Raw genomic sequence first — 91,084 nt, 5'->3', positions numbered from 1 at the left:
GGGCCCCTTGCGACCACCCTTGAGGGAGGCGAAGAAGTTGCGGTACGCAGTCTCGACGTCCCGCAGGGACTGCTGGAGCACCACCGCGGAGACCTCGCCCAGCCAGGACCGCTCCACCGTCCCTTTCGCCTCGGTGATCAGCCTCTTCGACAGCTCCGCGGCCTTGGGGAACGGCTGCTTGGCCGCTCTGGCCTCCTCACGGGCGCGGACCGCGTCGTTGAACACGACACGGGCGCACCCGAACGCCCCCGCCAACGCCCTCTGTTGGCCGGTGTCCGGGTACAACCTGAAGGAGTACTGGAACACCGCGCGCACGGGGCGTCGTTCGGCACGCAGTTGTGCGAGTGCCTCGTCGATGGCGTGCGCCGTCACCGCACCCGCGGCCGCGCCGCCGACCGCGACGATCGCCCACACGGCCGGCACGACCCAGTCTAGGTCCGGGGACGGGCCGACCAGGTGCGCCGCGGGGACGCCCGGCACTGAATTCGCAGCTGACGTAGGGTTGTTCGGCCGATGGCGGCAGGGCGGCGGCCGACGGTGGAAGCACGCACAAGCGCCTCGGACAGGCTCCCGTGCGGCTCGAAGGGCCGAACGGTCCCTGGAAGCTGGGCGCAGTGGGCCCAGGGACATCCCTGCGGATGGCGCGCGCAACCGGCGCCGTCAGGCCGGCGAAGTGGCCCGACCGGCCCAAGCGGTCCGCGTACCCGGAGGCCAGGCTGGACCTGCGGGGCAAATCCCGCGCGGGGGCGGCGTCAGGCTCGAACTGGTCGCCGAGACCTCATAGCCGGAACCGGGCTCCGCAGCCGATCGAGTGGAGTGAGGAGCGCCATGAAAGCCTTCGTGTTCCACGGCGCCGGACAGTCCGCCTGGGAAGAGGTCCCGGACCCGGCCATCAAGGAACCCACCGACGCGATCGTGCGCGTCGGGACGGTCACCGTCTGCGGCACGGACCTGCATATCCTCAAGGGCGACGTCCCCGAGGTGCGCCCCGGCACCGTGCTGGGGCACGAGGCCGTCGGTGAGATCGTCGAGACCGGCAGCGACGTCCGCACCGTGCGGCCGGGCGACCGGGTCCTGGTCTCCTGCATCAGTGCGTGCGGTCGCTGCGCCTACTGCCGTCGGGGAACGTACGGTCAGTGCCGTGACGGCGGAGGCTGGATCCTCGGCCACCTGATCGACGGCACCCAGGCCGAGTACGTCCGCGTCCCCTACGCCGACCTGTCCGTGCACCCCCTGCCCGCCGCCATGGACGGCAAGGACGCCGTCCTGCTGGCCGACATCTTCCCCACCTCGTACGAGGTGGGGGTGCTGAACGGACGTGTGCGTCCCGGAGACACAGTCGTCGTGGTCGGCGCCGGTCCCATCGGTCTGGCTGCGATCGCAACGGCTCGTCTGTTGAGCCCCGAGCGGATAGTCGCCGTGGACCTGGCCACCGCCCGGCTGGAGGCCGCCCGCAAGCTCGGCGCCGATGCGGTGGCTGACGCCGGGGAGACTCCCGAACAGCTGATCGCCGACCTGACGGACGGGCTCGGAGCGGATGTTGTGATCGAGGCCGTAGGCGTCCCGCAGAGTTTCGAGTTGTGTACTCGCATGGTTCGGCCGGGTGGCCACGTCGCCAACGTCGGCGTGCACGGTGCACCGGCGACCCTGCACCTCGAGGACCTGTGGATCAAGAACGTCACCATCACCACCGGTCTGGTCGACACCTACTCCACCCCGACCCTGCTGCGGATGGCCGCTGCCGGGCGGCTGCCCACCACGCAGCTGGTGAGCCACACCTTCCCGCTCGACCACATGGAGGAGGCGTACGACGTCTTCGCCCGCGCCGCCGAGACCGGCGCCCTCAAGGTCGTGCTCGGAGGAGCACAGCACGAGACCGTCGCCGTGCGCGCGGTCTGAATCGAAAAGCGTGACGACCATGCCCGAACGGACGGGAAGCGACACCGCAAGGGCGGCGGAGCGGCCGCTGGTCCATCTGGCGCGCCGACTCGCCGCCCGGTGCGTTCAACTCGGCCTCACCCGGCAGGAGATGTCCGTCCGGGCGGGTATGGCGTCCACCTGAGCGGGCGCCCATCGTCCGTATCGTCCGCACACGCCAGGCGCTGCCCGCAGTGCTGCCGGTCAACTTCCCTGCTCGGTCACGACCAGCTGCACCGGCGTCGAGCACGCCTGGTTGAACAACGACGAGACCGAGCGCGGTGTCGGCTACCCGCGCCGCTACGAGGACGAGGAACAGCAAGCCCCGACCGTCGCCTCCTCTTCGCCGCCTGGCCGTTCACCCGACTCGTCCACGTGTGGAGCGCCCCGATCGGCTGCCTCGTCCGTCCCTGTCTGGTCCACCGGCGGCGCGCCACGACGCCGGCGCTGGAACCGCGTCCGCACCACGCCGTATGACACGCCACGCTCCCGCCGACGCGGCAGGTGGACCGAACGGCCCCGTCTCAAGGGGCCGTTCGTCGATTCGGCGGGTGCCCTCGACCCCTGCCGTGCGCCACGGCGGAGTACGAGCATCGTTGGTGGAAGCGCACTGACAGAGCGCGTAGCGAAGGGAATCAGGGCCATGACTCACCACCATCACGTGGCCGTCGGCGTGGACGGTTCACTGATCTCCACCCGGGCGCTGGACCTGGCCGCGGCCGAGGCGGCCCGTCGCGGAACCACGCTGCGCGTGGTCTACGCCGTGGCCGACCGTGACGAAGCGGGACCCGTCCTTGCCGCCGCCTGCGCGCGCGTCCACCAGCGGTATCCCACACTGACCGTGGTGGTCACGGCGGCGGAAGGAGACGCCGTCCGGGAGTTGACCCGGGAGAGTGCCGACGCGGCCCTCACCGTCGTGGGAACCAGGGGACTCGGCGGTTTCGCCGGCCTCGCGCTCGGGGCGGTGAGCCCGCGCCTTGCCGCGCACACGCACAGCCCGCTGCTCGTCGTGCGGGGAAATCGCACGCACGACGACGACCACCGCGACGTGTTGCTCGGCCTGGAGAGCGACATCGACGCCGAAACGGCCCGCTACGCCATGCGGGAGGCGGAGCGGCGCGGTGCGCGGCTCCTGATCCTGCACTCGCGGACGCATCGGCACACGAGCCCCGAACTGCCCTCACCGATACCGGCGACGAGCCCGGGCCAGCAGCGCCTGGCTCTCCACGACCGGGCGGAAGAGGCGGTCTCCCGATTCGCCATCTCCGGGATCCGAGAGGAACACCCTGGTGTGGAGGTCGAGAGTCGAACGGTCCGCGCCGCCCCGGCGCACGCACTGGTCGAGGCCACACGGGATGCCGCCGTCGTCGTCATCGGATCGCGCCGAGCGGGTGGCCGTCACGGCGCTCGTCTCGGGCCGGTCGCCCACGCCCTGTTGCACCGCTCGCACTGCCCTGTGCTCCTCGTCCCCACCGAGTGACCACCCCGGTATCTCCTCGAATCCGCCGGCGCCCGGGCGTGGATCAGACCCCGCCCGGGCCGCCTGCCGTGAGCAGAACACCGGTGACCAGGTCCGGCCGGATCCGGACCGCCAAGTCCATGCTCTGGTCCACCCACGGCCGCAACATCGTCTGATAACGGACCAGTTCACCAGGGTCGGTGACCAAGTGGGCGTATCCCGTCACCACCACGCTCCAGCCCAGGTGCGTCTCCGGGTCGATGGCGTCGGTCTCATAGGCGACGACCACACCGGGACCGTCGGTCTGCCGGGTGTACGCGGCCAGATCGGCGCCCTCGTGGGTCCGGATGACGATGTGACCGTCGACCAGGACATGGTTGACAGGGCGGACGGTAGGCAGGGCGTGCCGGGTGAAGACGACCCTCCCCAGGGACACGCTGCTCAGCAGACGCAGCGCCTCGGCGCTGTCGAGTTCGGTGCTGCGACGCGGCTCCGCGGCGACGGGCAAGTGGTTGTCGTGGACCATGAGGGCTTCCGTTGGTGTGCGTTCGAGGTATTGCTCACTGCTCGATCGGCATACGGCGGGAGCGGCACCGCGGGGGAACGGTGCCGCTCGTGCCTTCACTGTTTCCCGGTCCTTGGCCCTTTCCAAGGGCCAATGGTCCCCGGTGGGGGTCCCGTAGGGCCCTCACGCGTCGCAGGGGAGCTTCCGCGGCTCCCGCCTCGGTCCGGGGATCCGCCTCGCCACGGAGGCGGCCCGGCAGTCCTGCGAGCCGTGCCGGCGCGGTGCGCGGCGCGCTCCGCCTGGGCGCGCAACCGTTCCCCCAGGCGGTCGGCGAGCTGATGTGCGTCGGCTTCACGCACGAGGACGACGACGAGCCGGCCGTCGACCGCGAGCTCCGCCCCGGCCGCCCAAGGCAGCAGGACATGGTGCGCCGTGTCCCTCGTGACCGTCACTCGACCGCTGACGGCCTCGAGCCCGGGCCGGGCCAGAGCCGCGTCGACCTTGGACCGGATGTACGAGAGTGCTTCGTCCTCGACGCCACCGTTCGCCCGTATCTGGACGGTGTCGTGGGTGTCCTGGGCGCTGACGTCCCTGTCGGTCATGTGCTCCGCTCCCGTTGGTCGTTCATCGTCGCTGTCGGTGTCGGGGTTCATCGGCTGTCGCTGCCCTTGGCCGACGGCAGTGCCGCCCGGCCCGCTTCCAGACGGGCCACCGGGACCCGGAACGGCGAGCAGGAGACGTAGTCGAGTCCCACGGAGTGGAAGAAGTGGACGGAGTCGGGGTCGCCTCCGTGTTCGCCGCAGACGCCGATCTTCAGGCCGGGGCGCGTGGCGCGGCCCTCGTCGACGGCGATGCGGACCAGGCGGCCCACGCCGTCGGGGTCGATCGTCTCGAAGGGGGACGCGGGGAAGACGCCCTTGTCGAGGTAGGCGGAGAAGAAGGCCGCCTCGACGTCGTCGCGGGAGAAGCCCCAGGTGGTCTGGGTGAGATCGTTCGTACCGAAGGAGAAGAACTCCGCCTCCTCAGCGATGCGGCGCGCGGTGAGCGCGGCGCGGGGTAGTTCGATCATCGTGCCGACCGGGCACCGCACGGGAACACCGGACTCCTCGGACACCTCGGCGAGCGCCCGCTCCACTTCCGTGCGTTCGATACGCAGTTCCTCGACGGCGCCGACGAGCGGCACCATGATCTCGGCCTGCGGTGAGCCCCCGGCGCGCATGCGGGCCACGACGGCCTCGGCGACGGCCCGCACCTGCATGGCGACCAGTCCCGGAACCACCAGGCCGAGGCGCACGCCCCGCAGGCCGAGCATCGGGTTCTCCTCGTGCATGCGGTTCACCGCTTCGAGCAACTCGGCGTCGTGCGGGTCGGGCTGCTCCCCACGTGCTTGAGTGGCAGCGACGCGTACGGCGAGGTCGGTGCGATCGGGCAGGAACTCGTGCAACGGCGGGTCCAGAAGACGAATCGTGACCGGCAGGCCGTCCATCGCCGCCAGGATGTCGGTGAAGTCCTGCCGCTGGAGCGGCAGCAGAGCCGCCAGTGTCCGGTCGCGATCGGCGTCGGTGTGGGCGAGGATCATCTCCTCCACCAGCTTGCGGCGCTCACCGAGGAACATGTGCTCGGTCCGGCACAGCCCGATGCCCTGCGCACCGAACCGGCGGGCACGCCGCGCGTCCTCGGGGGTGTCGGCGTTGGCGCGTACCTCCAACCGCCTTACGGAATCGGCCTGTTCAAGGGCTCGGGCGACTGCCGCTATGACGCCGTCGGACTGCTCACCGGTCTCCAGGTACCGCATTGCCGCGGAGGCGACCAGCGGAACCGCGCCCGCGTACACCGCGCCGGCGGAGCCGTCCACGGAGATGACCGTGCCCTCCTGGACGACGGTGCCGTCGGGGGTGGCGAAACGCCGGGTCTCGGTGTTCACGGCGAGGTCTTCCGCGCCGCACACGCAGACCTTGCCCATGCCCCGGGCGACGACGGCCGCGTGGCTCGTCTTGCCGCCGCGGCTGGTCAGCACGGCTTCGGCGGCGACCATGCCGGGCAGGTCGTCGGGGGTGGTCTCCTGGCGGACTAGCACCACCTTCTCGCCGGTCCTCGCCCGCCGTACCGCCTCGGCGGAGTCGAAGACTGCCGCGCCTACCGCCGCGCCCGGGGAGGCCGGGAGGCCGTGGGCGAGTGGCTCGCCGAGGGCGTCCGTGTCGAAGCGCGGGAACATCAGCCGGGCCAGGCCCTCCCCGCTGACGCGGGCCAGTGCCTCCTCCGATGTGATCAGCCCTTCCTCCACGAGCTCGGCGGCGATGGCGAACGCGGCCTCGGCGGTGCGCTTGCCGACCCTGGTCTGCAGCATCCACAGAGTGCCGCGCTCGATGGTGAACTCGATGTCGCACAGGTCGCGGTAGTGCCGCTCCAGAGTCGCCATGTGGTCACACAACTGCCGGTACGACCGCGGGTCGATGTGTTCGAGCTCGGTCAGGGGCACGGTGTTGCGGATGCCGGCGACGACGTCCTCGCCCTGGGCGTTGGCGAGGTAGTCGCCGTACAGGCCGGGCCTGCCGGTGGCCGGGTCGCGGGTGAAGGCGACGCCGCTGCCGGAATCGGCGCCAAGGTTGCCGTACACCATGCGCTGGACGGTGACGGCCGTGCCCAGGTCGTCGGGGATGTGCTCACGCCGGCGGTACAGCCGGGCCCGCTCGCCGTTCCAGGAGCGGAAGACCGCGAGGATCGCGAGGCGCAACTGCTCAGCTGGGGACTGCGGGAACGCCTGGCCCGTCTCGTCGAGGATCAGCTGCTTGTACGTCTCCACCAGGCCGGCCAGGTCGTTCGCGTCGAGATGCAGGTCGTCGGGGACTTCGCAGGCCTCCTTGAGCCGGGTCAGGGCCTCCTCGAAGCGGGCGACGTCGACTCCCATGACCGTGCTGCCGAACATCTGGACGAGACGGCGATAGGAGTCCCAGGCGAAGCGGTCGCTGCCGGACGTCTTGGCGAGGCCCACCACGGACTCGTCGTTCAGGCCGATGTCCAGGACCGTCTCCATCATGCCCGGCATGGAGAACCGAGCCCCGGACCGGACGGACACCAGCAGCGGATCGTCCTGCTGCCCCAGTCGGCGTCCGGCGGAGGCCTCCAGAGCGGACAGGTGCCGGGAGACCTCGTCCGACATGCCCTCCGGCTCGGCACCGGACCCGAGGAAAGCGCGGCAGGCGTCGGTGGTCACGGTGAAGCCCGGTGGGACCGGCAGTCCCAGCCGGGTCATCTCGGCCAGGTTCGCGCCCTTGCCGCCCAGCAGATCCGCCATGTCGCGGCGGCCCTCGCAAAAGTCGTACACGTGACGGACCATGACGGTGTGCTCCTCGGCTCGGTGGGCTCGGTCGGTCTCTCCTGCGCTCTTCGATCACGACGCGGCTCCAGCGTCGAACAGGGCCCGGCGGACAGGGCAGGTGCTGTCGGTCCCGACGACAGGGCCGAACGGCCCCAGCGCATGGCCTTCGGCGGTCTGCGCCGGTGCCCGTACCGCCTTCGTTCACAGCGAGGGCGACCACCGGACCACCTGCCGCCGGATCGGAAGCCCTACTTTCACGCTCCGTGGGCCGGTAACGTGACGGGATACGGGAGCGGTCGGTGTCCGCCCGCCCGGGAGACCGGAGGAGACGCAGGTGGGAAGCCCCGAGGAGCCCCAGGGGGCGCGCATACGGTTGCCGCAACTGAGGCTGGACGAGCTGCTGGAGGAGCTGCAGGCACGGCTGGACGCGGCCCGCGGCACCAGGGACCGGGTGCACAGTCTGCTGGAAGCGGTTCTCTCCGTCGGCCGTGAGCTGGAGCTGGAGCAGGCGCTGCACAGCATCGTCGAGGCCGCGTCGGTGCTGGTCGATGCGGAGTACGCGGCCCTGGGAGTGATCGGACCCGACGGTACGCGGCTGTCCGCCTTCCACACGGTCGGGGTCAACGAGGAGCAGATCGCCCGGATCGGTCCCTTCCCGGAAGGGCACGGCATCCTGGGGGAGTTGATCCGCCGACCCGAGCCTCTGCGGCTCGCGAAGCTCTCGGAGCATTCGGCCTCGTACGGCTTCCCACCGGGCCATCCTCCGATGCACACCTTCCTCGGGGTTCCCATCCGGGTGCGCGAGCAGGTCTTCGGCAATCTGTATCTGACCGAGAAGCGGGGCGGCGCGCACTTCGACGAGGAGGACGAGTCGGTGCTGTCGACCCTGGCGGTGGCGGCCGGTGTCGCCATCGACAACGCCCGCCTGTACGAGGAGTCCCGGCTGCGCGAGCGCTGGCTGCAGACCAACGCGGAGATCACCCACAACCTGATGTCCGGCGGCGGGCGGGCCGAGGTGCTCGGGCTGATCGCCGAGCGGGCCGGGGAGATCACCGGCTCGGCGCTGGCCGCGGTCGCGGTGCCCATGGACGACACCGAGGCACTCTCCGTGGAGATCGCCGTCGGGCTGGACTCCGAAGCCCACCAGGGGCTCGTGCTGGGCATGGACCGCAGCCTGATGGGGCTGGCCTTCTCCAGCGCGACCTCCGTAACCAGCACGGACGTCGGCCACGATGACCGGATCTCCCTGGAGCCACCGAGGTTCGGGGGACTCGGCCCGGCGGTGGCCGTGCCCATCGGCACAGGCGTGGCGGGTGCGCGCGGCGTGCTTCTGCTCGCGCGGGAGTCCGGTCGACCGGCGTTCACGCAGACGGAGACCGAGACGCTGCAGGCCTTCGCCGCACAGGCCGCCATCGCGATGGAACTTGCGGAACGCCGGCAGGACGCCGAGCAGGTCGCAGTACTCAAGGACCGCGACCGCATTGCCCGCGACCTGCACGACCTGGCCATCCAGCGATTGTTCGCCACGGGTATGACCCTGCAGAGCGCCGGTCGCTTCATCGAGCACCCCGAGGCCTCTGAGCGCGTCGTGCGCGCGGTGGACGACCTCGACGAAACCATCAAGATCATCAGGTCGGCGATCTTCGGCCTGCGGGAGCGTGACGGAGCAGTTGGGGCGGGATTGCGTGCCCAGGTCGTGCGGGTCGTCGGTGAGGCCGCCCCGGTGCTCGGCTTCGCACCCAGCGTCCGGATGGAGGGCCTGCTGGACACCGACGTACCGCGGGAGATCGCCGCCCATGTCGTCGCCGTACTCTCCGAGGCCCTCACCAACATCGCGCGGCACGCTCACGCCGGCCGTGCCGACGTCGTCCTCACATCCGACTCCCGCCAGGTCCGTCTCACCGTCGCCGACGACGGCGTGGGCATCCCGCCCGAGGGGCGCCGCAGCGGACTGCGCAATATGGGAGAGCGGGCCCAACAACTGGGTGGGGAGCTGGAGTTGAGCTGCCCTCCCGAGGGTGGCACCACGTTGGTCTGGCGGGTGCCGGTGCCCGCGGAATAGCGGGGCGCCGCGTACCGACCGAGAAGGCGTCTTCGCGGTGCGACCGACCTGCGGAGTGCGGGCCATCCGGAACCCATGCGTGGCCTCCGCGCCCCGCTCAGGCGAAAGGCGCCCACCTAGCGGATACCTCACGCATTCGGCATACCGCAGCGATCGACACCTGCCGGCCCGCGACGACACCGCGACTACGGGCTCAGTGGTTGGCACTGACCTCCGGCTCACCACCGAAGATCCCCCACGGACAGCACAGTCGATGAGCTCTGCATAATCGGTTGAACACGCAGAGCGCCTGCTCGTTGCGATGCTCGCGAGCCAATTTCGGGACCTAACACGGCCCGGCCGGTGCATCGGGCATGCGAGGGTGATCGACCCGCCGATCAGGGCGGTGGGAAAAGATCTTGATGTGGGTGGGAAAAGGCCATCGAAGCCGCGGTCATAGCTCTGACCAGCGCATTTCGTCGGTTTCCTTCACTGTCTGCTCAGCCTGCGCGGGTCCCGGCAGCGGTCGGCGGTGGCCCCTGGCAAGCGCCGTCGCAGCCGTTGCCGGGACGTTGGACCTTGCAGGTCAGGGCCGTCAGCCCGGCGGTGATCTGATGGCGGGCTTTAGCCTGGAGGTAGGCGAGCCGTTGCGTGGGCGAGGAGCGTGATCGGCGATGACGGTCAATGGCTGGATCATGGGCTGGATGTGGATCTGGCCGGTCTTCACCGTGGCCGGCCTGCTGCTCATCGGCTTCGTCGCGGTGCGGCAGGTACAGGGAGGACTCGCGTCCCCGCCCGCACCTCGCTCGGTCGGCTCGGCAGCATGGACCCTCGACGAACGCCGCGCTCGCGGAGAAATCGACGAGGACGAGTACGGGCGTCGCCGGAGGCTGCCGTGAGCGGCCATCCGATCAGCCGACGCCAGGCGTTGGCGTTGCTCGGATTGGGTGCAGCCGACGTGGCGGCCGGCACAGTGAGGCGGGCAGCCGGTGCGGGCGCGCCGCCCGCCGACCAGAGCCGGAGTCAACCCGGCGAAGCCGGCGAGCGTTTGCGCCAGCCGCCGGTAACGGCCAGCCGCGGCGGAGTGCTCGACGTGACCCTCACTGCCGCCCCCGGAGCTCGACTGGCCGGCCGCGAAACGTCGGCGTGGGCGTTCAACGGCACCTGCCCGGGACCAACCCTGCGGTTGCGGCCCGGGGACCTGCTGCGAGCGCGACTGATCAACCACATCGACCAGCCGACGAACCTGCACACCCATGGCCTGCATGTGTCCCCGCATGGCAACGGCGACAACCCCTTCCTCACCATCGAGCCCGGCGACAGCCTCGACTACGCCATCGCCGTCCCGACCGACCATCCAGCCGGCACGTTCTGGTATCACCCGCACCACCACGGCACCGTCGCCGACCAGATCTTCTCCGGCCTGGCCGGGGCGCTGCTGGTCGACGGCGGCCCCGCCCCTGATCTTTCGGTGGCCGACGACCTGGTCCTGCTGATCACCGACACCACCCTGGACGGGGCCGGCCGGGTCGCCGCTCCGAGCAGGATGTCCAGAATGATGGGCCGCGAGGGCGAGCTGGTGCTGGTCAACGGCCAGCACCAGCCGGTCATCACCACCGCACCCGGGGCGGTGCAGCGGTGGCGGGTCATCAACGGCTGCGTCTCCCGCGTGCTCGCGCTGCGTCTGGCGGATCATCATGTGACCCAGATCGCCCTCGACGGCGTGTTCCTGCCCGCCCCGGCCGATCGGGACGAGATGGTGCTGGCTCCGGGAAACCGCGCCGACCTGCTCGTGCGCTCCACCCGCAGCGGCCGGTACGCGCTGGTCAGCGAGCCATACGACCGCGGCAGCCTGGGCATGATGGGAGGCGGCCCCTCCGCCGCCGGCCCGGTCACGCTGGCGACCCTGGTCGCGTCCGGAGCCGCCGAGGCATCAGCCGCGTTGCCCACGAGACTGCCCGCTCCGTCGACCCCGCCGGACAACGTGAGCAGACGCCGTCAGATCACCCTCGCGGCGGGCATGGGCGGAATGGGCATGGGCGGCACGTCCTTCACCATCGACGGGCGGACCTACGACCCCGAGCGCGACGACCAAACCGTCGCGCTGGACACCATCGAGGAGTGGACCGTGGTCAACACCAGCACCATGGACCACCCGTTTCACCTGCACGCCTGGCCGTTCCACGTGCTGACTGGCGCACCTGCCGCAGGCGTGCTCCAGGACGTCGTCCTGGTGCCGGCCCGGGGTTCGGTGCGACTGCGGATCCCCTTCACCGACTACCCCGGCCGCAGCGTCTACCACTGCCATATCCTCGATCACGAGGACCTGGGCATGATGGCCACTATCAACGTCCGCCCCTGACGGGCTGCACTGCGCGCTACACCGGCGACAGCCGGTTCCGCCGCGACATGATGACCCGCATGCGCATCAGCATCGACGCCGACAGGCTGGCCGGCCTCAGCTGTCCCCCGCCCAGGGCAGCAACCAGCCGAGCGACGACGAGAACCGTCGCCGTCGATCGTGCGGCGGAAGTGACCGGTGAGGTCCGCCCAGGCCCTCTGATCGACGAAGCTCCCCGCGACGCCGTCCACCACCACAAAGCGGTCGCCGTCCGGAAGGCAGCCAGTGGGCACCACCGGTGGGACGATGCCGTGGACACCTCTCGCCGTGAGGCGCCCCCGGGAGGGCGTGACGTTCGGAACCTCCCGGGCGGGACGGCGCCGCGGAGCCGGCCGGCGACGCGTCAGCGCTTCAGGTGCCCCAGTACGGACGCCACCGCTCGTTCCACGGCTCGGCGCGCCGGCTCCGTGTGGTCGATCGTCTCGAAGCCGTGGTGGCCGAGCGGTACGTCGACCACTTCGACATCGGCGTCGCATTCCTTGGCGGCGGCGAGGAACTCCTCGACGGTCGCCGCGATCTCCGCACGCTCCAGTTCCACCCGGGTCAGCACGATCGGCAGCCGGCCGGAGGTACGCACCTCGACCGCCGGGCGGAACCGGGAGTCGACGAGCCCCCAGTTCGGCAGTGGCGCGAGGATCGGATAGGTCGCCGCCACACACCGCAACCAGGGCGGCGGGGCCCCCAGCCACCGCGCCGAAAGCAGGCCGCCGCCGGAGAAGAACCACAGCGCCACACGGTCTTCGTCGACCCGCGGATCGGCCCGTACGAGGGCGACCGCCTCGGCTATGTCCTCGGCGGCCCGCCCGTAGTCGGCGAGATCGTGCAACCGGTGGCCCACCGTCACCCCTACCGCGCCCTCGCCGGCGACGTACTGGGCGTAGCCGACGAAGCCCGGCCAGTCCCGTGGGGTCGGCCGCACGTCGGGGTGGACGGGGCCGCCATGGACGAACACAACGGCCGGTCGGGGGCGCTCGTCCTCCAAGAGATCGTCCGGGAGGTGGAACTCGACCCGCCCCACCCGCTCGCGAGACCGTTTCGGCACTTCGATCAGGAAGGGGCGTAGGTGTCCGGGCTGTTCGCTCACCTTCGCGGACACGCGGTGCCCCTCTCCCGCGGCGGCCCGGAGCAGGACGTGAGCCACCTCGTCGGCCTGGGAGAGCATCGGCCAGTGCCCGGTGCCGAGTTCGAAGAAGCTCACCCGGGGGTCGGTCAGCACCTGGAAGCGGGGGTCTCCCAAACCCACCAGGCCCTCGACCATCGCGATGCTCGAACCGTTCGCGACGCACAGGACGCCCGTCGCCGGCAGCGCGGAGACTGCTCCCGACAGCCGGAGCGGCTGGGTGAGTGTCCTTGCCGGCTGGGGTACCGCGTTGTCCGTCAGCCGGGCCAGCATCTCGGGCGTGAGTCCTGCGACGCTGCCCCAGTGCTGCCATTCATCGAGGGACGGTGGCGGGACCTGCCAGTCGTCCCCGACGGCTGCCGCCGGGCCCGACAACCGGCTACGGGTCGCCTCGTCGGGGAGCAGGGTGAGGGCCTGGTCACCGTCCTGAGGCATACCGGCGTCGAGGTGGACGATCCGCGCGATCCGCTCCGGACGCCGGTCGGCCGCGCCGAGCACCGGGTGAATGCCATAGCAGTGACCCACCAACACCACCTCCGGCGTGTCCACTTGGTCGATCAGCCGCAACAGATCGCCGACATGCGTCTCCAGGTCCGTGTCAGGTCCCGCCGCAGGGGCCTGTCCACCCATGCCGGTGAGGGTCACCGGGTACGCCTCGGCCCCCGACTCCCGCAGCCGGTCAGCCACCCCCTGCCATATCCACCTGCCTGTGTGGACGCCTGCCACCAGGATGAATGCCGTCATCGCCGTCTCCTCGCACACGGTGGTCCGCGGAGCCGGCCGTACCGGCGCTCCGCGCTCGCCGGTACGGTAGGAACTCCCCCTGAGGGAGGTTCAAGTCGTGTCGTCCGAGAGCATGTTGAGTATCGGGGAGCTCGCCGAGCGCGCGGGCGTCACCGTCAAGACCGTCCGCTTCTATTCCGACCGCGGCCTGCTGCCCGAGAGCGTCAGGAGTTCCGGGGGGCACCGCCGTTACGGCCCCGAGGCGCTCGAACGACTGCATCTGATCCGCTCTCTGCGCGCCCTCGATCTGCCGGTTCCCGAGGTGGGCCGGGTCCTCGACGAGAAGGACGCACTGGAGGACGTCGTCGCGGGGCGGTTACGGGAGATCGGCTCGCGGCTGACCGCCCTGCGCTGGCAGGAGGCGGCCCTTCAACTGCTCCAGGACTGCGCCCCCGACGAACGTGCCGAGCGACTGCGGCTGATCGGCTCCGTGGCCGTCCCGCCCAGCACGGCCCCGCTGGCGCGGTTCTGGCGGCGCTGGCTGCCGCCCAGGCTCCCGGCCCGGCTGGTCTCTGCCATCGTCGAACAGGCGGTCCCACAGCCCCCCGAAGGACCGACGCCGGCCCAGGTGCTGGCCTTCACCCGCCTGCACGCCTTCGTCAGCGCCCCCTGCCCCGGCAAGGGCCGCCAGGGCCAGCCCGCGGCGCACGGACCGGACGGGGGACGCCCGGCCGTGCTCTACGACGGTCTCGGCGAGGCGTACGGGCTGGCCGCGAGGCAACTGCGCGCGGACCGCTCACCGCACGGGGGCGAGGCACTCGACTGCTTCGTCTCCGCCTACGCCCGCTCACGCGGTACGCGGGACACTCCCGACTTCCGACGCCGGCTCAGTCGGCTGCTGGCCGCCGATCCCCGGATCGATCACTACTGGGAACTCACCGCCGAGCTCAACGGCCCCACGGAACCGACCCCGGGCGCCGCCCACGACTGGCTGTGCACAGCACTGGAGAACTCGACAGCCCACGTGTCGGGCTGAACACCACGGGCCGCCTCCCCTCTCCGGTCGGTCGATGCCCACCAGATGGGTGTCGCCGATGTGACGTCCGGGCGGCGTCCCTCGGGCAACGCCCCTCTGCCTCTGCCTCTGCCTCTGCCTCTGCCTCTGGACAGCCTCATCGACCATCTGCCGCCCCGCGAACGCGGCGCATCACCCAAGGCGCGGTGGAGCAAATCGAGACAACAACGACTGCGCAACGGGTGGGTAGCGAGGCTACGGCCCGCCGCCGATCGCTCCCTACCATTCGGGGAGTGGGGGCTCATGTGCGCTTCCGGACAAGGGGACTGGCATGGGGTCGATCACTGCGCGTCCGGTATTGCGGCGCTTCGTCGCTGCCCTCGCGGTCGGCGTGGCCCTGACCGCAGCCTCGGGGTGCACGGTGCCCGTCGATGCCGTGGCCGGCATCTCTGTGACCGGCGACGGCCGTCTGCTCGGTGTCATGATGGTCTGCGGACATCAGATCGATGGCGCGACCCTCTACGTGGACAATGTCGACGTCGACAAGAAGGTGACGGTCGGTTCATGGACCGCCGACCGCCCCGTCGAGACCGGTCTCGCCACTTGGACCCTCGATTCCCCTGCCGTCGGGTGGACCGCGACCAGATCTCTCGCTCCGCTCACCACCAGGACCACGTACACCCTCTACGGGTGGACCAAGGACAACTCGTGGTCATCAAGCAGCGTTTCCTTCACCCTGGCCGAACGGGACCGGCTCACCCCGGGTAAGGTCCGCTACCACAACATCTCAGACGACGGCGACGAGTCCGCAGTGACCGTCTCCATGACGGAGTTCAAGGCCAAGGCCTGCCAGAACGTGTGACGCGTCTATTGTCCTGGCCGCGGGCAGAAATCGCATGATGAAAACGTCGCAGCTCACCCGCCCAATTGGTGCGCCGGCACTGACACTCAAGGTGCCGCCGGACCACCACTCCGGTCAAGAGACAAGCTGCTCCGATGCTGCAGGAGTCAGGATCGTGTCCGGCCGTCACGGGGGTCGTTGAAGAAGGCAACGCGCACAGCTCCCCCGGCAGATGCGCGATGAGAGTGCGGGCCCTAACCTCGCCCGGCTTCGGGCCCGCACTCGATGATGGTCGAGACGTCGATGGTGCCGACGGCACCGGCGATATGGCTGTGACCGCGTTCACGCAGAAGGCAGAGGGCACGCTCAGTCAAACGTCACCGTGGTCCGGTGCTTGCTCGGTCTGCGGAGCGGGCGCCGACCGGTGGCTCGGTCACCGGCGGGGCGGGGCCGGGCAGGACGTGCGATGGCCTGGCCGGTGATGCAGTACACCAGCACTGCGCTTGTATGATCACTGTGCAGGAGGCGCCTGAGGCCTCCGTGCACCGGTTCATGCAGACCGTTCCGCCCGGTCGGGAGACATGGCACCGGGAGGCGACCGTCCAGGCCGATCGGTCCGCCCGAATGCGGCGCCAAGTTTCCTGGAGTTCTCCATGCGCAGTCCCGTCCTGCTGGCCACCGCCGCTGCGTTGCTGTGTGCCGGATGCTCAACTGCCGACTCGGAGGACGCCGCCGACGCCCGTGCCTCCGCGGCGCCGACTTCCTCGGCCACGTACCAGAACGCCGTACGCAAGGCCGCCGAAACCGTCGGCAAAGGCAGCGCCGGTGTCGACGAACAGATCGACATCACCGGCGACGGCAGGACGTACACCCTCACCGTCACCGGTGACTTCGACTTCGCAGCAGACCGGGGCAGCATTGCGGTCGACTTTCCCGGTGGCGGTATCGACCACAGCGAAGAAGTCTTCGCGGACGGCAAGATCTACGTGAGCGGCACCGCAGGGACCGACGACGGCACCTGGGGAGTCATCGCCCGCGACGAAGCGGAAGTCCATTACGCACTGCGGGCACCCCTCAACGATCCAGAACACGTCCTGCGACAGGTGTCCGCGATACGCAAGGTGTCGAAGGTGGGCGCAGAAACCGTCGGCGGGGCACGTGCCGTGCACTACCGCGGCGTGCTGGGCCACGCCGCCCTCACCCTGCGGATGGCTGACGACGTGCGGCACAAGACGGACCAGGCCCGCGCCTCTGTCGGCAGTGACATCCCCGTCTTCGTCGACGCGTGGGTCGACGACAAGGGCCGGCTCGTGCGTACCCGTATGACCTTGAACATGTCGGGCTCCGGCGTGACCGCGACCATGGATCTCTCGGACTTCGGTGAGCCGGTGAAGCCGAAAGCCCCGAAGTCCGCTGACACCTACCCGGTCACCAGCGTCAGCGGAGTGCTGCTTGGCTGAGCCGCCCCGCACACGAGTCCCCGACACGACGAACCGACGGGCCGACCGCCGATGCAGCGGCGGACCTGACACCCGTCCCGCCGGGCCGGACTCTCTCGTGCCGCGGCACGAAACAGGATCCGGCGGACGCTGACTGCGGCCGGCCTCGATGCACAGCTTCCGGGCTTCGTCGGCCAGGGCGTCAAGGGTCCAATCCGGCGGCCCGGACTCATCCGCCACGGGCGGCTCTCCGCCAGCCTGCACGGCCGGCCGACCTGGCGCCGTCTGCTTGACCAGGCCGATGATCCTTGACCGCTCCGCCTCGGTGATCCGCCGCTTGCGGCCCTGCCCACCCAGATCCTCCAGCCCGTCCAGGCCCAAGCGATTGAAACGGTGCCACCAGCGACGGACCGCCTTCGGGCGGCACCTCAACTCATCCGCGATGGCAGGCACTCGCAGACCGGACCAGCTCAGATCGACCATCCGTGCCCGCAGGACCAGCTCACGCGGCGCCTTGCGCGCTCGCGGCAATCGCCGGACGAGCCGTTGCTCGTTCTCATCACGGCTCGGCCGTGCCCGTGACACCACCGTCCAGCACCCGCCCCCAAGCTACCCCGCCACCAGGACTTATACCCAGAGAAGGAGGAATCCAGCCTAAGGGCTGTCCCGTAATCCCCGGTGGATCAGCGCGCGGCGTCAGATGCGGTGCATCGCAAAGCGGAGGGCCGTCCTGGCGGTCCGACAACGCGGCGAGGTGCCGTAGCTGTCGTCGTGCGCCCGCCAGGGATTACGGGACAGCCCTTAGCCGGGGGCTGGTGACCTTCGAGTGGCGACACGTCCGCGGACGAGGCGCCGCCCGAGCACCGCCCGAGCAGTCTTCTCGGCGTCCGTGAACCTGGCACGTCCTGCGTCGGTCAGGGTCACCTCGACGGTCCTGCGGTCTCCGTCACGGCGATCGCGCTCGATCAGTCCGGCCGCCTGCAGACTTTTGAGGAGGGCGGACATCCTGTGCCCCGATTCCTGAAGGAACGCGGTCAGCCGGGCCACGGGCACGGGCCGGCCCCCGGCCTCTGCGAGGGCACCCAGAACAAGGTAGTCGTGAAGCGCCAGACCGTGCAGTCTTCTCAACTCACCGTGCAGGAGACCCAGAGTCCACAGGATCGGCGGAGGCTGCCGTGTGCTGTCCAACGGATCGCAGTCGACCATGGTCTTCTTCCAAGAGTGGTTCCTCCGGCCGCGAGCCCACGGCCTGACGTTCACAACCAGGTTGCGTACGGGACCGATGGCGGGCCGTGCGGACATTGGACCCACGGATCGGGACACGGCGTCGTTCGCCTGCTCCATCATTCGGTGCCGGGCCCGGAGCGCGGGCATCTGCAGGGCGAATGTCCGGATGTGAGGCTGATGCGGCCCGCAGGTACGGCTGTTCCTGCCCTTCCTGGGTTCTACCGTCGTCCGTGCGGCGTGGTCACACAGGCCGGGGCGTGAACGGAAACCAGATCTTCGAGCGCATGACGCGAAGGGCACACATGTGTCAGGACGGCTCATCCCGACGGGCCCGCGCCCGTGGTCGACTCCGCCTGCCGCCGCTCGAAGCAGAGGTCATTCATGGCATCGACCATCCGGTGAGCAATGGAGCGATGCCCAAAGGGGTGTGCGTGAGCTACCCGCCGTTCGTCCGCCGGGAGCACGGCAACATCGAGGAGGAGCAGCGGAATGAGCCTGCTGGCAGGCATCAACCAGCCCGCGGACCTGAGGAGTCTGAGCCACGGAGATCTGGACCGGCTCGCCTGGGAGATCCGCCACTTCCTGGTCCGCCATGTCGCGGCCACAGGCGGCCACTTGGGACCGAACCTCGGCGTTGTGGAGCTGACGCTGGCGCTGCACCGGGTCTTCGACTCCCCGCGCGACCGGCTGCTGTGGGATGTCGGGCACCAGGCGTACGTCCACAAGATCGTCACGGGGCGGGCCGGTGAGTTCTCCGGCCTGCGGCAGCGCGGCGGGCTCTCCGGATACCCCAGCAGAGAGGAGTCTGCGCACGACCACATCGAGCACTCCCACGCGTCGGCGGCCCTGTCGTACGCCGATGGCATGGCCAAGGCCGGACAGCTCGCCGGGGAGACGGACCGGCACATCGTCGCTGTCGTCGGTGACGGGGCGCTCACCGGCGGGCTGGCCTGGGAAGCCCTCAACAACATCGCGGAGGCGCCTGACCGGCCCCTGGTGATCGTCGTCAACGACAACGGACGTTCGTACGCGCCGACCGTGGGTGGACTCGCGCGGCACCTGGCGGCCCTGCGCGCACACCCCGGCTACGAGCGTCTCGCCGGCTGGGGCAGACATGATCTCGACGGTGCCAGAACGGTGGGGCGGGCGCTGCACCGCACTCCGCATGCGGCCAGGGAAGGTATCAAGGGGCGTCTGCGGGCGGGTACCAGAGAGTGCCACACGGACTCCGTGATGCCGCACCCGCTCTTCGTCGAGCTGGGACTTGAGTACCTCGGGCCCGTCGACGGCCACGACATCGCCGCCCTTGAAGCGACCCTGGTACGGGCCAAGGCCCATGGAGCGTCCGTCGTCGTCCACTGCGTCACACGCAAAGGGCACGGGTACGCGCCTGCTGAGCAGGATGAGGAGGACCATTTGCACGGCATCGGCGCCATCGACCCGAGGACGGGGCGCCCGCTGCGGCCTGCCGGTCCGACGTGGTCTGAAGTGTTCGGCCGGGAATTGGTGGACCTGGCGGAGGTGCACCCGGGTGTCGTGGCCGTCACCGCGGCCATGCCCGGCTCGGTCGGTCTGAACGATTTCGCCGCGAGGTACCCCGCACGGTTCTTCGACGTCGGGATCGCCGAGCAGCATGCGGTCGCCTCGGCCGCCGGGATGGCCATGGCGGGGCTGCACCCGGTCATCGCCCTGTACGGCACCTTCTTGAACCGCGCGCTCGACCAGGTACTGATGGACCTCGCTCTGCACCGGCTCGGTGCGACCCTCGTACTGGACCGGTCCGGAGTCACCGGTGACGACGGCCCCAGCCACAACGGGCTGTGGGACCTGGCGATGCTCCAGGCCGTCCCCGGCCTGCGAATCGCGGCTCCCCGCGACGCGCACACGCTGCGGGAGCAGCTGCGGCAGGCCGTATCGATCAACGACGCGCCGACGGTCCTGCGCTACCCGCGCGGCGGGATCGGTCCGGCGATTCCTGCGGTCGGCAGCACCGGCACGGTCGACGTACTGCGTGAGACCCCCGAAACCGGCGTCCTACTGATCGCGGTCGGAGCGATGGCACACGTCGCCCTCGAAGCGGCAGAGCTGTGCGCCGAGCAGGGCGTGGAGATCACCGTGGTCGACCCAGGGTGGGTCAAGCCACTCCCCTGCGAGCTGCTCACGCTTGCTGCGGAACACTCCCTGGTCGTCACGGTCGAGGACGGCCTCCTCAGCGGAGGAGTGGGGGCCGCGGTGGGCCAGGCCCTGCATGAGGCGGACGTCCGGGCGCGTGTGCGTGCCCTGGGGGTGTCCGACGGGTTTCCTCCACAGGCCACACGGACCGAGATCCTCGCGGAAGCAGGCCTGAACGCGCAGGCCATCGCGCAGACCATCAGGCAGGCCGTCGTGACCGCCGTGTCCACAAGTCCCCGCGTAGTCGTTACACCCAAAAGCCACTGAAGTGCGCATTCAACTAAAATGGATCCACCGCAAGCGGCCCGAGGATGCCTCATGGCCAAACAGATAACCTGCCGCAGCATCTACGAGCAGACGCCTTCCGAGGACGGGGAGGTCGGCAATCGCGTCCTGGTCGACCGACTCTGGCCGGGAGGCATTCGCCGGCGGGGCGCGCCCGTCGACGAGTGGATGCGGGGCATCGCTCCGTCCGCCGAGCTGCAGCGCTGGTACGGATACAACTCGCTGCAATTCGATGAATTCCGTCGCCGCTATCTCCTCGAGCTGGGCGATCAAGGGCACCGGCAGGCGGCGGCCCGACTACGGGACATGGCAGAACACAGCAACCTCACCCTGCTGACCGCCACGCGGGACTTGGGTCGTAGCCATGCCCTGGTCCTCGCCGAATGGCTCAGGGATCGGGTCGATCGCGATCCACGCGGTCCCGACAGCCGTTCCGAGCCCGGGCGTACCGGTGCCGCGCCCCGATCGCCCGGACACCACGCAGCCCTCTCCACGGCGGTGGCGAACCTCAACGCGGGGGCGCTCGCCTTCGTCATGGGCACCGGAATCGTCTCCACGGCCTTGTACGTCATCGGCGCCGGCACCGCCTCCGCCCTACTGCTCTGGGTCGCTCTGGCCGGTTTCGTGGTGCTGGTGCCCGCCTACGGATGGCGGTTGCTGCGCCATCGCGAGCGGTTCGTCGCGGACCTCCTCGGTCCGCGCGGCTTCGCCTTCCTCACCCTCGCCATCTCCGCCAACGTGCTCGCCGGGCGCCTCGCGCCGGACGGCCACACCGCGGTGGCGGGAGCGTTCCTGGCGTTCGGGACCTTGGGGTGGCTGGTGCTGGACTACGGCATCCCGTTCGCGCTCATCACCACGTTGAAGCGGAGTCCGTCGCTCGACCACGTGAACGGCACCTGGTTCCTGTGGGCCGTGGGGTCGGAGTCGGTGGCGGTGGCGGCGGCCTCGCTCGCCCAGGTGACCCCCGGCCACGTCCTGCCCGTACTGGCGGTGGTGTGCTGGGCCGTCGGCCTGGTCCAGTACCTGCTGACCGCCGCGATCGTGCTGGCCAGACTACTGGCGCGGCCGGTGCAGCCGGAAGGCCTCATGACGTCCGTCTGGATCTTCATGGGGGCCGCGGCGATCGCAGTGCTCGCCGGCGTGCGGCTGATCTCGCTGCCGTCCGGCGACACGCTGCTGGCGCGGCCGGTCATCCTCGGATCGTCCGTCGTCCTGTGGTCGTTCTCCAGCTGGCTGATCCCGCTGCTGCTGGCCTTGGGCGTATGGCGGCACGCGCTGCGCCGGATTCCGCTGCGCTACGGACTCGACTGGTGGAACCTCGTCTTCCCCATCGGTATGTACGCGGTCACCACGCACGAACTGGGACGCGCGACCGGAACATCGTGGATGACCACCATCGGCCGCTGGGAAGTCTGGGTCGCTGCAGCCGTCTGGGCTGTCGCGTTCGCCGCCATGGTGGCTGCCGCGCTCCGGCCCCGCCCCACGCCCGCGCGGGGCACCGGTGCCAAGTACGGATCCGGTACCGGTGCGGGGCAGGCAGCCCGCCCGGAGAGTACGGACTCGGCGCCCACCGGGACCCCGCCGTAGTCGACGGCGCTCACCGGTTCCGTCGCGTACCGCTTACGGCGTGGGCGCCGCTTTCCCCTGTCGGAGAGCCTCCTGCACCTGTCCCAGAGGATGCGTACAACCATTCGGCCGCCGCGTTCGTCGTAGAGCGCAGTCGATCAGATCAAGATCAGGTCGCTCACAGCACGCTCTCGACAACGGAGACCCATGCACGCCAGACGTACCGCCCTCGCTGCTGCCGTGGCCCTCACGGCAGCGGTCGGCACACCGCTCCTGACCGCCCCCGGAGCGTCGGCGGCCCCCGCCAAGCTGTCCGACGACTTCAACGGCGACGGCTACCGCGACTTCGTCATGCTGGGCGGCTCGCACGGCAAGGACGGCCGGGTCACCGTCGTCTACGGCACGTCGTCCGGTCCCGGCACCCGCGTCCAGACCATCCACCAGGATTCGCCGGGCATCCCGGGCGCGGTGGAGGCGGATGACGGGTGGGGAACCGCCGCCACCACGGCCGACCTCGACCGCGACGGCTACGCCGACCTGGTGGTCTCCTCACCCGGCGAGGACGTCGGAGATGTGCAGATGCGTGGCGGGCTGACCGTCGTCTGGGGCAGCGCGACGGGCCTCGGATCGGGCACGGTCTTCAACTCGCCCGTCGCGCAGGAGTACGAGGGCTCAGGTGACGCGTTCGGCGAGGACGTGGTCGCCGGCGACTTCGACGGCGACGGAGACCAGGACCTGGCCGTCACCAGCAACAGCCGGGCGGGCGTGGTCCTCCTGAAGGGCCCCTTCACGCGTGCCGGCGGCAAGAGCGGATGGGACTCCCTCGGCAACTCCTACGGCCTCCTGTGGGCCCCCAACCTGGTCGCCGGCCGGGTCACCGCCGACGCCGCCACCGACCTGTACATCCTCGGCGCCGACCTCCAGCGCAACACCGACGCGGACCTGCGGGTCTACTTCCACCGCGGGGGCAGCACCTTCACCCAGCAGGCGGGCGCGATACGGGTGCCCGACGACGGTGGCCACCAGGGCGGCGACATCCTCTCCGTCGGCGACTTCGACAAGGACGGTTACGGCGACCTCGCCATCGGCCGCGGCTACGAGTCAGGCGACAGCGAACGCGGTTACGTCACCGTCCAGTACGGCGGTTCCAGCGGCCCCGACACCGCCCGCAAGCCGGTCAAATTCACCCAGAACACCACCGGCATACCCGGCTCCTCCGAAAACGAGGACTACTTCGGCTCCGCCGTCGCCGCCGGCGACGTCAACGGCGACGGCTACGCGGACCTCGCTATCGGCGCCCGCGGCGAGGACCTCGGCACCAAGCGCGACGCCGGCGCGGTCACCGTTCTGTTCGGTCGCGCGGGCGGCCTGTCCGGCACCGGCGCCACGTCCTACACCCAGGACACCTCCGGCATCACGGGCACCGTCGAGACCCAGGACCAGTTCGGTGCCCACCTCAAGCTCACGGACTACACCCGCGACGGCCGCGCGGACCTCGTGATCGATACCAACGAACAGCTCGGCTACGAGGACCGCTGGGGCCTCGTCCATCTACTCAAGGGCGCCGGCTCGGGCGTGACGACGACCGGCTCGAAGTCGTACTCGGTGACGTCACTGAAGCTGTCGTACACGCGACTGGGCGGGCCCTTCGCGCGCTGAGCCCCTGACCGCTGAGAAGCGATCCACAGCCAGCCCCCGCCTGCCGGTTCCGAAGCCGCAGGCGGGGGTTTTGCGTCCAGTGCTCTGACCGGAAGGTTCGTCGCGCCGCGCCAGGGCGCCTGGAGAGCCTGTGATCACCATCCGCGTGGTGTGTGACGTGTGTCGGCGGCGTATCACCCGACCCTGATCCATCCAAGATCATTTTGAAGTGACCGCCCAGCACGGACAGTCATGGCATCCCTCCCACAGTGAACGCCCGGTCCGCGAATAGATCAACGAAGCCCAACCACCGCCGGGCCGCCTCAACACGCTGACGCCCTTGCGGTCCCCCGGGAGGCCCGCTTCTGCGGCTGGCGACACGTTTCTTACCGGCACGTCGGCCGTGAGTTCAGCGAGACTGAGGAACTTTCACCGGGGGCACGGTGTCTTTTACAGGCGTGCTCGGAAGTGCGGTGGGTGCGTCGTCACTGAGTTCAGGAAACATCCTTCCGCAACGACTCGATGAGGAGGTCGAGGTCCCCGCGTGCCGTGTACGTACGGATCGGGTCGATGTAGTCGCGTGACTCGATGATCTGACCGTCCCGCACACGCATGACGAAGATGCAGGGCACCTTGGCCATGGAGTCGTCTGGCGACGTGAACTCGTAGGCGAACTCGGCGACGATCACTTCAGGATCGGCTGTCTCGTGAACGACGACATCCACGACACTCCTCTTCGGCAAGGACTCCCGAACTTCCGGCGGCACGGTGAAGTGCTCCCGGAGCGCACGCCGACTCGTCAACGGCTCGGACTCCGGCGTCGCCATCGGATGCCGGACATCGGTGACCTCGCCATACAGGTCGGGCAACTCGCTTGAGTTCCCGTCGGCGACCCCATGAACAAGCCGGAGAAACACCTCGCGCGGACTCAGACTCACAAGACCCCCTCCAAGTAATACGCACAGGCAGTTAACGATCATTATCGCGTACTCCAGCCGTAGATCGTGATGTGACAGACGAGTGGCGGGCGGTGCAGCTAAGGTCTACGGGCTCCGCGGCCCCACGCTGTGCCTTGCTCTAGGTCGGGCCGTGGCTCACCAGAGCCGTGGGCCCGTGCTGTTGGAGGACCCCAGTGATCGGCAAGTTGCAGTGCGTGGTTCTGGACTGTCCGGACGTCCTTGAACTCGCCAGGTTCTACCAGTCGCTCCTCGGCGGAGAGGTGAACCAGCCCGATCCCAGGTGGGCAGTCAGTGACGACTTTTCGACCCTTCACACGGGCTCTGGCCTTGTGTTTGCGTTCCAGCGCGTGAAGGACCACCGGTCGCCGCGGTGGCCGGACAGCACGTACCCGCAGCAGTTTCATCTGGACCTCGATGTCCCAGACCTTGACCAGGCCCAGGAACAAGTCCTCAGCCTCGGCGCCACACTGCTCCACGTCGACACCCGCGGCTGGAGAATCTTCGCAGATCCGGCGGGCCACCCCTTCTGCCTCCTCCGGGGCTGACGAGGAGGGCCTGGACCCCTGCAGTCACTCCCAGGACCCTCCACAGGCCTCATCGTTGCAGATCAGGAGCATCTCTCGTGTCTCTGAGCAAGCGGTGGACGGCACCGCTCGTGAAAGCCCGAGGTTGGTGAGCCATCGATGCTGAGCCATCGCGCGGTCGCCCGATTCGGCAGGGCTCTTCGCATCGAAGCAAATCCCGTGGGCAGCCTGACAGTTGACGCCGTAGTCTCCCCGGATGACTACCGTTTCCGTCGAAGATCTCGCACGTGCATGCACCTCTGTCGGCGACCTGCTCGCCGAGGTACGGCCCGAGCAGTGGAAGGAGCCTACGCCGTGCACGGAATGGACCATGCGCGAGGTGGTGGCCCACCTGGTCGGTATGGACCTGGTGTTCGCGGCCATGATCGAGGGCGGCCCGATGCCCGAACGCGGAGTAGACCGCCTCGGTGACGACCCGGTCGGCGCCCACCGGTCCTCCAGTGCTTCACTGCTGGCAGCCTTCTCCACCCCTGGGGTGCTCGCGCGGAGTTATAGCGGCCCCTTGGGGAGCGCCACGGGCGCCGAGCGCTTGCAGATCCGCCTGTACGATCTGCTCGCTCACGGATGGGACCTCGCCCAGGCCCTCCAAATCCCTGCCCGGTTGCCCGAAGACCTTGCCGAGCAGGCCCTGGCGTTCGCTCAGGCCCAACTCTCCACCCAGTCCCGAACGGGACGATTCGCCGAGCCGCGACCCGTCGAGGAGACCGCTCCAGCCATTGACCGCCTTGCCGCGTTTCTCGGCCGCCCGGTCCCACCGCAGCTGTGAGACCGATCGAGTGCAACTGACCGCCGCCCGCGGCTCGTGCCGGTCGGCCGGCTGACGGCGACGAGCCGGCCATCACCCGGCCGGCTCCTGCGCCACCGGGCCCGGGGCGGCGCAGCGTCATCACGGTGAGGCGTCCACACGTGTGCCCGTTGGCTCCAGTCGGACGACGATGCCCTTCGAGGTCGGCTGGTTGCTTGCCTCGGCCACGCTCTCCAGCGGCACCAGAACCTGGGTCTCGGGGTAGTACGCCGCGGCACAGCCCAGCGAGGTCGGATAGGGGACCACCACGAAGCCCTCCGCGCGACGCTCCACGTCGTCGCCCCATACGCTCACCAGGTCAACCGACTGTCCTTCGCGAAGACCGAGTTCGGTGAGGTCCGCGGGGTTGACCAGCACGACACGACGGCTGCCTTGGATGCCCCGGTAGCGGTCGTTGTTGGTGTAGGGGATGGTGTTCCACTGGTCGTGGGAGCGCAGGGTCTGCAGCAGCAGGTGCCCGTCGGGGGCCTGCGGCATGGCCCAGGCGTTGCAGGTGAACATGGCCTTGCCGGTGGCGGTGGCGAAGACGCCCTCGTTGACCGGGTTGGGCAGTCTGATGCCGCCCGGTCGGACCACGCGCCGGTTGAAGTCGTGCAGTCCCGGCACGACGTGCGCGATCCGGTGGCGGATCGTTCCGTAGTCGGTCTCGAACTGCTTCCAGGGGATGTCGGCCTTGCCGTCGAGCGTGTGACGTGCGAGCCGGCACAGGATGGCGATCTCGCTGAGCAGCAGTTTGGAGGCCGGCTCCAGGCGCCCTTGGGAGGTGTGCACCTCGCTCATCGAGTTCTCGACGGTGACGAACTGCTCGCCGCACGGCTGGACGTCCCGTTCGGTGCGGCCGAGGGTCGGCAGGATGAGTGCCGTTCGGCCGCAGACCGTGTGGGACCTGTTGAGCTTGGTGGAGATGTGGGCGGTGAGGCGGCATCGCCGCATGGCCTCCTCGGTGACCGCGCTGTCGGGCGCGGCCCTGACGAAGTTGCCGGCGAGGGCGAGGAAGACCTTGATGCGCCCCTCTTGCATGGCTTTGATCGAGTTCACGGAGTCCAGACCGTGGGCGCGTGGCGGGTCGAAGCCGAACACCTGCTGCAGTGCGTCCAGGAACGAGTCCGGCATCTGCTCCCAGATGCCCATGGTCCGGTCGCCCTGCACATTGCTGTGCCCGCGTACCGGGCAGGCGCCGGCTCCGGGCCTGCCCAGGTTGCCGCGCAGCATCAGGAAGTTGACGATCTCCCGGACGGTGGGGACGGCGTGTCGATGTTGGGTCACTCCCATGGCCCAGCAGACAATGACGCGTTCGTTGTGCAGGACGTCGTCCCGTACGTCCTCGATCTCTTCACGCGTGAGTCCCGTCGCGAGAAGGATCTTCTCCCAGTCGATGCCGCGGGCGTGCCGGGAGAAGTCCTCGAAGCCGCTGGTGCTGGTGCGGATGAAGTCGTGATCGAGCACGCTGCCGGGCCGGTCGTCCTCAGCCTCCAGCAACAGTCTGTTGAGTCCCTGGAACAGTGCGAGGTCACCGCCGCCGCGGATGTGGAGGAATCGGTCGGCGATCTGGGTGCCGTGTCCGACGACCCCGCCGGGCCGCTGCGGGTTCTTGAACCGCAGCAGCCCGGCTTCCGGCAGCGTGTTCACTGCGATGATGCGGGCACCGTTGCGCTTGGCCTCCTCCAGGGCGGAGAGCTGGCGCGGATGATTGGTTCCCGGATTCTGCCCCACCAGGAAGATCAGGTCGGCGTGGTGCAGGTCGTCCAGGCTCACCGTTCCCTTGCCCGTGCCAAGGGTCTCGTGCAGCGCTGTGCCGCTGGACTCGTGGCACATGTTGCTGCAGTCGGGCAGGTTGTTGGTGCCGAACGCGCGGGCGAAGAGCTGCAGGACGAAGGCCGCCTCGTTGCTGGCCCGGCCCGAGGTGTAGAAAACCGCCTCGTCGGGCGAGGCCAGCGACTTCAGCTCAGCGGCGATCAGGCCGAAGGCGTCGCGCCAGCTGATCGGTTCGTAGTGGTCCGACTCCGCGCGTTTGACCATCGGCTCGGTGAGCCGGCCCTGCTGGTTCAGCCAAAGATCCGATTGCCGTCCCAGCTCGGAGACCGGATGCCGCCGGAAGAAGTCGGCGGTGATGCGGCGCGTCGTGGCCTCGTCGTTGATGTGCTTGGCACCGTTCTCGCAGTACTCGTTGCGGTGCCTGTGGCCGGGAGCGGGATCCGCCCAGGCGCAGCCGGGGCAGTCGATCCCGTCCACCTGGTTCATGGTCAGCAGCGTCACCCCGGTCCGCTTCAGTGACGTCTCTTCAAGGGAGTACTCCAGCGCGTGCTTCACCGCGGGCACTCCCGCGGCCCACGTCTTGGGCGCAGTCACGCTGAGCGCGTCATCGGGCTCATCTCGCGGGGCCTTCTTCATGAGGTGCTGTCTCTCGCTCTCTCGTACGCGAAAACTCTTACCCGACCGGCCAGCGTGGGACCCGGCTCCGTGGAGGTTCCGGCTCCACCGGCTGTACGTGTCCGTTGTGAATGGATGCCCGCCAGGCCCCGCTCTCCTCGCCCACGCCCTCTATGTACTCCTTGAAGTTGCGCAGTTCGGCCCGGACGACACGGCGGGTGACTCCGACAGCATTCGTGACGGTGTCCGCGAGCCCGGGCCGCGTCGTCTCGATCCACACGGTCAGCTCGGTGCGATCCGCTGCCACGGAGCGGAACGACACCTTGCCCCGGTGACAGGGGCTGCGTTCCAGGCTCTGCCAGACGAGATGCGAATCCGGCTGCTGCTCCACGATCTCCGCCTTGAATTCCCTGTGCATCGGGCCGAGCCCGATGACCCAGTGGCTGACCACGGGATTGATCTGCTCGACCCTCTTCACCACGGACATGAAACGCGGAAAGCTCTTGAACTGGGTCCACTGGTTGTACGCGGTACGCACCGGGACCGCGATCTCGATGACTTCTTCGACGGCTGGCATGGCCCACCTTCTCCAGGCGCTGCTTTCCCCAGTGTCACCGCCCGGCCGGAACGTCGCCATGTGGGTGTGCGCGGGGCGCTCAGGGCCCGCTCGGGGCTTCCGCGTCGCTTCCCGCGCGCGTGAGCCTCGAAGCAGCGGTTCAAGACGGCGACGCGGCCGCGGGCGGGACGGCCGGGGCGAGGGCTCGGTATGACTTCAGGTCCCCGCGATCGCGGCGGGCCACCCTTTCGGCGAGGCAGTCGACGACAGGGCTGTCAGCGAGCGTCTCGTCAGCGCCTCACCTGCCGTCGGCGGCACCCCGGGGGTGTATCCCCCCTCGGCCAATCAATGACAGCCTCAAGGCTTGCCGGCGCGGCCAGACTGCCGCTCCCCTACTTCACCAGCCTGCTCACCCCCAGGCGCCTCCCCAGGCGATCTCGGCCTGTTGCGGCACTCTCGACCACCATGCTGCGGGCGGGTGTCGTACGGGCGCAGGTGCACCGGGTCGGCCATGGCACGCCGGTGCGGCGCACACCAGCGGGGGCCACCTTCGCGGGGGACGTGCGATCGTCACCCGCTCGGCCAGGGCACGGGGCGGGCCGAGCACGGCAGGCTGAGAAGACCGACAACGTTCCGGTGCCGGTGAGTTGGGATTGCGCTCCCCTCTCACCGGCACCAGAACAATGGCGCGGCCCCTAGCTCGTCACCCGATCAGCGGCCACGCTGCAAGAGCTCATCGGCTCAGCCGCCGCTCTTGCGCCGGAACGACCGCTGGTTCGCAGCCGGGCCGTGCGCCCCACGCACCTTCGACGCGTTGGGGTTGGCAGCAAGGTCAGCGGTGTCCGCCTGAGCGGCGCGCTTGCGCGCCAGGGCTTCCCGGAACTTGCGTTTCAGGTCGTACTGGCCGTCACTGTCGGGCACGAGGCCGGACGTCTCGGTGTCAGCCGGCTCCGAACCTTCTGGTGCTGCAGACTCTGCGGTCATCGTGACCTCCTGGGTTCGGGCAGTGGGAGGGACAGCTTGTCATGCCGGGCGCCGGCGACATCACCGGCTGTCGTCGGCCGCGGCCGACACGCACGCGTGTCCGACGTAGGAAGGCACCAGGGAACGGCCGCGAAACGCCCCTACGGCATGCCGTGCGTGAGAACCAGGCCACGGCCCCGTACCTCCTCCACGTTCGCGCTGCAGCGGCGCCGGTCGGGCGTGCACGGCGACAGCACTCACCCCGCGTGCAAGGGGAGGACGGAGCGCAGGTCATGCATGAGGGGGCGCGCCGCGTTGCGGCCGGCCGCCGCACCGTCAGGACGCCGGACCGGCGGCGACGGTGACGTGCCGGCCGGTGACATGTGCGGCGGCCCCTCCGGCATCAGGAATGCAGCCCCCCGATGCTCTCTGGCGGCGAACCGAGCCGACCGTAAGGGGGCCTGGTTCGCCGCAGCGAGCATCGCGGCCACCTGGCCTTCCGGCCGCGGGACGCGTCCCACACTCTCTGCATGGGCATATCGTCGGCCGCCGGTGCCTCGTGGAGGGGCGCCGGGGACAGGGCCCCGTCCCTAGGCGAGGGTGAGGACGATCTTGCCTTGGATGTGCCCGCGGGCGGCGCGTTCGTGCGCGGCCCGGGCGTCCGCGAGCGCGAACGTGCTGTCGATCTGGACGCGGACCGTGCCCGCGTCGAGCAGGCGTCCCAGTTCGGCGAGCTGCGCGCCGTCCGAGCGGACCTGCGTGCCCGTGACCGTGACGCCCAGCTTCGCGGTCTCTTCCTCGTCGAATTCGCCGAAGAACACCGGGAACAGCGCGCCGCCGCGCTTGAGGGTGCGCAGGAAGCGACTGCTGTGGGGTCCGCCGACGGCGTCGAGGACGAGGTCGATGTCGTGCACGAGTTCCTCGGGACGGTTCCGGGTGTAGTCGATGAACTGGTCGGCGCCGAGCGAGCGCAGGAACGATTCGTGCGCGCCCGATGCCACCGCGATGACCTGCGCGCCCTTCCACTTGGCCAACTGGAGCGCGAAGTGGCCGACGCCGCCTGCGGCGCCGTTGACGAGCACCGTCGTGCCGGCGCCGAGTGCCGTCGGACGGTGCTGCGCCGCCTGGAACGGCGAGGGGTGGTCGTGGCCGAGCTCGATCAGGAACTGCCATGCGGTGAGTCCGGCCATGGGCGCCCCGGCGGCGTGCACGTGGTCGATGCCGGCCGGCTTGCGTGCGAGGTCCGATGCAGGCGCGGCCACGTACTCGGCGTAGGTGCTGCCCTCGAAGCTGGGAAAGCGCAGGAGGCCGAAGACTTCGTCACCGACCGAGAGGCCCTCGACATCGGCGGCGACGGCCTCGACGACGCCCGAGAGGTCCGTGCCCGGGATCACGGGCAGGCTGAACTTCGGCCTGGTCTCGGGAGGCAGGTTGGTCAGCCCGTCGCGCAGGTACCAGTCCGGCGGATTGACGCCGACCGCGTGCACGCGCACGAGCACCTCGCCCGGCCCCGGCTCCGGGACCGGCACCTCGTCGTAACGCAGTACCTCAGGGCCGCCGTGCTCGTGCACCCGGATGGCCCTCATGGTGTGTGTCGGCATCGTGTTCTCCTGCCCGCGCCTACGGGGATAGGTCTGTTCGAATCAGCGGCCCACATAACTGGACCACTGATCCGAATATATGGACCAGTGATCCGGATAGTCAAGGAGAGACAGACGCGCGGCCTCCGGGAAACCGCGACGAAGGCGCAGGCGCGCCGGCCGATCACACCCTGGCCGGCCCACACGGCCCGACTGGCCTGCCGGCGCCAACAGGACGCCGCCGATCGAGGCCCAGCACGACTCTCAGGACCACGGGGCATGCGATGAACGATCGATGGAACATGTCCGTCCACCCGAGGACGACGAACCCATGGACGCCAACTGGCGCGTGCCCAGAGCCCCGCGATCCGGGGCCGGGCCCGCCCTCGCGCGGCTCGATTCAGCCGGCCCGGGCCGCCTTGGCGCGCCCGGAGCCGGTCCACTCCCCCGCGCGTGCGGGGCGAGTCCGCCGGCCTGGGCGGCGACACTCTCGGCTACGGGCGCGAGATTGACACTCCCCGCGCCGAGCAGCGCCCCACGCGTCGAGAAGGGTGACTCAGCAGCGCCGCGAGCCCGACATCGGTCATGCGGCCCGGCTGCCGGAGTTCAGGGCGCCTCAACCCTCCTGCCGTCGTGCTTCGTCACTGGGAAAGCGCGGCCGGTAGTTACGTGAAACCTCGTGCACCTTGCGCAGGCCGAGGAACCCGAGGACGACCACGGTCAGCACGGCCGCGGCGCAGGCGACCAGGGTCCGCAGGGTGTCCCCGGCGCCTGCGGCCTCACAGACCACCGCGGCCAGCACGCCGGTGACGACGGAGTTGATGACGCAGACGACAACAGGTGAGCCGGACAGCCAGTGCGTCACCCCGATCCGGCGGCGGAAGCTGTAGGTCGTCCAGATCCCCGGCGGGTCGTCGTGGTGGCTCGCGATGAAGTACGGCTCGAGCTCCGGTGCGAGCTCGACGTACGCGTGCCGCAGCCGGTTCATGCCGATGATCAGCCAGGTGTCCTCGATGTCCGCCTCGATCAGCCGGAAATACGTGCCGAACCCGACGAGCAGGACGACCGGCAGCACCAGCAACGCGAACGTCGTGAACCCTGACCCGAACCCGGTCGCGTTGGCCACCAGCGAGAGCGCCACCACCGCGGCCGACAGCACCGTCAGATACGTCCCGGTCCGGCTGAAGATCTCCTGCCACGTCATGCTCCGCGTCGCCAGCAGACTCCAGTGCTCGGTCGCCAGAAACTGGGCATGCGGCGTCCCGGCGTCAACACCCTTGAGCTCCCTCATCCCCCGAGTGTGACCTCAATCGCCCACAAGTCCGGAAGGGCCCGCCGGTGGCTTACGCGGTGAGTTCGACCAATGAGCCCGCCGCAGGGGAGGACATGGCTCGAGATTCCCCCGCTCAGCACCGCGGCCCCCGCCGCATGCCTGAGCCCGATCCGCCGGCCCTGCGCCTTTGCCGACGCATGCGCCGGAGCACGGCCTGCTTCACCACATCCGGTCGAAGTACCAGTGCACCGGACGGAGGTGCCGCGGGCCCTGCACGATCCGACAAGGGCGACGGCGGCCAGAGCCGACCGTCAGGAGCGGCCAGGAGCGTGAGGGGCCAACCCACCTGCGCCTTCGCCGACTGCTTCAGCACGGTCCCCACCGGCGGCACGACGCCACCCGCCGCGAGCCACCCTCGCACGGACGGGCTACGCCCGCGCGTACGAGGAGTTCGCGGCTGCCGGAACCTACCTCTTCAGGATCCGGCAGCCCGGTCGCGGGCCGCTCCCGCCGAGCGTGCGGCCCGATGCCGCCGACCCGGGCCGCCTCGGCGAACCCGGCGTCGGCCTGCTCCCGCCGAGCGCGTGGGCAGTTCACCGGTCCACGTGCACGACGATGTCAGCCACGGGCGTCAGGGCGGCGCTTCCCTTCGGCAGCGCTGCTCGCCGTGCCGGTCAGGAGCGCGCCGGCGACGACGTCGAAGAGGTGACCGGCGCGGGGCGCGAGCGAGCGCTGGTCGCCGAGCCAGGCGAGCGCCTCCACCAGTGCGAACAGATCGTCGCCGTCGATGTCGGTCCGCGCCACGCCCGCGGCCTGAGCCCGGACCAAAAGCCGCGCACCGGCCGCGCGCAGCGTGACGCACGAAGCGTGGAGCGCGGAGTCGGGGTCCGCAATGGCGGCCGCCATCAGCACGACCGCACCCCGGTACTCGGTCGTCCACCCGACGCAGTCACGCAGCCACGAAACAAGGGCATCGCCGGGCGAATCGTCCGTCTCGAGGGCGTCCGCCTTCGCGGTCAGTTCGCCGAAACTCGTGTGGAGCAGGGCATCGAGCAGCGCCTCGCGCGTCGAGAAGTGCCGCAGCAGCGTCGCGAGCCCGACATCGGCCCTGCGCGCGATGTCGCGCAGCGACGCGTCGACACCCTGCTCGGCGATGGCGACGCCCGCTACGGCGAGCAGGTGGTCACGGTTCTTTCTGGCGTCGGCCCGCACCTGTCCCCCGACTTTCCGGATCAGTGGTCCATGTATTCGGATCCGTGGTCCGGTTAGGTGGACCGCTGATCCGGATAAGCGTATCCCGCACCAGCGACGTCAAACAAACCCCACACCACCGACGTCACGCAACAAGGCCCCCGTGATCTGCTCCGGGCGGCTGCCCGGCCGGTGCGGGCCTGCGGCGGCGGGTCGACGGGAGGAGTCCCCTTGCGCTCTCCCGGCCGTCCGGTGCCGGTCCTCGCCCCGGATGGCGGGAGCCGCCGGCCGTCACCGTCCGGGGCGGGCACGGCCCGTTGCGGCCCCTCGGGCGGTGGCTTGGTGGCCTGCGAGTGGTCAGCGGCCGGAGAGGCGCCGGGTGACTTCGGTGCGGCGGCCCCGGCGTCCTCCGGCGGCGGGAAGCCGGGCACGAAGACGGCGACATCTTTCGAAGGCCAGGCATCGTCTCGCGCGCGCGGGGCTGGTCCCGGCCAGCCCACCCTTGATGACGCCTCGGTGAGGCCTTTGCACCATCGACCCGCTACGCCAGTCCTGTCAGGTCGCGAGCGGCCTCTGAGGGCTGGACCATGGATGCGGTCCGGGGCGTCCTGCACGAATTCACTGGTCCGTGAGGAGGAGATGGTGAACATGCTGACCCAGCAGCTGCACGACGAGCACGCACACCTGTTGCCACACGTCGAAGCACTGCGCACGACTGCCGATACCGTGGGCCACTCGACGACGGAGGCGCTCTGCTCCGCGCTCGCCGACGTCCAGATGTTCTTGACCGATCACCTCATCCCGCACGCCGAAGCCGAGGACCGGGTGCTGTACCCGGTGATCGGGCGGGTGATGGGAGCCGCCGAGGCGACCGCGACGATGTCCAGGGACCATGTCGAAGTCGGCCGGCTCGCCCGCGAGCTGGGCACGCTGCGTGAGGTGGTGGACCGGGAAGGACTCAGCGACGAGCGGCAGGTCGCACTACGACGCGTCCTCTACGGGCTGTACACACTGGTCAAGGTGCACTTCGCGAAAGAAGAGGAGATCTACCTGCCGCTGCTCGAAGAGCGGCTTCCCGCGTCAGAGGCGGAGAAACTCCTCACCGATCTGGCGCATTCCAGCCACCGTCAGTAAGCCCATGCGGTCCACCCGCCGGTACTTTGCTGCGGCGTCCGACACAGCAACATGCCCTCCGGCAGCTCCACTGAAGCGGCGCCGACAAGGGTGCCGGCGATGCGGCAGAGCTGGCCGAGGATGCCGATGGTGACGCGTCGGAGCCGGGCAAAGGTGTGTCCGAGCTGGTGGAGGTCTTCGGTTCTGGCTCATGGCCCCGGTCGGAGGCGGCGCTCTGCTGACGATCAGCGAGGCTGAGTGTGAACTCCTGGCTCCGGACGGTCAGGGGACAGTGACGCGTTGACGGCGTGGTCATCGCCTTTCCCGTGCGCCTGGCTGCGTTCCTGGCGCAGGACGTCAAGGACGACGGAGCCGTCGACGGTCTCGTGGATGACCAGCTGTCCGGCCAGGTGTTCCAGGGCGGTCCGGTGATCGCGCAACAGGGTGATCGCGCGCTGTTCGGCCTGGCGGAGCAGGCGCGCGACCTCCTCGTCGACGACGCGCTGGGTCTGCTCCGAGTACGCCGGCCGGCTGAGCTCCTCGGTGGTCTCACCAAGGTAGTGCGGGTGGGACGAGGCGTAGCCGATCGGGCCCAGTTCGGGAGAGAGACCGAACTCGCGGACCATACGGGTGGCGATCTGGGTGGCTCCGGCCAGGTCGTTGGCCGCTCCTGTCGATCCCTCACCGAATGCCAAGAGCTCGGCCGCGCGACCGCCCAGGCGCACCGCCAGCAGGTCGGTGAGATAACTCTCGCTGTACAAATGGCGTTCCGCTTCGGGGAGTTGCTCGGTGACGCCGAGGGTGACGCCGGCGGGCAGGATGGTGACCTTCGCCACCGGGTCGGCGTGCTCGCACAGTGCCGCGACCAGGGCGTGGCCTGACTCGTGGACGGCCACCGAGCGGCGTTCCTCGGGCAGCAGCGCGTTGGAGGACTCCCGGCGTCCCAGCAGCACACGATCGCGGGCGGCGTCCAGGTCGTGCGGCTCGATCCGGGTGCGGTCGTTTCGCACAGCGTTGATGGCGCCCTCGTTGACCAGGTTGGCGAGATCCGCGCCGGAGAACCCGGGTGTGGCACGCGCCACGGCATCCATGTCGACGTCCGGAGCCAGGTTCTTGTCCCGGGCGTGGACGGCGAGGATCGCGGCCCGCTCGGCCTGGTTGGGCAGGGGCACGGTGACCTGGCGGTCGAAGCGTCCGGGGCGTAGCAGGGCCGGGTCGAGGGCGTCGGGCCGGTTGGTGGCGGCGAGGACGACGATGCCGCTGGACTGGTCGAAGCCGTCCATCTCGGAGAGCAGCTGGTTGAGGGTCTGCTCGCGTTCGTCGTTGCCGCCCAGTGGGGCACCGCCGGCGCGGCGTGCTCCGAGCGCGTCGATCTCGTCGATGAAGACGATCGAGGGGGCGCGTTTGCGGGCCTGATCGAACAGGTCGCGCACCCGGGAGGCGCCGACGCCGACGAACATCTCGACGAACGCGGAGCCGGTCACCGACAGGAACGGTACGTCCGCCTCGCCGGCGACCGCCCGCGCGAAGAGCGTCTTGCCGGTCCCGGGCGGCCCGACCATGATCACGCCACGGGGTCCCTTGGCTCCTGCGGCGGTGTACCGGGCGGGGTTGCGCAGGAAGTCGACGACCTCGCTGATCTCCTGCTTGACCCCGTCATAGCCGGCGATGTCGCCGAACCTGGTGGTGGGCCGCTCCGCCTCGATGATCTTCGCCCGTGAGCGTCCGATGGCGCTCAGTCCGCCGGTCACCGACCCCGCGGCCCGGCGCCCCATCCAGACGAAGAAGCCGATCAGCATCAGGAACGGCAGGAACGAGAAGAGCACGGACAGCCACGCCGAACCGCTGCCGCCGCTCTGGCTGGCGGTGATCTGCACATGGTGCGAGGTCAGCTGCTGCTGCAGCTGGGCCCCGGTGCCCAGCGCGGTGGGGATCTGGGTGGCGAACTTCGTGCCGTCCTTCAGGCTGCCGCTGACGGCGCCCTTGTCGTTGATGTCGACCATCTGTACCTGGCTGGCGCCGACCTTGGTCACGAAGTCGCTGTAGGACAGTGAAGTCGTATGTGGCCCGGACTGGGTGCGCGAGAGCAGCAGCACGATGAGGAACGTCATCAGGGCCCACCAGAGCATCCACCGTCCGCCGAACGGCTGCGGTTGCCGGGGCGGAGGCTTGGGCGGCTCGCGCGGCGGCCCGGGCTTGGCGGGCGGCGTCAGATGCCGGTGCGGCATCCGCACTCGTGTGATCAACGATCCCACGCCCTTCGGTCGGTACTGGACCCGAACCCCGTCTACCAGCCTCAACCCAGCCGTTCCTGAGTGGCAGGGGTCGAAAGGCCCTGATAGGGACTATCCGGTCAGGGCCCGCCCAGGTCGTGCGTGGGCGGCGGCCGTAATCGGCCAGTGGACCGTCACCGCCCCGTTGTCGCGTCAGGCGCCAGGAGTTCGCACCCCGCCACAATGCTCGTCAGAGTATTGCGGTGCTCGGCGGCCTCGCCGTCGTCTTCGCTGCGGGCACGGGGCTCCCGGCACTGAGGGTCAAGCGCCGGTCCTCCCGTATGCCGGTGGGGCCGAGTCCCCTCAGCCCCTCCACGCGTGTGGCGCATCACGGGGTACGTTCTGGCACCGGTCCCCTGGGAGCGTCGGGAGGCACCTGCCCGGGCGGACACGACAAGCCGGGTGCCGGCTGCACCGGATCACCGCCGAGTGTCGCTCGCTTCGCAGCTGCTGCCGCCGCCGGGCTACCTCCCCCGGTACAGCCGGTCGAGGTCGACGAGCACGACATGTCCGCTGGCTTCGGCCGCGCGGAGCGCGGAGGTGAAGCCGACTCCGCTGTAGCAGGCGGGTCGGGTGTGGGTGACGTCCTCACCCTGGGCGGCGAGGAGCTCGAGGAGGTGACGGAGCTGTTCCAGGTGGTGCAGGTCCATGACCTGGTCCCAGCGTGCCACCCCCACGGACAGCAGGGCCGAGGGACGCGTGTCGGTCGGGCCGCGTACGACGACCTCCGCTACCTCCGCCTGTGCATTGGGGCCGGCACTGCGCGCCGGGTCGAGGAGTGAGCCGTGGGCGGCCGTCGCGGGGTGCGCGCCGAAGACGGCCGGGTCGGCGAAGTCCACGACCCAGTCCCGGCAGATCTGGGCGAAATGGGGGCCGACCACCGCGGAGTCGAAGACGGGACGTATGTGCCGCCAGATCTCATCGGCGTCCTGCTGCTCCAGCGCTGAGCGGCAGGTCCAGACGGCCGCATGTTCGAAGGCCAGCAGCGGCTCGGTGATGCGCAGCCGGATCAGGTTCGGGCGGAAGGCGTCGGGCTCGCCGTACAGCAGACCGTTGTCCTGCAGCAGCGCCAGCCAGCGAGCGGCATCGGTGAGCGGAGCGCCGAGGCGCTCCGCGATCTCGCCCTGCGTCGAGCAGCCCGAGGCGACGGCGGCGAGTGCGGAGTGGCACAGGGCACGGTCCCAGTGGTCGGTCTCCTCCTGCAGCAGGTGATGTGCCTCCAGGAACAAGGGAGTCCGGGGGTTGAGCACGGTTCTGCAGACCCAGGCGTCGAAGTCGCCCGGCCCGCCGGGCGCGCGTTCCCCGGCGTAGCCCCAGTAGGCGGGCGTTCCGCCCACGACGGCATGGACCAGCAGGGCGAGGCCGGGGTCGTCGATGTGCCACAGCCGCGCGGCCTGTCGGTAGTCCAGCGGACTTAGGGTGAGTTCCAGGTCGGTCAGCTCGCGCAGCGGTGAGGCCGCGCTGAACAGCCGGTGCATGACCGGCAGGGCGCCGCCGCTCAGCACCAGACGCGCACGGCTGTCGTTGCCCGTCTCGCGCAGACGCCGGTAGGCGCTGTAGATGGCGGAGGGCAGCGAAGGACTCTGTCGCACGAGGTCGGGGAATTCGTCGATGACGATCGGGACAGGCTGCCGGTCTCCCAGCGCGAGCAACGCGTCGACGGCGTCCTCCCAGCCGCGCCAGGGGCTCGGCGGCCGTGTGCCCGTGTACTGGGACAGTTCGTCGGCGAACCGACGAAGGGACTCGGCCTGAGCCGCCGACTGCGCTCCGAAGTAGAAGCCGCCCAGGGCTGCGGAGAGTGCCTTCAGGAGGTACGTCTTGCCCTGCCGCAGCCGTCCCGACACCACGCCGAGGCCGGGACCGGGCCGGGTGTCACCGGCGAACGCGACGAGAGCGTCCCATTCGGCGTCGCGGTCGAAAACCGTCTTCGGCTTCGCGGGACGAGAGACGCCGGACGGCGACACGGCTGCTCCCCTCGCTCGACGGCACTCCTGCCACCAGTACAACGTCGATTGCCGGACACCGCGACATGAGCAGCCACGCACGGACAGGCAGGTCAGGCCCTGATGGCGTCTTCTCCGTCGCCTGCGTCCCCTCAGCCCGTCAGTTCCCGTCCCGCCGTGCCGAAGCGAGACCTCGCTGCAGCGGCCTGCCCTGCGGCAGACGTCCATGGGGGCGTCCATACGATCCGTGCGCGCCGCCGGACCTGATCTGCGATGCACCCGACTTGTCGCGTCCGTCGTCGGCTGCGTTCGCGGGCGCCGAACGAGCCCGCCATTGACGTGCACCGGCCATGCGGTGGCCGCCCGTCCTGCGCGACCATGTCGTCGGCGGCGCAGTCGATCATCGGCCTGACGGTGACGGCTCGGTAAGTCGTTGGGGGATCTGGGCGGTGCCACGGTTCTCGACCTCTCCGCGCAGGGTGACGACGCGCCGTCGTGAACCTGGACCTGTACCCCTGCGTTCAGAATCGGGCCCCGTGGTGTGCCGGGGCCATGTGGTCGGTGAACCAGTCACGGGCGAGGCTGGTGACCTGCTCCAGGGTGCCGGGTTCCTCGAAGAGGTGGGTGGCGCCGGGGACGACAGCGAGCTCGTTCTCGCACCGCAGCCGGGCCTGCGCGTCGCGGTTGAGACCGAGTACGAGTCGGTCGTGGCCACCGACGATGAGCAGCGTGGGGGCGGTCACTGCCGGCAGACGTGGTCCGGCGAGGTCGGGCCTGCCGCCACGCGAGACGACCGCGGCGATCCGGGCCTGCGGCTCGGCGGCGGCCCAGAGCGCTGCGGCAGCGCCGGTGCTGGCGCCGAAGTAGCCGATGGCCAGCCCCTGAGCCTCGGGCTGCCCGCGCAGCCAGCCGGTGGCGTCCGTGAGCCGCCGGGCGAGCAGACCCGTGTCGAAGACGTTGGCCCGGTCCATTTCCTCTTCCTCGGTGAGCAGGTCGAACAGCAGGGTGCCCAGCCCGGCGCGGTTCAGGCCGGCCGCGACGAACCGGTTGCGCGGGCTGTGCCGGCTGCTGCCGCTGCCGTGCGCGAACACCACGATCCCGAGCGCGCCCTCGGGCACCGTCACCTGTCCCCGCAGCACCAGCGGACCCGCGCGCACCTCCGCCTCCCGGTCTTCGGGTGCGACCTCCCCCGGTGGAGCCCGGCGGGCGCTCACCGGGCGGGCGAGCGCCTCCTCCAGGCAGGCGACGACCTCGTCGTCCTCGGTCTGCGAGAAGTCGGCGTAGAACTGCCCGATCGCGTAGAAGTCCCACGGCGTGTGCGGGCACACCAGCTCGTCGGCGTCCGCACCCAGGCGTGCGGTCCAGTCGTGCGGGGCCACGGGCACCGCCAGCACGACCCGTGCGGCCCCGCGAGCGCGGGCGATCCGACAGGCCGCGCGTGCCGTCGAACCGGTGGCGACCCCGTCGTCGACAATCAGTACCGTACGGCCCGCCAGGGCCGCCGGCTCCCGCCTGCCCCGGTAGCGCCGTGCACGGCTTTCGAGCACCTGCCGCTCGCCCGCCTCGACCTCGGCCAACTCGTGCGGGGTGACACGCGCGGCACGCACCACCTCGTCGTTGATCACGCGGACGCCGCCTTCGCCGATGGCCCCCATGCCCAGCTCCGGCCGGAACGGCACCCCCAGTTTGCGTACCAGGCAGACGTCCAGCGGGGCGCCCAGCGCCTTCGCGACCTCAGCGGCGACCGGGACCCCTCCGCGAGGCAGCCCCACCACCACGACGTCGGCACCCTTGAAATGCTTCAGCCGGGAAGCCAGCTGTCGGCCGGCATCCCGACGATCCAGGAAGAACACGATCCGGCCTCCTCGCCCCGGGGGACACGGCAACGCCGTGTGCATGTGCCCCGCACTTCCATCCTCACCCCAGGGGACAACGAATGCGCACCACTGCGGGAGGCACTCCTGGATCCGGGGAGTCCTCTCCCCCCGTTCCCCCGTGCGGACGGTGCAGGGGATCACGGCGTCACTGCCGCGGGACGCGATCGCGGCGTCGCGGTGAACCGCCTGATCACGAAAGGACCGCTCGAAAACCGAGCCCGAGGCGCCAACGCCCTTGCTTTCAGTCGATGACGACAGTCCGTCATCGACTCGATCGGGCTGCCGACCGGGTCTTTGCAACCGACTCCCAGGCGGTCGGCGGGGTGAACCGTGCCCGCCGAGTCCGACGGACTCTCGCAGTGCGTGAAACGGCTGCTGGATCCGCCACCGCTCCCGCCGCACCGGCCCGGGTGCCGGCGGCGGCATGCGGGACACCGACGACACCCATGTCATCGAGGTAGAGCCTCCGGGCTCGAGCACGAGGGCACCGACAGCGAAATCAGCGACCGGGAACTGCGCATCACCAAGGAGCAAGAGGAACTGCGACGCGACAGGCCGATGGAGCCTCGGCGACGGCTCACTGGCCGACGCCGTGCCCGGCACAGTCAGCCGAGCCCCGGCACGCCTGCGGCGGCAGGCCGAGCCGGGGTGTCAGCCGAACAGACGGCGCACCCGGATCGTGTCGATGCGCCTCCAGCCGAGCTTGGGCAGGAGCAACCACCCAAGGTCGTCACTGCGACCCCCGCCGCCGTCCGCCCTCGCGGCGACCGTGCCTCGCACTGCCCGGCGCCGTGGCAGCGTGGCACCGCATACGGGGCGCCGCGCGGAGCCATTCCCGCCCCCTGCGGCGTACCTGGTCACTGCCTCTCCCGGTGCGGCTGCCCGGACGAGGCCTCGTGTGCCGGGTGGGTCGCGACCACGCATCCGGGGCCGGGAAAGATTTCTGTCTCGTGACCGTCTTCGTAGCGCACCCGGTAGGGTGGTTCGCCGTCTTCGCCGAGCACTTTCAGGACGGTGGCATGGTGTTCGGCGGATCCCACGGTTCTGCCGGTGAACCGCAGCACGTCACCTTCATGCGCCTTCATGGCTCACCTCGCTCCCTGTCGTCTTTCCCTGCCTTCATTCAGGATGACTCCGGCGGGTGGCTCGCGCAGAAGGGCCGTTCGGGCACCTCTGGCGGGCTGTCGGGCCCGGGACCAGGTCGGTGCCGGACTCCCCGCGGCTCGTGCGGTGGGCGGGCGCGGCTCGTGGGGCAGGCGCATGCTGGAGGTGGAACAGCCGCGGCACGCCGACCGGAACGTGTCCTGATACGGCGGCATCCCGGGCGTGGTGGCACGTGGCACCGACAGCCCCCTCGGAGTGAGCATGAAACTCGCGTTCCTCGAACCTCTCTACCAGCAGCCCGGTCCTTTCGCGTCCGTCTACCTGGACACGTCCCGCGACGCCGTCGTAGAGGACCCCGATGCCTCCATACAACTGCGCTGGCGGCATCTTCGGGACGCACTGATGTCCGAGGGAGCGGACCGGGACGCCCTCACGGCGGTGGCCGGCGCCGTGGGCAACGACACGGACGTCCCCGGCACCCACGGCCAGGCCGTGTTCACCGCCCACGGACACCTGGCCCTGCTGGACGAGCTGCCCGCACCGCCCGCACGGGACACCGCACACTTCGGAACCCTGCCGGACACCATGCCACTGATCGTCCAGCACGCGCCCGGTATCCCGTACCTGGCGGTGCACGTGCACTACGGCGGCCGTCACTCGACGGACGCCACCGGCACCGTAAGGATCGAGGCCGAGGCGGGCACATGGCCGCTGACCAAGGTCACGTCGGGCCACCGGCTGGACGAGAAGATCCCGGTGGCCGACTGGCCCCGTGCCGCCGGAGAGGTCGGCCGGGAGCTGGAAGGTCACGGACGGCGCATCGACGTCGAGACGGTGGTCGTCGCCGGAGACGTCTGGGCCCGCGGCATCCTCATCCACCGGCTGCCGGCCGCCCTGCGCGCGCAGGTCACCACCGTGAAGGGCGCCGGCGAGTCCGAGCCCGGGCGGGCCCTGATGGAGCATCGCCTTGAAAGGCTCTTCGAAGGGCGCATGGCCGCGCACGACCGCGCCCTGATGGATTCCTTCCTTTCCGAGCGGGCCCACGACGGAGCGTGCGCCGAGGGCCTTGCGCCCTCCGTTTCGGCGCTGCAACGCGGCAGGGTCAAGGCCCTTTTCCTCAACGACCACCCCGAGTCGCCGTTCCGTCTGTGGATCGGCCCGGAGCCCGGCCAACTCGCTCTCGCCGAACAGGAACTACGCTCCTACGGTATTCAAGAGGTCAGCGAGGCACGGGCCGACACGGCACTGGCCCGTGCTGTCGTCGGAACGAGGGCCGAACTGGTCGTGGTGCCAGAGCAGGAGCTGTGGTTGAGCGAGGGTGTGGGCGTGCTGCTGCGCTACGCCGACCCGTCCCGTGCGTGAAGTGGCTTCGGGAAGCGGCCGAACGTCGGTACTCGCTATACGCCGGTACTCGCTGTATGCCGAACCTTCATGGGTATCCCCCGAGCCGGTCGGGCTGCGGAACGATCGCGCCGCCGCCGACCCGCACGGCTTCCACCACCGCTTGGTGCAGGCGCCGGCTGTCCTGGCGAGAAGGGCACGGTACCGGGCTTCCGGTCAGCGTGAACCACTGGGAGGTGCCGCTGTACTGGACCTTGACATCGGCCTGCGTGCCGTCCCAGGTGGTGTGCACGGTCAGCTCCCCGGTGACGATCCCGGTCTCGTCGGTACGGGCGCCTCCCTGCCCCGTGAACACGCCTGTCGTCGTCCATGATGTCTGGGCCATGGCGCCTTCAGCCTTCCTTCGTGAATGCAGGGACTTCTTTTTCCGACAGATCCCGATGCCTCTTCCCACCGGTTCCCGCGTGCCGCAGTTCCGGCGAAGACGCCGCTTTCCGGCTCCGCCTTCGGCGAACCGGGTCAGTGCGCGGACCCTTTCGAGGAACTGGGCGGGGATGACGATGGTGGAGTTCTTCTCCGCGGCGATTTCGGTCGGCGATCTTCCACAGACGGTCCGCCAATTGGATCATGAACAGGATTCCTGGGTTCCGGACATTGCGCGGTTTTCCGAAGCGGAGCACGACACCGCGCTGGTGCCGCCGGACGATCGTGGCTCCGAGGTTCGGCACGGCACCCACCTCCTTGAGGCTCTGGCCTTCATCGTGACCTGGGCGCGTGCGGCAGGGCCCGTGCCATCCGTCCCGTCCGCAGGGGCCGACCTGCCCCGGTGTACCTGATGGCCCCGTCGGGGGCTCGTGCGCCGCGGAGGGAGGAACGAGAGGGGCGAAACGGGTGAGTGGGAAGGGCCACAGCGGCCTTGACCGGCGCGCGGCGGGAAAGCTGGGGCCGTGGCGGAAGGAACCGGGAGGTCGGCGGTGAGCGACGAGGCGGCATCCGCCGGACGGATCGTGGTCGGTGTCGACGAGGCGGAGCAGTCGAAGGCAGTCCTGCGGTGAGCGGTCGCTCAGGCCGAGCTCTCGGGAGGCGCGGTCGAGGCGGTCTTCACCCGGCAGAACCCGTACTACTCGCAGAACCCGTACTACTGGTACGGGTGGAGCCCTTCCGAGGAGGGGCCCTTCGAGCTGGGATCGGTCGGCCGGCGCCTTGTCGAGCACGCACCGTGTCCCGTCGTCGTCATCCGCGGCACCAAGATCCGGTGCACCGGTCTGCGGCCCAGGCCTCTACGTCGAGCAGCGGCTCGCCGTGCGCCCGGTCGCCCCGACCGCATCCTGCCCGGCGGGTTTCCCAGCCCGACGAGATGGGGGCCCGCCCGGCCCACCAGCAGCTGAGGGAAACGGGCGGTGGGGTGAGATGAACGCCGAAGCCGATGGGACCGCGGTGGTGGAGCTCGATCCCGAGGAGCGCCTGGACCTGCTCCTGCGGGATCTGCGCAGCACGCGGAAGGGCCTGTCCTCGCGCGAGGCGGCTCGGCGGCTGGTGCGCTACGGGCCGAACGAGCTGCGGCGGCGTGGCGGCAGACGCTGGCCGGGCGAATTGCTCCGGCAGGCGGTCCACCCACTGGCGCTCCTGCTGTGGGCGGCCGCGCTGCTGGCGTGGTGGGCGGGGATCGCGGCGGTGGCAGTGGCCATCGTGGTGGTGATCGTGGTGAACGCGGCGTTCGCCTTCGTCCAGGAGATGCAGGCCGAACGGGCTGTGGAGACGCTGGCCGCCTACCTGCCGGCGCATGCGACCGTGGTGCGGGACGGGCACGTCCAGCAGGTCGAGGCGGTCACCCTGGTGCCCGGCGACGTGCTGGCGATCGAGGAGGGGGACCGAATCTCGGCCGACGCACGGCTGATCGACGGCGGAATCGAGGTCGATCTGTCGCCGCTGACCGGTGAGGCGATGCCCGCCTACCGTGCGGCCGACCGGGTCGACGTCCATGTCCCGCTGCTGTCGGCGCGCGACCTCGTCTTCAGCGGCACCACGTGCACCGAGGGCGAGGCCAGAGCGGTGGTCTTCGCGACCGGCATGCACACCGAACTCGGGCGTATCGCCGCTCTCTCAGAGCGTGTCGAGCGGGAGATCAGCCCGCTGGAGGCGCAGGTCCGGCGGGTGGCGTGGTTGATCGCGGCGATCGCAGTGATCACGGGCGTGGCGTTCCTGCCACTGGCCATGTTCGCGGCGAAGCTGCCGTTCCACGACGCCGTTGTCTTCGCCGTCGGCCTGCTCGTCGGCAACGTGCCCGAGGGACTGCTGCCGGTGATCACGCTGGCCCTGGCGCTGGGCGTGCGGGAGCTGGTGCGGCGCGGGGCGGTCGTCAAACGCCTCAGCGCGGTGGAGACGCTCGGTTCCACGGACGTGATCTGCACCGACAAGACAGGCACCCTCACCGAGAACCGTATGCAGGTCACCGCCGTGTGGACCGCCTCGGGTCAGCAGGGGCTCGCCGGCACCGACGCCACCGGGGGACCGCCCGAGGACGAGGCGTTGCGTGGTCTCGCCACGGTGGCGGCGTGGTGCAACGACGCACAACTGGCCACTCCCGGCGGCCCGGTAGGTGATCCCACCGAACTCGCACTGCTGACAGCGGCCGCGCGTCTGGGCTGCGGTGTCCTCACCGAGGAGCGGGATGCCGGGCGTCGCCGCCAGTTCCACTTCGACCCCGTGCGCAAACTGATGTCGACGATCGACCAGCGCGACGACGACGGACTCTGGATCGACGTCAAGGGAGCCCCCGAGGCGCTCCTGCCGCTGTGCACCACCATCAGGCAGGCCGACGGCACGGTCGACCCGCTGACCGAGCAACGACGCCGTACGGTCGTCGGCCAGGTGGATGCGTTCGCCCGCCAGGGGCTCCGTGTCCTGGCCGCGGCCGAGCGGCAACTGCCTGCCGGCGCCGGATTGCCGGAGAACCGCGAGGAGGCCGAAGACCGGCTGGTCTTCCTGGGGCTCCTGGCCATGGCCGATCCGCCCCGCCCCGAGGTGGCCGACGCGGTCGCGCGCTGCCACAGTGCCGGCATCCGGATCATCGTGGTCACCGGCGACCACGCCCTGACCGCGACCGCGATCGCAGGCCACGTCGGCATCGGCGGCCCCAAGCCGAAGGTCGTCACCGGCGACGTACTCGACCGCATGCCCGAACAGGAACTCGACCAACTGCTGCGTCACCACCGGGAGCTGATCTTCGCCCGCACCTCCCCGGAGGCCAAGCTGCGGATCGCCGACGCGCTGCGCGCCGAAGGTCACGTCGTGGCGATGACCGGCGACGGCGTCAACGACGCACCCGCCCTGCGTCGGGCCGACATCGGGGTCGCCATGGGCCGCTCCGGCACCGACGTGGCTCGCGAGGCGGCCACGATGGTGCTCACCGACGACAACTTCGCCACCATCGTCGCCGCCGTGCACGCGGGCCGCCGGGTCTACGACAACATCCGCAAGTTCGTCTGCTACATCTTCGCCCACACCACCCCGGAGGTCGCCCCGTTCCTGGTCTTCGCCCTGGCCGGCGGCGCCGTACCGCTGCCGCTGAACGTGCTGCAACTCCTCGCATTCGACGTCGGCACCGAGACCCTTCCCGCCCTCGCCCTGGGCCGGGAGAGGGCCGAGCCCGGACTGATGGACCGCCCGCCACGCCCCCGCTCCGAGGGCGTGATCCGCGGTTCCATGCTGCTGCGCGCCTGGCTGTTCCTCGGCGTCATCTGCGCCGCCCTGGAGCTGACCGGCTTCTTCGCCGTTCTCTGGCACGCCGGCTGGCACCTGGGCGCCCCCACGGGCCCCGGCACGCCGCTGCACCACGCCTACCAGCAGGCAACCACCATGACCTTGCTGGGCATGATCGCCGGTCAGATCGGCACCGCGTTCGCCGCCCGCACCGAGCGCGCCTCGCTGCGCTCCATCGGCGTGTTCACCAACCCCTTGCTGCTGTGGGGCATCGCCTTCGAACTCGCCCTCGCCGCTGTGTTCATCTACGCCCCGCCCCTGCAGACCCTGCTGGGCACGGCCGCCCTCACCCCGCGCATGCTCGCCCTCGTCGTCCCCTTCCCCTTCATCGTCTGGGGCGCCGACGAACTAAGGCGCTGGCTGCTGCGGCGCCGACGGAGTGTCCCGGCGAGGCAGTGGTCCGCGGGCCGGTGACGAGAACGCCGTTCAGCATGCCGGCCCGGACGACGGTGGGACCCGGGGAAGTTCGCACTCGCGGGTGGCGACCTTCAGGACGGCATCGGGTGCGAGACCGGGCGGCCGCTGTGAAGAGCGCGATCCACGTCCTCGCCGGTGGGCTTCTGCCGAGTGAACACATCCTGCCCGACCACGGTGGACTCCCACGCCTCCGCCGTGGCGGAGCGGGTCAGCAGCCAGGTGGTGTAGATGCGGTCCGGGTCGGCAAAGAATTGGCCGCTCCAACTCGTGACGGAGCCCACGTTGCCATGCTGGTTGCGCCAGGCGACCGTCCAACCGACGGCGATGCCGTTTCCCGGGCTCGTCGGCCCGTCATGGCGTCCGGTGAGGAGGTACGTCCCCGGCGTGTGTCCTACGGCGGTGACGTATCTTCCGGTGACGGTACCCTCCGGGTCCGACTCGAGGTTCATTTGCGAACCGAACTCGTTGTACCACTCTCCGTCAAAGGACATGATCTTCTCCCTGCCCGCTCGCACCTGCGGCATCTCGACCGGCACCTGTCATTCAATACAGTGATATGTAGCGTTAGCGCAGTGATGCCGGCCTGTCGAAGCCGTCGGCGCAGCCGGTCTCGGAGGGCGCGGCGGTGGGGTGCGACCAGCGAGCAGCGATGCTCAGGCCCGCGAGCGTATGACTGCCAGGGGCGTTGGGAGAACTGCCGAGGAGGTGGCTGACGGCCCCGGGGCCAGACGGTGGAATCCTCCGAGCCCACGAGAGTCGACGACCAGGAGACCGGCCCGGTCCGAGGCGCGGGTCGGCGCGATGACAGTGCACACGCCCGTCGAGGCCGTCGACCACATGGCGCGGATGTGTTCGAAGCGGATGCCGGCCGCCAGTCGTGATCGCCTTCTCCTTCGCTCGAGAACGCCGGGATGCGTGACGGTTCGATGCGCGGCCCTTGGGCGTAGCGCCTGGGCGGAGCGGGCTGCCACCTCAACCCGCACCGGCAGTGTTACGGGCGGGCGGGTTCGAGGCCCAGGCGACGGCGTCGTCGAACTCTTCGTATCCGAACTGCCGCACTTCGCCTTGGACGAAGTGCTTCGCAAGGTGCGGCGCGAGGCCGGCGAGCTTGCTGTCGGCCGCCAGCGCGATCCTCCTGACCTTGCGATGATGGTCACGGACGAAACGGACGTGCCGGAGCAGGCTTCCGATGTTCTCCCATCCCGGGAAGGCGCGAGCATGCACCACGACACCGGCCAGTTCGTCGTGGGTTTCGAGCCAGCTGTCCGCCGTCTGTGCCAGCGCGTCGAAGTCCTGTGCGCGCAGGGGCTGTTCGACCTCGACCACGAGAACCTTGGACTCGGACAGGAGCTGGTGGGAGACGCCGGGCCCTTCGGGCAGTGAGACGAGCCAGCGCAGGGCCTCGTCGCGATCCTGGCCACCGAAGACGCGTACCGGACAGGGCATCAGGAAGCTCGCGAACAGGGTCGATTGCCGGATCCAGCCGATGTCGCTGACGACGGCGCACCCTTCGAACAGGCGCATGGCGCCGATCCCGACCTTGAGGTCCTCCCACCCGGCCGCTGGGGTGAACGACCGGAATTGCGGGCCGAACTCGTACAGGAGCCGGATACGGCGGCCTTCCCTGCGCGCGTCGTCGACGAGCGGCTCGATCACCGCTTCGTAGTCGTCCTTCGACACCGTGCCGCTCGCCTTGACGGCGTCGACCCCCAGGGGCACGTCCAGGACTCTGTCAAGCATGCCGTTCCTCTCAGCCGAGACCCACCCTGCTGCCAGAATCTACTCATAACGTGACCTTCCCTCCCATCATGGCAAGACGCCAAGATCTTTGCGACCGCGCCATGGGCGCCCCTCCCGCTCCCCCTGTCCCGATGGCCGGCAGTCAGGAGGCGGGCACGCGGGCGGGAGATACCACTCAGGCCTGAACGGCAGCAAGGCAGGGTGACGGGGCGGCTGCGTCGCCCGCCCCGTCGTATGGGCGGCAAGGCCCCCACCCTCGTCACCCGGCCCGGTCCCGTGGCGCGCCTCGGCAGTCGAGCCGTCGGGGACGGAGCCCGTCGCCCCGCGACCTCCCCCGAAGTGCCCGACTGGTCGGCGTTGCGCGCCTCCTGACCTTCACCGTAAATGGGGAATATCAAGAAATTTTGGATACTCCGGCCGCGTTGTCGTGTCCAGGAAGCCGGTGACAGCGTCGGCCGACGGACATGAGGAGAGGCGACTGGAGATGACGTCGCAGGTGGCGGGGGACGGCAGACATCCGGACGCGCCGTGTTCGCCTCCCGGCCGGCGTCGCGGCCTGGTACTCGGCGCCGGCGGAAGCCTCGGCGCCGCGTGGACGATCGGCGCGCTGTGCGCCCTTGAGGACGCCTACGGATGGGATCCGCGCACCGCAGACGTGATCCTGGGCACCTCCGCGGGTGCCATCGTGGGCTCCATGCTGGCGCTCGGGGCGCGTCCGCGTGACCTGCACGACCACCAGCGGGGTGAGGCGGTGTTGTCCGGCCCGTTCGACCAGGTCCGCGTGGACTACGACACGTGGGTCGGCGGCGCGCTGCCGCACCTCCCCAAGCCGGGCATCGGGTCGGTCAAACTGCTGGGGAGCCTGGCCAGACACCCGCACCGGATGCCGTTCACGACCCTACTCGCAGCCTGCGCACCGCCGGGGCGGGGAAGCCTCAGCGGCGTGCACGACCTGTTCCGTCAGCTCGGGATGGCTGACCGCTGGCCCGCCAACCCGGCGCTGCGCGTGGTCGCGGTCGACCTCGACACCGGCACGCGCGTGCTGTTCGGGGTACCGGACGCCCCTCACACCGGCCTGGCCTCCGCGGTGGCGGCTTCCTGTGCCCTGCCCGCCTGGTTCGAGCCCGTGCCGATCGACGGGCGACGGTACGTGGACGGTTGCGCTTGGTCGGACACCAACCTAGACCTGCTGGCCGGGGAGGAACTGGACGAGGTGTTCGTCCTGGCACCGACCTCCGCCCGCCGGATGGACCGCCCGCGCAGTATCCCCGCCAGAGTCGAGCGGCGCCTGCGCGCAATCGCGACCCGGCGCCTGCTGCACGAAGCCCGACTCGTACGGGAGGCTGGCACTCGGGTTCGGCTGATCGTTCCCGGGCCAAAGGATCTGGCAGCCATGGGCGCGAATCTGATGGACACGCAGCAGCGGCTGACCGTCCTGGACACCTCACTGCAGACTACCGCCGCATCCCTGCACAGCCCCCGCCCGCAGCAGAGCGGCACACCGGCCGAGCCAGGCACGCCCGGGCCGACGCGCGGGCTGACCGAGCGAAATTCCACGCAGCCGGCCACCGCCGAAGACCAGTCCACGATCAGGCGGCTCTGAGCCTGCCAGGTCGACTGAGCTGCCGGGTTTCGTATCGACGGGCATCGACGACCAAGGGGCCGACGATGTCCTACGGGGCGAGAGCGCCGGCCCGCGCCGCGACCATCAGCCGGCATCTCATCGGTGCGCATGCAGCCGGGACGCATCGGCCCCGAGCCTGTGCACGCGGGGCCACGGTCTCGCCGCGTGGGTTCGGGACAGCCAGGGGCGCCCCCGCGCGCGGGCAGCCCTGCAGACACCGCACTCGGCCACCAACGCCGTCACCGGCGAAGTGCCCCTCGACCGACACCGGCACGCCGTCCCGGTTCCCCGCCTTCGACGAGGTCTGGCTGCGACTGCTGGCGACACACCGCGGATCCGCGACCCACTCCCCCGGCAGGCGTGACGGCCCCGACCCCCGCCCCCGGCGGACGGCTCACCGGCTTGTGGGCGAGGAGTGAACCACCCCTCCCGCAAGCCGACGGCACCGAACGGGCGACGAGCGGGGCCCGACGGCAGGCCACACGGACCGGGCGGGGTCCCACGGCACCAGTTCATCCGGGCGTCCCGGACATCCCCCGGCCACCAGCACGCCGGCCTCGACGGGCCGCGCAAACAGCGGCACACGATCACGCGGATCTCTCGCCGTACCGTCGCTGCCGAGACCGACAGATCCTGTCCGACGATCAGGCCGGTTCAGCGCGCGGCGTCCGACACGAGCGGCGTCCGACACGGTCGACCGGCAAAGCGGCCCGAAGGCCTGGTGTCCGCTCGGCGCCCGCGCTCTCGGGCGTGCCGCGGAAGAGCCGCACGCTGTGCGGTCCGCTCCCCGCGCTGCCGCCTTGGCAGGTCTCCGGCGCCGTGAAACGCTTGTTTCAGTGGCATATCCGTCCCGCGTCTGTACATCGATCTCGAACGGGTGAGCCCGGCTGCCTGCCGGAAGCCCTGCGGATCCACGCTCCCGTTCGGGAGTAAGGAACAGCCATGACGACGATCGAGCACGCTCACGACCACAGTGACCCCACCTTGTACCGCACCCCGGCGGACGCCGTCTCCGCGCCCCCGGAGAAACTCGCCTACGTCGTCGGTTTCGACCCGACCGCACAGCGCGCGGACGCGTTGTTCACCGTCGGCACCGACCCCGAGTCCCCCGAATACGGCCGCGTGATCTCCCACGCCGAGCTGCCCGGCCTGGGCAACGAGCTGCACCACTTCGGCTGGAACGCCTGCTCGAGCGCGCTGGCGCATGCCGGCCATCAACACGCCGCGCGGCGCTACCTCATCGTCCCGGGACTTCGCTCCTCGCGGCTGCACGTCTTCGACACCAGCCCCGACCCCGCCCGCCCGCGCCTGGTCAAGGTGATCGAGCCCGAGGAGCTGGCAGCCAAGGCCGGATATTCGCGTCCCCACACGATCCACTGCGGCCCCGACGGAGTCTTCATGTCCTGCCTGGGCGGCTCGGACGGTGCGGACGGGCCCGGCGGGGTGGCGCTACTGGACCACGAAACCTTCGAAGTGCTGCGCGCCTGGGAGAGCGACCGCGGACCACAGCGGCTCGCCTACGACGTCTGGTGGCATCTGCGCCAGAACATCGCCGTGACCAGCGAGTGGGGGACCCCCTCGATGGTCGAGGACGGCCTCGTCCCCGAACTGCTGCTGGGGCGCAAGTACGGCCACTCGCTGCACTTCTGGGAGCTGGACTCCGGGCGGCACCTGCAGCGTGTCGACCTGGGGGACGAGAACCAGATGGTGCTGGAGCTGCGTCCCGCGCACGACCCCGAGGCGACGTGGGGGTTCACAGGCACCGTGGTCAGCGTGGAGGACCTCTCGGCGTCGGTGTGGCTGTGGAACCGTGAGGGCGAGGACTTCGTGGTCCGCAAGGTGATCACCATCCCCGCCGAGCCCGCGCCGGCGCAGGACCTGCCCCCGGCGCTGCAGCCCTTCGGCGCCGTGCCCCCGTTGATCACCGACATCGACCTGTCGGTGGACGACCAGTGGCTCTACGTATCCGCATGGGGAACCGGTGATCTGCTCCAGTACGACGTGAGCGATCCGTTCCACCCGAGGCAGACCGCCTCCGTGCGCCTGGGCGGCGTCGTCAGCCGACAGCCACATCCCGCCGAGCCGGACACGCCGCTGACCGGCGGAGCACAGATGGTCGAACTGAGCCGCGACGGGCAGCGCGTGTACCTGACGAACTCCCTGTACGCCGCCTGGGACGCGCAGATCTATCCGGCAGGCATCGACCCGTGGATGGTCAAACTCGACGCCGACACCGTGCACGGCAGCCTCAGCGTCGACAGCCGGTTCTTCCCCAACACCCCCGATTTCCTTGGCTTGCGCGTACACCAAACACGCCTGCAGGGCGGCGACGCTTCCTCGGATTCATACTGCTACCGCCACTGACCACCTGTGCCCTGCCGGCACCGGCGCCAAGGCTGCGAGCGCGTCCGAGACGCCGGGCTCACACGCGAGCACAGTCTGCAGGCACTTCCTGTGACCGACACGGCAGGAATCCCTGAACTCCCCCTGCCGCGCTCACTCTCCACACCTGCGAGCGCGCCGACTCGCCTACCCGGGCCGGCAGAAATCCGCTTCACACACCAGAACGTGGTGAGTGCGCGGGAGCGTCCGAGGACATGGCCGGCCGATTCGCCTGTCCGGGGCCGTTCTTGACGAGCCCCGGCGGCGTAATGGACCTGCCCCTGGACGCGCGACGGACGCGGCCCTGCCGTCCCCGGGCATCACCCGCCGTCCTCTTCCGGCGGGCCTGCCGAAGCTGTTGCTGAAGCGCAAGAAGCAGCAGGGCTCACTTCTTGCAGGGGAAGGTCACCTGCGCGCTGCGGACGCTCTTCTTCTGGTCCGGCAGGTGGAGCGTGACGTACCCGGTCACCGCCTTCGCGTTCCTGGGTGCCGGCACGTCCACGACCTGAAGGACGACCTTGGTGGAGGTGCCCCCGCCGAAGGCAAGGGATCCCGGGGAGACCCGGGCGCGGCTGGTGTTCACGGTCCAGTAGTAGCGGACCGCGCCCGGCCCGGTCGCCGTGATCTTCCCGTCGAAGGCCATGGCCACGGGAGCGCCGTTGCACTCGACGCGCTCCCCGGACTTCAGCAGGGTGACCACTTCGACCTTGGTGACCTTCACCGCCTGCTTGCCCCCGCTCGTCCCGGCGGTTCCGGCCTTCGCCCCGTATGCGGGGGCGAGGGCCACCGAGGAGGCGAGGAGCGGGGCTGCGAGGAGCATGAGGTGTCGATGCCGCATCGTGCTGCCTTCCGGATGAGGAAAGCCCCCGATCTCGGTCCCAGGATATCGGCGGCCGGCTCGAGCGGCCCGGCCGCCGGGGTCAGCCCTGCGAGGGGTCGGCGCCCTGGCCGGACCCGGAACAGTGCTGCTCAGCCGTACGGCGACTTCGCCCCCGCACCGCGACCGCCGAGGCCGCGGCCTCCGAGACCCCCACACGCGCCCTCACGGTTCTCACGGACCACGACGCAGTCCGCCCGCTTTGGGAAGAGCGGGCCCGCTTGTCTGTGAATGGACGTCCCGGTCCCGATCACGGCGATCGCCTGCAACCATGTGCCGGTGCCAACTCACGGAAGCCAGGCGACGATTGAGAGGAATCGATCATGTCCGCTTTCGGCAGAGCAATCAGGCGCGCCATGTCGGCCATCGGGTCGGCATCGGTGCTCGCCTTGCCGCTGACCCTGGCCGCGCCGGGGACAGCCACCGCCGCTGAGACCGCGGCGACCAGCCTCGACCGGTTCGCGAACTACGAGTACAAGCAGTGCATCGAGGAGAACTCCTTCTACAACTTGTGGTCCCAGGACTGCGGGATCGGCTATTCGGACCTGTACTGGCGGTGGACTGGCGCCACCAACACGTCCTCGACGCTCCAGAACTACATATGGGACCACTGCCTCGACAGCAACTCGGCCGGAGATGTCTACGCCAACGGGTGCAACGGCGGGAACAACCAGCTGTGGCAGGTCATTCAACCCGCGCCGGCAAGTGCCGTGATGCTCCGCAACACAGCGACCCGCCTCTGCCTCTACCAGACGTCCGGCGGCCTCTACCGGACGACGGTTTGTGACCGCAACGCGCGCGACCAACGGTGGACCATCGGCTGAACGACCGGTGCCTCACCGCGAGAACGACGACATGGCGGCGGCCGGGGCACGGATGCGGAAGACGCCACCGCGGCCGATGAGCAGTGTGGGGTATCACTCAGCCTCGGCGCGGGTCCGGGCCGGATACCGGACGCGTCGCCGGTGAGCGGAATGCTGTCGCCGTTCCGGGTGGTGAAGGAGCGGCCCGGGGTCCGGGCCGCTCCCTTTCAGGCGTCTGCGGCCGCCGCCGTGGTGTCAGCTCCGGGGCCGGGCCGCGGGTCCCGGCAGGACGGTGACCTCGGTCGGGGAGAGAGCCGCGTGCTCGTCGGAGCACTCGACCACGACGCGCACCGGGGCACCGCAGTCGCTGTGCTGGATGTCGAGCACTGGGCCCTCGGGGTCCCCGACGTATGTCTCGCCCCACTGTCGGAGCGCCACGAGGACGGGCCACAGATCCCGGCCCTTGGGGGTCAGGCGGTACTCGTGGCGGGTCCGGCTGCCCTGCTCCTGGTACGGCACGGTCCGCACGATCCCGGCCTCGACCAGCTTGCGGAGCCGGCCGGCCAGGACAGCCTCCGAGAGTCCTACATGGCGGCGGAAGTCGTCGAAGCGACGGACCCCGTTGAAGGCGTCACGCAGGATCAGCAGCGTCCACTTCTCGCCGATCAGGTCGAGGGTGCGCTGGACTGTGCAGTTCTCTGTGCTGATCTCCAGCCACTTCATGCCGTCATCGTAGGCAAGCCACCTGGCTTTGTCATTGACAGTCAGCATCTTCCCGGGCTAGCTTCACAAAATAAAGTCAGAGGAGGTAGCACAGCCGCATGGAACGGTCTCGCACATACGACTGGGAAGACCCCACGATCTCGGCGGCCGCCGTCGGGCAGGGCTCCGGGCTTGAGTTCCTCCGGGAGATCCTCGCCGGACGTGTGCCCTCGCCGCCGGTCGCCGCGACGCTGGGCTTCGCCCTCGAAGAGGTGGACCACGGACGCGCGGTGTTCTCCCTGGTGCCCGGCGAGGAGCACTACAACCCCATCGGCAGCGTGCACGGCGGGATCTACGCGACGATGCTCGACTCGGCCGCGGGGTGCGCGGTCCAGTCCACCCTGCCGCAGGGCATGGGCTACACGTCGCTCGACCTCACGGTGAAGTTCCTGCGCCCCATCACGGTCGACACCGGAAAGATCCGCGCCGTCGGCGGCGTCCTCAGCAGCGGCCGACGTACCGCACTCGCCGAGGCCCAGCTGCTGGACGGATCGGATCGCCTTCTCGCGCACGCCACCAGTACGTGCATGGTGTTCCCGCTGCCCACCGCCTGACCCGCACTCCCCCAGAGCACACCCCCGACACGGAGGCGACGTGACCCTCGACCGCACCATCCGGCTCGGCAGGCCGTCCGCCTCCGGCCCCGCCGGGAAGATCCGCGTCGACCGTGCGGGGGCGCTGGTCACCCTCACCATCGACAGGCCCGACCAGGGCAACGCACTGACCCTTGCCATGTACCGCGCTCTGGCCGCCGCCGTCGCCGAGGCGGATGCCGACCAGGGCGTACGGGCCATCATGCTCACCGGTGCGGGCCAGGACTTCTGCTCCGGGAACGACCTCGACGACTTTCGCGCCCACCCCGGAACGGCCCTGACCCTCAGCTCCCCCGTCCTCGAGTTCCACAAGGCCATACGGCGCAGCCATACCGTTCTCGTCGCGGCCGTGGACGGGGCCGCCGCCGGAAGCGGCGCCACCGCGCTGCTCCACTTCGACCTCGTCTACGCGACCCGTCGCAGCCATCTGCAGTACGCGTTCGTCGACCAGGGCGTCGTACCGGACGCCGCCGCCAGCCTCCTGCTCCCGCAGCGTCTCGGGCCCCAGCGTGCCGCCCAGCTCCTGCTCCTGGGCGCGCGCCTCTCCGCCGCACAGGCCGCACAACTCGGCCTGGTATCCGAGGTGTTCGAGAGCCGCGAGCATCTCGATACCCGCGTCGCCGAGCAGGTGGCGACCCTGCTGGACGCGCCCGAGGCGGCACTCAAAGCCACGCGCGCACTGCTGAGGCCCACCGGGGCCGACCCGCTGCTGCGCATGTCGGCCGAGACGGCTGCCTCCGCCCGGCTACTGGGCTCGGCGAACACGGCCGCGCGCAACGTCTCCCGCGCAGGCGGCCCCACGTCCGCACCCTAGGAAGCGGGTCCCGGGCCGCAGTCGGTCGAGCGCCGACGCCCGGCTGAACGGACGGTGCTGAAGTCCCACAGGGTGACGGCTCGTGCGGAAGTCCTTCGTGCGACCGTGTCGAACCCGCGCGCGACCTGGGCATGGGCTGACACTCTGGGGAGTCCAGCCGTCGTCAACGCGTCCTGCGTCGGCGACAGTTCAGTCCTGCCTCAGGAGGTCGTCATGCCCAAGCCCTCCATCCTCGCCGCCCTGGCGGCCGCTTTGCGCAGTGGTGCGATCGAAGTCGTCGACCTCACCTCCCCGTTGTCGTCGTCCACTCCGGTGATCCAACTGCCCGCCGAGTTCGGTCAGACGGCGGTGTTCGAACTGGAGGAGATCAGCAGGTACGACGACCGGGGCCCGGCCTGGTACTGGAACAACTTCCGCAGCGGTGAGCACACCGGCACACACTTCGACGCGCCGGTGCACTGGGTGACCGGGAAGGATCGTGCGGACGTCGCGTCGGTGCCGGCACGTCGGCTGATCGCACCCGCGGCGGTGCTGGACTTCTCCGCCGCGGCCGCGAAGGACCCCGACTTCCTCGTCGAGGTGGATCACATCAAGGCCTGGGAGGCGGACAACGGCTCCCTGCCCGATGGCGGCTGGATGTTGCTCCGTACCGGTTGGGACGCCCGCTCGCACTCTCAGGAGGCGTTCGTCAACGCCGACGAGAACGGACCCCACACCCCCGGACTGTCGCCGGAATGTGCCCGGTGGCTGGCGGAGGAGTCGCCGGTGATCGGCCTCGGTGTCGAGACGGTGGGGACCGACGCCGGGCGAGCGCACTCCTTCGACCCGGCCTTCCCCTGCCACTCGTACCTCATGGGCAGTGACAAGTACGGGCTGACCCAGTTGCAGAACCTGGCGGCCCTGCCCCCGACCGGCGCTGTCGTCATCGCGGGCCCCTTGCCCATCGTCACGGGCTCCGGAGCTCCCGCACGGGTGCTGGCTCTGGTGGAGCGCTGATGAAGGTCGCGCAGGCCGTGGGCCGGGCGGTGGCCGCGGCCGGGGTCGACCACGCGTTCGGTGTGGTCGGTTCGGGCAACTTCCATCTGACCAATGCGATGGTCGCGGCGGGCTGTCGGTTCGTCGCCGCTCGCCACGAGGGCGGTGCGGCGACCATGGCCGACGCCTACGCGCGAACGAGCGGCACGGTGGCCGCGCTGAGCGTGCACCAGGGCCCCGGCCTGACGAACGCCATGACCGGCATCGCCGAGGCGGCCAAGAGCCGTACACCCCTTCTCGTGCTGGCCGCCGAGGTGACCGAACCGCGCTCCAACTTCTACGTCGACCAGGAGGCGCTCGCGCAGGCGGTGGGCGCTGTCACGGCGCGCGTGACGTCGGCGCAGGACGCGGTCGCGCAGGCCGCCGCCGCGGTACGACGAGCCGTGCACGAGCGGCGCACCGTGGTGCTCAACCTTCCGCTGGCGGTGCAGGCCCTGGAGGCACCCGACAACGCGCTGTCCTCGACCGCCCCGCCGCCCGGACGCACGGCGGTCGAGCCGACGGGGGCCGACGTGGCCGCGCTGGTGGAGGCGCTCCGACAGGCGCGGCGGCCCGTCTTCGTAGCCGGCCGTGGCTCTCGCACGCCGGGCTGCCGGGACGCCCTCGCGTCACTCGCCGAGCGCTACGGCGCGCTGCTGGCGACCTCGGCCGTCGCCCGCGGACTCTTCCACGGCAACCCGTGGTCGCTCGACGTGTCCGGGGGCTTCTCCTCGCCCGTGGCGGCCGAGTTGATCCGGGCGGCTGACCTGATCGTGGGGTGGGGCTGCGCACTGAACATGTGGACGATGCGGCACGGCCGGCTGATCGGCCCGGACGCCACAGTCGTGCAGGTCGACGACGACGCGGACGCGCTCGGCGCGCACCGGAACGTGCGGCTCGGCATCGTCGGCGATGCGGAGCTCACGGCCCGGCGCGCGCTCGACCTCACCGCGGGCGGCGCATCACGACAGGGCTACCGGACCGCCGACGTCCAGGCGGCCATCGGCGCACGAGTCCGGTGGCGGGACGTGCCCTACGACGACGAAGGCGGCCGCGAGCGGATCGACCCACGGACCCTGAGCATCGCGCTCGACGACATCCTCCCCGCCGAGCGCGTGATCGGCGTGGACTCCGGCAACTTCATGGGCTACCCGAGCATGTATCTGTCGGTGCCGGACCACAACGGCCTGTGCTTCACCCAGGCGTTCCAGTCGATCGGCCTGGGGCTGGCGACCGCGATCGGCGCCGCGCTGGCCCAGCCGCAACGGCTGCCCGTGGCCGCGCTCGGCGACGGAGGCGCGCTGATGAGCGCCGTGGAACTCGACACCGTACGTCGGCTCGGGCTTCCGATGGTGGTCCTCGTGTACAACGACGACGCGTATGGAGCGGAGGTGCACCACTTCGGGCCGGACGAGCATCCGCTCGACACGGTCAGGTTCCCGCCGACCGACATCGCCGCCGTGGCGCGAGGGTACGGCTTCGAGGCGGTGACCGTGCGTACACCCGCGGACCTCAAGGCCGTCGAGGACTGGGTCGGCGGGCCACGCTCGGCGCCTCTGCTCATCGATGCCAAGGTGGTCAGTGACCGTGGGGCCTGGTGGTTGGAGGAGGCGTTCCGTGGCCACTGACCTTCGCTGAGGCAGTGGGCAGCCTCAACCTGTTCCGCCGATGCAACGAGACGGCGTCTGGCACCGGGTCCTCACCCGACTTCGGTCCCAGGCCGACGCGAGGGGCGGGATCACGTGGGACCTGAGCGTCGATTCCACAGTGTGTCGCGCCCATCAGCATGCGACAGGGCCAGGAAGCAAAGGGGACCTACAGAAGGAACCACCGGGCGTAGTGCTGACCGAGCCCTGTGATCACGGGCTGGGACGCCGGGTAGCCAAGCTCTCCGTCCGCCACAGGCGACGATGCTGGTCGCAGCCGTGAACGAGTGGCTGTGACCAGCACCGTCGCAGCGGCCCTCAGACGACGTCGAATTCGTTGCCCTCGGGGTCCTGCATGGCGGTGGCGTAGAACCCCATGTCCGGCTCATCCTTGATCCGCAGCACGGTGGCACCAGCCTTGACCAGCCGTTCCACCGTGGACTTGACCAGCTGTGTGCGGACGTCCAGTGGGGCCTCACGGCCCCCACCGACCTTCAGGTCGAAGTGCCAGCGGTTCTTGGTGACCTTCGGCTCCGGTACGTGCTGGAACCACACCCTCGGTCCACGTCCCGCCGGATCGATGATCGACTCCGGAGTATCCCCGGCACCGGCCGGCAACTCTGCCTCGGGCACCCCCACCGCCGTCCAGTAGGCACGCCACGTGGCGTGGCCGCCCGGCGGAGGCTCAGGCACGTAGCCCAGGGCCTCGGCCCAGAAGGTCACCATTCGCCGCGGATCGGAGCAGTCGATCGTCAGCTGCACTGTCATCTCCATCCTTGGAGCATCCCAGGCAGGTCTGACACACGATCCACTTTCGCAGCAGGCCCTGACGACCTGGTGCCCGGTGTTCGCGACCTTCTGCCGCTACGGATGATGCTGCAGACTCCAGCCCCGCCGAGGCAAGCCTGCTCGAAGCTCACCGTCGCCGGCGGGCGGAGGGCCCCGGGCGGCGTCCCGCACGACGGAGGTGAGGACCACGCGCTTCAGCGCCGACGGTTGCGGCGCTCGGCCTACCGTCGGCGGGGTACTCGACCCCTGAAGCCGTAGTGGCCGGTTCCGCGGCCCGAACGGCGAGACCCCCAGCCGATCGAGGGGCACCCGCCGAACGCGGCAGCTGCGGAGCCGCGCGGATGCCTTTCTAGAGGTCTGCGATGGCCATCCACAGATCCACGTCGGAGACCATCAGCCGGCCCGGCCGCTGAGCGGCCGTGTCCGGGACAACCGCCCGCACCATGGGCTGGTCCCCCTTCTCGACGGTCACCTTCGTGCCGTCGAACTTCGGTGTCTTGGCGGCGACGACCGAACGCAGTCTGGCTGCGGCGCGGTTGGCGGTCGCCTCGTCCTTGACCACCAGGCACAGCACCTCGGTGTTCTTGGCGGCGTCGGCAGCCTGCTGGCCGAGGGCGGACAGCCGTACCGGCTTGTCGGGGGTGAGTGGATTGAAGTCGGCCCGATAGACATCGCCCAGGCACTCGGATGCGCGCCGATACTCGTCCATGTCGGCCAGCGCAGCGCCGTCCTTCGGGTTGACGGCGGACAGGGGTGGTGTGTCGTCCTGAGAGGAGTAGGAGATCTCGTCCTTCGAGACCTGGAACGAGGGACCCGTGCGGCCGGGGCGCGTCCAGGACTCGTCGTCTCCGCTCTGCTTGTAGCCCTTCGACTTCAGCGAGGTGGTGATGGCCACCGCGTCGAACGAGCCCTCCCAGTGGCCCGCGTTCTTGGTGTCGACAGCGGTGTCGATCTGAGTGACCTTCAGGTGCTGGCCCCACGGCCCGGGCTCGTACGCGTTCAGCAGGCTGCTGCCCGGCTGACCGACGGAGGCGAACCGCGTCTCATCGCCCTTGCTCAGCTCACGCACCTTTTCGGCGTGGAGGTAGGTGACCTGGCTGGTGCTGTTGTCCTCGGTCAGAGCGCCCAGCCCCTCCAGCACCGTGGAACTGCTGTCGCCATGACCGGAGTCGGACGAACAGCCGGTACCAGCAGCCAGAAAAACGGCGAGTGCGATGGCACCGAGGACAGATCTGCGCGCTGTTGTGAGCATGGCGAAGAAGCTTAGCGGCGTTGCTACGGAGGATCCGATCCCACCGGCTCCCGACCGTCGGGGCCAGCCAGTAACAGCGGTCGGGTTGAGCCGAGTTCCTGCATGGCGGAGGAGGGCGGGCCGCCTCGGGAGCGCTGCGGGCAGCCCCGCCACTCGGTCATGGAGCTCACTCGGGTCGCCGGACGGCGACGGTCGTACCTGATGGCCGACGGCCGCATGTTCCACAGCTACGACATGACACCCGAGCCGCTGCTCAAGTGCCCTGTGCCACCATCGTCGGCGACCAGGACGACGATGCGGACCTCCACCTGGGGCATGACCACCTCCCGGAAGGTCGGGTCGGCCGCCATCTCCGCAGCGGTGCCGCCCATCCTGACCAGGTCCGCGAGCAGTTGTCGGGAGCTTCCTCGGGCCCCCGACCCCGCGACCTTTAAGCGGTGCGCCGCAAAGGCCGATCACGCGTGCAACGGTCCACCAAGCGCAGCCCTGGCCACTCATCCGGCAGCTCGCCGGCACGACCCGACCCTCCTGAGGACCATCGGCCGTAGTTGTACCGCCCAGGTTTACCCGGATTCTCCAACTCGCGCCGTAGGCGGTCTTGAAGCCCTCGGCCTAACGTCGGGCAAGACTGCACATCGTGGACAGGGGGACATCATGTACCGCAGCAACTTCCGTGTCTGACACCGAAGTTGGTTCCGTCGATCCGGTCTGGCGCTGGGGATGACCGGGGCCGTCGCGGGCCTGATCCTGAGCACCGCCCCGCAATCGGCCGCCGCGGTCCCGTACCGGAACTGGACCCAGGCACCGGGCAACGACGCCGGCGTCACCTTCGATCCCTGCGGGGATTACTGGAAGCTCTGGGACAACGTTCGTGACGGGCTCGTCGTCACCGCCGTCTACAACTACAAGGGCGTCGCCGATCGCTGGAAGGCCGCCATCCAGGTCAACGACGGTCATGCGAGCGTCAGCCACAACGTGAGCGAGAAGCACCACATCTACTTCAAGATCATCAGCCCCTACGGCGACTCTCCGATCGTCGAGTACAAGACCAACGGCGTCTGCTGACCCGGGGATTACGGACACAGCACCCACGGCAGCCCCGGGCTGTCCGTCCGCACCCGCGGGTGCGGACGGACAGCCCGCGGGGCTGCCGTCGCGCCCTCACGTCGAGCCTCACGACCGAGGACCCGTCCAGCAAGACGTGGAGAGAGGGACGGATGAGGACGGCGGCGAGAACAGGGCTGCACTGGCGCCATCCCCGTCGCCCGCGCACGGACACCTCCCGGAGTCTGGATCCGGTCGGGCGTCACCAGGACCATGCGCTGCACGACACCTGGTCGTGCAGGGCAGGGCGGGCTGTCACAGGACGGCCGTGCGTGACCGATGAGGCGGCCCGCCGCGTCCCCGTGGGGCCGGAATTCGGTCAGCACGCCACAGAGCCGCCAAGCCGTCCGCCTGAGCGTGCAGCGATCACACGGCCTACGCCCGTCGACAAGGGCGGGTGGGTGAAGACCACCAGCAGCACGACCGGGGTGTCGGCGGTGGCGAACCGCACTCGGGACCGACCCTCGCAGGTCGGGTCCACCCGGTCACTTCGCCGTCGTCGTCGCCGGCCCGCCGCAGGGCAGCAAGGCAGCAGGGCACGAGCGCATCCGTGCGCGGTCGGCTTCGGGGACAGGGCGGGTGAGGGGATGCAGCGCCACCGCACCTCATATATTTACGAGCATATACTCGCGTTTGCGGAATAGCAATGACGGCCACCCCACCACACCCCTGACCCCGTAACGCCAAAGACGGACTTACGGCATACTTAGAACTAGGAGCATATACTCCTAATGTCGGCACGCAGACAGGATCGGCCACACCGCCGCGCCTGGGACACCCACGAGCACACCCCCCAGGGGCCGTGCGACCGCGGGCGCCCGGTTCCGCGGTATCCATTGGCCGACCGCTGCACACCCCGACCGAAAAGGCCGACACGCCCGAGGATCGGACGACTTTCACCCTGGCACGCACAAACCCGCACCCGCGGGAGTCAGCCGCGGAGGGGGTCTCCCAGTCCACGCGCGCGCGGGGTGGACGGGGTTACACCCCTCCCGTGTCACCACCTTGACAGGTGATATGTCGCGTGCGCATCTCATTGCAATCCCAGTGTTTTGCGAAAGGAAATTTAGTGAACAGCTCTCCCACGGAGTCCGCCGATCAGAGCGCCGCCGGCGCTGAATCGGCGCAGGTCCGCCACGGATTCTCGCGGCGCGCGTTCGTCGGTGGCGCCGCCGCCGCGGCCGCCGGTGTGTCGCTGGTCGGCGCGACCGCGATCCCCGCCGCAGCCCATCCTGTCCGGCGCAGGTCGGAGCGGGTCTTCGGGTCGGTGTCGACCGCTCCGCGGCTGCCCGCCGGGTTCACGGCGACGTTCAAGAGCCGCTTCGTCCGGGCGAACGGGATCCGCCAGCACGTCGTGGTCGGCGGTGACGGTCCGCCGCTGCTGCTGGTCCACGGCTGGCCGCAGAACTGGTACGCCTGGCGCCTGCTCATGCCGGAACTCGCCAAGAAGTACACGGTCATCGTGCCCGACCAGCGGGGCATCGGCCTGACCGATAAGCCGGCCGCCGGCTACGACACCAAGACTCTGGCCAACGACCTCGTCGCCCTGATGCGGGCGCTGGGCCACGAGCGATTCGCCGTCGTCGGCCACGACACCGGCCTGATCATCAGCTACGCCCTGGCCGCCGACCACCCCGAGCGGGTCGCCCGCCTCGCCGTCGCCGAGGTTCCCGGTCCGCCCGGGGCCGGCCCGTCCCCGGAGTTGTTCATCGAGGAGAAGTACAACAACAAGCTCTGGCACATCCCGTTCAACCGGGTCAACCACGAGATCACGGAGAAGCTGGTGAGGGGTCGCGAGGACGTCTTCTTCGGCTACGAGTTCGATATCCAGGGCGGCAAGAAGCAGCCGAAGTACGCCCGCGAGTACTACGTCCGCCTCTTCTCCAACCCCGAGGCGCTGCGCGCCGGGTTCGGGTTCTACCGCGCCTGGGACGCCATCGTCGCGCAGAACAAGAAGCGCTCCGAGACGGCGCTTCCGATGCCCGTCCTGGCCGTCGGCGGCGCCGAGAGCTGGGGGCCGGGGGTCGGTGAGGGCTTCAAGCCCCTCACCACCTCTCTCCAGACCGTGGTCATTCCCGGCGCCGGCCACTGGATCGCCGAGCAGGCCCCCGAAGCCATGCTCGACGCACTCGGCACCTTCCTCACCCCGTACCGCACAGGCCGCTGATCCGACTTGGCGGGGCCGCACCACTCCGCAGCCCCGTCACCGGGCGGCCGGGCCCCGGCACACACACGCCGCGGCCCGGCCGCCGGACCACGACCACGCCCGCGCCCGCGCCCGCGCCCTCATCGTCGCCCTCGCCCTCGCCACCCTGATGGGCACACGTCATGTTCGGCAAAATCGGAGCAAGACTTCTGAGCCCTTCACGCCCAGCTCGCACGACGGCTCCCCGACGCCACCGCTTTGCGTACCAAGGCCGAGCCCCGGGTTCTCCCCCAACTCCGTGTCATCGCACACCCAATCGAGGCCACTCCCAGCAGGCCGGTCGGCCTGGTGTCCCGGCCTTAGGTGAGCGATAGCAGAGGAAACATCGCGTTCAGTCTCGGCAACTTGTGTGGTGCCTCTTCCTCTCGTCGCACGGTCCACCATCCCTGTATGCCTGCGGGCGTGTTCAGCTGTCCAACCCGGCCTCCCACTTGCGCCGGCGCAGCACGTAGTCGCTGAAAAGGTGTCGGCTCCGGTCGAGCAGTTCTGCCACCTCGGGGTCCCCGCGCCGCACGTCCGCCGGCGGATGCCAGCGCTGCACGGATTGCCCGGCCCAGATACGCAGCTTTGCATCCGGGTCGTCCAACAGGCCGACCGCCGCGCGCAGCGCCGCGATGCCGCCCTGCGCGGCGAGCAGCCTGAAGGCGCCGACGCGGACGTGCCGCGGCAGCTCGGGGCTGGTGCGTTCCAGGAGCCAGTCGGTCGGCAGTTGGTGTGCCGAGGGCAGCAAAGCGACCACAGTCTCGCGGACGACACCGGCGCCAGGGTCGTCGAGGAGCGGCCTGAGTCGCTTGGCATCCACGCAGTCCAGTGCCCGGAGTCCTGCCACCGCCCGCGCCCGTACCCCAGTCGTCGGGTGCGTGAGCAGCGGCCACAGCAGTCCGGCGTCCGCACGGTTGCCGCACTCGGCCAGCCCGATGACCGCACCGGGCGGCAGTGCGGGGTCACGCGGAGCGTCGCACCGCTCTCGGTACCAGGCAGTCGGATCGCCTCCCGTCTGTCGTACGACATACCGGGCGCAGGCGCGTACGAGTGCGGACCGGTCGCTGAGAAACGGCTCCGCTTGCTCTGGCCGCCCCGCGCGCCGTAGCCCGGTGACGCCGGCCGCACGGATCCGTGGGTTGCGCGCGGACAGCAGCGGAGACAGCACATCCGCCTGCGCGTGTTCATCCCCCAGAGCCGTGAGTGCCGCTGTGGCACACAGGTCTTGGACCACGGAGTCCTGGTCCCGGACGGCGCTGCGGGCCAGCTCTACGGCACTGAGCCGCCGGCCCTCGACAGCCAGCCGGTAGGCATACCGCCGGACCATGCGGTCGGACGCGGTGAGGAGGGCAGCGAGCTGTGTGGGGGACGCCCGGCTCAGGACCTGACCGAGTACATCGACGCCGAAAGCGCCTTTGCCGCGGCGCCCGACGAGGAGGATGAGCGGCGCGAGGTCGAGGGCAGCATTCACGTCCAGTCGCTCGCACAGCACCTGCCGGGCGCGCTCGCGCACGGGGCCGACCCAATCGGCGCAACGGATCACGATCAACGGGAGCAGACCGGGGCGTCGGGCCGCTGGGCGTACCGCCTGCTGGCGGATCCGCCCGTCGCGGTGGCACAGGGCGAGTGCGAGCTGCGACTCGCCGAGCTGAGTCAGGTCGGTGGGCAGCGCGGCGAAGCGGTCCCATTGCGACAGGGACTGCGAGCGGTGCCATGCCACCTCCCGCACGGCTGCGTCCAGCGCAAGCCAGTCACGGGGGTCGGCAACAAGGAGCGTGCTCCGAAGCGGCGCGCCTCCCGCGAGCCGCACCACTGCCGCTGCCGCGACCTCGATGTCCTCAAGCATTCCCGCCCCTCCAGCAGCCGTGCGGGGTGATCGTATGTCGCGGCCTCCACACACGGCGCGTGAAATATGTCCCGTGATCGCCGGGGGCCACGCCCCGCCACTCCGCACGACGGCTGCGTGGAGTCTTCCCCGACACCAATGAGGGGAGGTGATGGGTTCGCAATGACCGCGAATGTCCTGGACAGCTTGCCGAAGTCCACCCAGCCGGCTGCGAAGAGAGCCTTGGCAGAGATCTACAATGCCGACGGCCTGCGAGCAGGCGGAGCGGCCGTTGAAGCGTTCGCCCGGCAGCACGACGCGAAGTTTCCCGATGCGAACATCAAGATCACCGACGATGGGGACGAGTTGCCGGCGCGATACGACTTCCCGGTCGGGTACAGGGTCCACCTGCGGACCACCGAGCCTCTTGAGTCCGACTCCGCCGGCGTCCGGCCGCGGATCAAGGCCATCGAAGAAGCAGGCAGTGGAACGGCCGGCTTGGCCACGGCGTTCAAGCTCGTGGAATCCGCCCGGAACCGGTGGTGCGCGGCGAACGCGCCCTACCGTGTCGTCCGGGCCCGTGCCCCGTTCGAATGCGGCCCTACGGCCGAACCCGCCCCGGCGGCGGCGGTATGACCCGGCCGAGCCACGGGATGCTGCACCATGTCGAGATCTGGGTGCCCGACCTCGACCGGGCCGTCGCCTCCTTCGGATGGCTCCTGGAAGCCCTGGGCCACACGCCGTTCCAGAGCTGGAGCAATGGACGCAGCTGGCGGCTCGGCGCTGCCTACCTGGTCGTCGAGCGGTCCCCGGCCCTCACCGCCAGCCAGCACGACCGGTGCCGGCCTGGCATCAACCACTTGGCGTTCCACGTCGAGGACCACCAGACCGTGGAGGCGCTGGCCTCCGAGGCGCCACGGCACGGCTGGAACCTGATGTTCCCCGACCGTCACCCGCACGCCGGCGGCGAACAGACCTACGCCGCCTACCTGGAGAACACCGGCGGCTTCGAAGTCGAACTCGTCGCCATCAACCCACCCGAACCAGACTGACGACGAGCACCCGACCGCAGGGCCAGACGATTACTCCTCACCGCCCCAGGGGGTTCAATACCGAAGCAGTGAACTGGGTGCAGACGCCTGAGCGCCCGCTCCGTAGTTGATCTTCTCAGGAGTCGTCGGAGAGGAAGTGCTCGGCGAGTGGGGTGCCGGCGAACCTCTCGTGCATCAGCCGGGAGAAGAGCAGCAGCGAGTTACGCGGCCTGTGCAGCACCGCAAGGTCCTGGGCCTGCCCCGCGGCATTGCGGGTGACCGTGACGACCACCTTCAGGGGCTCACCCTGGACCGAAGCGTCATAGATCTCCAGGAAGCCGTTGTCGCCGAAGTCGTCCGCGTAGCTGAAGTCCTGGAACTCGTACAGCTCACGGGCCTTGACCACGATGGCCCGGACCGCTTCCGCTCCCCGCGCCGTGCCGTTCATCGCCCCGCCCTCCAGGGTGGCGTCGTCAGCCAGGTTGTCCAGCCACCACGGGTAGTAGGCCAGGCCCTGGCGATCGGTGGCGCTGCGTTCCGTGCTTGTCATGCCATGTCTCCTTCGATGTCCCGGCTGCGGGCCGGGGGTAGGGGGTGTGGTTGTTGGCTGCCGTCACTCCGAGTCGACAGATGTGGGCAGGCTTGGCGGGTGGTCAGCGGGTGGGATGGAAGGTGAGGTGCCTTTCAGTGCTCGGCTCGATGAATCCCACCTTGCCATTAGGAGCATATGCTCCTAATGGGAGCGGTGCAAGGACCTCCCTTCCCTCACGAGAGGCGACGGGCGGTCGGGGCGACTGTCGACGCACAGGCCGACCCACGGTCCCGGCGGGGCGGTCGTGGCGGTGCGTCCAGGGGCGCCCTCCCCCGTGCCGGCGCCGTGTACGGCGAGGGCTGGGACCGCGGCATCAACGCAGTACTCGGCCCCGTAGCGGGATGAAAACACGTTGGCAGGCCGCTACCGGGCTGCGACGATGCCCCTGATTCCAAACGGAGGGCAGTTGTTCCTTTTCGTGTGTGCGGGGTGCGGCTCCGAGCTGACCGCCACGTTGTCCCGGGTCGCCCTGTCGGTCCATGCCCATCAGCGGTTCGGGAACGGGCTTCAGCTCCCGGCGCTCATGGAGTCGGGCACATTCGCCGTGGAGCCGGAGCCGTGGCGCCCCCCGCGGCGCAGGTGGCATGAGATCCATCCGGACGAATCGGTAACCCGTGGCATCTACGCGCCGGTCGAGGTCCTGTCCGGCGGCACACCCGGCGCCACCGTCATCGCGCCCGGCGACACCCGTGGCACCGTGCTGATCCCGGAGAAGCGGGGCGGTGCCTGCTGCGGCCTCGCCGAGGCGAACGGCCCCAACATGGCGTGCGAGGCGTGCGGCCTTCCGGTGGCGAGCCGGATCGACGACTGCTCGTCCTGGCAGGCGATGTGGCTCACCCCGGACGCCGTGTGCCGCCTGCCCGCCGCGGGCCGCGACGCCGCACCGCTCACCTGGGCGGAGCTGATGACGCGGGGGAACGGCACGCCCCGTTCGAGCTGATCACCAGGTGGGGATCTCGGCCGGGGTCGGACCTCTCGTGGTCTTACGAGTTGGTGCGTGATAGCGGGTGGGGCGTGTTTTCCCTGCTCACGGTCGCTTTCAGGTCATGACGGAGCGCTCGGAGACGAGGCCCGGCGATGGCTCGATAGGTGTCGGGCAGGCGATCGCGTCGGTGGGTCCAGCGCATCAGTTGCTTCCAGCGTTTGTGATCGGCCAGGGCGTGTTCGACGGTGATGTGGTCGGATGAGTGGCCGTGCCGATCGCGTTCCCATTGTTCGACTCTGCCGGGCAGTGCTCCGCGCCGTGGCTTTCTGGGCGGGGTGATGGCGTGGCCGGGATCGTCGCGGCTCAGGCCCAGGTAGCCGTCGTCGAGTAACAACTCGACCAGGTCGAAGTGGTGGACGCAGCGGGCGATACCCGCGGCGCGTGCGGCGGTTGCATCGTGCATCCGTCCCGGCCGCAGGCCATCGGCCCACAGGGTGCGGCCTGTCTGCAATAACGCTTGCCTTCATTGTGTTCTGCTTCTTCTTGCCCGACACGAATGCACGCCTGCCGCCCCTGCCGCGGCCGGCCGTCGGACCTGGATCTCGGTGGCGTCCAGCCGCAGCTCGACGCCCTCGGCCTGGGCGTAGGCGAACACGTCCTCCAGTGTTCGAAGCCGCAGGCCAGGCCTGTCGGGAACAGCAAAGCCCCGTTCCGCCAGCAGTCGGCGCATCTCACCGACGGCACGGGTGACGGTCGAGCGATCGACGCCGAACAGCACACCCAGGACCGCGTGCGGCAGATCGTGCCGCAGGCGGATGAGCGTGGCCACAAGTCGGTCCACGAAGACCAGCTGATGCCGGGCCCCAGCACCCGGTACACGCTTCCTCGCCCCGCCCCTCGGTTGAAACCGAAGCCCCTCGACCCCGACCACCCACGGTCTGGCCAACTCCTCAACCAACGACGCAAGATGAGCCATCGAGATGCCCGTGAACAACGGATGCGTCAACACCGCCCGATCGACCATGCCCCTCACCACACGAGCATGCCCACGCGCTATCACGCACCAACTCGTTGAAGCCCGCAGTGGGTGGCGGCAGCAGGCAGCGCGCTCGCACACCTGGTGGTGGCCTCCCGGGGCCGGCCGGTGACCGGGCCGGACGGCCTGGCGCAGGAGGTGTTCCAACCCACTCTCGACGCCCTTCTGCCGGCCGGCCCACCGACGCGGCGCGCGGTCCTGGTCGGGCCGGGACAGCCTGCCCCTGACGTGGACGCCGACATCCTCCTTGTACCGTCCCATCCGCAGACCGGGCAGACCTGAGCCCCGGCCCACCCGGCATACCCTGTGCCGCTCCCGTTCGGGGTGTGGTTCCGGCTGGTCTTCCCCGAACCGCACCTGCCCGTTCTCACGTGAGGTCCCATGGCCGACGACATGCTGAGGGACGACCCGCCCACCCCGCGCCCCCGCCACGCGTTCCAGGTCGACGTAGAAACCTTCCGGCACACCCTGGCCCGGCTGCCGGCCGTCCGCAACCCGTGGCTCCGCGAAACTCTCCACAGCCTCACGCACCGCATGTACACCCGACTCGTTTAGCGCACCGGCAGGAGACGGCACACCTCATCCGACCTACCATCGCGATCGCGCAACGCCAGGCAGTGACGCCTTCCGAAGTGGTCTCCATCTGCTGTCCGTTCACTTGACTGCTCCCCTCCCTGAAGGGTGGAGGTTCCAGCCTTCAGGGTTGAGTGGGGATGTACGGCTCAGGCTGCCGCTCGGGCTGGCAGCCCAGGCGGTCTTACACCCTCGACACCGTCCGGGTTCAGACCTGCCCGGATGAGCATCACGCGGGCGGAGTTCTTGTCCCGGGGGGACACGGCTCCGCATGTGGTGCAGGCATATGTTCGTTCTGAGAGAGGTAGTGCGTGCTTGGTTCTCGCTCCGCACTGCGCACAGTCCATGGTGGTGTGCGCGGGGTGCACCAGGCGGATGTCCCGCCCGTGCTTGCGGCCCATCTCGATCAGCGCCTTCTTGGTGGCGCCGATGGCGGCATCGGCTGCCTTGCGGGCCATCGTGGTCTTCGCCAGGAACTTCGGCCTGAAGTCCTCCACGGCCACCACGTCATGGTCGCGCACCACGGACTTCGCCCACTTACGGGCGGCGTCCTCACGCTGCCGGGCCACCTTCTTGTTCAGCTTCGCAGCCTGCGTCTGCGCGCTGCGATATCCCTTCGACGCAGGCTGTCCCTTCGGGCGTCGGCGGCGGGCCATCATCCGCTGGTAGCGGGCCAGTCTTTGCGCGGACTTGCGGCCGTGCCCGGCGTGCGGCAGGTCGTGGGCATCGGATGTGGTGGTGGCAATCTCCTTCACACCCCAGTCCACCCCCAGCACCCGGCCGGTCGCAGGCAGCGGCTGGACGAGGGCAGGTGTGACAAAGGACGCGTACCAGTGGCCCAGCGTGTCCTGGTACACGCGCACGCTGGACGGGACGGCCGGAAGGTCCCGCGACCACACCACCCTCACCACAATGTTCCCGGCCAAGTGCAGACGGCCGTCCTTCAAGCGGAAACCACGCCGGGTGTAGTTCAGACTCGGCCGGCCATCCCGCTTCCTCTTCCAGCGGGGCATCCCGGCACGGCGATTGGGCGGCAGCCGGTCCTTGATGTCTTTGAGGGCTTTCCCACGGGATTTGGCGAAGTCGCGGATCACCTGCTGTTGCGGAACGCTGGCGCCCTCGGCCAGCCACGGCGTCACCCTGCGCGCCTGGGTCAGCATCTTGTCGAGCTGCACCGGACCGCACGTCAGCTTCTGACCTGTGGCCTTGCTCTGCTGGTGCACCGCCTTGGACTTGGCCACGCACTCGTTCCACACCCACCGGCACCGCGCCCACTCGGCCTCGAGCGCACGACGAGCCGCCGCCGACAGACGCACACGGAACGTGAATCGGGCAAGGCCCGCACCCTCCGACATCAGCGCTGTCCTCGTCATACATCTGAACCTACCCCGGAGGACTGACAGTTGAGACTTCTTGATCACCATGGGCTGCCGGGCCTGAAGGCCGGAGCCTCCTCGGAGGGAGCCGGTGACGACTACGCCGTCACACGGACCTCCGCCTGCCCGCGAGGAGACGGCCGCCTCGGTCACGAAGTCGTAACCCGGGACAACCTTGCGGGAAGTGGCGTTGTCTTCAACGCCATGAAGATTTCTTTCCTGATTCACAATGCCTACGGGATCGGAGGCACGATCACCACCACCTTCAACCTTGCTCAGGCGCTGGCCGAGCGGCACACCGTGGAGATCATTTCGGTGTTACGGCACCGGGAGCGCCCGAACCTCGCGTTGGACCCCCGCGTGTCCCTGCGTCCGCTGGTGGACCTGAGACAGGAGAAGGAGCACCCCCTGCATCGCGTGCCGGCACGGGTGTTCCCTGCCGCCGAATACCGCTATCGGCAGTACAGCGAGCTGACCGACCGGCGCATCGGCGAGTGTCTGGCGACCATCGACGCCGACGTGGTCGTCGGCACACGGCCCGGGCTGAATGTGCACTTGGCGCGCCAGGCGCCGGCTCAGGTCGTCCGTATCGGGCAGGAGCACCTCACCCTCGACATTCACTCACCGCGGCTGCGCACCGCACTCCGCCGCGCCTACCGTCGGCTCGACGCGCTCACCACGGTCACACAGGCGGACGCGGCGGCCTACCGGCGAAAGATGCGGTTGCCCGGAGTCCGTGTGGAGGCACTGCCCAACAGTGTCCCCGACCCCGACCTGCCGGCCGCTGACGGCACCGCGAAGGTGGTGGTCGCAGCAGGCAGGCTGGTCCCGGTGAAACGTTACGACCTGCTCATCGAGGCGTTCGCCCTGGTGGTCGCCGAGCGCCCTGACTGGCAGCTGCGCATATACGGCAAGGGGAAAGAGCACGCCCGGCTGAGGCGGATCATCTCGGACCTCGACCTGTGCGACAACGTTTACCTGATGGGTGCGACGGCGCGCATGGAAGCGGAATGGGTGAAGGGCTCGATCGGCGCCGCGGCATCCAACTTCGAATCGTTCGGCATGACCATCGTCGAGGCCATGAGATGCGGGCTGCCCGTGGTCAGCACGGACTGCGCCTACGGTCCCGGGGAGATCATCGCGGACGGGGTCGACGGCCGGCTCGTGCCGGTCGGCGACCGCGACAAGCTGGGTGCTGCCCTGCTGGAACTCGTACGTGACGACGAGCGACGGCGCCGCATGGGCCGTTCAGCCATCGACAACGCGCGCCGCTTCGCCCCCGGCGCCGTGGTGGACCAGGCCGAGCGACTCTTCACCGAGGCGCACGCTGCCCGGCAGGCCGGGCGGCCTGTGGCAGCCGGCCGCAACGGCGTGCGCCGGAGCCTGGTCGGCCGGGGTTTCGCCGTCCGGGACGCCGTCCACGCGGCAGGCGGCAGAGCCGTGCGCGTCATACCGAGGGGACAGCGATGAACGCGGTCAACAGCTCTGAATCGTGGGCCGACTGCACAATAACCGCGGACGGCCGGATCACGTTCGTCGCACACCTGCCCTCAGCGGCACGGCCGCAGCTGCTGCTGCGGCTGAGGCCCAAGAAGGGGCAGCCGGAGACTACTTGCCACCTCTTCGACCTGGAACCCGCAGGCGACGGCCGTCGATCGGCTGTCCTGCACACTCGTCCGGTTCTCACCGAAGGACGGTGGGACGTGTTTCTGCTCCAGGAGCCCGGCGGTGAACGCCACAAACTGCGACCTGGCTCCAGGGACCTGCGATCTCTCGTGGACGGACACGCCCGCGACTGGTCATCGCCGGTCGCCGTCCGGGTTCCGTACGTCACCAAAGGCGGACACCTCGCCGTACGGGCCTGGCTGCGGACGGTCCATGCCGAGGCCGACCGCATCAGGACGACGGCCCGGTCCATGACCGTCACAGCCCGCCTGCACGGAGCGTCCTTCAGCGACCGCCCAGTTGTACGCCTGCGCCTCCGGGGCACCAGCACCGTCCGGGATCTCGACCCCCAGGTCGAGAACGACCGGCGAACCTTCTCCTTCACCACCGACTGGGCAGAGCTCGCCGACCAGGCACATGACGCCGGCGGTGTCTGGGACCTCTTCGTCCGACCGGCGGCAGGCGCCTCACTCACACGGATCGGCCGCCTCCTCGATGACGTCGCCGACCGCAAGGAAATCTTCGTCTATCCGGCAGTCTCCGTAGGCACAGCGCTCGTCCGCCCCTACTACACGGTGGACAACGACTTGTCCCTGGAGGTGACACAACCCGACCCAGCACGCGGTACATGAGCAGATCGAGCTCCTTCCCCGGGCGCTGAGTGGGGCTGTGCTCAACGACCCATCGCCGCACGAGCGGGGAACAGGCAGCGGGGTCGGGCAGGCGCCCGGTGCCTGCTCAGTGTCCGCCCCGGTTCTCCACGCAGGGCCCTGACGGGTCGGGTTCGGCGAACGCGCCGTACACCTCGGTCGCCACGCCCTCCGGCGTGATCTCGGCGGAAACGCAGGCCTTGCCGGTGTGGAAGGAGAACCACACCCGCTCGTACTGGGGCCACCCGGAACTGATCGCGAGCCCGTTGTCGTCGCCGCAGCCCCACTTGGCCATGACGGCCCGTACGTCGTTCTCGGCAAACCGCTTGTTCTTGCGCATCGTCTCAAGAGCAGGTCGGATCAGACGCACGCTGGCCTCCCCGGCCGCCCGGTTCTCGGCAGCGAGCTCCCCGGACATGCGGTACGCGTGGTTCTCGTCGTAGTGAGGATTCTCCGGAGATGCGCTGCTGCCCGAAGTCGTCGCCCCGGCCCGCGAGGGTGATGACGCGGGCGCGCTGTCGGTGACTCCTCTGGCGCATTCGGGCCTGCGTGTGAGCGACGGTGAGGGCACGGCCGCAGCCGACCCCGACTCGTCTTCGCCCGCGCGGGGTTCGGCCCGCACTCCACAGGCCGTCATGAGGACGGCCGAGGCGAACACGACGATGGACAGCATGCGGCGATTCGACATGCCCTGATCATCGCCCACGCGCATGATGACGTACCTGAGTACCGCTACTCACCTCGAGCCGGCACCAGTTGGCTGTGTCGCAGGCCGCGACTGTGGCCGGCGTCGCATCAGTCTGAGTGTTGCCGTCGGCGGTCGGGAACCCACGCGTCGGGTGGTTCGAGATGCCGGTCGCAGCGGTCAGGTCATCCGCGACCTTCTCCGAGAGCGACCTCGGCAGCTACGCCCTGGAGTACCTCAAGAACGACTGGTACATCACCGACTGAACCCGACATGCCGTGCGTGCAGCCGCCGGGCGGCCGCCCCACCTGACGCGCGCGTACGCCCGGCGTGCCGTGCGACTTCCCCTCTCAGTACCGAGGTGGCGTCTCGTGCGGAGCGGGCTGCCGGAGACCGTGGTGGGGTGGGGGCTGCCCATGCTCGTCGTACGGTGCCGCGTAGGAAAAGGCGTCGTACGGTGCCGGATGCGCGAACCCGGGTTCCTGCCGAGAGTGGGCATGGAGGGGTGTCTCGGCGCCCGCTGGGGCCTGCAGGCTGCCGTACCGCTCCATGCGTTGCCACCGCAGGCGTGAGCCCGTCAAGGCGGTGAACACGGACTGGATCACCACCAAGTACATGAGCTGCCTGTAGACGAACTGCTGCAGCGGCAGGCTCCACAGTGGGCCCGGCCGTTCTCCGTCCAGCCGGAACGCATACAGGCCCATCAGCAGTTGCAGCAGCAGGAAGGCGAGCCACAGCCCGACGATCCTGGCCGGATCAAGGAAAACGAGCCCGTACACGGCGAAGATGTCCACAACGGGTGCGAGCAGGGGCAGAAGTACCTGGAAGAGCAAGAGATAGACCAGACCTCGACGGCCCAGCTTCCCTGCGGAACCGCGCTGCACCATCGCGCCACGGTGCTTCCACATCGCCTGAAGGGTGCCGTAGCACCAGCGATACCGCTGCCGCCACAGGGCGTTCAAGGAGGCGGGTGCCTCTGTCCAAGCCTTCGCGCCCTCCTCGTACACCACGCGCCAGCCGCTTCGGCACAGCGCCATGGTGAGGTCAGTGTCCTCGGCAAGGGTGACGTCACTGACGCCACCGATGTCCAGCAGCGCCTGGCGGCGGAAGGCGCCCACCGCTCCGGGAACGGTCGGCATGCATTCGGCGAGGTCGAACAGGCGGCGGTCGAGGTTGAATCCGACCACGTACTCGATGTGCTGCCAGCGGCCGAGCAGACCGCCACGGTTGACGACCTTGGCGTTGCCCGAGACGGCGCCCACGCGGGGGTCGGCGAAGGGCTGCACGATCGTGCGGACGGTGTCGCGTTCGAAGACCGTGTCACCGTCGACCATGACGACCAGATCGCACGTGGCGACGGCGAGTCCGGTGTTCAGGGCGGCGGGCTTGCCCGCGTTCTGCTGGCGGATCACTCGTACCGGCAGGTGGAGCGAGTCGACCAGGTCGGCGGTGCCATCGGTCGAACCGTCGTCGACCACGATGATCTCAACCGGATGATCCGAGGCGAGCAGCGAGCGCACGGCCGCTTCGATCCCGGCGCTCTCGTTGTACGCGGGGACGATGACGCTGACCGGCCCGGTCACCGGCGCTCCCCAGGAACGGCTGCGTCGTCGCGTCCGCAGGCGCCGGTGCCGCCGGGCGGCGATCAGCACGATGGCGGCGCGCAGCACGCTGATCGCTCCGGCCGCATACATCAGCAGGCCCAGCAGCCACACGATCCAGTCGCCGCCCTGCAGAGCCTTGATGAGGGCCAGACCTTGGAGGTGATCGCCGAGACCGGCGGGCTGGACGGGTGCGGCCATGCCGACCGCGTCGGACACCGTCGCGAAGGCGAAGCCCTGTGCCTTGAGACGTGGCACCAGGGAAGCCAGTGCGGCGACGGTCTGGGAGCGGTCGCCGCCGGCGTCGTGCATCAGCACGATCTGCCCGTCGCGTCCGTGTGGTGTGGCATGGGCGAGGATGCGCTCCACGCCGGGACGTTGCCAGTCCTCGGCGTCCTTGGTGGCGAGCACGGTGACATAGCCTGCCGCGTCGGCCTGCTTCACGACGGACCAGTCGGCGTCGTCCAGTGCGGCGCTATCTGCGGAGTACGGCGGTCTGAGCAGTGCGGTGGTGACCCCCGCGGCGCCGGCCACCGCCAGCTGCGTCTCGCGCAGCTCGAGCGAACGCTGCCACGGGGCGAGGTGGGCCAGGTCGGGGTGAGTGAAGGTGTGGATACCGATCTGGTGGCCTTCGGCGACGATGCGGCGGACGAGCTCCGGGTGGGCGACGACCTGGGTTCCGACGACGAAGAAGGTCGCGTGCACGTGGTTGCGGCGCAGTATGTCCAGGATCCGTGGCGTCCAGGTGGGGTCCGGGCCGTCGTCGAAGGTCAGCGCGATGGTGTGGGTCTTCACCCGGGCGGTGTGGGGGGAGGTGGCGGCGTTCGCGATCACGGGGCCGCCGTGGGTCACCTGGCTGGGCACCGAGTCGTTCTTGCCACGGGTACCGGTCACGCCGTCCGAGGTGATGCCGAACATGTGGTGGGTGTAGCCCTGAAGCAGCAGGGCCGCCGACAGGGTCACCGCGAGGACGCTCAGCAGCAGCCAATGGGTGCGGGGTGTTATCTGGCGGGTGCGGCTGCGGCGAGGGGGGACGCTGCGGCGTCGGCGATTGGTCACGTCAGGGGCCTTGGATCACTTCACGGGGTTGTGGGACGAGCCGACTGCGCGGCCCTTCGAGGTGGGACTGGCGGTGGGCGTGGCAGTCGGGGCCGAGGTCGGCGACGCGACGCCGGTGTTCGCGGTGGACACGGGTGTGGCCGCTGAGGTGGCGGAAGCTGTCGACCGGCCGGTGGGTCCGGAGGGATTCCGCACCGCCGTGGAGCGGGAGTTCGTCTGCGCCGCGGTAGGCCTCACACCTGCTGATTGGCTGGTGTCGGGCGACGACGTGTGGGGCGTGGTGGGGTGGGTGGAGTCCTGCTGCGGGACGAACGGGGCGTGGAGGCTGGGGCCGCCGAGTACGGCGCTGATCAGCAGGGCGGCGTAGCCGCCTGCCGGGATCACCAGCAGCCGGGCGGCGCGCAGAACGCGACGCTGACGTCGCCCCGAGGAATCGACGAAGACGGGGCTCACCGACTCACTCTTCGGCGGTTCCGGTACAGCTGCGGGCGCGCCGGGCGTGTCGAGTTCCGGAGGCGGCGTGGCTCCGTGGGCCGCGTCCCACGCCGCCGTGGAGGGGCCCGGCCCGGCCGCGTAATGATCCGTAGCGTTGACGTAGAGGTTCGGCCTGGTGGCGTAGGGATCCGCCGCTGCCGCGTGGGCACTGCCCGTCGCAGGGGTCCATTGCGCCAGTTGCACGGAGTCCTGGGGCATCGTGGCCGTGCCGGTGGTGACGCCGTCGTTGTACTCGTAACCGTAGGCATACGCGTACCGGGCGCCACCGTACGGATCCTCGCCGTACCCTCCGGCGCCTTCGTCCGTCCACTGTGCGAGTTGCACGGAGTCCTGGGGCATCGTGGCCGTGCCGGTGGTGACGCCGTCGTTGTACTCGTAACCGTAGGCATACGCGTACCCGGCGCGACCGTACGGATCCTCGCCGTACGCTCCGCCGCTTTCGTCCGTCCACTGCACGAGTCGTGCTCCTTGTCCTGGCTGACTGACACAGCCGTCCGATTGGACAGAGCCGACTCGGCCGGAAGTGTTACACCTCGGCCTCACAGCACGGGACGAATCAACCGAAAGGGACCGGCCGGTCGACGACAGGGCCGACAGCACCAGGCCAGCCGTCGCTCCACCGAACACGGCTCACCGCGACTGCTGTGGGCCGTGCGGCCACGAGCGCGCCCGAACCCTGCGATCGGTGGTCCTGGTGAGGTCCGTGATCCGCGCCTGGCCGCCCGCCGGTGCGAGACGTGTGTGGGGCGGCTGGACCCCCGTGCAGTGGGCGGGGGTCCAGCCGCCCCGGTCCCTCGCCGTGCCGTCCCGGGGGGAGTTGAGAGCAGCACGGCGAGTGGTCTGGGGAGCACTCGGTGCCGATGCCGGCGGGCAGTTGCCCGTGATCCGTTCAGCACGCGACTGACACTCACACAGCGCACGGCCGACGCGAAACGTCACCCGGCCGGAAAGATCCCCGGTCGGACACCGGACCAACGAGGCGAACCTCGGTTCCTCGGGGCCAGGCGGATGTGGCACCTGCGCGCCAGTGGGGCCGGCTCGGGCGTGAAGGACGCCTGATGTGTTGTGACGCTTCCGTGATGGCCGGCGCTGGGGACAAGGGGGCCGTCGACGCGATCGGCAAGCGTGGGACGGCACGAACTCGGAATGGATCCGGCTCGCGAGGAAGGCCGGAGCCGGCGTTGTCGCCGACTCCGGCCCTCAGCGCACCGGGAACGCCGCGACATGGCGGCGGTCCTGCGCACGGTGCATGTGACCGACCGGCTTGTTCAGCCGGTGAACGCGGTGGTGCCGTTCGGGACGCCGAGCCCGGACGGGCCGTCGTAGCCGGTGGTGCCGGTGCAGAGGTAGGAACCGCCGCAGCTGCCGTTCGAGCCGCTGGTGACGTCGTACAGCGCCGAGGTGTGCGCGTAGGGGAAGGACGCCGGGTAGGAGCCGGCGGACGGGGCGCCGCCCAGCGCGTAGGTCGCCGCGATCAGCGGAGAAGAGGCGCTGGTCCCGCCGAAGACCATCCAGCCGGTGGCCGAGCGGTAACTGTCGTAGACCGCTACACCGGTGTTCGGGTCGGCGACCGCCGAGACGTCCGCCACAGTGCGGTTGGCGCAGCCGGTGTCGCTCTGCCAGCTGGGCTTGGCGTCGTACTTGGAGCAGCCGGAGCCCGCTCCGCTCCAGACCGTGTCGGTCCAGCCGCGGGAGTTGGAGGCGGTCTTCAGGGACGTACCACCCACGGACGTCACGTACTTGGAGGCCGCCGGGTACTCGACGCCGTAACCGTTGTCACCGGAGGAGACGGTGATGGCGACGCCCGGGTGGTTGAAGTAGCTGGAGTCGTACGTCGGGTCGCTGGAGGACTCGGAGCCGCCGTAGCTGTTGGAGACGAACTTCGCGCCCAGTTGGACTGCGGTGTTCACGGCCGTGCCGAGATTGGTCATGGTCGGCGTCTTGGCTTCCACCAGCAGGATCTTGCAGTTCGGGCAGGCCGCGCTGACCATGTCGAGGTCGAGGGAGATCTCCTCGGCCCAGCCTGAGTCGCCGCGCGGATAGCTGGTACCGCCGTTCTGATCCACCTTCTTGAAGCAGCCGTTGGCCGTGGTGCAGGGGGAAAGGCCGTACTGGGAGCGGTAGACGGCGAGGTCGGCCTCGGCGTTCGGGTCGTCGTAGGCGTCGACGATTGCCACCGTCTGGCCCGAACCACCGCTGGCAGACGGCAGGTTGTATGCCGCCTGCAGTGAGGCGGGGCCGTAGCCGGAGGGCGCGGCGGCCGCGGTCAGGTCGCTCTCGGCGTGCGCCGACTTCGGGGTGCCCGCGGTGACTTGCAGGGCATTGCAGGCCATCTCGCCCTGCTTCGCCGGGGCGGCGCAGGCGTGGGCGACGGTGACGCCCGGGGACGGGGAGGCCGTGGCCTGGGCCGCCTGGCCCATGGGGGTGGCCAGGGCAAGGGCGGCCGTGGCGAGCATGGCCACGGCGGTGAGGGATACGGTTCTGCGCAACGTACGTCCTCCACATGGTGGATGTACCGGGAAGGGTTGTGGGGGGTGCGCGGTACGGCCTCGGCGCGGGATGTGCGCAGCGGCCGGGCAGACCGTATGAATGTCGGGGCCACGTCAACAAGATGCAGGTTGAAGCAGGAACGTTTCTTTGCCTTTCCTAGGGCGTTCACGCGTCCGCCATGAGTGAGTCATGACGAAAAAGAAGCCCGCCCATGGCTTGACCGCTCCAGGTGACTGCTTGCCGCGGGTTCAGCCGATGGTCCGCGTCCAAAGGAGGTCAGGATCGAGAGCGGGCAGACATTCCCGGGCCTGAGGCATCCACGGTTGCCATCACGACGGAGCCGGCCTGGACGCGCTGAAGGCGGAAGCCCCGCTCCGCACGACAACTGGCCCCTATCTGGGGACGGTACTGTCCTTCGACGCCGGCCTCGGCGCACGGCCCCTGTACGGCTTGGTCGGCATCGACGGGCTTCCCCTGCCGGCGGACAGTTCGAGCCGCGTCTTCACCGGCCCGCGGCCGGCTCCGGCATCCGCGATCTCGTCGACGGCCGATGCCGCCTGCGGGAGGCGTGCGACGGGTCGGCGGAAACCCTGCCTCAGCAGAAGGCGGTTGTGAGCGGCGCCGCTGGTGCAAAGGAATACCCGCTCCGGCGCGCGAAGCAGCGCCCCCGTGGCATGGCTGTCGAGCACAGGCCCGGGTACGGGCCTCGACCGTCACAGGCCGTGCGGCCCACTTCGGGGTTTGCGCGGCTGCTCGTGGCAATTCCGGCCCCGTACCGGTTCCGAGCGGCCGAGTGCTCGACCGGCAGGCGGGGCTGCCCCGCTGTCAGTGCCCCCTTCCATACTGGCGCAATGGAGATCACCAAGCAGACACTTGCCGAGGGCTGGCTGCGAACGGCCGCGCGACACCCCCTGCTCGACGAGGTCGCACTGCCGCCCGTGGCACTCTCGGACGACGAGTTCGAGGAGAGGGCCGAGCGCGCCGACGAGGCCGAGAACGGCAGCCTGTGCCTGCTCCTGGACGAGGACGGCACGCTGCACGGCCGTCACGGCCCCTACCGGGAGGTCTTCGCCACCCGCGACGTCGACCAGGCGCTGTACCTGATCGCCGAGTCCGCGATACGCCGGCACGGTGGCGGCCTCGAAGAGGTGGCCGGCGCGCTGGACCGCATCGATACGGCATGGGGCAGACGGTTCCGCAGTGGTGGCCTGGACGACACAGGGACGGTCGAGGCGTGCGGGCGGGATCCGTTGCAGGGGCTCGCCTGGATAGCCAAGTCCTGGCGAGAACAGGACCCGTACACGACGCTCGCCTTCTTCCGCGCGGCCCCCGGACGAACCGTCGACGCCGAGCGACTCGCCCTGCTGTACGGGGCCGATCCTGTGCAGGTCGCGGCCGGCATCCGCCTGAAGGACCTGCGAGCAGACGGCCGTGCCCACTGGGACCGCCAGTGGGAGAGCTGCTGTTTCGGACGGGCCGGCGGATGGACGTTCCTCCTGCACCACGACACGCCGCCGGGCTCCTATGCCGACAAGGAGGCGTACGCGGCGCTCGGGATCAAGGAGAGCGTGTGGCTGACCGCCACCTCTGCGAAGGCCATTTACACCTTCGACTACCTCCGCGACGGCCGACGTGTCGACGACGACTGGGGCGCGCTGGAGCTGATCTGGTACGAGCGCGGCCATGCCCCCTACCTGCGAGGTGGCGAGCTGGACTTCCTCAACCGTGCCGTGCGCCGCGCCGAGTTGGACCACCCCGAGGTGACCGGCACGTTCGAACTGTACTTCCACGCCCTGGAACAGTCCCTCGGGCTGCGTCTGCCGCGCGAGGACTTCGCGGAGGGAGAGGTGCGAGCCGCGTACTGGGCCAAGGAATAGCGGCGTGTGCAGGCCGAGCGCGTCACGAGGACACCGCCGGAGAGGAGCGGGCGGGGCGGAGAGGCCCCCGCCCGCTTGAGCGGCCGGGTCAGAAGGGCTTGGTCGGCAGGTACTTGCCGTCCAGGGTGATCACGGCACGCTCGCCCCCCTCGGGGTCGGCGACCTTCTTGACGTCCAGCTTGAAGTTGATGGCGCTGATGATGCCGTCGCCGAACTGCTCGTGGACCAGGGCCTTCAGCGTGGTGCCGTACACCTGGATCATCTCGTAGAAGCGATAGATGGTCGGGTCGGTGGGAATGCCTCCGGGAATGGAACCGCGCGTCGGAATCGCCTGGAGCTGCGTTGCCGCGTCCTGGCCCAGGTCCAGCAGCTCTGCGACCGCTTCGGCGGACCGCTTGGGCAGAGCGTGCTGGCCGAGCACGGCAGCGGTGACGTAGGCCACCGACAGGCCGGCGGCGTCGGCGATCTGCTGCCAGGTGACGTCCGTACGGTGCTTGGCTTCGACTGCAGCGTTGGCCAGGGCCTGACGGGGGGCGGGGTCGAACTGAACGTATGTCATGGCGGACATTCCTTTCGGGTGAATCGCCCTGCGCGAGAACGGGCAGGGGTGGTTCGGGGGCGTGGACAGTTGTCAGGCGGGCGAACAGGTCCGCCTTTTCGGGGAAAGGCGTCTCGCTGGAATCGGGTGACACCGCCGGTGAGGTCTTGCATGGCCTGGGTCTTTCGACTGGTCCTACCGAATCTGTCGGCCCTTTGGCCGCCAGACATCCACGATGCCCTGCCTGCGCCTATAGTTTCCAAGGCCTATCAACCATAAAACCTATTGAGCCATGTTCATCGGCTATTTCGTGGGACCGATGGCTGCCGAATTCCACACCAGCCATCCAGGTATTTCCTTGTCCCTCAAAGAGATGACCCAGGACCGTATGGAAGCGGCACTGCTCGCCGACGACATCGACCTCGGTGTCGCCTTCGACGCTCCGCATCAGCGGGGAATCCACGCCGCGCGCATGTTCACCAAAAGCCTGGGTCTCGTGGTGGGCCCCGACTACCCCCGGGACCTGAAATCCAAGGCGCTGGCCGTGCGAGATCTGGCCACGCTGCAGCTCGCGATCCTCGGCTCCGACGTCGCCACCCGTAGCCACATCGACTCCTACTTCGGACGGCACCGTGTCAGCCCACGCATCGCGATCGAGGCGAACTCCATCCAGGCGCTCATCGAAATCGGCCGACACACGACGCTGGCCACCGTGCTGCCCGAGACTGACACCGACGACCACCCTCAGCTCGCGACGGTCACCCTTGCCCGAGCGCACCGTGGTGCCACTCCGACGGCAGGGCGGCTACCAGAGCGCTGCATCCCAAGCTTTCGCCGACCGCACGTACCACCTCGCCGAGAGCCGCGGCTACGCCTCACCGCGGCCGGGGCCCGGATGACATGGTGCGATGCGTCCCCGGTGCCGCCCGGCTCCCGGATTGTGACGGCCGTCCACAGGGAGCAGGCTGGTGTCCGAGCTGTGGGCAAGGCAGAAGACGCTCGGCGTGTCACAGATGTGGGCTGTGTCCGGTCTTCATCGTGAGACAAGTCGTGCGAGCCAGGAACCGACGAACTCGGTCACTGTCGAACGAGTGGGCGGTACAGCGGTCCCGGAGGACGGTGGCCGCATGGTCGTTCGTTCCGGGCACGCTTTAGGAGGTGTGGCACATGTCAGAGAACCCAGTGCACGAGACCGCCCACGAGGGCCACGAGGGCTTGCCGCCCGAGATCACGGTTCTGCAGGAGGTCACTCCGCCCTTCTTTCCCGAAGGCGGCTCGGGAATGACCATCCTCGTCGAGTGGCCTCCCGGTCACCCCGGCGCTGCTCCGCATCGCCACTCGGGCCCCGCTTTCGGCTACGTGGTGGAGGGCGCGGTCCGGTTCGAGCTCGAGGGTGAACCGGAGCGCGTGATCAAGGCCGGTGAGACGTTCTGGGAGCCGGGCGGTGACGTGATCCACTACCAGGACGGCAACGCCCTGTCGGAGGCTCCGACCAAGTTCCTCGTGACCATGGTCTGCGCGCCGGGTCAGCCGATGCTCAAGTTTGTCGACGAGCAGGAGCTGAAGGAGCGGGCGCATCTGCGCGCGCCGCGTCCCTCTGAAAGCTGACTCGCGAGTTCGATACGGGGCCGAGCCCGGGATCCTGATCGCGGCGCCAGGCTTTGCCCACCAGATACGCCGGGTTGCAGCGTCGGCACAGAACATGATCCTGCGACCCGTTCCACCCCGTCGCCGTTCCGCTCGTGTACATACGCTGAGCGACGGACAGGAGCACACCGCTCGCAGGCAGCGCTGCGCTGGGCGAAGTCCTGGCGTGTCTGCGCGCGGCGGCCGGTGTTCCACTCCGAGGCCGGCCTCCAGCACGGCTTCGCCCTCGCGGTGGGCGAGGTCGCGCCAGAGGTAAGGCGCCGTATCGAGGTCCCGGTACCCGGAAGCGACGCGTCGGAGTACCTGGACCTACTACGCCTGAGACCGAGGTCCGTACGGCCGTCGAGTTCAAGAGTCATCCACGCCGCCCCAGAGGGGGGCGTCGAAGAGACGCTGCTCGTCACCCCCAGGCGCCTGGAAGTGCTTCACATACTCCTCAAGCAACTCGCGGGTGACCGGGACGGTGCCCGGCCCGCTCTCCCGGCTGCGGGCTTCGAGACGGCGGCACAGCTCATCGAGCGACGCAGCGAGGTAGTGCAGTTCAACAGGAACCCCGAGTGCGCGTGCCGCCGAACGCTTCTCGTCCCGCTCAGAACGTCCCCAGAAGCCGAACTCCAGGATCACCGTCTGTCCCAGCGTCAGCAGGTCCTGGGCATGTTCCCGGAAGCGCCCCTCGAGCCGGGCACGCGTTCGCTCATCGAACAGGTCGACACCGAGGTCAGCCAACCATTCGTCCGGGCAGAGGCGCACCGCTGGGATCTCTCCGGCCAGGCGCTTGGCCAAGGTCGTCTTCCCCGATCCCGGAAGTCCGCACAGCAAGATCAACCTGGGCTCGGGGCTCGTACCCATCAGGCCCCTCCAAGCCACCGCAGCAAGGTCATTCCGGCATGCTCGCGCAACGGCCTCATGCAACGGAAACGAATTCCGCCGACACCGTCCGCGAATTGCCCGACCCGCAGCCGAGAGCCGGGGCCAGAACTCGTTCCCTGAGCCCTGGCCCAAGATCGATGCCGGAAGCAAGCTCGGCGGCGCGAAAAGGACGCGGAGCCGCGCCAGTTGATCGAGCCTCGCCATCTCACGCAAGGGCTGTCCGAACATCAAGGGACTGGGCAAACCTCGCTACGTGGTGGAGCAGACCTTCGCCCTGCTCCACTACTTCGAACGCCTCGCAGTTCGCTGAGAACGCCGCACCGAACTCCACGACGCCTTCGTCTCCCTCGCCTGCAGCCTCATCTGCTACCGACGCCTCAAGCAGCGCCGATCACAAGCGGTGGTACGAGTTCAAGAAGTGCTCGACACGCGCGCGTACGGAGTCAGCCACGCAACGCGATGAAGAGCTGGTACCCGGTGATCCCAAGTCCGCCGCAGGCCATACCGAGGCCCACGACCGCCATCAGCGCCATCATGACCTGGCCGTAGAGGGACTGGCGGGCGGAGGCGCGGCTGGGGTTGCGCGGGTCCTAGCTGAGCTCCAGCTGCCGCCCGCCGGTCGGCTCCCGGTAGAAGTGCAGCCCGCCGTCCTGGTCCATGTACCGGTACACCTTGGTTCTGTTGGTGTAGTGGTCGAGTTCGGCCATCACCGTGATGCCGTGCTTGGGGAGGCGCAGCGCGTCGTACAAGCCTCGTCCCAGCGTCAGAGCCATGAATGCCCCCGCGCACGCGAAGAGCTGAAAGAACGGCAGCGCGATGGCCCACGTCGGCTCACGGAGCACCGCCACCGCCACATCGATCACAGCGAAGAGTGCGATCGCGGCGACAACGAAGAGAACTCGCTTCGACGCCCGCCGGGGGCGCCCCTCAGAGACTTCGGTGATCAGATCTTCGCCGTCGACGCGCGATCCTTCGGCCGCTCTCTCGGGCAGGCGGGCCTGCAGGGCGGCGCAGAACGTGACCACGGCTGCGGCGCTGGCATCGTGAACCGCGTACACGGCAGCACGGCGGTCGGCCGCTGCAGTCGTCAGTACGACCTCGAACGAGCGGTCGAGGCTGCGGACCGCTTCGATGGCCTCCAGCGGAATTCGCTCCACGCGCCCGTCCTGTTCCCACTGCACATAGTCGAATCCGCCCCCGAAGCGGGCGGTGGCACTGCTACCGCGCAGCACGAGGGATGGGAGGGCAGGCGTCGTCGTCATGTGCATACGACGGCTGAGATCAACAAACGTTTGCCCACCGCCGTGGCAGGCGCACGCCACAGCCTCAGGGCAGAAGGCGGCCCCACTCAGCGCTAGGGCAATCTTGGCCCCTGGCACCGCCCAGCCAAGGCGATGGTCCAGAGGCGAAGTCGTGCACCCAGCATCGGAGCCGTCCTGGCCGACTTCGACTTCCGCCCTCAGCCCGCGTGTGCTCTCCCAGCGCAGCCTCTGCCCCACCCGACCAGAACACTTGAACAAGATCGTGTTACGAGCTCTAAGGCAACACCGTTGCGTTACCGCTGTGACCTGCGGGGCAAAGGGGTTGGGCGAGGCAATGAGGTCACGGTAGCCCGGCCGGTCACGCGTGCTGTGGCACCGCCCGTGAGCCGAGCGATTCAACCCGAGGACGGCCGAAACGTCAGTCAGTGGGCGGGTCAGACCCCGAGCGGTGACGGTCCCAGTCTCAATGTCGGTGGGGGATGTCATCCTCGGCTCCATGGATCACTCTGCGCGGATCACCGCGTTCACAGGTCTCGTCGGACCGCCGCCCGGCCCGGCGCCCGCCGTCGACTGGGCGGCGGTCGAGGGCTGGCTCGGCACCCCGCTGCCCGGTGACTACAAGGCGCTCGTGTCGACGTACGGTGCGGCCGAGATAGGCGGCCCGGGTGCGGCGATCCGGCTGCACCCCCCGTGCGTCAGCACCGACGGCCGCTTCGAGTACGCAGCATGGATCGTCGAGACGCACCGGCACTCGGCGATCCGGCCCGGCATGTTCACCGCGCGTCGGCGCCCCTTCCTGCCCGAGGAGGGCGGCCTGCTCGCCTTCGCCACGACGAGGAGCGGCGACCACCTTTTCTGGAACACGGGCGCGTCGGACTACCCCGACGAGTGGCCGGTCACGCTCATGACCACGAATGTGGCAGTCGGGGTGAGCGAGCCCTGGGTGGACTACGAAGTCCCGTTCCTGGAGCTGCTGTTCACGCTGCTGCGCACCGGCGTGGCGCACCCGGGCGAGCCCGGCGGGCTGCTGGGCCCGCTGTCCTCACAGATACGAGTCTGGCCGCCGCTGGCCGGGGCCGCACCCTGGTCGCCACCGCCTGCGGGCACCGCCGTGGACGCGCGGCAGCACGCGGCGCTCACCGAGGGCTCGGGCCTCGACGCCGTCATGGCGCTGGTTCCACCGCCCCTGGAGCCGTATCTGGGCGAGGCCACATGGGAGCAGGTCTTCGAGCGGCTCGGTACCCGGCTGCCGCCGGACTTCGTGGCGCTCGCGGAGCGGTACGGGGCGGGCAACTGGAGCTGGTGGCTGGACATGAGCGCCCCACTGTCCCTGGACCGGCCACGGGAGCAGGGGCTCGCGGCCACCGTCGAGGGCATGCTTGACGGATACCGCCAACTGCGCGCCGCCCATCCCCAGTACTACCCGATGCCCGCGTGGCCCGAGCCCGGCGGCTTCCTGCCGTTCGCGTCGACGATCGACGGGGACCAGATCGGCTGGTGCGCGGACGGCCCGCCCGAGACATGGCGCGTAGCCGTCGACCCCCGCCACTGGGACCAAGGACCGCCCCTGCCAGGCGACTTCACGGCGACCCTGCTCACGTGGTTGCGCGGCGGCCCCGCCGAATCCGGCTTCCCCGGTCTGACCGGCCAGGACCTGCATCCGCTGGACGTCATGTTCTTCGAACCGTTCGGGCCGGGCGCGCCGTGGTGAAGGCCACTCGTTACCACGGGCTGGGGCCTCAGCACCGTTGCGTTAGGGCCATGAGCGGCTGTTGATGCCGTGGGCGAAGAACGCGACGGTGGTGCGGTTCCGGGCTTTGTGGGGGTGTTGTCCCGCGTTCGGGCCGTACTTGCTGGTGGGGTTCTTTCGGGTGCGGGCCTTCACGGCAGCAGCCGCAGCCGCTTCAGCTGCTGAACATGAGCGCCGGCCGGCTGTGGATCCACGGCCGTGAAGGCGAGTTCGTGCGGCCGGACAGGTCGGACTGGGTGAACTCCCCCACCGGGCACGTCCGCATACGCATCCTCGGCAACGGACAGGCACCGTTCTGACCGAGCACGAGAAAGTGACCGGCTGCCACGGTCCTGACATGCTCCTCACACGGTTGCCTGGCACGGACCGGGACCACTTCATCGCGCCGCTGGAACCGACACACTCGAAAGTCGGCGATCTTCAAGGACCTTTCCGGGGACCGGCATACAGCCTCCTGATGGCATCCTCCGGTGGGCTGCCGAATCGTCCCGGTGGGACCTGACTGAGCTGAAGCAACCGAAGACCGGATGGCGTGGCGCCGGCGTCTTCGTACCCTGCCGGGCCGAAGTCAGTAGTGTGACGGAACACCGGATACGCTCGCTTCGGCTCTGCAAAGGCCGAGCTGCCCGTGGTCGCCGAGCTGCTCGCAGCGTCATCGGAGTGATCATGACGAAGTACTCCCGCTCGCCGGCCTGGATCCGCATCGGATGCCCGGACGGCAAGCCGGACAGACGCCGATGGACCTCCTCAGGACTGCTGTCGCCCGGCGCCTTGTCAGTGCGACACAGACGCCTGTATAACGTTGTAAAGATCACGTACGGAGAGTCGGAGCACGGTACACGACGGTGACGCTGACGACCCCGTACCCGCACTGACCGGACCGGTCGGGACGCTGAAAAGGGGAAATGCCGTGCGGGTCAGCCTCAAGGACGTTGCCGCGCACGCGGGGGTCTCCATCAAGACCGTCTCCAATGTGGTGAACAACTTCCAGCACGTCACCCCCGCCATGCGCGAGCGTGTCCAGCGATCCATCGACGCGCTCGGCTACCGCCCCAACCTGGCGGCCCGACATCTGCGCAAGGGCCGTACAGGCATCATCGCGCTCGCCCTGCCCGAACTCGGCAACCCCTACTTCGCCGAACTCGCGGCCGCCGTCATCGACGCAGCCGCCGCACACGAGTACATCGTGCTGCTGGACCACACCGGGGGGCACCGCGAGCAGGAGGTCCTGGTCAGCCAGGGCTTCCGGGCTCGAGTCATCGACGGTCTCATCCTCAGCCCCATCGAGCTGGAGGCCGAGGACCTGCGCGACCGGGCGGAGAGCGTTCCGCTGGTGCTTCTCGGCGAGCGTGACTACGACCTGCCGTACGACCACATCGCCATCGACAACGTGGCCGCCGCCCGTGCCGCCGTCCGGCATCTGATCGGACTAGGGCGCCGAGAGGTGGCGTTCATCGGCGCTCGGCGCGGCCGCAGCGAGACCGCTCAGCTGCGTGTCCGCGGCTGGCGCGAGGAGCTGACTGCCGCCGGTCTGCCGGCCGACGACGGGCTCGTCGCGGCCACCGACGGATGGGGCCACGCGGACGGCGCCGACGCCATGCGTCGCATCCTGCAGTCCGGACGGCGTCCCGACGCCGTCTTCGCCTACAACGACCCCATGGCCATCGGCGCGATGCGCGCGCTCTTCGACTGGGGGCTGCGCGTTCCCGAGGACACCGCGGTCGTCGGCTTCGACGACGTGGTCGAGGGGCGTTTCGGCGCGGTGACGCT

73 protein-coding genes and 4 pseudogenes (1 of these 77 cut by a window edge) are annotated in these 91,084 nt (G+C 69.6%); 41 read left to right on the top strand and 36 right to left on the bottom strand.

The genetic code is table 11. The features are described from left to right. Positions 1–306 (bottom strand): helix-turn-helix domain-containing protein (locus H305_RS0115785; RefSeq protein ID WP_158690538.1); only part of this gene is annotated, 306 nt, incomplete at its 3' end. A gap of 522 nt (positions 307–828) precedes the next feature. On the opposite strand from H305_RS0115785, the gene H305_RS0115780 reads away from it, so the two are divergent. From H305_RS0115780 to H305_RS0115770, 4 genes and pseudogenes are all read left to right on the top strand, one after another. Further along, positions 829–1,899, top strand: coding sequence for a zinc-dependent alcohol dehydrogenase family protein (locus H305_RS0115780; protein WP_028801224.1), 1,071 nt, complete (start codon positions 829–831; stop codon positions 1,897–1,899). A gap of 19 nt (positions 1,900–1,918) precedes the next feature. After that, on the top strand, positions 1,919–2,062 hold the full coding sequence (locus H305_RS54010; RefSeq protein ID WP_199791412.1) for a hypothetical protein: 144 nt from the start codon (positions 1,919–1,921) through the stop codon (positions 2,060–2,062). 191 nt (positions 2,063–2,253) lie between these two features. Further along, positions 2,254–2,394 (top strand): annotated as a pseudogene (locus tag H305_RS50650) (respiratory nitrate reductase subunit gamma); the annotation flags it as partial. Positions 2,395–2,560: 166 nt separating this feature from the next. Next, positions 2,561–3,397, top strand: a complete 837-nt coding sequence (locus H305_RS0115770) for a universal stress protein (protein ID WP_028801223.1) — start codon at positions 2,561–2,563, stop codon at positions 3,395–3,397. A 43-nt stretch (positions 3,398–3,440) separates the two neighbouring features. Here the strand turns inward: H305_RS0115770 and H305_RS0115765 are convergent, their stop codons facing one another. Together H305_RS0115765 and ppdK are read right to left on the bottom strand one after the other, a co-directional pair. Further along, the gene (locus H305_RS0115765) at positions 3,441–3,902 is read right to left on the bottom strand and encodes a pyridoxamine 5'-phosphate oxidase family protein (protein ID WP_028801222.1); all 462 of its coding nucleotides are present in this window, start codon (positions 3,900–3,902) and stop codon (positions 3,441–3,443) included. Between the two features lie 628 nt (positions 3,903–4,530). Continuing rightward, complete coding sequence (ppdK, locus tag H305_RS0115755; protein WP_028801221.1) at positions 4,531–7,218, bottom strand: pyruvate, phosphate dikinase; 2,688 nt, start codon at positions 7,216–7,218, stop codon at positions 4,531–4,533. A 316-nt stretch (positions 7,219–7,534) separates the two neighbouring features. On the opposite strand from ppdK, the gene H305_RS0115750 reads away from it, so the two are divergent. The 3 genes from H305_RS0115750 to H305_RS0115740 all read left to right on the top strand — a co-directional run bounded on the left by H305_RS0115750 (position 7,535) and on the right by H305_RS0115740 (position 11,603). After that, complete coding sequence (locus tag H305_RS0115750; RefSeq protein ID WP_028801220.1) at positions 7,535–9,262, top strand: GAF domain-containing protein; 1,728 nt, start codon at positions 7,535–7,537, stop codon at positions 9,260–9,262. Positions 9,263–9,915: 653 nt separating this feature from the next. After that, positions 9,916–10,140, top strand: coding sequence for an SHOCT domain-containing protein (locus tag H305_RS0115745; RefSeq protein ID WP_028801219.1), 225 nt, complete (start codon positions 9,916–9,918; stop codon positions 10,138–10,140). A 194-nt stretch (positions 10,141–10,334) separates the two neighbouring features. Continuing rightward, the gene (locus tag H305_RS0115740) at positions 10,335–11,603 is read left to right on the top strand and encodes a multicopper oxidase family protein (RefSeq protein ID WP_199791407.1); all 1,269 of its coding nucleotides are present in this window, start codon (positions 10,335–10,337) and stop codon (positions 11,601–11,603) included. Between the two features lie 382 nt (positions 11,604–11,985). Here the strand turns inward: H305_RS0115740 and H305_RS0115735 are convergent, their stop codons facing one another. Continuing rightward, the gene (locus tag H305_RS0115735; RefSeq protein WP_028801217.1) at positions 11,986–13,506 is read right to left on the bottom strand and encodes an alpha/beta fold hydrolase; all 1,521 of its coding nucleotides are present in this window, start codon (positions 13,504–13,506) and stop codon (positions 11,986–11,988) included. Positions 13,507–13,618: 112 nt separating this feature from the next. Between H305_RS0115735 and H305_RS0115730 the strand changes: the two genes are divergently transcribed. The 3 genes from H305_RS0115730 to H305_RS54815 all read left to right on the top strand — a co-directional run bounded on the left by H305_RS0115730 (position 13,619) and on the right by H305_RS54815 (position 16,801). Continuing rightward, positions 13,619–14,521, top strand: a complete 903-nt coding sequence (locus H305_RS0115730) for a MerR family transcriptional regulator (RefSeq protein WP_037764129.1) — start codon at positions 13,619–13,621, stop codon at positions 14,519–14,521. A gap of 310 nt (positions 14,522–14,831) precedes the next feature. Next, a complete protein-coding gene (locus H305_RS0115725) occupies positions 14,832–15,362 on the top strand; it encodes a hypothetical protein (protein WP_234020837.1) in 531 nt (176 codons plus the stop codon). A 632-nt stretch (positions 15,363–15,994) separates the two neighbouring features. Next, positions 15,995–16,801 carry a hypothetical protein gene (locus H305_RS54815; protein ID WP_028801214.1) on the top strand — a complete coding sequence of 269 codons (807 nt, stop codon included), beginning with the start codon at positions 15,995–15,997 and terminating at the stop codon, positions 16,799–16,801. Between the two features lie 216 nt (positions 16,802–17,017). On the opposite strand, the pseudogene H305_RS54810 reads toward H305_RS54815, so the two are convergent. Continuing rightward, positions 17,018–17,263: pseudogene (locus H305_RS54810) on the bottom strand (helix-turn-helix domain-containing protein); the annotation flags it as partial. Positions 17,264–17,581: 318 nt separating this feature from the next. Then, the gene (locus tag H305_RS56390) at positions 17,582–17,986 is read right to left on the bottom strand and encodes a MarR family winged helix-turn-helix transcriptional regulator (RefSeq protein WP_051370615.1); all 405 of its coding nucleotides are present in this window, start codon (positions 17,984–17,986) and stop codon (positions 17,582–17,584) included. 510 nt (positions 17,987–18,496) lie between these two features. Here H305_RS56390 and dxs point away from each other — a divergent pair. From dxs to H305_RS0115695, 3 genes are all read left to right on the top strand, one after another. Then, positions 18,497–20,446, top strand: a complete 1,950-nt coding sequence (dxs, locus tag H305_RS0115705; protein WP_028801212.1) for a 1-deoxy-D-xylulose-5-phosphate synthase — start codon at positions 18,497–18,499, stop codon at positions 20,444–20,446. A gap of 51 nt (positions 20,447–20,497) precedes the next feature. Next, positions 20,498–22,051, top strand: coding sequence for a DUF488 family protein (locus H305_RS46065; RefSeq protein ID WP_324608102.1), 1,554 nt, complete (start codon positions 20,498–20,500; stop codon positions 22,049–22,051). A 186-nt stretch (positions 22,052–22,237) separates the two neighbouring features. Next, complete coding sequence (locus H305_RS0115695) at positions 22,238–23,689, top strand: FG-GAP and VCBS repeat-containing protein (RefSeq protein WP_028801211.1); 1,452 nt, start codon at positions 22,238–22,240, stop codon at positions 23,687–23,689. A 473-nt stretch (positions 23,690–24,162) separates the two neighbouring features. Here H305_RS0115695 and H305_RS56045 read toward each other — a convergent pair whose 3' ends face one another. Then, on the bottom strand, positions 24,163–24,648 hold the full coding sequence (locus H305_RS56045; protein ID WP_051370614.1) for a nuclear transport factor 2 family protein: 486 nt from the start codon (positions 24,646–24,648) through the stop codon (positions 24,163–24,165). Positions 24,649–24,800: 152 nt separating this feature from the next. On the opposite strand from H305_RS56045, the gene H305_RS0115685 reads away from it, so the two are divergent. Both H305_RS0115685 and H305_RS0115680 read left to right on the top strand, forming a co-directional pair. Then, a complete protein-coding gene (locus tag H305_RS0115685) occupies positions 24,801–25,172 on the top strand; it encodes a VOC family protein (RefSeq protein ID WP_028801209.1) in 372 nt (123 codons plus the stop codon). A 235-nt stretch (positions 25,173–25,407) separates the two neighbouring features. Next, on the top strand, positions 25,408–25,977 hold the full coding sequence (locus H305_RS0115680; RefSeq protein ID WP_028801208.1) for a TIGR03086 family metal-binding protein: 570 nt from the start codon (positions 25,408–25,410) through the stop codon (positions 25,975–25,977). Positions 25,978–26,097: 120 nt separating this feature from the next. Here H305_RS0115680 and H305_RS0115675 read toward each other — a convergent pair whose 3' ends face one another. The 4 genes from H305_RS0115675 to H305_RS0115660 all read right to left on the bottom strand — a co-directional run bounded on the left by H305_RS0115675 (position 26,098) and on the right by H305_RS0115660 (position 31,506). Then, entirely contained in the window at positions 26,098–28,407 is a 2,310-nt protein-coding gene (locus H305_RS0115675) for an FdhF/YdeP family oxidoreductase (protein WP_028801207.1), read from the bottom strand. Positions 28,408–28,444: 37 nt separating this feature from the next. Beyond that, positions 28,445–28,963: an SRPBCC family protein gene (locus H305_RS0115670; protein ID WP_028801206.1), complete on the bottom strand. Its 519-nt coding sequence runs from the start codon at positions 28,961–28,963 to the stop codon at positions 28,445–28,447. A gap of 720 nt (positions 28,964–29,683) precedes the next feature. After that, entirely contained in the window at positions 29,684–29,926 is a 243-nt protein-coding gene (locus H305_RS0115665; protein ID WP_028801205.1) for a DUF5302 domain-containing protein, read from the bottom strand. Between the two features lie 569 nt (positions 29,927–30,495). After that, positions 30,496–31,506, bottom strand: a complete 1,011-nt coding sequence (locus H305_RS0115660; RefSeq protein WP_028801204.1) for an NADP-dependent oxidoreductase — start codon at positions 31,504–31,506, stop codon at positions 30,496–30,498. Positions 31,507–31,702: 196 nt separating this feature from the next. On the opposite strand from H305_RS0115660, the pseudogene H305_RS56385 reads away from it, so the two are divergent. Further along, a pseudogene (locus H305_RS56385) lies at positions 31,703–32,158 on the top strand (hypothetical protein); the annotation flags it as partial. Here H305_RS56385 and H305_RS49395 read toward each other — a convergent pair. Continuing rightward, positions 32,102–32,776 carry a hypothetical protein gene (locus H305_RS49395; protein ID WP_051370612.1) on the bottom strand — a complete coding sequence of 225 codons (675 nt, stop codon included), beginning with the start codon at positions 32,774–32,776 and terminating at the stop codon, positions 32,102–32,104. The pseudogene H305_RS56385 and the gene H305_RS49395 overlap by 57 nt on opposite strands. A gap of 600 nt (positions 32,777–33,376) precedes the next feature. Then, positions 33,377–33,970 (bottom strand): TetR/AcrR family transcriptional regulator, encoded by a 594-nt coding sequence (locus tag H305_RS0115650; protein ID WP_028801203.1) that lies wholly within the window; start codon positions 33,968–33,970, stop codon positions 33,377–33,379. A 627-nt stretch (positions 33,971–34,597) separates the two neighbouring features. On the opposite strand from H305_RS0115650, the gene H305_RS0115645 reads away from it, so the two are divergent. After that, positions 34,598–35,083 carry a hemerythrin domain-containing protein gene (locus tag H305_RS0115645; RefSeq protein WP_158690536.1) on the top strand — a complete coding sequence of 162 codons (486 nt, stop codon included), beginning with the start codon at positions 34,598–34,600 and terminating at the stop codon, positions 35,081–35,083. 224 nt (positions 35,084–35,307) lie between these two features. Here the strand turns inward: H305_RS0115645 and ftsH are convergent, their stop codons facing one another. From ftsH to H305_RS0115625, 4 genes are all read right to left on the bottom strand, one after another. Then, positions 35,308–37,191 (bottom strand): ATP-dependent zinc metalloprotease FtsH, encoded by a 1,884-nt coding sequence (ftsH, locus tag H305_RS46055; RefSeq protein WP_078629070.1) that lies wholly within the window; start codon positions 37,189–37,191, stop codon positions 35,308–35,310. A gap of 608 nt (positions 37,192–37,799) precedes the next feature. Beyond that, the gene (locus H305_RS0115635; protein ID WP_028801201.1) at positions 37,800–39,299 is read right to left on the bottom strand and encodes an AAA family ATPase; all 1,500 of its coding nucleotides are present in this window, start codon (positions 39,297–39,299) and stop codon (positions 37,800–37,802) included. Positions 39,300–39,799: 500 nt separating this feature from the next. Then, positions 39,800–41,131 (bottom strand): phosphoribosyltransferase family protein, encoded by a 1,332-nt coding sequence (locus tag H305_RS0115630; RefSeq protein WP_028801200.1) that lies wholly within the window; start codon positions 41,129–41,131, stop codon positions 39,800–39,802. Positions 41,132–42,012: 881 nt separating this feature from the next. Next, positions 42,013–42,240 carry a DUF1918 domain-containing protein gene (locus tag H305_RS0115625; RefSeq protein WP_028801199.1) on the bottom strand — a complete coding sequence of 76 codons (228 nt, stop codon included), beginning with the start codon at positions 42,238–42,240 and terminating at the stop codon, positions 42,013–42,015. A gap of 280 nt (positions 42,241–42,520) precedes the next feature. Between H305_RS0115625 and H305_RS0115620 the strand changes: the two genes are divergently transcribed. Next, a complete protein-coding gene (locus tag H305_RS0115620; protein ID WP_028801198.1) occupies positions 42,521–43,621 on the top strand; it encodes a hypothetical protein in 1,101 nt (366 codons plus the stop codon). A 67-nt stretch (positions 43,622–43,688) separates the two neighbouring features. Here H305_RS0115620 and H305_RS0115615 read toward each other — a convergent pair whose 3' ends face one another. Next, a complete protein-coding gene (locus H305_RS0115615; RefSeq protein ID WP_028801197.1) occupies positions 43,689–43,985 on the bottom strand; it encodes a hypothetical protein in 297 nt (98 codons plus the stop codon). A 169-nt stretch (positions 43,986–44,154) separates the two neighbouring features. Here H305_RS0115615 and H305_RS0115610 point away from each other — a divergent pair, with 169 nt between their 5' ends. Further along, positions 44,155–44,436: a hypothetical protein gene (locus H305_RS0115610; RefSeq protein ID WP_028801196.1), complete on the top strand. Its 282-nt coding sequence runs from the start codon at positions 44,155–44,157 to the stop codon at positions 44,434–44,436. Positions 44,437–45,010: 574 nt separating this feature from the next. Next, positions 45,011–47,776 (top strand): cation-translocating P-type ATPase, encoded by a 2,766-nt coding sequence (locus H305_RS0115600; RefSeq protein WP_028801195.1) that lies wholly within the window; start codon positions 45,011–45,013, stop codon positions 47,774–47,776. A 74-nt stretch (positions 47,777–47,850) separates the two neighbouring features. Here H305_RS0115600 and H305_RS0115595 read toward each other — a convergent pair whose 3' ends face one another. Both H305_RS0115595 and H305_RS0115590 read right to left on the bottom strand, forming a co-directional pair. Beyond that, on the bottom strand, positions 47,851–48,270 hold the full coding sequence (locus H305_RS0115595) for an avidin/streptavidin family protein (protein ID WP_158690535.1): 420 nt from the start codon (positions 48,268–48,270) through the stop codon (positions 47,851–47,853). A 481-nt stretch (positions 48,271–48,751) separates the two neighbouring features. Next, the gene (locus H305_RS0115590) at positions 48,752–49,519 is read right to left on the bottom strand and encodes an STAS/SEC14 domain-containing protein (RefSeq protein WP_028801193.1); all 768 of its coding nucleotides are present in this window, start codon (positions 49,517–49,519) and stop codon (positions 48,752–48,754) included. 496 nt (positions 49,520–50,015) lie between these two features. Between H305_RS0115590 and H305_RS46050 the strand changes: the two genes are divergently transcribed. Then, entirely contained in the window at positions 50,016–51,122 is a 1,107-nt protein-coding gene (locus tag H305_RS46050; RefSeq protein WP_234020835.1) for a patatin-like phospholipase family protein, read from the top strand. 963 nt (positions 51,123–52,085) lie between these two features. After that, the gene (locus H305_RS0115580) at positions 52,086–53,507 is read left to right on the top strand and encodes a selenium-binding protein SBP56-related protein (protein WP_028801192.1); all 1,422 of its coding nucleotides are present in this window, start codon (positions 52,086–52,088) and stop codon (positions 53,505–53,507) included. 403 nt (positions 53,508–53,910) lie between these two features. Here H305_RS0115580 and H305_RS53410 read toward each other — a convergent pair whose 3' ends face one another. Further along, the gene (locus tag H305_RS53410; protein WP_028801191.1) at positions 53,911–54,345 is read right to left on the bottom strand and encodes a hypothetical protein; all 435 of its coding nucleotides are present in this window, start codon (positions 54,343–54,345) and stop codon (positions 53,911–53,913) included. Between the two features lie 380 nt (positions 54,346–54,725). On the opposite strand from H305_RS53410, the gene H305_RS0115570 reads away from it, so the two are divergent. Next, on the top strand, positions 54,726–55,226 hold the full coding sequence (locus H305_RS0115570; RefSeq protein WP_037763992.1) for an RICIN domain-containing protein: 501 nt from the start codon (positions 54,726–54,728) through the stop codon (positions 55,224–55,226). Positions 55,227–55,460: 234 nt separating this feature from the next. On the opposite strand, the gene H305_RS0115565 is transcribed toward H305_RS0115570, so the two are convergent. After that, positions 55,461–55,928: a winged helix-turn-helix transcriptional regulator gene (locus H305_RS0115565; protein ID WP_028801189.1), complete on the bottom strand. Its 468-nt coding sequence runs from the start codon at positions 55,926–55,928 to the stop codon at positions 55,461–55,463. 98 nt (positions 55,929–56,026) lie between these two features. Between H305_RS0115565 and H305_RS0115560 the strand changes: the two genes are divergently transcribed. From H305_RS0115560 to H305_RS0115545, 4 genes are all read left to right on the top strand, one after another. After that, positions 56,027–56,521 carry a PaaI family thioesterase gene (locus H305_RS0115560; RefSeq protein WP_028801188.1) on the top strand — a complete coding sequence of 165 codons (495 nt, stop codon included), beginning with the start codon at positions 56,027–56,029 and terminating at the stop codon, positions 56,519–56,521. Between the two features lie 40 nt (positions 56,522–56,561). Beyond that, positions 56,562–57,374, top strand: coding sequence for an enoyl-CoA hydratase-related protein (locus tag H305_RS46045; RefSeq protein WP_051370610.1), 813 nt, complete (start codon positions 56,562–56,564; stop codon positions 57,372–57,374). Positions 57,375–57,587: 213 nt separating this feature from the next. After that, positions 57,588–58,370 (top strand): cyclase family protein, encoded by a 783-nt coding sequence (locus tag H305_RS0115550; RefSeq protein ID WP_028801187.1) that lies wholly within the window; start codon positions 57,588–57,590, stop codon positions 58,368–58,370. Further along, on the top strand, positions 58,370–60,016 hold the full coding sequence (locus H305_RS0115545; protein WP_028801186.1) for a thiamine pyrophosphate-binding protein: 1,647 nt from the start codon (positions 58,370–58,372) through the stop codon (positions 60,014–60,016). Before H305_RS0115550 ends, H305_RS0115545 begins: the two co-directional genes overlap by 1 nt. Before the next feature lie 336 nt (positions 60,017–60,352). Here H305_RS0115545 and H305_RS0115540 read toward each other — a convergent pair whose 3' ends face one another. From H305_RS0115540 to H305_RS54005, 3 genes are all read right to left on the bottom strand, one after another. Next, complete coding sequence (locus tag H305_RS0115540) at positions 60,353–60,808, bottom strand: VOC family protein (RefSeq protein WP_028801185.1); 456 nt, start codon at positions 60,806–60,808, stop codon at positions 60,353–60,355. Positions 60,809–61,172: 364 nt separating this feature from the next. Next, on the bottom strand, positions 61,173–62,075 hold the full coding sequence (locus H305_RS0115535; RefSeq protein ID WP_037763988.1) for a hypothetical protein: 903 nt from the start codon (positions 62,073–62,075) through the stop codon (positions 61,173–61,175). 227 nt (positions 62,076–62,302) lie between these two features. Beyond that, positions 62,303–62,446 (bottom strand): hypothetical protein, encoded by a 144-nt coding sequence (locus H305_RS54005; RefSeq protein ID WP_199791406.1) that lies wholly within the window; start codon positions 62,444–62,446, stop codon positions 62,303–62,305. A 349-nt stretch (positions 62,447–62,795) separates the two neighbouring features. Here H305_RS54005 and H305_RS0115525 point away from each other — a divergent pair, with 349 nt between their 5' ends. Then, positions 62,796–63,140, top strand: coding sequence for a hypothetical protein (locus H305_RS0115525; RefSeq protein WP_028801183.1), 345 nt, complete (start codon positions 62,796–62,798; stop codon positions 63,138–63,140). Positions 63,141–64,248: 1,108 nt separating this feature from the next. Then, positions 64,249–65,346, top strand: coding sequence for an alpha/beta fold hydrolase (locus H305_RS0115520; RefSeq protein WP_078629058.1), 1,098 nt, complete (start codon positions 64,249–64,251; stop codon positions 65,344–65,346). A gap of 445 nt (positions 65,347–65,791) precedes the next feature. On the opposite strand, the gene H305_RS0115510 is transcribed toward H305_RS0115520, so the two are convergent. Continuing rightward, positions 65,792–67,213 carry a hypothetical protein gene (locus H305_RS0115510; protein WP_234020833.1) on the bottom strand — a complete coding sequence of 474 codons (1,422 nt, stop codon included), beginning with the start codon at positions 67,211–67,213 and terminating at the stop codon, positions 65,792–65,794. A 162-nt stretch (positions 67,214–67,375) separates the two neighbouring features. Between H305_RS0115510 and H305_RS0115505 the strand changes: the two genes are divergently transcribed. Together H305_RS0115505 and H305_RS0115500 are read left to right on the top strand one after the other, a co-directional pair. Then, positions 67,376–67,828, top strand: a complete 453-nt coding sequence (locus H305_RS0115505; RefSeq protein ID WP_028801180.1) for a transposase — start codon at positions 67,376–67,378, stop codon at positions 67,826–67,828. Next, on the top strand, positions 67,825–68,244 hold the full coding sequence (locus H305_RS0115500) for a VOC family protein (protein WP_028801179.1): 420 nt from the start codon (positions 67,825–67,827) through the stop codon (positions 68,242–68,244). Before H305_RS0115505 ends, H305_RS0115500 begins: the two co-directional genes overlap by 4 nt. Before the next feature lie 115 nt (positions 68,245–68,359). Here the strand turns inward: H305_RS0115500 and H305_RS46035 are convergent, their stop codons facing one another. Next, entirely contained in the window at positions 68,360–68,773 is a 414-nt protein-coding gene (locus H305_RS46035; RefSeq protein WP_051370609.1) for a hypothetical protein, read from the bottom strand. Between the two features lie 448 nt (positions 68,774–69,221). Between H305_RS46035 and H305_RS46030 the strand changes: the two genes are divergently transcribed. Continuing rightward, positions 69,222–69,755, top strand: coding sequence for a hypothetical protein (locus tag H305_RS46030; RefSeq protein ID WP_324608101.1), 534 nt, complete (start codon positions 69,222–69,224; stop codon positions 69,753–69,755). Positions 69,756–69,885: 130 nt separating this feature from the next. On the opposite strand, the pseudogene H305_RS46025 reads toward H305_RS46030, so the two are convergent. Further along, positions 69,886–70,764: pseudogene (locus H305_RS46025) on the bottom strand (transposase family protein); the annotation flags it as partial. A 393-nt stretch (positions 70,765–71,157) separates the two neighbouring features. On the opposite strand from H305_RS46025, the gene H305_RS56380 reads away from it, so the two are divergent. Next, a complete protein-coding gene (locus H305_RS56380; RefSeq protein ID WP_420708070.1) occupies positions 71,158–71,331 on the top strand; it encodes a hypothetical protein in 174 nt (57 codons plus the stop codon). Between the two features lie 167 nt (positions 71,332–71,498). Here the strand turns inward: H305_RS56380 and H305_RS0115470 are convergent, their stop codons facing one another. Further along, positions 71,499–72,722, bottom strand: coding sequence for an RNA-guided endonuclease InsQ/TnpB family protein (locus H305_RS0115470; RefSeq protein WP_028801177.1), 1,224 nt, complete (start codon positions 72,720–72,722; stop codon positions 71,499–71,501). A gap of 207 nt (positions 72,723–72,929) precedes the next feature. Here H305_RS0115470 and H305_RS0115465 point away from each other — a divergent pair, with 207 nt between their 5' ends. Together H305_RS0115465 and H305_RS46015 are read left to right on the top strand one after the other, a co-directional pair. After that, positions 72,930–74,195 (top strand): glycosyltransferase family 4 protein, encoded by a 1,266-nt coding sequence (locus tag H305_RS0115465; protein ID WP_028801176.1) that lies wholly within the window; start codon positions 72,930–72,932, stop codon positions 74,193–74,195. Next, complete coding sequence (locus H305_RS46015) at positions 74,192–75,022, top strand: hypothetical protein (protein ID WP_037763979.1); 831 nt, start codon at positions 74,192–74,194, stop codon at positions 75,020–75,022. The genes H305_RS0115465 and H305_RS46015 overlap by 4 nt, the downstream gene beginning before the upstream one ends. 106 nt (positions 75,023–75,128) lie before the next feature. Here the strand turns inward: H305_RS46015 and H305_RS54790 are convergent, their stop codons facing one another. From H305_RS54790 to H305_RS0115435, 4 genes are all read right to left on the bottom strand, one after another. Beyond that, entirely contained in the window at positions 75,129–75,728 is a 600-nt protein-coding gene (locus tag H305_RS54790; RefSeq protein WP_234020832.1) for a hypothetical protein, read from the bottom strand. 347 nt (positions 75,729–76,075) lie between these two features. Then, a complete protein-coding gene (locus H305_RS0115445) occupies positions 76,076–78,385 on the bottom strand; it encodes a bifunctional polysaccharide deacetylase/glycosyltransferase family 2 protein (RefSeq protein WP_028801175.1) in 2,310 nt (769 codons plus the stop codon). A 15-nt stretch (positions 78,386–78,400) separates the two neighbouring features. Then, positions 78,401–79,336, bottom strand: coding sequence for a hypothetical protein (locus H305_RS0115440; RefSeq protein ID WP_028801174.1), 936 nt, complete (start codon positions 79,334–79,336; stop codon positions 78,401–78,403). 812 nt (positions 79,337–80,148) lie between these two features. Further along, on the bottom strand, positions 80,149–81,369 hold the full coding sequence (locus H305_RS0115435) for a peptidase S8 (RefSeq protein ID WP_028801173.1): 1,221 nt from the start codon (positions 81,367–81,369) through the stop codon (positions 80,149–80,151). Positions 81,370–82,221: 852 nt separating this feature from the next. Between H305_RS0115435 and H305_RS0115430 the strand changes: the two genes are divergently transcribed. Next, positions 82,222–83,247 carry a hypothetical protein gene (locus tag H305_RS0115430; protein ID WP_028801172.1) on the top strand — a complete coding sequence of 342 codons (1,026 nt, stop codon included), beginning with the start codon at positions 82,222–82,224 and terminating at the stop codon, positions 83,245–83,247. An 88-nt stretch (positions 83,248–83,335) separates the two neighbouring features. Here H305_RS0115430 and cynS read toward each other — a convergent pair whose 3' ends face one another. After that, entirely contained in the window at positions 83,336–83,806 is a 471-nt protein-coding gene (cynS, locus tag H305_RS0115425) for a cyanase (RefSeq protein WP_028801171.1), read from the bottom strand. A gap of 271 nt (positions 83,807–84,077) precedes the next feature. Between cynS and H305_RS46005 the strand changes: the two genes are divergently transcribed. Both H305_RS46005 and H305_RS0115415 read left to right on the top strand, forming a co-directional pair. After that, on the top strand, positions 84,078–84,827 hold the full coding sequence (locus tag H305_RS46005) for a LysR substrate-binding domain-containing protein (protein WP_051370607.1): 750 nt from the start codon (positions 84,078–84,080) through the stop codon (positions 84,825–84,827). A 125-nt stretch (positions 84,828–84,952) separates the two neighbouring features. Then, a complete protein-coding gene (locus H305_RS0115415) occupies positions 84,953–85,393 on the top strand; it encodes a cupin domain-containing protein (RefSeq protein ID WP_028801170.1) in 441 nt (146 codons plus the stop codon). A gap of 387 nt (positions 85,394–85,780) precedes the next feature. Here H305_RS0115415 and H305_RS0115410 read toward each other — a convergent pair whose 3' ends face one another. Then, complete coding sequence (locus H305_RS0115410) at positions 85,781–86,281, bottom strand: AAA family ATPase (RefSeq protein WP_028801169.1); 501 nt, start codon at positions 86,279–86,281, stop codon at positions 85,781–85,783. Positions 86,282–86,892: 611 nt separating this feature from the next. After that, entirely contained in the window at positions 86,893–87,564 is a 672-nt protein-coding gene (locus H305_RS46000) for a hypothetical protein (protein ID WP_234020830.1), read from the bottom strand. 496 nt (positions 87,565–88,060) lie between these two features. Here H305_RS46000 and H305_RS0115400 point away from each other — a divergent pair, with 496 nt between their 5' ends. From H305_RS0115400 to H305_RS0115385, 3 genes are all read left to right on the top strand, one after another. Beyond that, positions 88,061–89,275, top strand: a complete 1,215-nt coding sequence (locus H305_RS0115400) for an SMI1/KNR4 family protein (protein WP_234020828.1) — start codon at positions 88,061–88,063, stop codon at positions 89,273–89,275. Positions 89,276–89,481: 206 nt separating this feature from the next. After that, complete coding sequence (locus H305_RS55765) at positions 89,482–89,613, top strand: hypothetical protein (protein WP_267880795.1); 132 nt, start codon at positions 89,482–89,484, stop codon at positions 89,611–89,613. A 611-nt stretch (positions 89,614–90,224) separates the two neighbouring features. Then, positions 90,225–91,084, top strand: partial view of a LacI family DNA-binding transcriptional regulator gene (locus H305_RS0115385; protein ID WP_028801167.1) — the 5' portion only. Its footprint extends 172 nt past the window's final position; the window shows 860 of its 1,032 coding nt (coding positions 1–860); its start codon is at positions 90,225–90,227; the stop codon falls past the right edge of the window.

Origin of the sequence: Streptomyces sp. 142MFCol3.1 (genome assembly GCF_000424945.1) — a bacterium.
GTDB classification, from domain to species: domain Bacteria; phylum Actinomycetota; class Actinomycetes; order Streptomycetales; family Streptomycetaceae; genus Streptomyces; species Streptomyces siamensis.
Note: the sequence above shows the minus strand (reverse complement) of the source record. Positions and strands in the feature narration are given on the sequence as shown.

Excerpts from the sequence above, each read along its gene's own strand:
- H305_RS0115570 (WP_037763992.1), top strand. The coding sequence starts at position 54,726 with ATGTCCGCTTTCGGCAGAGCAATCAGGCGCGCCATGTCGGCCATCGGG.
- H305_RS0115595 (WP_158690535.1), bottom strand. The coding sequence starts at position 48,270 with ATGTCCTTTGACGGAGAGTGGTACAACGAGTTCGGTTCGCAAATGAAC.
- H305_RS0115560 (WP_028801188.1), top strand. The coding sequence starts at position 56,027 with ATGGAACGGTCTCGCACATACGACTGGGAAGACCCCACGATCTCGGCG.
- H305_RS0115765 (WP_028801222.1), bottom strand. The coding sequence starts at position 3,902 with ATGGTCCACGACAACCACTTGCCCGTCGCCGCGGAGCCGCGTCGCAGC.
- H305_RS0115470 (WP_028801177.1), bottom strand. The coding sequence starts at position 72,722 with ATGACGAGGACAGCGCTGATGTCGGAGGGTGCGGGCCTTGCCCGATTC.
- H305_RS0115550 (WP_028801187.1), top strand. The coding sequence starts at position 57,588 with ATGCCCAAGCCCTCCATCCTCGCCGCCCTGGCGGCCGCTTTGCGCAGT.
- H305_RS0115600 (WP_028801195.1), top strand. The coding sequence starts at position 45,011 with ATGAACGCCGAAGCCGATGGGACCGCGGTGGTGGAGCTCGATCCCGAG.
- H305_RS0115780 (WP_028801224.1), top strand. The coding sequence starts at position 829 with ATGAAAGCCTTCGTGTTCCACGGCGCCGGACAGTCCGCCTGGGAAGAG.
- H305_RS0115580 (WP_028801192.1), top strand. The coding sequence starts at position 52,086 with ATGACGACGATCGAGCACGCTCACGACCACAGTGACCCCACCTTGTAC.
- H305_RS0115660 (WP_028801204.1), bottom strand. The coding sequence starts at position 31,506 with ATGCCGACACACACCATGAGGGCCATCCGGGTGCACGAGCACGGCGGC.
- H305_RS0115770 (WP_028801223.1), top strand. The coding sequence starts at position 2,561 with ATGACTCACCACCATCACGTGGCCGTCGGCGTGGACGGTTCACTGATC.
- H305_RS0115525 (WP_028801183.1), top strand. The coding sequence starts at position 62,796 with ATGACCGGGGCCGTCGCGGGCCTGATCCTGAGCACCGCCCCGCAATCG.
- H305_RS56390 (WP_051370615.1), bottom strand. The coding sequence starts at position 17,986 with ATGGTCGACTGCGATCCGTTGGACAGCACACGGCAGCCTCCGCCGATC.
- H305_RS0115680 (WP_028801208.1), top strand. The coding sequence starts at position 25,408 with ATGACTACCGTTTCCGTCGAAGATCTCGCACGTGCATGCACCTCTGTC.
- H305_RS56045 (WP_051370614.1), bottom strand. The coding sequence starts at position 24,648 with ATGATCGTTAACTGCCTGTGCGTATTACTTGGAGGGGGTCTTGTGAGT.
- H305_RS0115535 (WP_037763988.1), bottom strand. The coding sequence starts at position 62,075 with ATGCTCACAACAGCGCGCAGATCTGTCCTCGGTGCCATCGCACTCGCC.
- H305_RS0115465 (WP_028801176.1), top strand. The coding sequence starts at position 72,930 with ATGAAGATTTCTTTCCTGATTCACAATGCCTACGGGATCGGAGGCACG.
- H305_RS54010 (WP_199791412.1), top strand. The coding sequence starts at position 1,919 with ATGCCCGAACGGACGGGAAGCGACACCGCAAGGGCGGCGGAGCGGCCG.
- H305_RS55765 (WP_267880795.1), top strand. The coding sequence starts at position 89,482 with ATGAGCGCCGGCCGGCTGTGGATCCACGGCCGTGAAGGCGAGTTCGTG.
- H305_RS54790 (WP_234020832.1), bottom strand. The coding sequence starts at position 75,728 with ATGTCGAATCGCCGCATGCTGTCCATCGTCGTGTTCGCCTCGGCCGTC.
- ppdK (WP_028801221.1), bottom strand. The coding sequence starts at position 7,218 with ATGGTCCGTCACGTGTACGACTTTTGCGAGGGCCGCCGCGACATGGCG.
- H305_RS0115670 (WP_028801206.1), bottom strand. The coding sequence starts at position 28,963 with ATGCCAGCCGTCGAAGAAGTCATCGAGATCGCGGTCCCGGTGCGTACC.
- H305_RS56380 (WP_420708070.1), top strand. The coding sequence starts at position 71,158 with ATGGCCGACGACATGCTGAGGGACGACCCGCCCACCCCGCGCCCCCGC.
- H305_RS0115645 (WP_158690536.1), top strand. The coding sequence starts at position 34,598 with ATGCTGACCCAGCAGCTGCACGACGAGCACGCACACCTGTTGCCACAC.
- H305_RS0115735 (WP_028801217.1), bottom strand. The coding sequence starts at position 13,506 with ATGACGGCATTCATCCTGGTGGCAGGCGTCCACACAGGCAGGTGGATA.
- ftsH (WP_078629070.1), bottom strand. The coding sequence starts at position 37,191 with ATGCTCTGGTGGGCCCTGATGACGTTCCTCATCGTGCTGCTGCTCTCG.
- H305_RS46035 (WP_051370609.1), bottom strand. The coding sequence starts at position 68,773 with ATGACAAGCACGGAACGCAGCGCCACCGATCGCCAGGGCCTGGCCTAC.
- H305_RS0115500 (WP_028801179.1), top strand. The coding sequence starts at position 67,825 with ATGACCCGGCCGAGCCACGGGATGCTGCACCATGTCGAGATCTGGGTG.
- H305_RS0115400 (WP_234020828.1), top strand. The coding sequence starts at position 88,061 with ATGGATCACTCTGCGCGGATCACCGCGTTCACAGGTCTCGTCGGACCG.
- H305_RS0115505 (WP_028801180.1), top strand. The coding sequence starts at position 67,376 with ATGACCGCGAATGTCCTGGACAGCTTGCCGAAGTCCACCCAGCCGGCT.
- H305_RS46000 (WP_234020830.1), bottom strand. The coding sequence starts at position 87,564 with ATGACGACGACGCCTGCCCTCCCATCCCTCGTGCTGCGCGGTAGCAGT.
- H305_RS46015 (WP_037763979.1), top strand. The coding sequence starts at position 74,192 with ATGAACGCGGTCAACAGCTCTGAATCGTGGGCCGACTGCACAATAACC.
- dxs (WP_028801212.1), top strand. The coding sequence starts at position 18,497 with ATGAGCCTGCTGGCAGGCATCAACCAGCCCGCGGACCTGAGGAGTCTG.
- H305_RS0115695 (WP_028801211.1), top strand. The coding sequence starts at position 22,238 with ATGCACGCCAGACGTACCGCCCTCGCTGCTGCCGTGGCCCTCACGGCA.
- H305_RS54005 (WP_199791406.1), bottom strand. The coding sequence starts at position 62,446 with ATGGGCGGCACCGCTGCGGAGATGGCGGCCGACCCGACCTTCCGGGAG.
- H305_RS0115620 (WP_028801198.1), top strand. The coding sequence starts at position 42,521 with ATGAAACTCGCGTTCCTCGAACCTCTCTACCAGCAGCCCGGTCCTTTC.
- H305_RS46005 (WP_051370607.1), top strand. The coding sequence starts at position 84,078 with ATGTTCATCGGCTATTTCGTGGGACCGATGGCTGCCGAATTCCACACC.
- H305_RS0115675 (WP_028801207.1), bottom strand. The coding sequence starts at position 28,407 with ATGAAGAAGGCCCCGCGAGATGAGCCCGATGACGCGCTCAGCGTGACT.
- H305_RS0115745 (WP_028801219.1), top strand. The coding sequence starts at position 9,916 with ATGACGGTCAATGGCTGGATCATGGGCTGGATGTGGATCTGGCCGGTC.
- H305_RS0115665 (WP_028801205.1), bottom strand. The coding sequence starts at position 29,926 with ATGACCGCAGAGTCTGCAGCACCAGAAGGTTCGGAGCCGGCTGACACC.
- cynS (WP_028801171.1), bottom strand. The coding sequence starts at position 83,806 with ATGACATACGTTCAGTTCGACCCCGCCCCCCGTCAGGCCCTGGCCAAC.
- H305_RS0115415 (WP_028801170.1), top strand. The coding sequence starts at position 84,953 with ATGTCAGAGAACCCAGTGCACGAGACCGCCCACGAGGGCCACGAGGGC.
- H305_RS0115610 (WP_028801196.1), top strand. The coding sequence starts at position 44,155 with ATGACGATGGTGGAGTTCTTCTCCGCGGCGATTTCGGTCGGCGATCTT.
- H305_RS0115510 (WP_234020833.1), bottom strand. The coding sequence starts at position 67,213 with ATGCTTGAGGACATCGAGGTCGCGGCAGCGGCAGTGGTGCGGCTCGCG.
- H305_RS0115625 (WP_028801199.1), bottom strand. The coding sequence starts at position 42,240 with ATGAAGGCGCATGAAGGTGACGTGCTGCGGTTCACCGGCAGAACCGTG.
- H305_RS53410 (WP_028801191.1), bottom strand. The coding sequence starts at position 54,345 with ATGCTCCTCGCAGCCCCGCTCCTCGCCTCCTCGGTGGCCCTCGCCCCC.
- H305_RS0115725 (WP_234020837.1), top strand. The coding sequence starts at position 14,832 with ATGGGGTCGATCACTGCGCGTCCGGTATTGCGGCGCTTCGTCGCTGCC.
- H305_RS0115545 (WP_028801186.1), top strand. The coding sequence starts at position 58,370 with ATGAAGGTCGCGCAGGCCGTGGGCCGGGCGGTGGCCGCGGCCGGGGTC.
- H305_RS49395 (WP_051370612.1), bottom strand. The coding sequence starts at position 32,776 with ATGAGGGAGCTCAAGGGTGTTGACGCCGGGACGCCGCATGCCCAGTTT.
- H305_RS0115730 (WP_037764129.1), top strand. The coding sequence starts at position 13,619 with ATGTTGAGTATCGGGGAGCTCGCCGAGCGCGCGGGCGTCACCGTCAAG.
- H305_RS54815 (WP_028801214.1), top strand. The coding sequence starts at position 15,995 with ATGCGCAGTCCCGTCCTGCTGGCCACCGCCGCTGCGTTGCTGTGTGCC.
- H305_RS0115410 (WP_028801169.1), bottom strand. The coding sequence starts at position 86,281 with ATGGGTACGAGCCCCGAGCCCAGGTTGATCTTGCTGTGCGGACTTCCG.
- H305_RS0115430 (WP_028801172.1), top strand. The coding sequence starts at position 82,222 with ATGGAGATCACCAAGCAGACACTTGCCGAGGGCTGGCTGCGAACGGCC.
- H305_RS0115540 (WP_028801185.1), bottom strand. The coding sequence starts at position 60,808 with ATGGAGATGACAGTGCAGCTGACGATCGACTGCTCCGATCCGCGGCGA.
- H305_RS0115590 (WP_028801193.1), bottom strand. The coding sequence starts at position 49,519 with ATGCTTGACAGAGTCCTGGACGTGCCCCTGGGGGTCGACGCCGTCAAG.
- H305_RS0115565 (WP_028801189.1), bottom strand. The coding sequence starts at position 55,928 with ATGAAGTGGCTGGAGATCAGCACAGAGAACTGCACAGTCCAGCGCACC.
- H305_RS0115615 (WP_028801197.1), bottom strand. The coding sequence starts at position 43,985 with ATGGCCCAGACATCATGGACGACGACAGGCGTGTTCACGGGGCAGGGA.
- H305_RS46065 (WP_324608102.1), top strand. The coding sequence starts at position 20,498 with ATGGCCAAACAGATAACCTGCCGCAGCATCTACGAGCAGACGCCTTCC.